83 protein-coding genes and 3 pseudogenes (1 of these 86 running past the window's edge) are annotated in these 82,009 nt (G+C 63.9%); 49 read left to right on the top strand and 37 right to left on the bottom strand.

Annotated features, from left to right (window positions below):
• Together CH256_RS08130 and CH256_RS08125 are read right to left on the bottom strand one after the other, a co-directional pair.
• A pseudogene (locus CH256_RS08130) lies at positions 1 to 336 on the bottom strand (cadmium-transporting ATPase); the annotation flags it as partial.
• On the bottom strand, positions 329 to 727 hold the full coding sequence (locus CH256_RS08125; RefSeq protein WP_032370896.1) for an ArsR/SmtB family transcription factor: 399 nt from the start codon (positions 725 to 727) through the stop codon (positions 329 to 331). The gene CH256_RS08125 and the pseudogene CH256_RS08130, both read right to left, overlap by 8 nt.
• Before the next feature lie 136 nt (positions 728 to 863).
• On the opposite strand from CH256_RS08125, the gene CH256_RS08120 reads away from it, so the two are divergent.
• From CH256_RS08120 to CH256_RS08085, 8 genes are all read left to right on the top strand, one after another.
• Positions 864 to 1,523 carry a DsbA family protein gene (locus CH256_RS08120; RefSeq protein WP_032370897.1) on the top strand — a complete coding sequence of 220 codons (660 nt, stop codon included), beginning with the start codon at positions 864 to 866 and terminating at the stop codon, positions 1,521 to 1,523.
• Positions 1,498 to 2,145, top strand: coding sequence for a vitamin K epoxide reductase family protein (locus CH256_RS08115; protein ID WP_032370898.1), 648 nt, complete (start codon positions 1,498 to 1,500; stop codon positions 2,143 to 2,145). Before CH256_RS08120 ends, CH256_RS08115 begins: the two co-directional genes overlap by 26 nt.
• A 55-nt stretch (positions 2,146 to 2,200) precedes the next feature.
• Positions 2,201 to 2,830, top strand: coding sequence for a TlpA family protein disulfide reductase (locus CH256_RS08110; protein ID WP_032370899.1), 630 nt, complete (start codon positions 2,201 to 2,203; stop codon positions 2,828 to 2,830).
• On the top strand, positions 2,827 to 3,459 hold the full coding sequence (locus CH256_RS08105; RefSeq protein WP_080729299.1) for a TlpA disulfide reductase family protein: 633 nt from the start codon (positions 2,827 to 2,829) through the stop codon (positions 3,457 to 3,459). Before CH256_RS08110 ends, CH256_RS08105 begins: the two co-directional genes overlap by 4 nt.
• Positions 3,456 to 4,304, top strand: coding sequence for a cytochrome c biogenesis CcdA family protein (locus tag CH256_RS08100; protein ID WP_032370900.1), 849 nt, complete (start codon positions 3,456 to 3,458; stop codon positions 4,302 to 4,304). The genes CH256_RS08105 and CH256_RS08100 overlap by 4 nt, the downstream gene beginning before the upstream one ends.
• A 99-nt stretch (positions 4,305 to 4,403) precedes the next feature.
• Entirely contained in the window at positions 4,404 to 5,645 is a 1,242-nt protein-coding gene (locus CH256_RS08095) for an Nramp family divalent metal transporter (RefSeq protein WP_032371006.1), read from the top strand.
• A 677-nt stretch (positions 5,646 to 6,322) separates the two neighbouring features.
• On the top strand, positions 6,323 to 6,553 hold the full coding sequence (locus CH256_RS08090; protein WP_032364250.1) for a heavy-metal-associated domain-containing protein: 231 nt from the start codon (positions 6,323 to 6,325) through the stop codon (positions 6,551 to 6,553).
• Positions 6,554 to 6,587: 34 nt separating this feature from the next.
• A complete protein-coding gene (locus CH256_RS08085; RefSeq protein WP_094622984.1) occupies positions 6,588 to 8,756 on the top strand; it encodes a heavy metal translocating P-type ATPase in 2,169 nt (722 codons plus the stop codon).
• A 106-nt stretch (positions 8,757 to 8,862) separates the two neighbouring features.
• Here the strand turns inward: CH256_RS08085 and CH256_RS08080 are convergent, their stop codons facing one another.
• Both CH256_RS08080 and CH256_RS08075 read right to left on the bottom strand, forming a co-directional pair.
• On the bottom strand, positions 8,863 to 9,489 hold the full coding sequence (locus CH256_RS08080) for a DUF305 domain-containing protein (RefSeq protein WP_032370902.1): 627 nt from the start codon (positions 9,487 to 9,489) through the stop codon (positions 8,863 to 8,865).
• An 85-nt stretch (positions 9,490 to 9,574) separates the two neighbouring features.
• The gene (locus CH256_RS08075; RefSeq protein ID WP_032370903.1) at positions 9,575 to 9,997 is read right to left on the bottom strand and encodes a hypothetical protein; all 423 of its coding nucleotides are present in this window, start codon (positions 9,995 to 9,997) and stop codon (positions 9,575 to 9,577) included.
• Between the two features lie 296 nt (positions 9,998 to 10,293).
• Between CH256_RS08075 and CH256_RS08070 the strand changes: the two genes are divergently transcribed.
• The 5 genes from CH256_RS08070 to CH256_RS08050 all read left to right on the top strand — a co-directional run bounded on the left by CH256_RS08070 (position 10,294) and on the right by CH256_RS08050 (position 16,627).
• The gene (locus CH256_RS08070; protein WP_032386874.1) at positions 10,294 to 11,973 is read left to right on the top strand and encodes a Mu transposase C-terminal domain-containing protein; all 1,680 of its coding nucleotides are present in this window, start codon (positions 10,294 to 10,296) and stop codon (positions 11,971 to 11,973) included.
• Between the two features lie 138 nt (positions 11,974 to 12,111).
• Positions 12,112 to 12,915, top strand: coding sequence for a TniB family NTP-binding protein (locus tag CH256_RS08065; protein ID WP_255122989.1), 804 nt, complete (start codon positions 12,112 to 12,114; stop codon positions 12,913 to 12,915).
• Positions 12,912 to 14,144 carry a TniQ family protein gene (locus tag CH256_RS08060; RefSeq protein ID WP_176456963.1) on the top strand — a complete coding sequence of 411 codons (1,233 nt, stop codon included), beginning with the start codon at positions 12,912 to 12,914 and terminating at the stop codon, positions 14,142 to 14,144. The genes CH256_RS08065 and CH256_RS08060 overlap by 4 nt, the downstream gene beginning before the upstream one ends.
• Positions 14,145 to 14,348: 204 nt before the next feature.
• Positions 14,349 to 15,515 carry a site-specific integrase gene (locus CH256_RS08055; RefSeq protein ID WP_032364181.1) on the top strand — a complete coding sequence of 389 codons (1,167 nt, stop codon included), beginning with the start codon at positions 14,349 to 14,351 and terminating at the stop codon, positions 15,513 to 15,515.
• A gap of 368 nt (positions 15,516 to 15,883) precedes the next feature.
• Positions 15,884 to 16,627, top strand: coding sequence for a recombinase (locus CH256_RS08050; protein ID WP_230591063.1), 744 nt, complete (start codon positions 15,884 to 15,886; stop codon positions 16,625 to 16,627).
• Between the two features lie 137 nt (positions 16,628 to 16,764).
• Here CH256_RS08050 and CH256_RS08045 read toward each other — a convergent pair whose 3' ends face one another.
• Positions 16,765 to 17,793 (bottom strand): helix-turn-helix domain-containing protein, encoded by a 1,029-nt coding sequence (locus tag CH256_RS08045; protein WP_052047647.1) that lies wholly within the window; start codon positions 17,791 to 17,793, stop codon positions 16,765 to 16,767.
• A 109-nt stretch (positions 17,794 to 17,902) separates the two neighbouring features.
• On the opposite strand from CH256_RS08045, the gene CH256_RS08040 reads away from it, so the two are divergent.
• The 6 genes from CH256_RS08040 (at position 17,903) to CH256_RS08015 (ending at position 23,995) form a co-directional block, all read left to right on the top strand.
• Entirely contained in the window at positions 17,903 to 18,223 is a 321-nt protein-coding gene (locus CH256_RS08040) for a 2Fe-2S iron-sulfur cluster-binding protein (RefSeq protein ID WP_024793405.1), read from the top strand.
• Positions 18,224 to 18,247: 24 nt separating this feature from the next.
• Positions 18,248 to 19,636 (top strand): cytochrome P450, encoded by a 1,389-nt coding sequence (locus CH256_RS08035; RefSeq protein ID WP_032364182.1) that lies wholly within the window; start codon positions 18,248 to 18,250, stop codon positions 19,634 to 19,636.
• Positions 19,633 to 20,841: an NAD(P)/FAD-dependent oxidoreductase gene (locus tag CH256_RS08030; protein WP_032370840.1), complete on the top strand. Its 1,209-nt coding sequence runs from the start codon at positions 19,633 to 19,635 to the stop codon at positions 20,839 to 20,841. The genes CH256_RS08035 and CH256_RS08030 overlap by 4 nt, the downstream gene beginning before the upstream one ends.
• 69 nt (positions 20,842 to 20,910) lie before the next feature.
• The gene (locus CH256_RS08025) at positions 20,911 to 21,651 is read left to right on the top strand and encodes a transglutaminase-like domain-containing protein (protein ID WP_032370982.1); all 741 of its coding nucleotides are present in this window, start codon (positions 20,911 to 20,913) and stop codon (positions 21,649 to 21,651) included.
• A gap of 396 nt (positions 21,652 to 22,047) precedes the next feature.
• Positions 22,048 to 22,884, top strand: a complete 837-nt coding sequence (locus CH256_RS08020; protein WP_032364247.1) for an SDR family oxidoreductase — start codon at positions 22,048 to 22,050, stop codon at positions 22,882 to 22,884.
• Between the two features lie 46 nt (positions 22,885 to 22,930).
• Positions 22,931 to 23,995 carry a BtrH N-terminal domain-containing protein gene (locus tag CH256_RS08015; protein ID WP_032382558.1) on the top strand — a complete coding sequence of 355 codons (1,065 nt, stop codon included), beginning with the start codon at positions 22,931 to 22,933 and terminating at the stop codon, positions 23,993 to 23,995.
• Positions 23,996 to 24,050: 55 nt separating this feature from the next.
• Here CH256_RS08015 and CH256_RS28520 read toward each other — a convergent pair.
• Positions 24,051 to 24,170: pseudogene (locus CH256_RS28520) on the bottom strand (transposase); the annotation flags it as partial.
• 242 nt (positions 24,171 to 24,412) lie between these two features.
• Between CH256_RS28520 and CH256_RS08005 the strand changes: the two are divergent.
• Positions 24,413 to 24,967 carry a PaaI family thioesterase gene (locus CH256_RS08005; protein ID WP_032364186.1) on the top strand — a complete coding sequence of 185 codons (555 nt, stop codon included), beginning with the start codon at positions 24,413 to 24,415 and terminating at the stop codon, positions 24,965 to 24,967.
• A gap of 16 nt (positions 24,968 to 24,983) precedes the next feature.
• Here CH256_RS08005 and CH256_RS08000 read toward each other — a convergent pair whose 3' ends face one another.
• The gene (locus tag CH256_RS08000) at positions 24,984 to 26,459 is read right to left on the bottom strand and encodes an MFS transporter (RefSeq protein ID WP_371128951.1); all 1,476 of its coding nucleotides are present in this window, start codon (positions 26,457 to 26,459) and stop codon (positions 24,984 to 24,986) included.
• A 203-nt stretch (positions 26,460 to 26,662) separates the two neighbouring features.
• Between CH256_RS08000 and CH256_RS07995 the strand changes: the two genes are divergently transcribed.
• Complete coding sequence (locus CH256_RS07995; RefSeq protein WP_032364248.1) at positions 26,663 to 27,367, top strand: TetR/AcrR family transcriptional regulator; 705 nt, start codon at positions 26,663 to 26,665, stop codon at positions 27,365 to 27,367.
• Between the two features lie 54 nt (positions 27,368 to 27,421).
• Here the strand turns inward: CH256_RS07995 and CH256_RS07990 are convergent, their stop codons facing one another.
• The 3 genes from CH256_RS07990 to msrB all read right to left on the bottom strand — a co-directional run bounded on the left by CH256_RS07990 (position 27,422) and on the right by msrB (position 28,929).
• Positions 27,422 to 27,811: a TetR/AcrR family transcriptional regulator gene (locus tag CH256_RS07990; protein WP_179272030.1), complete on the bottom strand. Its 390-nt coding sequence runs from the start codon at positions 27,809 to 27,811 to the stop codon at positions 27,422 to 27,424.
• A gap of 87 nt (positions 27,812 to 27,898) precedes the next feature.
• Positions 27,899 to 28,459, bottom strand: coding sequence for a peptide-methionine (S)-S-oxide reductase MsrA (msrA, locus tag CH256_RS07985; protein ID WP_032385464.1), 561 nt, complete (start codon positions 28,457 to 28,459; stop codon positions 27,899 to 27,901).
• Positions 28,456 to 28,929 (bottom strand): peptide-methionine (R)-S-oxide reductase MsrB, encoded by a 474-nt coding sequence (msrB, locus tag CH256_RS07980; protein WP_032385463.1) that lies wholly within the window; start codon positions 28,927 to 28,929, stop codon positions 28,456 to 28,458. Before msrB ends, msrA begins: the two co-directional genes overlap by 4 nt.
• A 409-nt stretch (positions 28,930 to 29,338) precedes the next feature.
• On the opposite strand from msrB, the gene CH256_RS07975 reads away from it, so the two are divergent.
• Together CH256_RS07975 and CH256_RS07970 are read left to right on the top strand one after the other, a co-directional pair.
• Complete coding sequence (locus tag CH256_RS07975; RefSeq protein WP_032385462.1) at positions 29,339 to 29,932, top strand: molybdopterin-dependent oxidoreductase; 594 nt, start codon at positions 29,339 to 29,341, stop codon at positions 29,930 to 29,932.
• A complete protein-coding gene (locus CH256_RS07970; protein ID WP_170949168.1) occupies positions 29,929 to 30,660 on the top strand; it encodes an FAD-binding oxidoreductase in 732 nt (243 codons plus the stop codon). Before CH256_RS07975 ends, CH256_RS07970 begins: the two co-directional genes overlap by 4 nt.
• Here CH256_RS07970 and CH256_RS28960 read toward each other — a convergent pair.
• Both CH256_RS28960 and CH256_RS28020 read right to left on the bottom strand, forming a co-directional pair.
• The gene (locus CH256_RS28960) at positions 30,587 to 30,835 is read right to left on the bottom strand and encodes a hypothetical protein (protein WP_371828738.1); all 249 of its coding nucleotides are present in this window, start codon (positions 30,833 to 30,835) and stop codon (positions 30,587 to 30,589) included. The genes CH256_RS07970 and CH256_RS28960 overlap by 74 nt on opposite strands.
• Positions 30,836 to 30,862: 27 nt before the next feature.
• Entirely contained in the window at positions 30,863 to 31,192 is a 330-nt protein-coding gene (locus CH256_RS28020; protein ID WP_176456964.1) for a DUF1003 domain-containing protein, read from the bottom strand.
• Between CH256_RS28020 and CH256_RS28015 the strand changes: the two genes are divergently transcribed.
• The gene (locus tag CH256_RS28015) at positions 31,191 to 31,334 is read left to right on the top strand and encodes a hypothetical protein (RefSeq protein WP_176456965.1); all 144 of its coding nucleotides are present in this window, start codon (positions 31,191 to 31,193) and stop codon (positions 31,332 to 31,334) included. The two genes, CH256_RS28020 and CH256_RS28015, sit on opposite strands and share 2 nt — an antisense overlap.
• 471 nt (positions 31,335 to 31,805) lie before the next feature.
• On the top strand, positions 31,806 to 32,435 hold the full coding sequence (locus CH256_RS07955; RefSeq protein ID WP_052056700.1) for a hypothetical protein: 630 nt from the start codon (positions 31,806 to 31,808) through the stop codon (positions 32,433 to 32,435).
• A 202-nt stretch (positions 32,436 to 32,637) separates the two neighbouring features.
• Here the strand turns inward: CH256_RS07955 and CH256_RS07950 are convergent, their stop codons facing one another.
• On the bottom strand, positions 32,638 to 33,009 hold the full coding sequence (locus CH256_RS07950; RefSeq protein WP_032385460.1) for a histone-like nucleoid-structuring protein Lsr2: 372 nt from the start codon (positions 33,007 to 33,009) through the stop codon (positions 32,638 to 32,640).
• A 198-nt stretch (positions 33,010 to 33,207) separates the two neighbouring features.
• Between CH256_RS07950 and CH256_RS07945 the strand changes: the two genes are divergently transcribed.
• The 5 genes from CH256_RS07945 (at position 33,208) to CH256_RS07925 (ending at position 35,956) form a co-directional block, all read left to right on the top strand.
• On the top strand, positions 33,208 to 33,408 hold the full coding sequence (locus CH256_RS07945; protein WP_008720157.1) for a type II toxin-antitoxin system HicA family toxin: 201 nt from the start codon (positions 33,208 to 33,210) through the stop codon (positions 33,406 to 33,408).
• Positions 33,405 to 33,791, top strand: a complete 387-nt coding sequence (locus CH256_RS07940; RefSeq protein ID WP_032385459.1) for a hypothetical protein — start codon at positions 33,405 to 33,407, stop codon at positions 33,789 to 33,791. The genes CH256_RS07945 and CH256_RS07940 overlap by 4 nt, the downstream gene beginning before the upstream one ends.
• Positions 33,792 to 33,862: 71 nt before the next feature.
• A complete protein-coding gene (locus tag CH256_RS07935; protein ID WP_052056699.1) occupies positions 33,863 to 34,642 on the top strand; it encodes a DUF6924 domain-containing protein in 780 nt (259 codons plus the stop codon).
• A gap of 196 nt (positions 34,643 to 34,838) precedes the next feature.
• A complete protein-coding gene (locus CH256_RS27615; RefSeq protein WP_094724361.1) occupies positions 34,839 to 35,039 on the top strand; it encodes a hypothetical protein in 201 nt (66 codons plus the stop codon).
• A gap of 65 nt (positions 35,040 to 35,104) precedes the next feature.
• A complete protein-coding gene (locus CH256_RS07925; RefSeq protein ID WP_094622985.1) occupies positions 35,105 to 35,956 on the top strand; it encodes a hypothetical protein in 852 nt (283 codons plus the stop codon).
• 359 nt (positions 35,957 to 36,315) lie between these two features.
• Here CH256_RS07925 and CH256_RS07920 read toward each other — a convergent pair whose 3' ends face one another.
• The 7 genes and pseudogenes from CH256_RS07920 to CH256_RS28510 form a co-directional block, all read right to left on the bottom strand.
• Complete coding sequence (locus CH256_RS07920; protein ID WP_008720607.1) at positions 36,316 to 36,813, bottom strand: hypothetical protein; 498 nt, start codon at positions 36,811 to 36,813, stop codon at positions 36,316 to 36,318.
• Positions 36,814 to 36,973: 160 nt separating this feature from the next.
• Positions 36,974 to 38,083 (bottom strand): matrixin family metalloprotease, encoded by a 1,110-nt coding sequence (locus CH256_RS07915; protein ID WP_094610794.1) that lies wholly within the window; start codon positions 38,081 to 38,083, stop codon positions 36,974 to 36,976.
• Positions 38,084 to 38,794: 711 nt separating this feature from the next.
• Complete coding sequence (locus CH256_RS07910; RefSeq protein WP_094610795.1) at positions 38,795 to 39,229, bottom strand: hypothetical protein; 435 nt, start codon at positions 39,227 to 39,229, stop codon at positions 38,795 to 38,797.
• Positions 39,226 to 41,319, bottom strand: a complete 2,094-nt coding sequence (locus tag CH256_RS28350; RefSeq protein ID WP_032386825.1) for a hypothetical protein — start codon at positions 41,317 to 41,319, stop codon at positions 39,226 to 39,228. Before CH256_RS28350 ends, CH256_RS07910 begins: the two co-directional genes overlap by 4 nt.
• Positions 41,316 to 42,401, bottom strand: coding sequence for a hypothetical protein (locus tag CH256_RS27610; protein WP_141216343.1), 1,086 nt, complete (start codon positions 42,399 to 42,401; stop codon positions 41,316 to 41,318). The genes CH256_RS28350 and CH256_RS27610 overlap by 4 nt, the downstream gene beginning before the upstream one ends.
• 731 nt (positions 42,402 to 43,132) lie before the next feature.
• A complete protein-coding gene (locus CH256_RS28515; RefSeq protein ID WP_230591174.1) occupies positions 43,133 to 43,936 on the bottom strand; it encodes a hypothetical protein in 804 nt (267 codons plus the stop codon).
• Between the two features lie 270 nt (positions 43,937 to 44,206).
• Positions 44,207 to 44,617: pseudogene (locus tag CH256_RS28510) on the bottom strand (site-specific integrase); the annotation flags it as partial.
• Between the two features lie 347 nt (positions 44,618 to 44,964).
• Here CH256_RS28510 and CH256_RS07885 point away from each other — a divergent pair.
• The 3 genes from CH256_RS07885 (at position 44,965) to CH256_RS07875 (ending at position 47,522) form a co-directional block, all read left to right on the top strand.
• Positions 44,965 to 45,351, top strand: a complete 387-nt coding sequence (locus CH256_RS07885; RefSeq protein ID WP_094622986.1) for a hypothetical protein — start codon at positions 44,965 to 44,967, stop codon at positions 45,349 to 45,351.
• Between the two features lie 149 nt (positions 45,352 to 45,500).
• Complete coding sequence (locus tag CH256_RS07880) at positions 45,501 to 45,785, top strand: hypothetical protein (protein WP_094622987.1); 285 nt, start codon at positions 45,501 to 45,503, stop codon at positions 45,783 to 45,785.
• Positions 45,786 to 45,878: 93 nt separating this feature from the next.
• Positions 45,879 to 47,522 (top strand): ParB/RepB/Spo0J family partition protein, encoded by a 1,644-nt coding sequence (locus CH256_RS07875; protein ID WP_094622988.1) that lies wholly within the window; start codon positions 45,879 to 45,881, stop codon positions 47,520 to 47,522.
• Positions 47,523 to 47,650: 128 nt separating this feature from the next.
• Here CH256_RS07875 and CH256_RS07870 read toward each other — a convergent pair whose 3' ends face one another.
• Entirely contained in the window at positions 47,651 to 47,875 is a 225-nt protein-coding gene (locus CH256_RS07870; RefSeq protein WP_094622989.1) for a helix-turn-helix transcriptional regulator, read from the bottom strand.
• A gap of 257 nt (positions 47,876 to 48,132) precedes the next feature.
• Between CH256_RS07870 and CH256_RS28505 the strand changes: the two genes are divergently transcribed.
• The 5 genes from CH256_RS28505 (at position 48,133) to CH256_RS07845 (ending at position 50,079) form a co-directional block, all read left to right on the top strand.
• On the top strand, positions 48,133 to 48,372 hold the full coding sequence (locus CH256_RS28505; RefSeq protein WP_256984009.1) for a hypothetical protein: 240 nt from the start codon (positions 48,133 to 48,135) through the stop codon (positions 48,370 to 48,372).
• A gap of 125 nt (positions 48,373 to 48,497) precedes the next feature.
• Positions 48,498 to 48,713, top strand: a complete 216-nt coding sequence (locus tag CH256_RS07860; protein WP_143536534.1) for a hypothetical protein — start codon at positions 48,498 to 48,500, stop codon at positions 48,711 to 48,713.
• A 222-nt stretch (positions 48,714 to 48,935) separates the two neighbouring features.
• Complete coding sequence (locus tag CH256_RS07855; protein ID WP_094622991.1) at positions 48,936 to 49,169, top strand: glutaredoxin family protein; 234 nt, start codon at positions 48,936 to 48,938, stop codon at positions 49,167 to 49,169.
• Between the two features lie 53 nt (positions 49,170 to 49,222).
• Positions 49,223 to 49,810 (top strand): DnaB-like helicase N-terminal domain-containing protein, encoded by a 588-nt coding sequence (locus CH256_RS07850; RefSeq protein WP_094622992.1) that lies wholly within the window; start codon positions 49,223 to 49,225, stop codon positions 49,808 to 49,810.
• Positions 49,807 to 50,079 (top strand): hypothetical protein, encoded by a 273-nt coding sequence (locus CH256_RS07845; RefSeq protein ID WP_032386838.1) that lies wholly within the window; start codon positions 49,807 to 49,809, stop codon positions 50,077 to 50,079. Before CH256_RS07850 ends, CH256_RS07845 begins: the two co-directional genes overlap by 4 nt.
• A 102-nt stretch (positions 50,080 to 50,181) precedes the next feature.
• On the opposite strand, the gene CH256_RS07840 is transcribed toward CH256_RS07845, so the two are convergent.
• The 3 genes from CH256_RS07840 to CH256_RS07830 all read right to left on the bottom strand — a co-directional run bounded on the left by CH256_RS07840 (position 50,182) and on the right by CH256_RS07830 (position 52,018).
• On the bottom strand, positions 50,182 to 50,364 hold the full coding sequence (locus tag CH256_RS07840) for a hypothetical protein (RefSeq protein WP_143536296.1): 183 nt from the start codon (positions 50,362 to 50,364) through the stop codon (positions 50,182 to 50,184).
• A gap of 165 nt (positions 50,365 to 50,529) precedes the next feature.
• Positions 50,530 to 51,405, bottom strand: coding sequence for a hypothetical protein (locus tag CH256_RS07835; protein WP_094669229.1), 876 nt, complete (start codon positions 51,403 to 51,405; stop codon positions 50,530 to 50,532).
• A gap of 196 nt (positions 51,406 to 51,601) precedes the next feature.
• Positions 51,602 to 52,018 (bottom strand): hypothetical protein, encoded by a 417-nt coding sequence (locus CH256_RS07830; RefSeq protein ID WP_094669228.1) that lies wholly within the window; start codon positions 52,016 to 52,018, stop codon positions 51,602 to 51,604.
• Positions 52,019 to 52,311: 293 nt separating this feature from the next.
• Between CH256_RS07830 and CH256_RS07825 the strand changes: the two genes are divergently transcribed.
• The 5 genes from CH256_RS07825 to CH256_RS07805 all read left to right on the top strand — a co-directional run bounded on the left by CH256_RS07825 (position 52,312) and on the right by CH256_RS07805 (position 55,088).
• On the top strand, positions 52,312 to 52,494 hold the full coding sequence (locus CH256_RS07825) for a hypothetical protein (protein WP_143536297.1): 183 nt from the start codon (positions 52,312 to 52,314) through the stop codon (positions 52,492 to 52,494).
• A 224-nt stretch (positions 52,495 to 52,718) separates the two neighbouring features.
• Positions 52,719 to 53,285 carry a hypothetical protein gene (locus tag CH256_RS07820; protein ID WP_094622996.1) on the top strand — a complete coding sequence of 189 codons (567 nt, stop codon included), beginning with the start codon at positions 52,719 to 52,721 and terminating at the stop codon, positions 53,283 to 53,285.
• Between the two features lie 177 nt (positions 53,286 to 53,462).
• Positions 53,463 to 53,768, top strand: coding sequence for a hypothetical protein (locus CH256_RS07815; RefSeq protein WP_032386844.1), 306 nt, complete (start codon positions 53,463 to 53,465; stop codon positions 53,766 to 53,768).
• Positions 53,769 to 54,084: 316 nt separating this feature from the next.
• Entirely contained in the window at positions 54,085 to 54,447 is a 363-nt protein-coding gene (locus CH256_RS07810) for a hypothetical protein (RefSeq protein WP_094622997.1), read from the top strand.
• Between the two features lie 14 nt (positions 54,448 to 54,461).
• Positions 54,462 to 55,088: a DUF6308 family protein gene (locus tag CH256_RS07805; RefSeq protein ID WP_094622998.1), complete on the top strand. Its 627-nt coding sequence runs from the start codon at positions 54,462 to 54,464 to the stop codon at positions 55,086 to 55,088.
• Positions 55,089 to 55,364: 276 nt separating this feature from the next.
• Here CH256_RS07805 and CH256_RS07795 read toward each other — a convergent pair whose 3' ends face one another.
• The 3 genes from CH256_RS07795 to CH256_RS07785 form a co-directional block, all read right to left on the bottom strand.
• On the bottom strand, positions 55,365 to 55,700 hold the full coding sequence (locus CH256_RS07795) for a hypothetical protein (protein ID WP_032386848.1): 336 nt from the start codon (positions 55,698 to 55,700) through the stop codon (positions 55,365 to 55,367).
• Positions 55,701 to 55,808: 108 nt separating this feature from the next.
• On the bottom strand, positions 55,809 to 56,366 hold the full coding sequence (locus CH256_RS07790) for a hypothetical protein (RefSeq protein WP_052057159.1): 558 nt from the start codon (positions 56,364 to 56,366) through the stop codon (positions 55,809 to 55,811).
• 3 nt (positions 56,367 to 56,369) lie between these two features.
• Positions 56,370 to 56,834, bottom strand: a complete 465-nt coding sequence (locus CH256_RS07785) for a hypothetical protein (RefSeq protein ID WP_080731981.1) — start codon at positions 56,832 to 56,834, stop codon at positions 56,370 to 56,372.
• A 202-nt stretch (positions 56,835 to 57,036) separates the two neighbouring features.
• On the opposite strand from CH256_RS07785, the gene mobF reads away from it, so the two are divergent.
• Positions 57,037 to 63,228 (top strand): MobF family relaxase, encoded by a 6,192-nt coding sequence (gene mobF / locus CH256_RS07780; RefSeq protein WP_179272029.1) that lies wholly within the window; start codon positions 57,037 to 57,039, stop codon positions 63,226 to 63,228.
• Between the two features lie 25 nt (positions 63,229 to 63,253).
• Here mobF and CH256_RS07775 read toward each other — a convergent pair whose 3' ends face one another.
• Complete coding sequence (locus CH256_RS07775) at positions 63,254 to 63,982, bottom strand: hypothetical protein (RefSeq protein ID WP_094623001.1); 729 nt, start codon at positions 63,980 to 63,982, stop codon at positions 63,254 to 63,256.
• Positions 63,983 to 64,100: 118 nt separating this feature from the next.
• On the opposite strand from CH256_RS07775, the gene CH256_RS07770 reads away from it, so the two are divergent.
• Positions 64,101 to 64,940, top strand: a complete 840-nt coding sequence (locus CH256_RS07770) for a hypothetical protein (RefSeq protein WP_143536298.1) — start codon at positions 64,101 to 64,103, stop codon at positions 64,938 to 64,940.
• Positions 64,941 to 65,025: 85 nt separating this feature from the next.
• Here CH256_RS07770 and CH256_RS07765 read toward each other — a convergent pair whose 3' ends face one another.
• From CH256_RS07765 to CH256_RS07735, 7 genes are all read right to left on the bottom strand, one after another.
• Positions 65,026 to 70,833: a helicase-related protein gene (locus CH256_RS07765; protein WP_441344178.1), complete on the bottom strand. Its 5,808-nt coding sequence runs from the start codon at positions 70,831 to 70,833 to the stop codon at positions 65,026 to 65,028.
• A 353-nt stretch (positions 70,834 to 71,186) separates the two neighbouring features.
• On the bottom strand, positions 71,187 to 71,801 hold the full coding sequence (locus tag CH256_RS28500; protein WP_094623003.1) for a hypothetical protein: 615 nt from the start codon (positions 71,799 to 71,801) through the stop codon (positions 71,187 to 71,189).
• A 286-nt stretch (positions 71,802 to 72,087) separates the two neighbouring features.
• Entirely contained in the window at positions 72,088 to 72,534 is a 447-nt protein-coding gene (locus CH256_RS07755) for a DUF4913 domain-containing protein (protein WP_094623004.1), read from the bottom strand.
• Positions 72,531 to 74,432 (bottom strand): type IV secretory system conjugative DNA transfer family protein, encoded by a 1,902-nt coding sequence (locus CH256_RS07750; protein ID WP_094623005.1) that lies wholly within the window; start codon positions 74,430 to 74,432, stop codon positions 72,531 to 72,533. The genes CH256_RS07755 and CH256_RS07750 overlap by 4 nt, the downstream gene beginning before the upstream one ends.
• A complete protein-coding gene (locus CH256_RS07745) occupies positions 74,426 to 75,085 on the bottom strand; it encodes a TraI DNA relaxase (protein WP_094623006.1) in 660 nt (219 codons plus the stop codon). The genes CH256_RS07750 and CH256_RS07745 overlap by 7 nt, the downstream gene beginning before the upstream one ends.
• 274 nt (positions 75,086 to 75,359) lie before the next feature.
• The gene (locus CH256_RS07740) at positions 75,360 to 75,731 is read right to left on the bottom strand and encodes a hypothetical protein (protein WP_094623007.1); all 372 of its coding nucleotides are present in this window, start codon (positions 75,729 to 75,731) and stop codon (positions 75,360 to 75,362) included.
• On the bottom strand, positions 75,728 to 76,375 hold the full coding sequence (locus tag CH256_RS07735) for a DUF2510 domain-containing protein (RefSeq protein ID WP_218828620.1): 648 nt from the start codon (positions 76,373 to 76,375) through the stop codon (positions 75,728 to 75,730). The genes CH256_RS07740 and CH256_RS07735 overlap by 4 nt, the downstream gene beginning before the upstream one ends.
• Before the next feature lie 305 nt (positions 76,376 to 76,680).
• Between CH256_RS07735 and CH256_RS07730 the strand changes: the two genes are divergently transcribed.
• Positions 76,681 to 77,301, top strand: coding sequence for an HNH endonuclease (locus tag CH256_RS07730; RefSeq protein WP_094623008.1), 621 nt, complete (start codon positions 76,681 to 76,683; stop codon positions 77,299 to 77,301).
• A gap of 106 nt (positions 77,302 to 77,407) precedes the next feature.
• Here CH256_RS07730 and CH256_RS07725 read toward each other — a convergent pair whose 3' ends face one another.
• Entirely contained in the window at positions 77,408 to 77,971 is a 564-nt protein-coding gene (locus tag CH256_RS07725; RefSeq protein WP_094623009.1) for a hypothetical protein, read from the bottom strand.
• A gap of 128 nt (positions 77,972 to 78,099) precedes the next feature.
• Between CH256_RS07725 and CH256_RS07720 the strand changes: the two genes are divergently transcribed.
• Positions 78,100 to 79,812: an Eco57I restriction-modification methylase domain-containing protein gene (locus CH256_RS07720; protein WP_094623010.1), complete on the top strand. Its 1,713-nt coding sequence runs from the start codon at positions 78,100 to 78,102 to the stop codon at positions 79,810 to 79,812.
• On the top strand, positions 79,809 to 80,918 hold the full coding sequence (locus CH256_RS07715; RefSeq protein ID WP_094623011.1) for a BsuBI/PstI family type II restriction endonuclease: 1,110 nt from the start codon (positions 79,809 to 79,811) through the stop codon (positions 80,916 to 80,918). The genes CH256_RS07720 and CH256_RS07715 overlap by 4 nt, the downstream gene beginning before the upstream one ends.
• Positions 80,919 to 80,988: 70 nt before the next feature.
• On the opposite strand, the gene CH256_RS28345 is transcribed toward CH256_RS07715, so the two are convergent.
• Entirely contained in the window at positions 80,989 to 81,246 is a 258-nt protein-coding gene (locus CH256_RS28345; RefSeq protein WP_218829128.1) for a hypothetical protein, read from the bottom strand.
• Between the two features lie 730 nt (positions 81,247 to 81,976).
• On the opposite strand from CH256_RS28345, the gene CH256_RS07705 reads away from it, so the two are divergent.
• A protein-coding gene (locus tag CH256_RS07705) for a hypothetical protein (RefSeq protein WP_143536301.1) crosses the window boundary here: on the top strand, positions 81,977 to 82,009 show its 5' end (the start). 330 nt of this gene lie beyond the right edge of the window; only the first 33 of its 363 coding nucleotides appear in the window; it begins with the start codon at positions 81,977 to 81,979; the stop codon falls past the right edge of the window.

The following is an 82,009-nucleotide window of genomic DNA, read 5'->3' as shown; positions in this document are numbered from 1 at the left end:
GTCCTGCGCGGTGGAACCGAGCAGCGCGATCGTCATCAGCGTGCCGACACCGATGCGTCCGTGTCGCAGATTTCTCACCGTCGCGGGAACGAAGGTGACGGCGGCGATCGCGGCAGCGATCAGAGCGCCGACGGTCGCAACCGCATCGGCACCCGTTCGACCGAGCAACCACGATGCGCCCAGGATGATCGCGGCGGCCGAGGCGAGTTGCAGCTCGCGGACCTGCCACAACCTCGGGAGTGCATCGGTTGGAGCTGGACCTCCCGTGCCCGCACCGTCAGCAGTGGATTCGGTGGTCGGCGCTGCCGGGGTAGGTCCGCAGCACGCGTCAGCCATGATCGACCCCGGTGACTTCAGCGACGATCGAGGTGGTGGGCAGTACCTCGGTCAGTGTCGCGAGCAGTCGGGTGCCGCGGTCGGTGAGCGCATACATGACCAACTTTCCGTCTCTGTTCGATGTGACGGCGTCCGCGGCTTTGAGTTTGCGGAGATGGTGGGAGACCAGCTTCTGGCTCTGTCCCACGATCCACGCGATGTCGCAGCCACACATCTGCCCGCCGGCGTTCAACGCGAGCGCGATGGTCAGTCGGGTGGGGTCGCCGAATGCTCGGGCAGCGTCGGCGACCGGTTCGATATCGCCGAGCGCGGGCAGAGTAGCGCGCACCCTCTCGGCGTGAGGGAGGTCCATACACAACAGATCGCACGAGTCCAGAGGTTCCAAGGCCATGGGCACAATCTAACAATCATGCGATCGTTAGGGAAGGACCATTAGTCAACGTTCGCACGATTGTTAGTGTCATAGCGGGTCGAAACGCCCATATCGGGCCCATTGATCAGTCCGAACGAATCGAGAAGGTAGTTGTATGAGCCGAGCGTTGAAGATTTCCTTGTCCCTGGTGATCGTGTTCGCCGCCGCGTTGGCTGTATTTCTGGTGGTGGATCGATCGGGGTCTCCGGATGCTGCCGCCGCCGAGCAGGCCGCGACCGACCCTGCCTCGATTGCGGTGCGCGAGAACAGTCATCGGTTGAACTCGGTGCCCGACGGCCGGGTCACGTTCGTGGAGTTCCTCGACTTCGAGTGCGAGGCCTGCCGATCGGCCTACCCGGCGATCGAGCAATTGCGTGAAGAGTACGGCGACCGGGTGAGCTTCGTGGCCCGCTACTTTCCGATCGCCTCCCACTTCAATGCCGAACGAGCCGCACGCGCAGTCGAGGCCGCGGCCCAGCAGGGCGGATTCGAGGCGATGTATCAGCGCATGTACGAAACGCAGGCGCAGTGGGGCGAACAGCAGGTTCCGCAGGACGAGTTGTTCCGCAGCTTCGCCGTCGAGCAAGGGCTCGACATGAGCGCCTTCGATGCCGCCTACACCGACCCTGCGACGCTCGCGCGCATCGAGGCCGACGTCGCGGACGGGATCGCGCTCGGCGTGCAGGGCACCCCGACGTTCTTCCTCAACGGCACCAAGATCGAACCCACCACCTACGGAGACCTCGCCGATGCCCTCGACGCTGCACTCGGCTGACCCCGCAGCCGCTCTCACCCGACGCAGCGGACCGTTCGCCCGGGGCCTGCCCTGGCTGCTACTGGTGGGCGGCCTGATCGGCCTGACCGCCGCGTTCGTGCTCACAGTAGAGAAGTTCGCTCTGGCGCTCGATCCCGCCTACGCCCCGACCTGCAGCATCAACCCGGTACTCAACTGCGGATCGGTGATGGACACCCCGCAGGCGTCTGCGTTCGGATTTCCCAATTCCCTTCTCGGGATCGCAGGCTTCGCCGTCGTGGCGGCAGTGGGTGCCGCCCTTCTCGCCGGTGCGGTGTTCGCGCAGTGGTTCTGGGGTGCAATGCAGGTCGGTGTCACTGCTGCCGCAGTCTTCGTGCACTGGCTGATCGCGCAGAGCCTGTACGAGATCGGTGCCCTGTGCCCGTACTGCATGGCGGTGTGGGCGGTCACCGTACCGATCTTCTGGTACGTCACGCTGCGCAACCTCGACCGCGCCAGGTCGAAATCCGCTCTTGGGCAATGGTTTCGGCCATGGCTTGACTCGCTGATTCGCAATCACTCGATTCCACTGACCGTGTGGTTTCTCGTCCTCATCGCCCTGATCGCGCAGCGTTTCTGGTCGTACTGGTCCACGCTCCTATGATCCGCGACGTACCGTTCGCCCCTCTGCCGCTCTCTCGAGAAAGAAGGTCACGGCGATGACGCGCGGCTGGTCGATCGTCATGCTCGTCGTTGTCGTTGCATCGATCGTTGCACTGTGGCCCCGCTCCGGTGGCGTCGAGGGCGGCCCGTCCGAGGCCATCGCCAACAATGTCGCGCCGGTCGGACCCGAACCCACACTGTCCCGCCCGCCGGATGACGCGGCACGAGCAACAGCGCTACCGCTGTGTCCGCCGCCGGTACCGCGCGAAGGCGGTCCGCTGGCAGGAGTGATAGCGCGCTGCATCGGCAGCGCCGACGATGTCGATCTCGCCGACGTTCTCGGAAGCGAGGTGACGCTGATCAACCTGTGGGCATCCTGGTGCGGCCCGTGCCGCACCGAGATGCCCGTACTCGATGCCTACACCGCAGAACCCGACGCGATCCCAGTCATCGGAATCGACGTCGAGGACCGGCCCGCGGACGCGGCCGCGCTGCTCACGCAACTGGGCGTCCGCTATCCGAACTACATCGACGGCGGCAGCGTCCTGGACGCGCTCTCGGCACCGCCGGTCCTTCCCCTGAGCTTTCTCCTCCGCCCGGACGGAACGGTCGAGCGCGTCACCGACCCGACGGTGTTCGAGACGACAGACCAGATCCGCACTGCAGTAAAGGATTTCACCTCATGACACGCTTCCCACCAGTGTGGGTCGGTGCGCGCCGTCAGGGCAGCACGCCCACCGCGGCAATTGGATCGATTCTTGCCCTCGTACTACTGATCTCCGGATGCTCCGACGGCGCACAGGCTGCGCCCCCGGGAGGCAGCTTCGACTTCGTCGCCCCCGGCGGTCGAACCGACATCGTCTACGATCCCCCCGAAACACGCGGAACCATAGGCGAACTCGCCGGCCCCGATCTGATGGAGGAAGGCAAGACGACCGCTCTGTCGGACTACGACGGCAAGGTCGTCGTGATCAATCTCTGGGGCCAGTGGTGCGGCCCCTGCCGCGGCGAAGCCGACGACCTCGAAGAGGTCTACGAGACCACCCGCGAGCGTGGCGTGCAATTCCTCGGCCTCAACGTCAGAGATCCACAGAAGGACAAAGCGCAGGACTTCGTCGTCGACAACGACGTCTCCTACCCCTCGATCTACGACCCCTCGATGCGGACCCTGATCGCCCTCGGCGGAAACTACCCGACCAGCGTGATCCCCTCGACGCTGGTACTCGACCGTTCACACCGCGTGGCCGCGGTCTTCATGCGCGCCCTGCTCACCGACGACCTCCTTCCCGTCGTCGAACGGATAGCCGCGGAATGACGACTCTTCTCGCCCAAGACATCGGGTCGGCCTTCCAGAACGCGGCATCGAGCGGGCCCCTACTGCTCGCGATCGCGGCATGCATGCTCGCCGGGCTGGTCTCGTTCGCCTCCCCGTGCGTGGTGCCGCTGGTGCCGGGATACCTGTCCTACCTGGCAGGAATCGCCGGTGCCGACGCCCAATCAGCCGATACCCGATCGCCCCGCACCTCGACCACCGGCACCTCGACCACCGACACGTCGTCGCCGGAGCTGGCGAATCGCTGGCGTGTGGCCGGCGCAGCGTCGTTGTTCGTCGCCGGATTCACGATCGTCTTCGTCCTCGCCACAGCCTCGATCTTCGGAGTCATCGGCACCTTGCGCATCAACGAGCAAGTACTTCAACGAGTCGGCGGCGTCATCACGATCATCATGGGTGCAGCGTTCATCGGATTGATACCCGTTCTGCAACGCGACACCCGATACGCACCTCAGCAGATCTCGTCCCTCGCCGGAGCGCCGCTGCTCGGCGGTGTGTTCGCGCTCGGCTGGACACCGTGTCTGGGCCCCACCCTCGCCGGCGTTCTGTCTGTCGCGGCAGGAACCGAAGGTGCAACCGCAGCCCGCGGGGTCACTCTCATCGTCGCGTACTGCATGGGACTCGGCCTACCGTTCGTCGTCCTCGCGTTCGGCTCGAGTTCGGCGATGCGAGGTGTGGGGTGGCTTCGAAGGAACTCACAGAAGATCAAGATCGCGGGCGGTGTCATCATGATCGCCGTCGGCATCGCGCTGCTGACCGGAGTGTGGGGGTTGTTCATCGCCTGGATCCGCAACGAATTCGTCAGTGCAGTGGTCCTGCCCATCTGATCGAGATGTCGCCAAACCACCCCGCCGCATTGCATTGTTCGGGTAGCCGAACTATATTTTCAGGGTCCTGACATACTGTTGGTGCCGGAGGGTGTGGTCATGTCTGTGCTGCAGCGCCGATCGTCTCGGCCGCCCTCGAGGTTTCGGTCGGGCCTCGTTCTGCTCGGACCCGCTTTCGTCGCAGCGATCGCCTACGTCGACCCCGGCAACGTCGCCTCCAACGTCAGCGCCGGTGCGCAGTTCGGATACCTGCTGGTCTGGGTGATCGTTGCCGCGAACGTGATGGCCGGTCTCGTCCAGTTCCTCTCCGCCAAACTCGGCATCGTCACCGGAATGACACTGCCCGAAGTAGTCCGCGAGAAGTCGAGCAGGACTGTGCGACTGGCATATTGGGGGCAAGCAGAGGTGGTCGCCATGGCGACCGACCTCGCCGAAATCGTCGGCGGTGCGATCGCCCTCTACCTGCTCTTCGACCTGCCGCTCCTGATCGGCGGCCTCATCACCGGGGCCGTATCGATGATCTTGCTGATGGTCCAGGATCGCCGGGGCCAACGGCCCTTCGAGTTCGTGATTCTCGGGCTACTCGGTGTCATCGCCGTCGGATTTCTTGCCAGCGTCGTCGTGGAACCGCCATCGTTCACCGAGGCCGCCGCCGGTCTCATTCCGCGGTTCGACGGCGCGGAAAGTGTGTTGATCGCCGCCGCGATGCTCGGTGCGACGATCATGCCGCACGCGGTGTACCTGCACTCCGGTCTAGCACGTGACAGGCACGGACACCCCGAGGCAGGGCCCGTCCGTCAGCGGTTGTTGCGGATCACCCGGATCGATGTCGGGTTGGCGATGCTGCTGGCCGGGGCAGTGAACATGTCGATGCTGCTGTTGGCGGCCTCGACGCTGGGGGGCCGCGAGGGCGTCGATTCCATCGACGGAGCTCACGCAGCAGTGGGTGACACTCTGGGGCCGGTGGTAGCACTGCTGTTCGCGGTGGGCCTGCTGGCCTCGGGCCTTGCATCGACATCGGTCGGGGCGTACGCGGGGGCGATGATCATGGACGGGCTACTACGTAAGCGCATTCCGATTCTGGTGCGACGACTGGTGACACTTGTTCCCGCACTGGCAATTCTGGCAGCAGGAGTCGACCCCAGTCGGGCACTGGTCGTCTCGCAGGTCGTGCTGTCGTTCGGTATCCCATTCGCGTTGATTCCCTTGGTGCGGTTCACCTCGGACCGCATCCTGATGGGCGGCGATGTCAATCACCGGATCACGGCATACGCGGCATGGCTCATCGCGGGAATCGTCGTCGCACTCAACATTGCACTGATCTATCTGACCGTGGTCTGACTGCACCAAAACCGGGATCGCATCAGTCCTCGGTGTCGGCAGAGTCACCCTCTACCGACACCTCGCCGCCCTTCAGCAGTCAGCGGGGGAGAGGCCGCGTACCTTTCTTCCACACCAACGGGCCACAGTGCCACTGCGGCAGCGAGAGTCGAGCACTCCTGCCTCAATTTTTGCAGGATTCTGTGGATCTAAGTCACACGCTCTGAGCCCAACGGCGTCCTCGAGCGCTTCGACGGCACCGCACCACCACACCTGCTCTATCTCTGAAGCCAGGACGAAGTACGGCGCGACCCGAAACTGTTGCAACAGAACAGCTCTGTCAGTGCCCAATTGTCATACTCGCCGTCATACGGATAGAACCGTCGGTGGACCACCACTACCCGCCGAAATCGCCGAGCAGGCGGTGCAATCGTCCTCACCGCCCTGCAAACAATCGACCACGCTCGCAGTGAGCCAGCCGATGGGGGTCGATCAAGCGCCGCCGGTAGGCCGGTCCACTGACTCCAATACGTCCGCGAGCATCGGAACGTCCCAGTCGCGATCGTCGAGATCCGCGATAGCCCTCGCCGTCAGATCGTTGAATGCTGTCCCCCTTCCAAGCAATACGGGGAGGGGGTATGGTCCGAGTCGTCGCTAGGTACCCCCTGGGGGTATTATTCAGGATGAAGGAGTACCTCATGATCACCACGAATTACCGAGTCACCGGCATGACCTGCGGACACTGCGAGGCGTCGGTCCGGGAAGAAGTCGGTGCTGTGGCCGGGGTCGACACGGTCGAAGCATCGGCGTCGGCGGGGACGCTGACGGTGACGAGCGCCGACGAGCCCGACCACGCCCAGGTCGTCGCTGCCGTTCGCGATGCCGGCTACACAGCCGAACCGCAACCCGCAGATTCACGCACCGCGTAGCCGCTGAACTCGGCGGAGAGAAGGATTTACCGCGATGAACAACCACACACATGCCGATGTCGGCGTGGCCGAGACAGCGGGCACACAGTCGGGCCACGACCCGTCTGGACACAGCGCAGCCCACACCGGACACGGCGAGCAGACTGAACACGAAGGCCATACCGGGCACGGTGGCCATGCCGGTCACGGCGATCACGTCGGCATGTTCCGTCGCCTGTTCTGGGTCATGCTGGTCCTCGCCGTTCCGGTGATCGTTGCCTCGAACATGTTCGCGATGCTCCTCGGATACTCGCTGCCCGACGCAGCGTGGATCGCCTGGGTCTCCCCGGTGCTGGGCACCGTGATGTATGCCTGGGGCGGTTCCCCGTTCCTCACCGGCGCGGTGAGTGAAATCCGTTCACGTGCACCGGGAATGATGCTGCTCATCGCCCTCGCGATCACCGTCGCATTCGTCGCGTCGATGGGAGCGAGCCTGGGCCTGCTCGATCATCAGCTCGACTTCTGGTGGGAACTGGCGCTGCTGATCGTGATCATGTTGCTCGGGCACTGGATCGAGATGAGATCCCTCGCGCAGACCACCTCCGCTCTGGACTCGTTGGCGGCGTTGCTCCCGGATGTCGCCGAACGCGTCGACGGCGACGATGTGGTGCCGGTGTCCCCGGCCGAGCTGGAGCTCGGTGATGTCGTTGTCGTCCGCCCCGGCGGCCGAGTACCGGCGGACGGCACCATCGTCTCCGGATCGGCGAGCATGGACGAATCGATGATCACCGGCGAATCACGCACCGTCCGCCGCAGCGACGGCGACCACGTCGTCGCCGGCACGGTAGCCACCGACTCCGGTCTGCGCGTCCAGGTCACCGCAGTAGGGGAGGACACCGCCCTCGCCGGCATCGGCCGCTTGGTCGCCGACGCCCAGAACTCGACCTCGCGCGCTCAGCGCATCGCCGACACGGCCGCCGGTTGGCTGTTCTGGTTCGCTCTCGGTGCCGCGATCATCACCGCCGCTGTGTGGACTCTGGTCGGGATGCCCGACGACGCCGTCATCCGCACCATCACCGTGTTGGTCATCGCCTGCCCGCACGCACTCGGACTGGCGATTCCGCTGGTGGTCTCCATCGCCACCGAACGCGCCGCCCGCGGCGGTGTCCTGGTCAAGGACCGGCTCGCACTCGAAACCATGCGCACGGTGGACACCGTGCTCTTCGACAAGACCGGGACCCTCACCAAGGGTGAACCCACCGTCACCGCAATCGAGGTGACAGACGGGCGCACCGCCGACAACGTCCTCGCGCTGGCCGCTGCCGCAGAAGCCGACTCAGAACATCCCCTGGCTCGCGCCATCGTTGCGGCCGCACGCGCGCGGAACCTGACCGTCCCGGCTGCAGCAGACTTCCAGTCGTCTCCCGCCGTCGGGGTCTCTGCGGACGTCGACGGCACCCGCGTGCAGGTCGGCGGGCCCGCGCTGCTCGAGCAGGAGCGCGGATCCGAACTTGCTGTCGCCGACCGGTGGCGGGGCGACGGGGCGATCATCCTGCACGTCCTCGCCGACGGGGCCGTGATCGGTGCCCTCGCGCTCGCCGACGAGATCCGGCCCGAATCCCGCACGGCAGTCGATGCGCTCCACGCTCGGGGTATCGCGGTGGTGATGATCACCGGTGATGCCGATGCCGTCGCGCAGTCCGTCGCGACCGAGCTCGGTGTGGACCGCTACTTCGCGGGGGTGAAACCGGAAGACAAGTCCCACAACGTTGCTGAACTTCAACAGGAAGGGCGCACGGTGGCGATGGTCGGTGACGGAGTCAACGACGCACCGGCTCTGGCGCAGGCCGATGTCGGTATCGCTATCGGCGCGGGTACCGACGTTGCTATCGCGTCGGCCGGAGTGATCCTCGCCAGCGACGACCCGAGGTCGGTGTTGTCGGTGATCGAACTCTCGCGGGCCTCGTACCGGAAGATGAAGCAAAACCTCTGGTGGGCAGCGGGATACAACCTCATCTCAGTTCCGCTCGCGGCAGGAGTGCTCGCGCCGGTCGGGTTCGTGCTGCCCATGTCGATCGGCGCGATCCTGATGTCGCTGTCGACGATCATCGTCGCCGCGAACGCGCAGCTGCTTCGGCGACTCGACCTCACGCCCGACACCATCACCGGAGCGGTGAACGAGGGGAGTTCCAATTCTCCGTCGCAGCGCACACCGTCACTGTGAGAGCTGATCTCGTACCGGAAACGCAGCCCTGACGACTGCGAAGCGCTGATGGCCGCACCCTCTCCGCCGGAGAGGATGCGGCCATCGTTGTGTATAGCGGACCAGGTCAGCCGAGCAGCCGCTGCATGGTCTCGATTTCCTGCTGCTGGGTGGCGACGATGGTGCGGGCCATCTCCAGGGCGTCAGGGTTGGAACCGTCTGCGATTTCGGTGTTCGCCATCTCGATGGCACCGGTGTGGTGGGCGATCATCATCGTCAACCACTGGCGGTCGAATTCGGGTCCCGACGCTGCCATCAACGCGTCCATGTCCTGAGCGGTCATCATGCCGCTGTCGGAGCTGTGGTCCATCCCGCCCATCTGACTCATGTCAGCCGAGGGCGCGGGCTTACCCCACTCGGTGAGCCAGGTGGTCATCTGGTCCATCTCGGGCTGCTGTGCGCCGGCGATCGCCGATGCCAGCGACAGCACGTCCGGGTTGTCGGTGCGGCCGTTCGCCATGTCGGCCATCTCGACTGCTTGGGCGTGGTGCGGATACATCATCTGCGCGAACATCACGTCGGCATCGTTGAACTCTGCGGACGCGCTTGCTTGGGCCGAGGACATCGGTGCGGAGGACATCGAGCCCATGGAGTGCCCGTCCATCGACGACTCGGTCGAGTCGTTGCTACAGCCGACGACGAGGAACGCGCTGGCGGCGGCGGCAGCGAGTGAAGCCATGACTTTGGTACGCATGTGGAATCTCCTTGCAAGAGTGGACAATCAGGGGTGTGTGACGTGTTTCGGTCCGCCGGTCGACGCGCGTCTACCGGGCTCCCTGTCACACTCGCAAGGTCACCGATCTGTCCAACTCCCACAACGTCCACGGCGGTGCACGTTCGAGCGTGGAATCGGTGCATCCGACGGTCCGGTTGAGTAGCGTCGGTACTGGATCGATGGCTGCGCTCAACGCCGGGACCGTCAGCGCGGGCGACGACACCGTCGTGCCCACACAAGGGTGCATCATTTGGTGGGCCGTCGGGCAGTCGTGCTCCCCGGCCATCACCGGAACCGACATAGTTTCGGACATATGAAGCGGCGTCGCCATCGAGGCACGGCCGCCGTTCAACGACATCGAGCCGGTTACGGACATCGACATCGGTGTCACCGAATGCATCAACAGGACACCGAACACCGTCAGTGCAATTAGCAGACCGGTCACCGAGGCCGTGCCCCGTCGACCACGTCTGACTGCCAATTGCATGCCCTTGACGGTAGCAGAGATACCCCCCAGGGGTAATGGCGAACCAGGGGATCGCCCGCCCTCCGCTGTCGGGCAGAGGCCGAATCTCTGGGAAACGCCGCCCCAGTTAAGGAGCTGTGCACTCGACTTCTGAACCAGTGCAGCTCACTTCTGAATCTGACAATCTGTCAGTTTCAGAAGACGGCTGCACTCATTGCAGGCGTTACGAGGGTGAGTGCACGTGTCTTCTGACATTCTGATGTCAAAAGTGCGGTGCACGGTCGCATGTTCGGCTCTCGGTGACAGGGAGGCTTGTGATGGACCCCGACAAGCTCGACGTCGTGGAGACCGGTGTGCTGACAGCGTCGGGGGAGCGGTGGTCCCAGGCCGAGACCCGTTTCGCTGTCCTGGCTCCCTTGCTGGAGATGCATCCGGTGCGTTCGGAAGCGGTCGACGCTGCAGCGCAGCGCTTGGGACTGTCCAGGCGGCAGGTCTACACGTTGGTCGGCAGGCTCAGGAACGGGACGGGGACGGTCACCGATCTTCTGACGAAGGTCTCGTCGGGTGGGCGTGGCCGCAGCCGAGTATCCGCTGAGGTCGAGGAAGTGATCGCCGACCATCTGACTCGATACTTTCTTCACCGTCAGAAGCTCAGTGTCGCTGCGCTGCATAGACGTATCGCATTGGCCTGTCACCGTGCGGGTCTGCCTGTGCCGGCCAGGAACACCGTCACCGCGCGTATCGCCGGCCTCCATCCGGCGTCGGTGGCCAGGTCACGCGGGGGACCCGATGCCGCCCGGCCGCGTCAGTCCGCCGGCGACGTTCCACCGGCGGTTGCGGGGATTCTCGATCAGGTCCAGATCGACCACACCGTCGTCGATGTGATGATCGTCGACGAGTACGAGCGTCAAACGATAGGTCGCCCCTACTTGACGATCGCCATCGATGTCTTCAGCCGTACCGTCCTCGGGTTCGTCGTCACTCTGGAGGCACCGTCAGCCGTATCTGCTGGGTTGTGCCTGGGCCGGGTGTGCAGCGAGAAGCAGACGTGGCTCGAAGCATGCGAGCTGGCCGAACAGGTGCAATGGCCGATGGCAGGCAAGCCGAAGCGGTTATACCTCGACAATGCCGCCGAGTTCAAAAGCGAAGCGTTACGCCGCGGATGCGCCCAGCACGCGATCACCCTCGAATACCGTCCACCGGGCCGGCCGCATTACGGCGGGATCGTCGAACGCATTCTCGGAACGGCGATGACGGCTGTGCACGAGCTACCCGGGACCACTTTTTCGAACCCCGCGGACCGAGGAAATTACGACTCGGACAAGCACGCCGCGTTGACATTGCGCGAGTTGGAGCGCTGGCTGGTTCTGGCGATAGCCTCGTATCACGCGAGCGTGCATTCAGGGATCGGGAACACTCCGGCCGCCGTGTGGGCCGGCGGTGTCGCCGCAGCTGGTCATGCCCATCGTGTGGTGCTCGGCGAGACCGCGTTCCTGGTGGACTTTCTTCCCGTCATCCGGCGACGTCTGACGCGCACGGGCTTCGTTCTCGATCACGTGCACTACTTCTCGAACGCGCTCAAACCGTGGGTTGCGCGGCGAGAGGAGTTGGGGCGGTTCGTGATAAGACGTGACCCACGCGATCTGAGCAGAATCTGGGTCCTCGAACCAGACGGTGCAGGCTATGTCGAGGTGCCGTACCGGACGATGTCACATCCCGCGGTAACACTGTGGGAGCACAGAGCTGCTATCGCCCGTCTCCGCGAACAAGGTCGGTCGAACGTTGATGAGAGCGCACTGTTTTCGATGATCGAGCAGATGCGTGAGGTCACCGACCGCTCGCAGAAAGCCACCCGCAAAGCCCGGCGCAACCGTGCCCGCCGCACGCATCTCACCGGCGCCGCGTCTGCACCGATCCCGGCGATCCACCCGCCGGTGGAGCCTGAAACGGACGGCGGCACCGCAACGCCGGTCTTCAGCGACATCGAGGAATGGTGAGCCGATGACCGCATCGAAAGGAAGCAGCAACGAACCCACCGAGTCGTCCAGCGAGGATTTGGGGCACCTGCGGGAGTCGGTTCGACCGCTCACCGCACTCGACGACGCGGAGCGGATCCGGTTGATCCGGTCGGAGAGATGGACGGGTATCCGCAGGCCCGTACGGTCATCGACCATCTGGAGACGTTGCTGTCGTGGCCGGACCGACAGCGTATGCCGAACCTACTGTTGCTCGGTCCGACGAACAACGGCAAGTCGATGATCATCGAAAAGTTCCGGCGCACTCATCCGCCGATCAGCTTGTCCGACCGCGAGCAGATACCGGTGTTGTGCATGCAGATGCCCCCGGACCCGTCACCCGGCCGGTTCTACCTCGCACTGCTCACAGCGTTGGGAACACCGACCAGGCCCCGCAATCGGGTCCACGAACTCGAACAGCAAGCATTGATGCTGCTCCGCGCCACCGGCGTGAAGATGTTGATCATCGACGAGCTCCACAATGTTCTCGCCGGCCGCGACAACGTCCGCCGCGAATTCTTGAACGTGCTGCGATTCCTGGGCAACGAACTACGCATTCCTCTTGTCGCTGTCGGAACCCGCGACGCCTACCTCGCCATCCGGACCGATCCCCAGCTGGAGAACCGATTCCACCCCATGACTTTGCCGGTCTGTACCAACACTGCCGACACCAGATCACTGCTGGCCAGCTTCACCACGAGCTTCCCCCTCCGTAAACCCTCGCACCTGACATCACCGGAGATGACCGACTACCTCCTCACTCGCTCCGAGGGCACCATCGGTGAACTGACAACGCTGCTCACTGCCGCAGCAGTGACCGCCGTCGACAGCGGAGAGGAAGCGATCACCTCATCGGTGCTCACGCGCACTCTGTACCTCGGTCCCACCGAGCGGCGCCGCCAGTTCGAGCGCCACCTCGCGTGAACGCGCGGCTCGCACCGATGCCCGGTGATGCGTACGTTCGCCCGTGGCCGCTGCATCCGCAGCCACTGCCAGGTGAGGCCCTCTCGTCCTGGGTGGCCCGGATATGCGAGCTGTATCCGCACATCAAGCCTTCTGACCTGCTTGCAGACCTCGATATCGATTGTGCTGTCGAGGATCTCGACCGCTACACACCGGAGCCGATACTTATCGAGCTGGCCGGTCGCGGCGCAGTCCCGGTAGAGAGGGTGCGGATGATGACGTTGGCGGGGTGGACACCGTGGTTGCTCGACAGCACCGACCCCGCCGACTGCGACTTCGACACCTACGTCCACCAGTTCTCGATCCTGCTACCGGCCGACCTCGCGAGGGAGGATCGACGACGTCGCACACCCACGAGCGAGGCATGGTTGCCGTGGGCGAGCACTCCGCGTAGTCGGGCATGCCCGGCATGTGTCGACAGCCTCGAATCCACTGCTGGTATCAACATGGCTCTGCTGCAGCAATATCCGGTGCTGAGCAGCTGCCTCGACCACCGTTGTCGACTCGAACCCTGCTCTGTTTTCCCTGGTCATGCGATCTTCTGGGATCAGGTCCGGTTCGGTTCGGACGAACGGGTCTCGCCCGTTCCGGTTCCCTCGGCGGTCACGGACCTCGATCGGCGCAGCACCGAGGCCCTGACGACGGGATGGGTGGAACTCGGCCCAGGCCGGGTACATGCCGCAGTCTGGTTCCGACTGCTGCGCACCGTCGTCGACGAAGTGTCCTCACCACTGGTTCGCACCGGACGGTGGGCGACGAGACTCGTTGCGATCTGGAAGGCCGCCGGTCGTTCCCGCCCGCTCCGGACCGCGTGGGTTCCGTTCGAGGACCTGCACTGGGACGAGCAGGCGAAAGTCCTCGAGGCCGCAGCGATCGGCATTGCGATGGTCGAGAGCGGTGAGATCGACGCCGGCGGTGCGCACGCATCTCTGCTGAGCCCACGACCGTATGAGCCGGTCGATCCCGGGACAGCTCCGACGCGCTCGTCTTATCCCGCACCCGAGCGCGATTTATGGGCTGACGCGCACGCTGCGGCCGAGGCCGCCATCGCGGCAGCGCGCGTCGATCCCGCATCCGCCAGTTCGTTGTACAACTTCCTGCGCTGGGGGTGCCGCACCGCAGCGGAGCTGGATGAGACGGTGCAACTGTTCCTCGACCACGGGATCCCGCTGCACCATCCGCCGACATAGCTATCGCCCGATGGAGCGGGGTCGTCCGCGGCGCACACGCGGCGACAGCCGAGAAGCCCGTTTTCGCGCCCGGGTCATAGTCACCAACGTTATCTGTGCGGTGACCGACGAGAATTTTCCTTCCCGCACCGTCTTCGTCTAAATCCCTGCTCAGCGCGTTTCAACTCGAAAGAGCTGTCGGGGGTGCTCGCTACAGTCCCTGTCATGGCAGATCGGCAGCTAGGTGAGGTCCTGGACACGGATTCAGTCGTCCCGGTGAGGAGTGCGGAGGTGTTTCCGGACCTGTCGGGCGAGGTCGCCGCTCGGATCGAACGGTCGATGGCGTCGGCACGGTCCGGTGCTACCCGCCGCGCCTACGATTCGGCGTGGCGACGCTTCGAGACCTGGTGCACCGTCGCCGGGCACCACGCGTTGCCGGCGCATCCCGCTACGGTGGCGGCCTATCTCGTTGCGGCTGCCGACACGCTCACCGTCGACGGGACGCGGGCGTATGCGCCGTCGACGTTCGGCAAATGGATCGCGGCGGTCGCGGACCGCCACCGCGCTACCGGCTACGACAACCCGTGCGGGCACGAGATGGTGCGCGCCACTCTCTCGGGTATTCGGCGGGATTACGCGTCTGCGGGGGAGCGGCCCCGTAACCCGCGCGCACCGCTGCTGACCTCCGACATCACTACGATCGTCGATTACGCGCGTCGAGGTGGGGCCGGGTGGGCGTCGGAGGTCCTCGAACGCCGCGACACTGCGCTGCTCCTGATGGGCTACACCGGCGCATTCCGCCGCAGCGAACTCGTAGCGCTCGAATGCCGCGATGTCCACCGCGACCGCCTCGACGGCGCGCACGTACGTATCCGCAAATCGAAGACCGACCAGGACGGCACCGGAACCGTGAAAGCACTCCCGTTCACCGACCGCCACGAGTCATGTCCGGTCTGCGCGTGGGTGCGATGGCTGCAGATCGTCGCAGCGTTCGACACCGGCGGCAGAGTTGCTGTCATCCGAATACTTTCCCGCGCAGTGGAATTCGACTCCCATATCTGCCGCGGCACCCTTCCTGTAGTCGAGAAACGGTCCCCTCTGTTTCGGTCCGTCCGCAAGAACGGCAACCTCTCCGACACAGCCCTGTCCGGAGCCGCGGTGCACGCGGCGATCCGCCGCCGCGCTACTCGAGCTGGATACGGCCCCGACACCGTCGCCCAGCTCGGCGGGCATTCCCTCCGTTCCGGCTTCGTCACGCAGGCCTTCCGCAACGGTGCCGACGCGCATGCGATCATGCGCCAAACCGGGCACACCACACCCGCAATGGTCGAAACATACGCTCACGAGAATGCGCCACTGGTCGGCAACGCCGTCACCGAGCTCGGCCTATGACCAGGCACCCGACCGAACCAGTGAGCGGCGACGGGACGACAGGGGTAGATGCTGACCACGACGACCGCCCTTGTCCGATACGTGCATCGGACATCACGAACACGTCGATACCGAGGCGGGATCGGCACACGTGGTCACTGTTCGAGGACTGGTGCACCGCCCATGGCGAACCCCCATTGGCGGCCTCTCCTGAGTCACTTGCTCGGTTCCTGTATGCGCACCCCGCCGCGCCGACGACCCAACGCCGCCGGATCGCGGTGATCGACTCCGCTCATCATCGGCATCTATTACCTCCTCCAGGGCGCGCTGAGACCGTCCGGGCTGCGCTGGATGGGGCCCGCACGTCGCGCCTGCAGGAGGTGGCAGCCGTGATCGGCGGAATCATCGCCCGACTCCCCGAATACGGTTGGCCGTCAGCGTTGTTCGCGCGCAGAGACGCGCTGATCCTCACGCTCGCTACGACAGGTCTGCCGTACACGCAGATCGCGGCCCTGCGGGCATGCGATGTCACCGCCGATGCGGGTCTCGACGCCCTTCGCATCGAGACAGGCCGCGGCGTTCATACCCTCACCTCCCTCGCGCTGGCGGGGACGGGCATTTCTCCGCGCACGGTGTACCAGCGCTGGTGTGAGGTGCTCGGCCATCAGGCCCGGTATCCGAGCACCCGAATGCTCGCCGACGCTTTCGATGCCGTGGACGGCACCGGGCTCGGCGGATACGACCGGTATTTCGACCCGGCCGGTCAACATCCGCTGTCGACTGCGATCGACCGGTGGGGCCACACCCCGTTGGCTGCGACCCCGCTGACCGCCCGTGCGGTAGCGGGCATCGTGCGAATGCACTGGGACGGAAGGGCACCCACCCACCTGCAGCCCACTGCGCGGTCACAACATCCGGAGCAGATCGCGGCACCGGATCCAGTACCGCGGGTTCTACTCGACCCCGGCTACTACGAACGCGGAACGCTTGCGCGTAGACACGCCCACGGTCTTCTCGACGACGTGGACTCTGTCCTGGCCGATGTCGAAACCCGCGCGGACAGCCTGTTGGAAGCTCTCGTCGACTTTCTCGAATCGGAGACCGCACGCGTGCCGGCCGACACCGTCGAGTGACTAGTGGTTGGTACTCGGGTTTGCACACACTCTTCTTCTCACGGCAGGGAGGCGGTGACGTCTCAGAAATCTCCGAGATGAAGATCGATCAGGCCGCGAACGAACGAGGCATCGATCTCGACCCCGTTCTGCGGGGTCTACGTCGAATCCGGGTCGTCTGAGAGTCGGGGATTTCGGAAATCTTTCGGAGAGCGTCCGGTCCAGCGTTTGAAGGCGTGAGAGAAGTTGGCGAGGTCGCTGTATCCGAGTTCGGTAGCGATCTCGCTGACCGAAACCGATCGGTCGAGGAGCCGTAGCATCGCGCGCTCGTACAGCAGCGAGTGGCGCACCTTGCTATAGGTGGTTCCTTCTTCGGCAAGCCGCCGTTTCAACGTGCTACTCGACATCGACAATGCTTGTGCAACATCATGGTTGGTTCGCTGTCCGAGGTCCTTTTCCAACTGTTGCCTCACCTTCTCGGCGGATGACATGGACCCACTCCGCTGGGCGAGTGTTCGCTGCAGATCAGCGATAGCGAGACGATATGCGAGGGGGTCCGAGAAGCGACAAGCCTTGTTGAGGGTCTCCTCGGGTACGTGGACGAAGGAAATCGGAGCGTCGAAGAACCGGCGATTCGCCCCCGGACCTTCGTCGTGGCTCACCTCGGCCGGCTCCGGCCAGCTCAGATGGAGTGTCACCGGCGATATGTCACCGGCGAGCATGTCCAGCAGTCGTAGTAACGCCGACCCACCGTAGGTGATGACCAAGCAGTCCAGTGCGGAATCGCCTGTGTGCGCAGTGAGCCCGACGATCAGACCGTAGTCGCCGGTGTGGAACTGCGACTTCAACGCCGTGGAGATCAATGGTAGGTATGTCAGGAGATCGACGATCTCGGCGACCGAACCAGCGCTGATCAAAGGTGAACTCAGAGGCCCGAACGATGTCAACTGGGCCTGCTCGGCAAACGCAAATCCGAGTCGAGTGGCCTGGGCGATATCGAGTTCGGGATAGACCTCCCGAAACCACCGTATCGGTGCCTGAACGTCATGCTGAATGAGCGTCGCTTCACTGGTTCCTTCGCGGTGCATGATCACACGAAGCCGCGCGGCGGCGTCAGGGTCGAGTGCGCGGCGTTCGAGCAACTGAACGAACGCAAGCGGTGGCACGCCCTCGTCGCTCAGCTTCACGGTGACCCCTTTGACCCGAATTCACAAGTTTATGACTCCACCGAACATAGCCGTCACCCGCGTTTGCGACGACACTTTCGTCAATCACGCCGGAAAACGAGGAGTTGACATGGCAGCTGTAATTTTCGTCGCCCACGATGGTGAGAAGCACGAGGCGGCTCTGGTCGAAGGTCGCTCGCTGATGCAGATTGCAACCGACAATGCTGTGCCGGGGATCGATGGAGACTGTGGGGGCGAAACGGCCTGTGGCACCTGCCATGTGATCGTCGACCCGCAGTGGTCAGGAGAGGTGGGTCTGTCCGGCGCCGACGAGGAGGAGATGCTGGCGATGAACCCCGAGCGTGAACCCACGTCTCGGTTGTCGTGCCAGATGGTGGCCTCGGAAGCGTGGGATGGCCTGATCGTTCGAACACCTGAATTCCAATTGTGATGTGCGAAAGGCAGGCACGACAGCATGAAAGTTTCTGAGTCGATCGCCGACAAGGTCCAGTCGACCATCCCGATAGGGCTGCAGATCCAGGGCGCTCATTTGTACGACAAGACCCGACGGTGGGTGACTGGCACGAATGGCAAGAAGATCTTCGTCGAAAGTCCCATCCCACCGGTCGAGGATGTCGAGCTCGCCGACATCGACCTCAGTAACCCCTTTCTTTACAGACAAGGGCGGTGGCAGTCGTACTTCGAGCGCGTGCGGAACGAGGCACCGGTGCACTACCAACCCAATAGTCCGTTCGGCCCGTTCTGGTCGGTCACGCGCCATGCCGATATCGTGGCCGTCGACAAGAATCACGCTGTGTTCTCGGCCGAACCGTTCATCGTCATCGGCGTTCCGCCCCGGTTTCTCGATATCGAGATGTTCATCGCGATGGACCCACCACACCACGACAAGCAGCGCGCTGCCGTCCAGGGGGTTGTCGCACCGAAGAACCTCCGGGAGATGGAGGGACTGATCCGATCGCGCGTACGGGAGGTATTGGACGACCTCCCCTTGAACGAGCCGTTCGACTGGGTGCAGAATGTCTCGATCGAGTTGACAGCTCGGATGCTCGCAACTCTTCTGGATTTCCCCTACGAACAACGCCGCAAACTCGTCTACTGGTCCGATTTGGCAACCTCGATGGAGCAAGCCAACGGTGGGCCCTCGGACAACGACGAGGTGTTCGAAGGCATGCGTGACATGGCCCGTGGCCTCAGCGCTCTCTGGCATGACAAAGCAGCCAGGAGGTCTGCAGGGGAAGAGTCCGGTTTCGATCTGATCACCATGTTGCAGAGCAACGAGGACACCAAGGATCTGATCGATCGTCCGATGGAATTTCTGGGCAACCTCGTCCTGCTGATCGTCGGTGGCAACGACACCACGCGAAACTCGATGAGCGGTGGCGTTCTTGCGTTGAACCAATTCCCCGACCAGTTCGAGAAATTGAAGGCCAATCCCGATTTGATCCCCAACATGAACTCGGAAATCATCCGATGGCAAACACCCTTGGCGTACATGCGCCGAATCGCCAAAGCCGACACCGTTCTGAACGGACAATTCATCCGCAAGGGTGACAAATTGGTGATGTGGTATGCCTCGGGTAACCGCGACGAACGCGTTTTCGAGAATCCTGATGATTTCATCATCGATCGTGCCAATGCGCGCAATCACATCGCGTTCGGATTCGGTGTGCACCGGTGTATGGGCAATCGGCTGGCCGAAATGCAGCTGCGGATTCTGTGGGAGGAGTTGCTTCCCCGCTTCGAGAACATCGAGGTCGTCGGCGACCCCGAGTATGTTCAGTCGAATTTCGTGCGGGGCATCAGCAAGATGATGGTGCGCCTGACGCCTACTTCCAGCGTATGACATCGCAACGGGCGATCATCGTCGGCGCAAGCCATGCTGGGGCACAACTGGCAGCTAGTTTGCGCCAAGAAGGTTGGACAGGCGACATCGTCCTCATCGGTAACGAGTCTGCCGCTCCCTATCAACGCCCCCCGCTGTCGAAGGCATACCTGGCGGGCAAATGCGTACTCGACGATATCGCCATTCGCAGCACGGACTTCTACTCCAAGCAAGGTATTCAGCTCCTGAACGCGCAGGTGGAGACCATCGTTCGGTCGGAAGGCAACGTCGTTCTCGACACCGGGGAGAAGCTGGCCTACGACAAGCTCGCGCTGTGCACGGGAGCCCGCCCTCGTCGGCTCACCGTTCCCGGGGCCGATCTCCACGGGGTCTACTACCTGCGCACCGCAGCGGACGTCGAGAGGATACGTATGGCCACCGGCCCTGGCCAGCGGGTGGTGATCGTCGGAGGCGGCTACATCGGACTCGAGACAGCGGCATCGCTGCGCGCACTGGGCGTACAGGTCACAGTCCTCGAGGCAACTGGGCGTGTGCTCGAGCGGGTCACTGCTCCCGAGGTATCGACGTTCTTCGAGCGGATACATCGCGAACAGGGAGTCGACATCAGAACGAACGCGATGGTTCAGGGCCTGTCCGGTGACCGTGAGGTTCGTGAAATCACCTTGGCCAGCGGAGAATCGATCCCCGCAGATCTGGTCATCGTCGGTGTCGGCGTCGAGCCGAACACCGACCTCGCCGCCGATGCGGGTCTTGTCATCGACAACGGCATCGTGATCGACGATCACACTCGGACCAACGACCCCGACATCATGGCGGCGGGGGACTGCGCGAGCCACGACATGGCCCGTTACGGCCGTCGACTACGGTTGGAGTCCGTCTCGAGCGCAGGAGAGCAGGCCAAAGTCGCTGCGTCGACCGCCTGCGGGAAGTCCAGAAAAATCGAAGCGTTGCCGTGGTTCTGGTCGGATCAGTATCACTTCAAGCTGCAGATCGCCGGCCTCAACACTGGATACGACGAAGTGGTTCTCAGCGGTGACCCCACCCGCGACAGTGATTTCAGTTGCTTCTATCTCCAGGCCGGTGAGCTCATTGCCGCCGACTGCATAGGTCGCCCGCGCGAGTTCATGTACAGCAAACGGGTGATCGCCCAGCGACTCCCCGTCCAACGCGAAGACCTGATGCTCGGCGGACTCGCGCGCAACTGACCGATCCTTCGGTCGTTGTGCACACAACAGCAACCGGTTTGCTCAGAGAAGGGAACATCAGCGATGACCATGACAGACCGCCCGCCCGGAGCACATACTACGCAGCCACCACACGCATACCTGGGAGCAACGGACTTCCTCGACATCGAGCACGAATCCGTGCGGGCGTTCACCGCCGCGGCAATCGGAGATGCGAGCAGCGACCGTGACAAGGCCAGACGCCTCTTCGCCGCCGTCCGCGACCGAATCTGGTACGACCCATACACCGTGTCGGACGATCCGGCCCACTATCGAGCGAGCTTCGTCCTCGAGGCCGGGCGCGCTTACTGCGTCCCGAAGGCGGTGCTGTTGACCGCAGTGTGCCGGGCGGCGGGTATCCCAGCACTGCTCGGCTTCGCCGACGTCCGAAATCACCTGCAGACCGAGACGTTGCGCACGCTGATGGGCGGCACCGACCTGTTCGTCTACCACGGCTACAGTCGCCTCTACATCGAGGGCCGGTGGTTGAAGGCCACGCCGGCATTCAATGTCGAGTTGTGCGCTCGTTTCGGCGTGCCGCCAGTGGAATTCGACGGCGATCGCGATGCTCTCATGCATGCCTTCACCGCAGACGGAGCCCAGCACATGGAGTATGTCCGCGAGCGAGGAGTCTTCGACGACCTACCCTTGAACGCGATCTTGACGGTGCTTCGGCACGCCTACGGCCCCACGATCTTCACGGGCGCTCACCCACTCGATGATGTTTTCACCGGCCGCACCCGGCCGGACGAAACTCCCGGGGATCGAAACCTTCCGCGGGAGTCTCGATGAACACAAGCGGTGAGAACATACGCGCCGAACCCCGTATCGCGGCCGACTGCCGATCGGTCGGAGCTCTCTCCGCGAACAATCGCGATCGTGAACACTCGGACCGCCTCGGACACCTTCGAATCGGGTGAGCCGATACCTGCTGGCAGAGCTGTGCCACATGACTGTCTCGTCGCCGCGGCCGTGGTAAGGCCGACACCGGAAGTTGCACCGAACAGACGAGACTCGCTCTGCCGCTGGAATTGCGGCTGCGGGCGATGAACGACCGATCCGAACGCCTCCCCGGGCACGAGACGACGCGCGATACCCATATCCCTCTCCCGTGTGCGCAGCCGCTACCGCGAGAGCGGGCCGACAGGCGTCTACCGATGTCTCTCATCTATGCAAGGAGCGCAGCAGATGACAAACAACGCACCTCACACCCCCGCCAGGACCGTGGCGATCACAGGTGGAGCTCGCGGCATCGGCTATCAGACAGCGAAGGAGTTGATTCGACGAGGCCACCGGGTCGCCATCGGCGACATCGACGAGGCACGTGCGAAGGAGGCCGCCGCCGAACTCGGGGTGAAGGTCGTCACCCGACTCGACGTCACCGAACCTGACTCGTTCACAACGTTTCTGGACCTGGTCGAACGTGAACTCGGACCCCTCGACATCCTGATCAACAACGCGGGCATCATGCCTACCGGCCACGCCCACGAAGAGGACGATGCAGTAACCCGGCGTCAAGTCGAGATCAACGTCCTGGGTGTCATCTTCGGGACCAAACTGGCTCTTCAGCGCATGCTGCCGCGCCGCACCGGACACATCATCAACACTGCGTCATTGGCCGGCGAGCTCGCGGTACCTGGTTTGGCGACCTACTGCGCTACCAAGTTCGCAGTCATCGGATTCACAGAGGCCGCACGACTGGAGTACCGCAAGTCAGGGGTTCGACTGTCCACAGTCCGCCCGACGTTCACCAACACCGAACTCGTCGCCGGAACCGCCGGCGCAAAGGGATTACGCAACGCCGAGCCGGAGGAAATCGCCCGCGCGACAGCAGATCTGATCGAGAATCCACGCCCCTTCGTCCGCGTCACCCGTCTCGCAGGCGCAATGGTCGCGGCGGTGAAATTCGTCCCCCGGCGGCTGGCGACCGGACTGGGTGCGGCCCTGAACACAGATTCGGTGTTCCTCGCGGACGTCGACATGACTGCTCGCCGAACGTATCTCGACAGAATCCAGAACAGCTGAGCATGCCGACACGCGCGCTCGACCAACCACCCGAAAGGCAGCCACAGTGACCCCCACGACTCTGATCGAGAACTATCCCCACCGGATGGGAGGGCACTGCGGGTCAGGTGCAATGCGAGACCTTCTCCAGTGGCACGGTCTGGGATGGGACGGACCACCCGACGAGGGGTTGGTGTTCGCACTGGGTGGTGATCTCGGTTTGTCCTACCTGCGATCGGACGACCTGGTCCCACCGATGTACCTGGTCGGCCGCGGTGCCGACTTCGAGATCGACTTACCGCGCAGGCTCGGCGGACAAGTCGAGGTTCTCACGACCGACGATCCCGGTGAGGGATGGTCATGGGTTCGCGACGACATCGATGCGGGAAGACCCAGTCTGGTCTGGGCCGATATCGCTGAGCTGCCCTACTTACGGGTGAAACTGCAGATGAGTCGCCACGACATCGTGGTGATCGGCTACGACGAGATCGGGGGGACTGCCTCGGTCGTCGACAACGATCGGGCCGACGTGCAGAAGATCCCGCTCGACGCGCTGGCTCGGGCGCGATCTTCCACCTCGTTCCCGCAACCGACACGTCACTGCACGTACCGAATCACGTGGCCGCAGACACTGCCGCCCGTGTCGACTGCCGCGGCCGCGGCCTTCGCCCGATCCGCCGCCAGCATGCACGCCCCATCGACACCGGGAATAGCCGACCACATACCAGCAGCCGGTGCCGACGGTTTGGCCGCGGTCGACCAGCTGGCAACCGACGTCAAGAGCTGGGTCGACCTTCCGCCCGATGACCTCGAGACGCTGCTGTTCAGTCTCGGTATCTTCATCGAAAAGGCCGGAACCGGAGGCGGGCTCTTTCGTCGGCTTCTCGCCGACGGCTGTACCGAGATTGCACGTCTGACCGGTGATCCCGCTACCGCAGACCTCGCGGTGGCCGCCGATCACTGCGCCCAGGCCTGGACCGAAACTGCCCGCGCCGGAACACAACGCGGTCTCGATGTACGAACACGCGCAGCTGCGGTGGCCGTGTCGGCTGCCAGACTGTCGGAACTCGAGCTGATCCTGGTGGAGTCCCTGGAGTCTGCTTCACGCTCGCTGTCCGCCATCACGAGATGATGCCCACCGTCGTTCGATGGCGCGCGGTACACGGGGCGCATCGCACTGTGCTGCAGCTGTCGTCGCCGACACCGTACGCCCTGGCGACCTCACTGATCGGCTTGGAAGAGTCGATGACCTCTCGGCACAGTTCGTCTTTGAACTCGGTGCTGAAAGATCGACGCGATCTGCTCATGCTTGTAGATCCCTATTCCAAGCGGGTCTAGTGTCCGAATCCCTGGGCCGATCAGATCACGACGCCAGCCACTGGGCTGCGGGGTGGATGACCCTCATCTGCAACCTCGCCGACGTTTTCAACGCGCGGTTCACTTCTGACATAGTGCAGTTTATCTATCGAAACTAACAGCGGTGCAGGCCGAGCGCACGATGACGCGACAGACTCGGCACAATTTTTTTTCACGACAGAGAGGTCCGACCATGAAAAGAGTTCCGGACGAGGTCAGCGGGTCGGCCGGCCCGGCTGTCGAGAACTGGGCGCGCTCGTTCTGGAGCACGAGTTTCGACTCGCCTGATCTACCGCCCCACCACCCCGACTGTCTTGGTTGTGGGCCGCAGAACCCGCACGGCCACGCCCTGTCGGTCCAGCGTGACGAGAACGGCGTGGTGGCTCACCATGTGTTCGATCAACGTCATGTCGGGGCACCCGGGATAGCACACGGAGGCGCGGTGGCGACCGTTCTCGACGATCTGTTCGGCTTCCTGCTCTACACAGTGGGTGAGCTCGCCGTGACGCGGCGTCTCGAGCTCGACTACCTGGCGCCGGTTCTGCTCGGCACTCCATACGTATTGCGTGCTGCCGTTCGGTCTCGTGATGGGCGCAAACTGGATCTCACGGCCACGATGGACGATGCGCAGGGCCGCTCGGTAGCCACCGCTACTGCCCTGTTCGTGGTGGTCGAGGTCGAACACTTCATGCAGTCCCAAGCCCGAGCCCAACTCCGGGCCACGGACACGAATCACACCGAAGAATAGACACCCTGGCCGACCTTCACCGACGTCCATCACCCGCGGTGGCTGTCGTACGGCTGCGTCTACCTGGCGCAAAGACGGCGAGGACGAGTGCCCCAGCGGCGGTCAGCGCCGCCAACGACAGTGTCGCCTGACCACTTCCGTGTACGAATGCGGCTCTGGCGAACTCGGCCAGCGGCTGACCAGCTGGTCCTGCGCGGTCGGCGACCTGTAACGCGGCGGCCAGAGAATCGGCCACCGGACCACGGGCAGGCTCGGGTAGCTGGGGCAGAGCCGGCTGAATGTGCTGAACGTAACCGGCCGCGAGCACGCTACCGGCTACCGCAATCCCAATCGCGGCACCGATTTCGCGAGCTGCGTCGTTGACCGCGGCAGCCACCCCGTGCTTGGCCTCAGGAGTGTCCGAGACGATGGCGAAAGTCGCAGGGGCGGTACACAACCCCAAACCCGCACTCATGATGAGCAAGGGCCACAGCAGGTCAGGGTAAGTCGCCGCGACGGTCAGTCTGCTCACCATCACCAGTCCCGCCGCGATGGTGAGCAGACCTACAGTGGTCATCACCCGCAGCCCAACAATGTTCGACAGCCAGGGTGCAATCACCGAGATCACGATGAGCGGCACGACCATAGGGGTCAACGCCAACGCGGCGGTGAGCGGTCCATAACCGAGAATCAACTGCAGATACTGCACCAACAGCAAGAACACCCCGAAGGTCACCAGAAATTGGATACAGACAGACAGCGCGCCGGCACCGAAACCACGGCGGGCGAACAACCGGACATCGAGTAGGGGTGCCGAGGAACGTAGTTCTACGACGACGAACACCGCAACCGCAAACAAGCCCACCGCAGTGCTGATGGCGACGAGCGAATCCGACCAGCCACGGGCCGGAACCTCGATCACAGCGAAGACGATCGCCCCGACCGCGACAACTACGGTCACCGCGCCCACCCAATCGACCGGTGGATGCTCCTGCTGGCGGGACTCCGCGATACTGCATGCCAACCCGGCCAGAACCGCTCCGGCGACGGTCAACCCGACGAACACCGAGGTCCACGACCACTGCTCGAGCAGCACACCAGCCCCGAGGATGCCCAGGACCGCCCCGGATCCAGCAACCCCGGCCCACACACCTACAGCGCGGCCGCGATGCGCCGGTGGAAATCCCGCGGTCAGTATCGACAGCGTCGAGGGCATGACCAGCGCCGCACCCGCCCCAGCCAACGCGCGAGCAGCGATCAGCCACGCCGGGTCGGCGAGAAACAAGGGCAATGCCGACGCGAAAGCGAACAACGCCAACCCCGCCACGAGCACCCCCCGGCGACCGTACCGGTCACCGATCGCACCGGCAGGCAGAACGAAGCACGCCAAAACCAACGTATAACCGTCGACTATCCAGGTCAGTTGGGCTTGCGTCGCCCCTGTCGCGACCGCGATCTGGGGCAACGCTGAATACAATGCTGCCATTGCGGCCACCACCAACGCGACTGCCATGCACGACACAATCAACATCCACCACTGGGCACCGCTCCATCGAGCGACGCTGGCAGAGTCGGATCTACGTTCGTTCAACGGCCAGCCTCCCAGTTCGAGACTGATCGTCTCGGTTCGAGACTATTAGTATCACAACTCTGCGGGTGTGACAGAATGATCAATCGAGGACATGTCTTGTCAGTCAAATGGAGCGGAGCCCGTTCATGGTCGACCCTCTCGTTGCAACCGAGGGCTCGGCCGACCCCCGGCTGGCGCGCTCACGTAACCGGTTACTCGAAGCGGCCGGTCAGCTGCTGTCCACCGGCGGTGTGGAGGCGGTCACCGTGGAGGCGGTCACCCGCATGTCGAAGGTTGCACGTGCCACTCTGTACCGACATTTCGGAAGTACCACTGACCTGCTCGCTGCAACCTTCGAGCGACTATTACCCCCAGTCGACACCGATATCGATACCGGTCCGCTACGTGAACGTCTGATTTCGTTGCTCACCACCCAAGCCGACCTCATCGACCAAGCTCCGGTGCAGATGACCACGCTGGCCTGGCTGGCAATGGGGCCCGTCAACAGCGGCGACGCCAGCCGGCGCGATCTCGATCCTGGCGCGGTGGTCTCGCTTCGGGCCCGTGTCATAGAGCAATACCGCAGGTCCCTGGATCAGATCCTGACGGCGCCTGACGCTCGCGCTGTGCTCGGCGAGATCGACACCACCTTCGCCCTCATTCAGCTCCTCGGACCGATAGTGTTCGCTCGCCTCACAGGACTGCGCCACATCCACGCCGACGACTGCATCCAAATCGTCGACAACTTTCTCGCCGCCCATGCCGCAAGTGTCCGATCGAGCACTTCGCGCGACAACAGCCGTCCATGGCCGGCCGCGGCGCTAGACCCGCAGCTCACCGACGGCCAGTAAAACTTGATGGGAAATTTCACCATCAATGCGCTATCCAGTCAGGGATCGCAGCGCTCACTGGATAAGGCCGGACGTGTGCTCGAGAACTCGGAGTTGCACTGCAGTGCACTTCTGACATCGTGCAGCCGTCTTCTGAAACTGACAGTCACGCCACAGTTCGAGTCCGCGAAATGACTCGATCCTCTCGAGACGACGGCGCTGTTGTGACAGCACTGCGTCGGCGCGGACCTCGACGACTGCCAACACAAGTGCGCGCTTTCCGGCGAAGTGCTGGTAGAGCTGTGACTTCGAGGTTTCGCTCGCGGCCCGGACGTCGGCCAGGGTCGTGGAAGCAACACCGCGCTCGTACATCAACTGATCGGCCGCATCGACGATTCGTGCCTTCGTTGCGGCACCGCGCGTGGTCAAGCGGCGCGGGCGAGAGCCGCTAACGCTGTCGGTCATCTCCCCAGGCTAACTACACCGGTGTCGAGATCAGGGCTTCGCGGCCGGGCCGGGCCGAAAGATGGCCCGCGCCCGACCGGACGACCGCTACGCTCCCGCGCCCGACGAACTCCGATCAGGCAGCACCCAACCATCGCGGGGGAAGTGGCAGGTGTAGCCGTTCGGATATTTCTGCAGGTAATCCTGATGCTCGGGCTCAGCCTCCCAGAAAGGGCCGATCGGCTCGATCGTGGTGACCGCCTTACCTGGCCACAAACCCGACGCGTCCACATCGGCGATCGTGTCGCGGGCGATCCGCTCCTGTTCCGGTGTGACGGGGAAGATCGCGGACCGGTAGCTGGTGCCGCGGTCGCCTCGCTGTCGGTTCAGCGTGGTGGGATCGTGGATCTGGAAGAAGAGCGCCAGGATGTCGCGATAGGTCGTCTCTGAGGGGGCGAACACGATCTCGATGGCTTCGGCGTGGCCCGGGTGGTTGCGATACGTCGGATGCTCGTTATGTCCGCCGGTGTATCCGACGCGGGTCCCGAGTACCCCGGGATGACGGCGGATCAGGTCCTGCATCCCCCAGAAGCACCCGCCGGCCAGGACGGCCGTTTCCGCTGTCGCGCCGCTCGTGATCGTCTCGGTGTTGTTGATCTCGTTGGTCATGAGGCCGCTCCGTTCGAGGAATTTTGGTCGGTGTCGAACAACGTGGCGAAGTCGCCGTACCCTTCTTCGACCAGCCTGGAAGCGGGTACGAAGCGCATTGCGGCCGAGTTCATGCAGTACCTCTGGCCGCCGGGTTTCGGTCCGTCAGGGAACACGTGCCCGAGGTGGCTGTCGGCACCTGCCGAGCGCACCTCTGTGCGGCTCATCCCGTATGTCCGATCCACCTCGGTCGTAACGGCGGCGGCGTCGATGGGGGCGGTGAAACTGGGCCATCCTGTGCCGCTGTCGTATTTGGCGGTGGACGAGAACAGCGGCTGACCCGAGACGATGTCGACGTAGATGCCCGGTTCGTGGTGGTCCCAGTACTCGTTGCGGAACGCCGGCTCGGTCCCGCCCTGCTGCGTCACCCGAAGTTGCATGTCGTTGAGGCGGCTGACCGACTCAGGAGTCTTGCGGTAGTCGTTCGTCATCACGTGGGCTCCTCCTTGCGAATGGCGCGGCGGCCGCGCCATCGTATCGTTTAACGGACCTATGGGTCCAGATATTCCTGGCTATCTGCCGTAAGCTCCAGGCTGGATCGAAAGTGAGAAACCCGTTGGAAAAGCAATATTCGCCGCGAAAGTCCTAGGTTTTCCGATATATTCCAGTCACAAAACTGGACCCCAAAGTCCATATTTGGGTACTTAAACAGGAAGGGGACCGTGAGCTGCGCGAGGACCCGCGCCGAGGGCGTTCGCCGAGGAGCTCAACCGTTCCCCGACACGGCTGTCGGAGCACGACTCCAGACTTCCGGTCCAACTCGACGCTCGGTGATATGAAACAGTTTTCGGTTCCGTTCGCGTAGGCCGCGGTAGTGAATGCCCGAGGAAAGGTGCAGTCGTGGGAGTTATCAACAGTGGTTTCGGAAATCAGCGAAGGTCCACCGACGCTCGACTGCCCCCCGGGCAGACCCTCGCCCACGACTGGCCGGTGCTCTCGATAGAACCGACGCCGGCAATCGACGAGAGCCAATGGAGCTTTACGATCACGACCGAGGACAAAGTCGCACACCGGTGGAACTGGCATGAGCTGCAGAAGGTGGGCGTCGAGAACATCGTCACCGATATTCACTGCGTCACTCACTGGACCAAGCTGGACATGGCCTGGCGGGGTGTTTCGTTGGACCTGTTGTTCGACGATGTCGAGACCAGCTGCGACTACGTGATGGTTCATAGCTCCGGCGGTTACACCACGAACCTGCCGCTCGAAGATCTCCTCGATGGGCAGGCCTGGATAGCCACCGAGGCGGAAGGAGAACCACTCACACCCGAACATGGCGGTCCGGCCCGACTCCTGGTGCCCCACCTCTACTTCTGGAAGAGCGCGAAGTGGGTTCTCGGAATGGAGATGTTGCCCTCGGACGAACCGGGGTTCTGGGAACAGAACGGCTACCACCTTCGGGGCGACCCATGGCGGGAAGAGCGCTACTCGTGACAACCTCGAGCGGCGTCCAGTGGCATCTCGGGCGGGTGATCAGTCGGCGTTTCGAGAATCCATCGGCCGTGCGCCTCGAATTGGATGTGCCGACGTGGCCCGGTAACGACGCCGGAGCTCATGTGGATGTCCGGCTCACGGCACCGGACGGATACCAGGCGTCTCGGTCCTACTCTCTTGCGTCCTCGGGTGAGTCAACTCGCGTGGTTCTGATGGTCCAGGAACTGCCCACGGGCGAGGTGTCACCGTTTCTCGTACGTCACCTCGCGGAGGGTGAGGATGTCGAGGTGCAAGGACCTCTCGGACGCTTTTTCGTCTGGTCCCGCTCCGATACCGACCGCTCTCCTATCCAGCTCATCGCGGGCGGATCCGGAGTCGTGCCGTTGTTCGCGATTGCGTCCGCACGCGAACGCGAGGCGGACAGCTCCGACTGTCGGTTGTTGTACTCGGTCCGCAGTCCGCGAGACGAGATGTTCGCCGACGAGCTCGTAGGGTTGACACGAACTACCGTCGACATCGTGCACACCCGACAGTCCGCACCTGGATTCCAGGAGGGCGGGCGGTTGACCCGGAATACGATCGCCGAGCGGACGTTCGCCGCATCACGGTCTCCGCGCGTATTCGTTTGCGGGCCATCGCCGTTCGTGGAAGCCGTCACCGGGTGGCTTGTCGACCTCGGCCACGATGCAGCGCGGATCCGTACCGAACGATTCGGCGGCAGTTCGTGACTCGAGTCGATGCAAACAGGCACGTCGCCGGGTCGTCGGTATCGGCCTCCTGCCTCAGTTCACCGGAGCGCTGCATTCGCTGCAGACCGTCGGAGAAGTGGCGCTGCCACGCGTCGAAGCCGTCGGCCAGATCCTGCCGGGCCGTCTCCGGAGGGACCGGCGGCTCGTTGGCCATTGATCCGGAAGGGCAACTGTCCGTCTCCTATTTGCAGTCATCACCTTCACAAGTGCGTTCAGGCTCGACCGAAGCATGTAAGGCTCGATCTCGTTCCCATTGTTCGAGGGCGGTGGTGACCGCGGAACCGATCGAGTGCAGGTCGGCCTCGGTGTTCTGTGAAATCACGAAGGTCTCGATGTCTCGCGCGCGGTCACGATCGGACTCGCGGCGTTGAGAAAGCAGGATCAGCGGTCCTTGCAAGGCAGCAATGATCGCCAGAACCGTTCCCAGATAGTCGAGCATGGCTGACGACTCCGGATCGAAGATCGGCCGGATGGCGTTGATCACGAACCACGCAAAGATGGACAGCAACATGATCAGCAGGAAGGGCCAGGATCCGGCGACGCCGGCCACCCACGCCGCAGCCTTGTCTCCGGGGCTGGACCGCGACTCCCTGAACATGCTGAGTTGGTGCCCGCAGTGCGGACACGCGAACATCTCTCGGCCGACGGCATGACCGGAGTGCCCGGACATCTCGTGGCCGTGAATACCGGCAGTCTCAGCGGGGGTGACGGTTTCCGGTGACCGTCGGCCTGTTTCCTCTGGCCGCTCATCGCTCATCGTTGCAGTCCTTCCGGTGCGCTCTCGTCCGCAGTGAACGACTCTTCGACTGCCTGCACGCGGAAGCTACTGTGCCAGCTTTTTGTGGACCGTCAAGTCCAAATTCTGTTATGTTCGGCTTCGTGGCACCAAGTTTCTGTACTGTCTGCATCGCCTCGAAGATCTGCGGGCCGGAAGCCGGTAGGTCACTGCGCGGCGGCGTAACCTCATGACATTGCCCAGCGACCCTTGCCCGCGATCGCACGGTTGCCGCACTGAGCCGGGCAGGAAGCTGGCCTTCGATTCGACCTGTTAGGACGACATGAAGAACCCGGCTACGCCACCTTTTCCTGAGCCTCGACCAGTTGCGGATAGGGGCCCCGACGCCTTGAACGCCCAGATCCTCGGCGTCGAGCACTGGAGCCTTCTCGCCGCTCGGGGGGCACTCTGGCAGGAAATCTTCAGTCGCACGGGAACGTTCCTGGCGATTGTCTCGGCATCCGTCGTTGCCCTTTCGTTGATGGTCCAGGCAACTGGATTCGGGCAGAATTTCAGAGTCATTGCCTCGCTCGTTCTACCGCTGGTTTTGTTAGTTGGGTTGTCGACGTACACGAGGTTGCTAGAAGCTGACCTCGAAGATCTTTGGTTAGTCATTGGTATGAACCGTCTGCGGCACGCGTACCTAGATCTGTTGCCTGGCCTCGAGCCGTACTTCGTCACCGGGTATCACGATGATTGGGCCAGTCTCCTCCAGACATACGGTTTCGGACGGCGCATCGGAGTCCTTCATCTGTTCGGCGGATCCGCCGTCATCGTCGGAGTCGTGAACTCCATGATCAGTGGCGTGATTGCAGTGGTGATTGCGACCATTTGTGGTGCCGCGGATTGGCTGCAGATCGTCACCGGTGTCATGGTCGCCGTCTTTGTTGCGTTTATTCTCATCTCGACATTTGTGAAGAGGCTGCGCCGATTCCGGCGGGAGTTTGTTCCCAGGTTCCCCAAGCCCGCGGCTGACTGATCGGTGAACTTCACCTCGTTTCGTCTGCTGGCATTCAAGCGGGGGTCTGCAGGAGCGGGGCCCGCAAATGACGGCGTATCCGTAGTTGCGAAGGAAGGAAGGCTCGAACATGACAACGCTCGGTGGTGTGCAAGTACAGCCTGTCGATCGACGGTCAGGCCGGATACACCGTCGAGTTCGCGCGGTGATCCTGAAGTAATGATCAGTGTGCAGCGTTGAATGCGTCTTCGATAGCAGCGGGAATGCGGCCGCGATCGCTGATCTCGTAACCGTTGTCTGCGGCCCACTGCCGGACAGCTCTGGTCTGAGCCGGATTACGTGTGGCCCCGCTGTTCGAGGGTGCAGCAGATGGAGCCGTGGAGGTGGGGGAGTGCCGACGCTTACGCCCGCCGACGCGGGTCGCGTGCTCGATGTAGTAGCCGATCTTGCGGTGAAACTCGCTGGCGTTCTTTGCCTTCAGGTCTACGAGGTAGTCGACGCCGTTGACGGAGAATTCGATTGTCTCGCCTGATTCGTCGTCGATGACCGAGCCGTCGATATCGTCGACCAATTGGGTGAATATTTTTTTCGCCACGGTTCTATGCGGCCTCTCTCGAATGGAAACACATTGCTGTCGACTGCCACTCTAACCAGACCGAACCCGCAGGCAGATGCACCAGATGAGGAAATGCGTAATAGGCACTTCCTCCCGTGTCGACCACGCCACCGCTACTCGACCTTATTTCGTCTAGTCGACTTGACTAGAAAATGTCCAATCGACTAGACTAAAGTCATGGTTACCGAGCAGCCCACGCGGAAAGTGGTCAAGGCCCTCAAAGCGGCCGGGTTCACCTCGGTCCGCACGGTCGGATCGCACAGCACGTGGGTCTCGGCCGACGGCGCAGTCAAAGTGACTGTGCCCGATGGGCACCGGACGATCTCGCCCGGTGTCTACCGCAAGATCCTCGCAGCCATGAAGGAGGCACAGCAGTGAGCAAAACTTACACGGTGTCGGTGACCCGAGACGGCAAGTGGTGGATGATCGCCGTCCCCGAACTCGACGCCCTCACTCAAGCCCGTCGCATCGACGATGTCCACACCGCAGCGAAAGAACTCATCGCCCTCGAAACCGGAGTCGCCCTCGCCGATGTCGAGATCGAGCAGCACATCCAGCTCGAACCCGGGGGAGAGGATCTCGCGGTCCACATCGCCGAGATCGCGACACAGCGAGCACGTCTGGCCGAGGACGAAGCCCGCGTCAAAGCCAGCACCGAGGCCTTCGCGAAGAAGCTCGCCACCGCTCAGGTACCCGTCCGAGATATCGGATCGCTTCTCGGCGTGACATTTCAGCGAGCCAGCCAACTCGTCAACAATTGACCTGAGCATCGAATGTTCGGTCCCTCGCAACTGCATCGGTTTCACGGTTGTGAACGACTAGAGTCGGTGCCATGCCAACTCTGCCAGAGGGCCAATCCCTGCTCATCCGTACGTACTTCGGCGATGACGGTGCCTGGGCGCAGGTTGCGCGAGATGCCCAGGCGTCGCACGTGCAAGACAGTGGTTATGAGGCTCAAGCCTTTCTGACGACGGTCGACGACCCGGAGTTTGCCGACATGTCGGTGTCACGCATTGTCGGCTTGGTGGAATCTCCGCCGCCGGACTATCTCTTCGTAGTCGACCAGCGGGCATGTGACGAGCCGGAACATCCAGTGCTCGTTGTGGATACAAGTGCCGATCCGGACGATGAGGCAGCTACTTTTCGGGTTGTACCGAGCAGGCTTGCGGTAATCGAGAACAACTTGTCTATCGCAAATCTGAGCTTCGACGACCTCCGTTCCGGCGCGGACCTGGATGGGGTGTACCGCGGTGCCGGAGCAGTGCAAACTATAGAAAAGCCGCAGGTCCGAAGCGAGGATTTGATCGCCGCAGCAGACAACGCAGACGACTCGCCGACGGTCCAGCAACTGCGAGAGGATCTGAGAAAAAGGTCAGTACCGGTTTGGCCGGCGATGGTCGTCACCGATCTGCGGGACAGGTACGACGCGATTGCAGGAGGGACCTACAACTCGGAACTGACCATCGGATACGACGAGACCCTTCAGGTTCTTGCTCGGGGCGGCTCGGGGTTGGGAATCCACTTCGCGCTCGTCGACAGCTACTGGTCCATCTACCTGGACTCGGACAGTCTGAGCTTGCTGGCCGCCATGAAAGTGATCTATCCGTCGTGACCGCCGCCCGCACGGGATTTTATGAGCGGCCATAAAGACACCAGGGGCGCGCCGGTCCCTGAATCTAGCCAGGGACCGGCTCGCCACGGCGAGCAGGATCAGGAAATGGTGAACTCGCGCGCCTCCGTTACGACGGCTCTGACGACCTGATCTACGACACGGGAACCGCGCCCGGCGCTGCTGCGTCGAACTAGACATGGACCCAGACGAACGCGCCGCCATCATCGACGAGGGCTACGACCCCGACGACCCGGCCGTGCGCGCGGACCTCGATCACGTCAGGCGTCTGCTCGCCGAACATCGCCACCTGACGGCCGACCCCGAACTCTCCCTCGACCACCTCGCGAACGCCGCTAGGGTTCGCGAACCAGGGCCAGCTTCGGGCACACGCAGGTAGTTCGACATCGAACGTATGTTCGCATAGATTGAGGGCACTGATCCGTTCGGCGAAAGGTCGCACTCATGGCCGGTATCGCCGACACGATCCCCGACCTGACCAACCTGGACAAGGCTGCACAGCTCGCCGCTCTTCGCCGCAGCATGGCCGCGATCCCCGGACGCCGCGACCACGCACCAGTCGACTCCGACGACTCGCCCGCATTCGCCCCCTCGCAGCCGAACGCGCAGGCCGCCGCGACCGACGGCGATGAGCGGGCCCTGAGCGGCCCCGTGCGCTCACGAACCCTCAAAACCCTGCCGGTGCCCATGCCGCTGTCGGAACTGCTGCCACGCGGCGCGCTGGCCCGTGGAACGGCCCTGTCGATCACCGGTGCCGGATCGATTCTCGTCGGACTCGTCGCCACCGCCACCGCGGCCGGCCACCACGTCGCCCTGATCGGTCAACCCAAGTTCGGGCTCCTCGCCGTCCACGAACACGGCGGGGACTTGTCGAAGATCGCCCTGATCGACCCCGGTCAAGCAGACCCTCTCGACGCCGCCAATATCTGCATCGATGGGATCGATCTGGTCATCAGCACCGTCCACGGTCGCGACGTACCACCGACCCGCGCACGTGCCCTGCTGGCCCGAAACCGCACTCACGCAGGGGTATTCGCGATCACGGACGGTCGAATGCCTGGTCTCGATCTGACGATTTTCTCTCGGCCGGTCGGCTACGGCGGCATCGAGCAAGGCAGGGGCCGCATCGGCTCGATCACACTCGAGACCACCGTCCACGGACGCGGAATCACCCAGCGCACAGGCCGCTACACCCTCACCGCACCGATGTTCGGCGAACACGGCTTGCGCTGGGCCCCCGCGGTCACCGACGCAGTCGCCGAACATGGGCCGCACCGATTGGCGGTCGCACAATGACCCCCGACCTGTACGAGAACTGGCCCGTGAGCTTCGATCCCCCCACGCGCCGCATCGTCGATCCACCTCGGAGAGTCCTGGTCAACATATTGTAGACGGGGTTTGCCTCTGACCACTGTGCATCCGATTAGTCTCCCGCTGTTTCGGGCCATCACCAACGAGGTTCGATACCTGCCCGAATCAGGCTCGGACCATGAGCTGCCGCTGTAGCGGAGCCAACGCGGATGAGGATTTGGCCCGTCGACAGCCAAGACAGGCTAAAACGTCAGTGCAGTTCGGGAATAAGGCATACACCCCCGAACTGCACTGGTGGGACGTGAAGATCAGCTTCCGGTCCAGTCGACTGAAGTCACACACACCTACCTTGGTGGCACTGGCGGTTCGGAGCTGACGGGCTCCGATTCGCGGTTCGGATCGAACGGAATCTCGTTGTCGATGGCATCTCGCATTGTTGCGACCGGCGCTGGCTCATCGGTTGATCGCCGCGCAGTTCCATCGCTGACGGCAGCAACTTCCTCTGCTGACAACGTCACTTTGCCCGCGCGTGGAGCGACCGTGTACCAGTTTTCGGACGGCAAGAAGCCAGCCGACATAAGGTATGTTGCTCCCGGCTCGATCAGTGGGTCATCGTCCAGTAAGTACAACGTACCGTCGGTGCCATACCCGCCTTGCTGATTGACGAGTATTTGGCCCGCGACGTCACCCTTTAGGGTCTGAAGCACCTCAACAGAAAACTGCGTCTCGGGAAACGGCCCAACTGCCTTCGTACCGACTTGCTCAATCACTGTTCCGACGAAGACCGCGTCGGCCCAACCGGCAAGCTGCTGAGGGTCTGTCACATCGAAAGCCGAGTCCATTTCCACTGCTTGTGTGCGCGTAGTCACGCTGGCAGTCGCGCCAGCATCTCCAGGTTGCGTGCCTGCCGAAGTGCTGCAGCCAACTAATACAATGCAGGCGAATAAGCTCGCAACGCCCACCCTGCCGTACTTTGATCCTAAACTTCTGACCTTCATCATGTCATCCCCAGAGTTGACGGTAGGCGGCTTGATCCATGAACTGCGGCGCAAAAACCGATGAGTTTGAAATCGGATCCATCAGCTGACTTTTGCAGTTGTGCGCCAAACCGAGCGCATGACCCATCTCGTGTGTCATAACGTTCCGTTGATTACTGGCGTTACCGAGCTTCGCTGTATTCATTTGAATAGTGTCCACCCCAAAGTCGGTGTTGCTGTATAGCCCGGCCCATGTGACGTCCGGACGGTTGGCGTCGGAAATTTCCACATTAGTGAGCGTCGGGTTCACAGGGTCATAGGGGGTAACCTGGACGCTCCCAAGTGCATTCCAAGCAGTGGATGCCTGCGAAATTGCGGTCGTGTATTGGGAAGATGACTGATAGGTGAGTTTGGAGAAGAGGACCGAGCTGTAGCCCAATGTCGGCGGCTTGCGTCCTGACGTCAGATACTGGCCGTTCTGGAAGTTCTGTCCGGAAGCGCCATATGACTCGTAACCATCATTGGACGTTGTTCCATCTTGACACAGGTACTCATCACTGCTCGGGAAGCCCAAGGGTCCAAGCTCGTAATTCTGCGCAGCCCACTGATCGCGAATGTTCCCCCAGGTGGCATAGGCGGATGTGGCTCCGAACTTGTATGTAATCGCGCCGCCCTGGAAGTTGTTGTATCGCCCGCCCGAAGCAGGGCTCTCACGTGTGACCGGGTAGCCGAGTCGTCCACGTTCGTCGCTTCGCTTCTCGTATTGATACGGGCCGTTGACATACGTTCTGTACTGACGCGATGGCAAATTGAGCCACTTGTTCATGATCAAGCCGCCGATTTGACGACCTTTATTTGGGTCGACATTTGGCGACCAGTAAATGCGATTCGTGAACCCGAATTCCTGCCACCGCCCCTCGTTGCTGTTTCCTGCCCAGAGCTCGCCACTGGTGGGTTCTCCGATACTCGAGGTGCCGCCTTGGCCGTATTGGTTAGCGCCCGAAAGGAAATCGATAAATTCGCGTTCGATGGAGCCGAGGACCCACTGGTTGTTGCGAAATTGATCGGCGTTCGCAACGCCAGGTGTAGAAACTAGCAATGCAAGGGATGTAATTAACGCACCGATAAGTGACATTCTTCGAGCGACAATTTAGTTTCGCGTCCGATGCTGCCTGAAGCGGACATTGATCAATGGGCTTGGATCGCCAATATGCGACTTGAGAGGTAACCTGCTCGGTTTCATGGAGCTCCCACAGTGAAGGGCATCAAGGACGAACCGAACAGTACGGTCAGTTTGCCCACCGTTGGAGAGGCACGCGAACACGAGTTTGGTCACAATTCGGTCACCGTGACCGCCGCCAACTCGACGGCGGCTAGACTTCGAACGCATGAGCAATACAGGTTCTCGGTGGCTACGGCCAGCTGTCCTGCTGGTTCTAGTCGGCGTCTTGCTCGTTGGTGTTGCTTTTGGGGCGACCAGCCAGATTGGGCTCGGTCGCTCGGCCTCAGAGATTTGCGAGAATGCTTATCCGGGGGCTGTCGACGTCGAGTCCAGTCGTCCCCTTCTACCGCTGGTCGTCGTGCGTTGCGCTGCACAGGATTTTGACACGCGTGTGGAGACTCATGAATTTGACCCGCTGTCAACGCTTGTCCTCATGGCTGGGATCGCAAGCATTGTCGTTGGTGTATCTGCCGTCCGACGTCAAAAGCTGAACGAGTCATCTCAAAAAGGACAGCGGTGAACATACTCGGTGGTCTGGTCTGATTCGCTGTGTGAGAACTCGAATCAATTCTGGTCAGAGGATACTTCCTCCCCGACGCCAGTATCTTGCAGCTTTATCGAGGCTTAGCGGTCCTGCCGGCCACACGCGCCCACGACAGCGTCCGCGGAGTTCGAGCGTGACTGCAGGGAGATCACCCCTGACGTTGTTTCCAGTTCTTTCCGTAGGGCGTGGTTGTCGAGTGTTAGCCGCTGGATGACGGCCAGTGCGAGGGTGAGGTCTTGAGTCAGCGCCGCGTTGTCTCGTTGCACGCGCTTGTTGGAGGCAAGGAGTTCGGTCCGGTCGTCATGCCGTGTGGCGACGGGAGCTGCGACGGAAGCGGCTCTGAGTTCGGCAGCGATAGCGGGGTAGTGCCGCCAGAAGGTTGCGTTGGACAGACCCAGTCGACGGGCAAGGCCGATGACAGTGGCGCGGCCGCCGGCCGATGCTGCGTCTTCGAGGTGCTCTGTCATCACTCGACGGACGTCCTGCTCGCTCGGGAGGTCGATGCGTTTACTCATCGGATTGAGTTCGGATCGTGTCGGTCGACGAACTGATTTATCTGCTCACTCCGTTGCCGTAGTCGATGCTGCAGCAACGGAGGCAGCGACGGTGTTCGTTCGAGCTCGCGCTCGATATCGGAGCTCTCCGAACGCAACTCGTCGAGGTTGCCTGAGGTGAGCGCGACGTTGCGGCATTCGAGCGGTCGACAATCACCGAGCGTCGGCGCGTTCTGGCCCGAAAGGTTCTGTGCGCGTGTGCACAGTGCCTTGTCCGGATCGTAGACGCAGGTGGCGTATCGGCCTGGATAGATTGCTGGGTCGAATCGGCGTATCAAGCGGTCGTGCCGACGCCGGTCGGTGACGACCTGTCCTTGGTATCGGATATTCGACTCGAGCTCGCTCAGACGTCGGCGGGCTTCGTCGGCGGCGGGTCCAACGAGATCGGTGTGTTCATGGGTATCGATCATTGCCATCAGACCCTCCCCTCGGGCAAGGGCCACCTCTGACTCGACTTCGGCGCGGAAACCGCTATCCGATGTGCCGGCGTAGCCCTCGAACATCTGGACAGCTTGGTGGCGATATTGAATTGCTCCGGCAATGGATCCGCCGGGTTGGCGTGCGATGAACCAGGCGAGCGTTCGTCTGAACTGGCGGGTTGTCAGCCGCCAGGTTTGGGCATTCACAGCCGGTATGTTCTCTGCGAGACCATGTGCGCGACAATAGCCGTCGATCCAGGACACCAGATTGTTGATGTGGTCGTTCGTGGTCTTGGTCAAATTGACGTGGGCGGCGGTTTTGCCGATCCGCACTGCGGTGCCATGAGTTGAGGGTGCGAACAGCCGGGTTTCGTTACCGGGTTGGAGGAGTTCGAGGACCGCCACGGCGCGGGCGGCCGGAGCGCCGACAACCCAGGTCACTTGCACTCCGGTGGGGTCGCGTTCACCTTTGAACGCGAGGCTGGTCATCATCCACCGGTAGGGCCTGCCGTGAGGGTCACGTTTGACGCTGATGCAGCCCCGCTGCAGATGCTTGATCTCGCTGTCACGCATGCCGGACAGGAACGCAATAATGACGTAGCAGGCTGCGCTCAGCGCCGACAGCAGGTGCAAGATCCCGGCTTGACGATCACGTCGATTGAACAGGATGCGGTCGATCCAGGGGGACCCGTTGATCCGTCCGTTGATCACCACGTCACACGAGACGTCGTTGTCGACCCCGACCAGTCGAGCTGTGTCTTCGATGAGGTGGCGGTAGGTCCGCAAGGTCGTGCGATCGCATCCAAGCATGCGGGACAGGTGGCGAATGCTCGGTTGTCCGTTATGCCCCGGTAGTGGGCGGTCCGCGGCACGGTATTCAGCTATGAGTTGGTCCAGCTCCTCCTTGACCCATCGTCTCGTCTTGGGCGGAATTGACCCTTGTCCCAATCGAACTCGTCGCCACTCGCGGTCTGCCGCGAGAATGTCCGATGCAAACTCATCGACGAATCGCAGACTCCATGTGAGTAGGGGTCCGAGCACCGCCTCCGGAATTCTGGCGGTCGCGTTGTCTGGTCCGCTCCTGTCGCCGGACTCGCTCCAACCATCGATGTGGTACGGGTCGAAAGTCAGCTGATCGGTAACCATGAGTCCGCGGTAGCGATAGAGCGACCGAACCGAACTGCGATAGCGATCACGAACCGTGAGAGTGGGTTGCGTCGCGAGCAAATGCATTTGGTACGCAATCAAATCGGAAGGTTGCAACTCCGATAGCAGCGGCTGGCGCAGGTTGGGTCGCGAGGCGAGCCAGGAGAAGAAGTGGCGTAGCGTGGGCAACATCGAGGCAATCGTTGCTACCTTCGGTAAGCCGCGTCCTCTGGCGGGTGCAGGCCCGCCCAGTAGCCCGATGAAAAGTTCTTTGGCCACGGTGCGATAGACAGATGGCACGGATGTGAAGTCGAGGATCAGAGCAACATGATGTTGCTGAAAGAAAGCTGGACTGAGATCCCAGACGTCGTCTACGAATCGGGAAGCTCGGCTGAGTTCTGTCTCCGGGCGCACCGGCCGCCCGTTCAATACGCATCGTTCGTCGAACGGATGCGACGTCGACGGTTGAGGGTGGGCGTTGGTCATGTTTGCTCCCATGGTGATTCGACGAGATCGAGAAGTGCATCGGTGGGTTTGATCTCCGTTGCCGCCAGGATCTCGGACCGATTGAACTTCGAGAGAACGTCATGGCGGATGGCCGCCCACGTCGGTCCGTATCGGACCCACCAATCGGCCTCCGACAGCTGATCGCGGCGGGCCGCCAGCGCATCGAGCAATCCGAGCAGTCCAGGAAGGTGATCCGGTGTGACCACGCAGTTTCCGCAGTGAAAGCAGTCGAGAAACGATGCGCGACAGCTTCTCCCGGTGGCGGGATGGTGTTCGTGATCCCGGCACGCTGACCAGGCGGTATCGGCTGCGTCTGCATGCGTCGACGGGGTTTCACCATCGGGATCGGTGGTGGAGCGTTCCGGCTGCACGTTCAGTGTGCCTCCGGCAACGTGCAGCGCTCGTCTGTGTGCTGCCAGAGCGCTCGATTCGGCGTCGCTGACGGCAGCCGCGACAACGGTGTGTGCCCATTCCTGTGTTGTCGGGTCTCCGCGTAGATAGTTCCGGAACAGAACCGGGATGGTGTTGCTCCGGGCAGCGGACGGGAGGTGACCGCCGATCTGTTTGGTACGGCGCACGTCTGCCGTGGTCTTGATCCGGTTGCCGGTGACCGCAAGCGGAGCCGGGGGCGTTCCGTCGACGACGTCAGCGTGGAGGCAATGCCGGGTGCGCCATCCGGCAAGGTTGATTGCTGTTGCGGTCAGTTCGCGAGCGAATGGGTCGAAATGTTCTTCGATACCGCGAAGGCCGGTGTTGTGGCCGCTACGCCAGATCGACCAAACGGATGCGCTGCCAGAAGTGTTCCTGCTGCGAGTGGTCAGTTCGTGTAGCAGTAGGTAGAGACCGCCGGGATAGTGCAGTTCGCGACCCGGTGGCCCGATCTCCCACGTCGCGGTCTCGAACCATCGGTGATTGCCGCGGCGGCGTTTGATGACACGAACTTCGACGGCGCGTGTCTCCAGGATTCTGTGTTCCCAGGGGAGCTCTTTGATGGTTTCGATATTGCGGCCGGTCAGCGCCACCATCAACACGAGCATCGGCGCGAGGTCCCGGATCGTCATATAGAGCCGGCTCGCAAGCTCCAGTCTGACAACGTGCGCGCTGAAGCTCCGGCTCGGGGGTACGACTCCTGATTCCGCAATCGCGACGAGCTCTTTGTCGCCCTCCAAGCCTTCCCGTTCACCCGTTTGTCCTATTGCAGCTTCCGAGAGTCGAATCCGATCGCGCAATGCGGTGATGTCAGACCGAGCGGCTGAGAGAATACGATCGAACTCTCCGTCCGAGTAGCCAGGTTGGCCAATCCGGGTCTGCCCGATCTGGCGGCAGGTGTAGTCGATCACTGATGAATTCACCGTATCGACCAGCGGTGGCAACGTCAGGAACTGTCCGAAAAGTGCGATGCCTCGCCAGGCGTAGACGTCCTTCTGCGTTACTCTGCGCTGGTTGTAGACAGATTGGAGGTGGGCGGTCTCCAGCAACGGTGGTCCGGTCGGCGGATCCCGCAGTTCCGAGAGGGATCGCAGCATGGATCGCACCCTCGTAACCAGTCCCTTCGCTGAGCTGAGCGTTCTGCTGCGTCCTGTCGGCCCGAGGGCAAGGGACAGAGCCTCCGCAACTGCCGTGTGCCAACCGGGCAGCGCCATCTTCGCGACGTCCACCAGCAGAGTCCGGCCGTCTTCACCATAGAATCGGACCGTAAGGCCGGAGGCGATGGCGTGTTCGCCTTCGGTCGGTGTGTACAGGCCAGATGGGAGCATCGCGCGGCGCCCGGTCCCGGTACTGCCGCGACCGCTCACTGCGTTTTGTTCTCAGTGGCGACGTCGAAGACATCGAGTGGAGTGTCGCGGGGATCTTCCCATGTGTTGGGCACCAACATCATTCGCGTTTCCATTTCCAATTCCGACAGCGCGTGTAAGTAGATCTGTGTTGTCACCACGGAGCGGTGCCCGAGCCGACGTCGCACCCAGTCCAGAGGGTCACCGAAGATCTGTGTCCATTGCCCTCGCTGTTCGGCAGTCATCTCAGTCATCGCGCTGATATGTCCGCGCTGAAGCTGTTCCAGAGTCACCACCGCGAACGTGTGCCGCAGGAGGTGAGCATGTGCAGACAGAGGAACTCCTGCTCGACGACACCGTGTGTTGGCGACTGCGAACATGTCTTTCCAGGTCGAGACCGCCATGGGGGTGCCGAACTCCGACAGCCAGAACGCGGCCGGCGTCAAACCATCGGGCCCGTCGATGAGCAAACGGCGGCGCTCGTCGGCATCGAGGTTGGAAACTTTCACGGTCGATCTCAGACCGGACCGAGTCTGCACGACGACCGGCGAATGCGGATCAGGGATCACGAGCGGGCGGCGAACCTGTTCGTACCGTCCGCAGGCGCGTGCGCGGTCGACGACCTCCGCGCGATCGAGTGTCACGTACCCGATCAGGTCGGCGATCACGGATTCAGGAACGTAGACCCGGCGGGCCGAACGACCTTTGGAGATGGCCGTCGGCAACCAAAAACGTTGATAGCCCCCCAGACTGCGAGCTGCGGGCACATCGAATACCGTCAGCGCCGCTTGCTCGGACAACCGCATCCCGGTGCGCACCATCAAGTCGCAGAATGACGCGTTGCGCGCCGCCCAGCGACCGCGAAACCCGGTGTCGTGGACACCGTCGGCGCGATATCCGCGAATCCCGACATCGCGCCACAAACGGTAGGACTGGGGTGGGAGCCACTCGATACGATCCGTCGCGGCATCGTGCGAGTAGGTTGCCGGTGTTGTGGTCGAAGAGTCATGACGGACGAAGCCCGCGCCGAACGGTGTTGGCTGTCGAACTCTGTGCGGCACAGGGTTTGTCAATATGTGGCCCGCGCGGACCTGCCATTGGTAGAACTTGTCGACTGCGGCAACCTCTCGGTCCCATGTCGCACCTTGTATGTGCGGCCCTTGGGGGTCGATCCTGCGCCAGCGCCAGTACGCCAGATGGTCAGCCTCGTTGACGTCGCGCCAACGAGTTCTGTCTCGTGAGACAGCAACGAAGTTCAAAAACGCGGCTAGATCGCGGGCGTAGCCCACCTGGGTGTTGCGCGCCTTCGTCTGCATATCGACTGATCTGAAGAAGGCATTTAGTTCGACGTCGTACTCGAATACCGGGTCGATGAGGAACGGCGTGCCGGCCACCAACTCTGGCCGCGCGAACCCAGGCCACTCCAAATTTGTGTCCGGAACCGCTGGCCGCGGCACCAACTCGTGTGGAGTGATACAAACACGCCAACCAGGTTTCGGCATGGTGGGCAACAGTACGTGGACATCTGTCCATCCGTGCACAAAACATAGCGCTCACCGTGGCAGGCTCGTCCGGAGGATCCTTCCGCGACGGGACGCCTCTCAAGGTCCGCTCGGAGGGACTCGCGATGGATACAAAATCGCCCGGACTGCTTCATGCGTGGGCGAAAACCGCTCGTGGACAGTGGATTTGCTGTCTGAGCTTCGATATACCGATCGGCAACGGCAAGGGATTCCTTCGCCTCCATCAACAGTGGTGCCCCGCCGAAGCCGCAACCCCAGTCAGCTGAAGCACGCTCTAATTGTCAAGATATGTTGACGGACAGAATACGTCAAGATATCTTGACGTTATGGAATCGGAGAAGGTCCTCACCCCGACCGAGCTGACCGAACTCTACGTCCAATACAAGGACGCTCTCGTCGACGTCGACCTAGCCGAGATGGTCCACGAGCAGGGGCGCAAGGACGCCGGGACGTGGACCGTGAACGCCCAACGCCGCATGGACGACGCGGTCTCCGATGTCGACGCACTCGAGATCAACGCCTTCCTCGCCTCGACGATGATTGCCGACCGCTACGCCATCATCGGACGCCTCCGGACCCAGGAGCGGCCTGTCCCATGGTCGAAGATCGGCGAGATCCTCGGCATGAGCAAGCAAGCCGCCCAGCAGTGGTACGACACCTACAACCTGCGCCCCCGTATCGAGAACCCCACCCGCCGCACCGACCCGGCGTGAGCCGCAGGCTCGATCATCCTGCGCTGTAGGCGAATCGAGTGGGTATGGTGCCGCCGTTCGACGCCCGCAACGAGACCGCTCGGATTCGCACAGGAATCGAAAACCGTTGCAGGACTTGACAATACAGCGTGACGCTGTAAGGTTGGGGCATGGGAGAAACCGAGCAGAACCTCACGGCAGTCACCTCCGAATACGGCGACGAACGCCCCGAACGCGGCCTGGGAGTGTCCATCCGACGGGGCGGCATCGAGGTCGAATACATCGACGCGCCCGGCATCGAGAAGCACGCACCGATGGACTGGACCCCGGACACGGCGCAGGTCCTGCTCGCCCGTCGCGGATACGCGGTCACCGGGCGATGGGTCGACATCAGCGACCCCTGTGCAGAAGATCCGATCTGGGAACTACCCGTCGTGAAGACCGCCGACCGCTGACCCTCGCTCGACCCTCCACCTGCGAACGGGCACCGGGCAGCTGATATCTGCCCGGTGCCTCACCTGCACACACTAACCAGGGAGACCACGATCATGACCACCACCATGGCTGCACAATCGGCACCGACCTCGACCGGCTACACCCTCGTCGACGCCGACCCGCACGCCCTCGACATCACCGCCAACGTCCGCGACGGCGTAGACATCACCGCCGACCCCGAGTTCGTCGCCTCCATCGCCGCCCACGGTGTCCTCCAGGCGGTCTCGGCGGTCCGCCGCGCCGACGGAACCTTGGTCGTCCACGACGGACAGCGCAGAACTCTCGGGGCCCGCGAAGCCGGTCTCACCTCGATACCGGTGATGGTGCGCGAGCAGTCCGACGACGAGAAGGCCGCAGGGATCGAACGCATCACCGAGCAGGTCGTATCCAACGACCAGCGCGAAGACCTCACCACCGGGCAACGCGCCGCCGCCGTCACGGGCCTGCTCGACCTGGGCCTGAACGTGCAGAAGGTCGCGACAGCACTGCACGTCCCCAAGTCGTACGTCGAAAAGGCCGGTCGAGCAGGACGATCCGAGCGCGCTCGCCGCCAGCTCGACGACCGGCAACTCACCCTCGAAGGGGCTGCGTTGCTTGCTGATCTCGAAGCCGCCGCACAGGCGGAGCCGTGGATCACCGAGGCAATCGAGCAGATCTTCGACAACAGATTCGGTTTCGAGTACCGCCTGGCCACCCTCCAGCGCCGCATCGACGAACGCGCCGAGACCACCTTCGCCGCAGCCGATTACATCGCACTCGGCTTCACGTTGCTCCACGACGAACCGTCCACCAGCGAGGGGGAGTGGTACTCACTCGCGGACCTGCGCACCGCCGACGGCGCGGCAGTCCCGGCCGACGCCCCGGAGCACGCACCGCACTTGTGGCACGTCTACGTCCACGAGACCGGCACCGTCTGGGTCGACAAGACGACCCGCGAGGAAGTCGCCGAGGACGACATCGACTTCGACACCGAGGACGACGACGCCGCCGAGGCGTACGAGGAGCTGCGGCACGCGAACACGGTCGAGAAAGTGACCGCCTGGGGGTGCGAGTTCTTCCTGCGCCACGACCACGTGTCTGCGGCCGGCCTCGAACTCGCACCCGAGAAGATCGCCGCCGTCGGCGCAGAGGGCGGCGACGCCGAGGACGGATTGACCCCGGCGCAGCGCACAGCCGCGCGCGCCGAAGCCGAACGCATCGAGACCGAACGCGCAGAACGCCGCAAGGTGAAAGCCCTCAACCGTGCCGGAGCCACCGCCACCGAAGCCCGACGTGCATTCCTCACCGGTCTGCTCGCAGGCAAGACCGCCCCGAAGAACGCCACCAAGTGGATGGTGACCGCGCTGGCGGCTCATGGCGACGTGTTCACCGAATCCAAGTGCTCGGAGCGGTACGGCGAGATCATGGGTTCACCGCTGGGCGAGGTCGACCGTAAGGCAACCGGTGCCACGCCCGCTCGCGCCGAGGTGTTGCTGCTTGCCCGTGTGCTCACCGCGTTCGAGGCCCGCCTGACGGGACCGCAGGACGCCAAGGACTACTGGCGGTTCTCCTCGAAGCACTACCGAGGCATGGTCGGCATCGACAGCTACCTGACCTTCCTCGCCGACAGCGGGCACACCCTGACCCCGGTGGAGCAGGCCGCGATCGGCAACATCACCGTCGACGCCGCGTACGCCGCCGTCGACGACGACGCCTAACCATCCGCTGGAGCGTCGCAACCAGCACGGCAGGAAGGCCCCGACCATCACGCCGATGGCCGGGGCCTTTCTGGTTCGTCAAGATATGTTGACGCGCGCAGGGGTGAACCGGGAACGCCGAACGGCGATCAGCGTGGGTACAGGTCGGTTCGTGCACCACTGCCGGGTCGGCCTGCGATCCACGCCTCGATGTCCTCCCGCGAATACAGCGGAGTGCGCGAGAGGTGGCGGGCAGGTTTCGGGGCCTGGCCACGAGCGACGTATGACCGCCACGTTGAGGACGCGATCGCTTTCCCGGTCGAGGCCTCGATCAGTGCCAGAACCTCCGAGAGGGTCAATTCGGTATCGGTCACGGTTCCTCCGATCCCCGCACGAGCATGATTGTCGACATACCCGCACCTTACAGCCCCACGCTGTAAGTACTCCGCCGAACCCCTTGCAACCATACAGCGTGACGCTGTATGGTTTGGGTATGACATCGACACGCACCGGCGAGATCGAATACGGTTGGCAGGCAACGCTGTTCACGTCTTGCGCATTGCCCGGGTGTACTGTTCCGGTCGCTACGCCAGGCGATGTGTGTCAGTCCTGCCGCGCAGCGTTCGGGGACATGCTGAACGTACGAACCGGCGGATTGGCCGTAGATCCGGAGCAGGTCCGCGCCGACCTCGCTGTCCGTGATGCGAGCACCCGTGAGCAGTACCGCGCACAGGCCGCCACCGTGGCTGCCGCGCAACAGGTGTCGACCCGCAAGCGCAACCAGATCTGCTGGCTCTGTGAAGAGCGACGGACCTGCACCTCGACCGCCGGGCGCTGGGAATGCGCCGACTGCCAGACCTTGCCTTCCTGAGCGCCTGCGCACGGCCCGCGACCGTCGTCGCTGAAGTCTTTCTCCGCCCGACCTTGGGAGTACTCATGACCGCCACCCTGGCCGCATCCACCACGCCCGCGCGCCGCCGTCTCAAAGGAGTTGGAATGAAACTGATTTCGCTCGATACCCAGTTCGACGGAACGATCATCGACATTCTCGGCTACCGCACCGCACCCGCAGGCCGCGTCGAGGTCACCGCCCTCCTCGACGCACCCGGTGCCTGGTACAGCCGCATCCACCCCGTCGTCGTCGACGCCGGCGATGTACGACTCTCCCTCGCCGTGCAGTCCATCACCCGCCCCGAGCTGGGCGTGCGGTGATGGCCGAGACCGCAGGCCAGATCGACATATTCGAGGTGCTCGCCGCTGCCGAGCTGGACGCCGATAAGGAAACGCAACCGACGTAATTGCGAACTTCTGGTCAGTCAGTAATCTATTGCGCGCCAACATATTCGAGTTAAAATGCCTCGCTTTATCTATGGATAATCGGGGCAATTTGAGGTAAAATCGACATATCGGAACAATTCTCGCGAGGAGTGAGCTATGTCGATCACTGTGTACACGAAACCCGAATGCAACAACTGCGATCAAACAAAACGACGCCTGAACAAGCACGGGATCGACTACACAACCGTCGATGTCACCGAAGATGCAGCGGCCCGCGAGTTCGTCACCGACCGACTCGGCTACCGGCAGATGCCCGTCGTGGTCGTCGACGAGAACACCCACTGGTCCGGCTTTCGGATCGACGCCATCGACAAGCTCACCGCGGCCTGACCGACCACTCCGTTGACCCTGTTCGAGATCGACCTGCGAGAACGAGCCCGACGATGACGCCACTGAGTGCAGTTCCACCGCCCGACGAGCCCGAGCGTGTCGTTCGCAGCCTCGCCGTTGTCGACGACGACACTGCCGTCGACAACGAGACAGCTCACGAGCCGTCCACCGACCCCGAGGCACTGCTGCTGTGCGCCCTGATGTGGAGCGCCCACACCGGGGGAGTGTCCGCCGAAGACCTGCGCATCACCGCGATCGTGACCGCCGACGACTTCGACGACGTCGCATACCGGCGAATGTTCGTCGTGATTGCCGGTCTCGCCCTGGCCGGCGAACCCTACGACCCGGCGAGCGTCACCGCAGCCTTCATGCGATCCGGATCCGGCGGAGCCAAAGACGCGCCCCTGCGTCGCCGCTTGAACGAGGTCATCACCGCCGGGGCAGACGGCTTCACCGCCGTCCACTACGCCGACATCGTTCTCTCTCAGTCCTACCGACGCAGTTACCGGACCGTGGCAACGGCCATCGTCCACGCCGCCGAAGAGCTACCGGAGGAGTACCTGTTCGAACATCTCGTGGAGCACGGACGCGCTCAACGAGCACTGTGGCGGCGGCTCAACACGTTTCGGGCAGGGCAGTGACCCTCGACAGTCCCCGCACCGGACCCCGTAACGAACGGGACACCCGCGGTGTCGACTCCCACGGGCCGGAGGTGGAGTCCCCGATCGGGGCGTATCTGTGGTGGTGCGGACACGTCGGAGCCGACGCCCGCGACCTCGATGCGCTGCAGGAGTGGGACTACCTCCACGCCGACGAGACGACCGACGCCGAACGCCGCACCCTGACCGCATGGGCACGCTCGGCTGGGATCTTCGGTGCACCCGGCACCGCGCCGCACCCGCAGCGCTGACCGCGCGCCCAACCCAACCCGGCCCGATCGACAAAGGCACCCACACCGGCTGTGTGGGTGCCTTTCTCGCGTGTACGGCCGAGCTGAGCCGGACGAGCGGTGTCAGTGGCGATCGCCGATCCGGACCTCGTCGCCGAAGTTGATGTCGTAGTCGGCCAGATACGGCGCATCAGGATCGCCGCTGGATGTGTATCGCGGGTAGAGGCCCTTCTGCTGTTCGGTCTGAAGAACGACCACGCGTACGCGGCCGGGCGTGATGTGGATTTCGCGGAGTACGCCGGTCATCGGTTCGTTCCACAGCACCGCCTCGAACGCCAGGACCGCGCCGAGGTCGCCGCCGTCGAGCCGGAACGCAGGCTTACCGTCGCCGAGCTCGTCGGAGCGCTGCGAGGGCCGAGGTAGTCGGTGCCGCCCTTCCCTTCTCTGCGGTGGGGATCTGGTGGTCGGTGGTCACCCGAGACCGTGATCGGCCGACCGCGATATCGCCGCTGTGTGTGTCGGAGCAGGGGCGGTGTGCAGCGTGGACGAGGTGGCCTGTGCCGCTCTGGACGAGCGTCCGGTCGGGGGAGTGACCAACCCGCGCGGACGTGTCGAGGAGCGTTCGACGTCCGCTGCGTTCGCCAGCGAAGGCGTCGATACCGACGCGGACACAGCTGCGGTGTTGTCCGGGCGTGCGGCCGGCGTCGATCGAGCTCGCAGCTCGTCGAGGTCGGCGGCGAGGGCGGTGATGTGTTCGGCGTCGGCGACCGGGTCGAGGACGGAGAGGTTCGCCCGCAGGTTCCGCACCTGCACGGACCGTTCGGCGGCGATGCGGTCGGTGTCGGAGACGTCCGCTGTGTGGGTCACGCGCAGCACCGTCTCGTTGCGCATCGGCTCGATGGAGCCGCCGAGATCTGCCGCGAGCTGCTCGGCGATGCGGTGCGCGTCCTCGGGTGTGTACGCGCCGACGTCGGTGCGCGAGTTCGGGATCGGGCCGGGCCGGACCGAGTACACCTCCACGTCGAGAACTGCGACGGCGTCGGGGCCGTCGACCGCCGAGTCGGGTAGCGGCGGTGTTGCTTCGACGATCGCGGCAATTGCCGCGGTGACGTTGCGTGGTGCGGGGATGACGGTGCGCAGGACACCGTTCTTGTAGTCCGGGAGTGCGGTGAGGTCGGCGGCGAGTTCGCCGGGGGTGCCGATGAACTCGACATCACGGCGTGAGGTGCCCTCGCCGACTGCACCCGGAACGCCGAGCGAACCTGAGTCCTCGCCCGCGCACTGACCCTGCTGCCCTCGCACCACCCGCGCACCGGCACCGGTCGCGGATCCCCCGTGCCCTCGCACGCTCGACACATCTCGCGTGCGGGCGCACCCCATCACGTCTAAGGACCACACACATGACCCAGCCCGGATTCAACGTCGAAGTAGCCTCCCTCGACCGCAACGGCGACCCCGGTTTCGTGCACTACCGCGGCGCGTTCTACACCTCCCGTTCCGCCGCACAGTTCGCACTCACTCAAGCAGCAGCACTGGCAGACACCTACGAGTTCGACACCGTCTCCGTCGTCATCGACGCAGTCGGCGAGGTCGCATCGTCGTGTTGCCGGTCGGGGCCGGCGGTGTTCTCGGCACCTACTCGGCGGCGCGCAGTAGCGCGACCGGAGCTGCGCCTGGCAGAGGGCTTGGATGGCTTCTTGCCGACCGGTGTCGGTGCAGTCAGACCACTTCCGGTGAGTTCGGCAACCGTCCACCCGGCATCGATCGCTTCTTTGTACGCGGCAGCGTGTTCGGCGTTCGCGCGTTCAGCGGCGCGAGTCGCCTCGGCGACCTTCTCGCGCGCATCAGCGGATGCCTGGGCGGCGTCGAAAAGGGACTCGATGTATTTGGTGCGGTTCTCGATCGCGGCGCGTGCGCGCGCCAGAGCGGTGTCTTTGTCGACAGCAGGAGAGACAGACATGGTGAGGGCCTTCCAGTTTCGGTGCGCGGAAATCCCCACCGGACAGGTACCGATCGCTCACAGAGCCACACAACCCACAGTGCGGTGAACGCAGTGCTGGGTGAATCGGTACGGGTGGGGCGCGCTCGAACGTGACCCTCATCGACGCTCGAACTTGATCGAAAGTCTAAACGATCCACACCGAATCCGCCCAGACCGGAACTGCACACCCGACCACCGTCGGACACACCGAAAAGATCGGAGCTACCGCGACATCGAGCGTGGTTCCGTTTCGTCGCTCCCGCACAGTCACCGTGCGAGCCGTACCCCACACCGCGCTGCAGGAGCGCCGAACCCCGGCGGCGTCGGCCGTCTCGCCGGTGGTGGCCGGTGCAGTCCTCGGGCAGGCCCTGGCGGGCCACACGCGACCCTGCGGGCCGCCGCCGAATCGAACTCCGCTGCGCTTCGTCCGCATCGAAGAAATCAATTTCTTGTGACGTTGTGGCTTCTCCGAGTGTTCATCACCCGTGCCGGCGCATCAACCGATGGCGGCTGCGCCGGCCCAAGGGCTCCGAAAACTTTTCAGAACGCCTTCGGCTGAAAACTTTCCGGCCCACCGGCTGACCCGCCGCCCCGTGCGCTGAGCCCTCTCCTCAAGCCACCACGGCAAAAGAAATTGGCAGGGCGAAGGTCCGGCCACCGTTTTCCAGGAGAGGTCACCATGTCGAGCAACACCACCAGACCCAGCCGCCGAGCCAGCGCAGCGCAGAACGCGCGGACCACCGCCATCGTCACCCACACCACCGCGATCGTCACCGGCCCACAGACCGCCACTATCACCGTCACTGCGGCCGCGACCGACGAAGCGCAGATGATCGTCGCGTTCGGGCACGTGATGATGACCTTCCGCAGCGCCGAAGCCGTCTGCGACCTCATCGCCGGATTCGCCTCCGTCCGAGGCTCACTCGTCGGCGTGGACGGTCACGCCCCCCACCCGGCGCAACCCGGCACACAATTCGGTGCCGCCGCGATATCTGTCGTGTGGCTCGGCGGCCCCGAACACTCCGTCGTCGCGCACAGCCGCTACGTCCCCGAACAACGCCGCACCGTCCACTGGGCAGACCTGCACATGGGCCCGATCACCTGGCGCATCACCGACCGCGTCGGCTACGACACCCTCATGGAGGAGCTGCGCCGCGTTCACCGCACCGCGGTCGGGGTATTCGTCGACGGCGGCCGCTTCCGCCGAGACCCCACCAGAATTCTCGACGCATTCGACAACGCCTGACCTATACCACACGTTCGGCCCCGCACCGCGGGGCCGAACGTCGTTATCCACAGCTTCGCCGGCACTCCACACCCGACCGACAATGGCGGTCGCCTCGCCCGACTCGCTGCGCTCGCCGTGCGAGGCTCCAGTCCTACACGGCCCGCCCACGACAGCGCGAGGAAAGGAACACCGACGATGATCACCTGGACCGTCACTACCCGCCCCGAGAACAACCCCGAGATCATCACCGCATCCGGAGCCGAGCCGGACCTCGCCACCGCCAAGAGAGCAGCCGCCGACGCCGTCCGCTACGCACTGCTCGACGCCCGCGAACACGTCTCACCCGACAACGGCTGCGCCCCGTCGTATCTGGTCACCCTCGACGGCAACTTCGCACTCATCGTCGGCCTCGGACGATGCCGGACCGCGAACTTCAACGGCGTCCTCGACAGCCTCGAACGATTCGACGGAACAGGCGAGATGAACCTGCTCTACCTCTGAACCTTCCCCCGGTCACATCACCGCGTCGACGCCGCCCGAGATCGGTCGTGGCAGACGAGAAACTGGCGGTATGGCAGACGAGCGGACGTTCGACCCACCTGCCGACGACGGCGAACGCCCAGGATGGTCTCGACAGGTCAACGCACCTTCCGGTACGCAGGTGAAGACGACAGGATCTGCGACGCCACCACCGCACCCGATCGCACCGAGTCGTAGCTCGACCCCCCCAGGCGCGCCCGCCGCTGACAGGCCACATCGGAGCCGTCGGCCTCACAACGCCACATTCGTGTCGGAGCCTGGTGGAAGCCTGGGGACCATGCCGAACGACCACGCCGCCACACCGCAGCCTCTCGTGCGAGTGCGGGAGGTGCTCGACGGCGATGTCCCCAACGGGACGCACGTCGTCGTGCACGGCACCCTCGAGGACGTCACAGTGCAGACGAATGAGCAGACAGGTCAGTGGGCGATGGGGCGACTCGTCGACTTGGACGATTCGATCGACTTCTGGATGTTCCCGCGCGCGTTCGCACACACCGGCCGATCGTGCGTCGAGACGGCGGGCCCGATCGCTGCGACCGCATGTGTGTCTGGCCCGCCGGAGCGCACCGCGCTGATCATCAACAGCATGGAGCGCATCGAACCCCACCCGGAACCCGACGTCGACACCACCGTTGTCTGACACGATCGACCGCTATGAGTGTCACTCTTCCACCGCCCTTGATCGCCGACTCCGACGACGATGCGGTCGCTCTGCTGCGTCGGTACTACGGCGGCACCTACCTCGATGCCGGGTGCTACACCGGCGCGTACTTCGACAGCTGGGCACCGCAGAACCGCGTCGCCGACAGCAACCGATTCACCGCCGACGACCTCGTTGCGGTCACCTTCTTGTCGGTTGCGGTCACGGCAAACGCGGCACGCGATCTGCTCGTCACCCGAGTCGACCGATTCACCGAACTCCTGGAGTCGGTTGGCCCCGACCGCGACCTCGTCGATGAGACCGAACCGTTCACGTCGGAGGCACCGTTGTGGCGTCTGGAGGACGAATTGCGGAGCGTGGGGGACATCGGCCGCACCATCGCTACGAAGCTGATGGCCCGCAAACGTCCCCGTCTCGTGCCGATCTACGACGTGGTCGTCGGACGTGTGCTGGACACGAAGGCACTGCATCTGAACCCCATTCGGGAAGCGCTGCGTGCCGACGGCGGAGCACTCGACGCGCGGTTGCGTTCGATTCGGGCGAAGGCCGGACTGCCCGACGAGATCAGTGCGCTACGAGTCCTCGACGTCATTGCCTGGATGCACGGCACGACGAACTGAGTCGGCGTCTGCACTCGCCATGCCGCTCGAAGATCTCCTCGACCGACAGCTGCGGTCGTGCGTCAGGACTATCCGCATTCATCGCTCACGCTGTACCCGGGCCGCGTACACAGGCGACGCTCTCTCTCAAACCTTGTGCCCGTTGCATCCGGTGTCGGGACGCGGTGCACACGATCCGCACGTGACCGTTGCAGCGACTGCACAACCGCTGTTGCACCGGCTGAGCATCGCCCGAGTGCACTACGTGCACAGAGACTGTTCGTGCGTGTCGGAGGGTCAGTAGTAATCGTTGTCGTACCGGTCGCGGTAGTACCCGCGACGGGCTCTGCGGTCATCGACTCCGCTGGCACCGCCGAGTGCGAACAGGGGAACCATGAACAGCATCACCGCGATGAACGCGCCGATCACCGCGATGAACGCGCCGAACACGACAGCGAGAACGACGAGGTACGCGCCGACACCGATGACGGTGAGAATGTTTGCCACGAAACCCTTCCATCCGGGGTCGTTCTCGCCGAGGTACCGGACGTACCAGATCAAGAGTCCAGCACCGGCGACAGCGAGCAGGGGGAGCGGTCCGACGTCGTCGGTGAAGAGCGAGGAGAGCGTCATCTCGAAGTCCCTATCGTTGAGGACTGCTCTCACCGGGGCGGTGCAGCGGCCCGAAGCCTGATGGATCTATCTCTACAGCTCGCCGCCGACAACGTCGTCGTTGTCGTATCAGAACAGTGTTGGTGGTGCTTGGGCGTCGAAGCTGTGGCCGGCGAGAGCGGCCCGCAGTCGCGGTTCGTCGTAGCCGTCTTCGAGTGCGTCGCGGATCGCGATCGCGCGCCCGTAGCGTCCGCGTGGATCCCCGCCTGCCGGTGTCGGTCCGATGTGCCGGCCGACTGCGACGGCGTGCGCGAGGTTCGCCGACTGGGTGCCGCGTTTGAGGTGACCGTCGGCCACTCGCACGCACAGTGTTTCGTCGCAGTCGTGCTCGCCGACGATCCCGTCATCGAGGTCGCCGTATTCGAGCAGAAGAGCGAACCGGTGCGCGGACAACGTGCGTGGTGTGTCGCCGTCGGTGAAGGTGAACCTCCCATAGGAATCAGGAAAACTGACGGCTGAACGCCACCACCAGCACGTCGGAGTTTTGACGACCTTCGTCCAGAACCGTGCCACCGTCTTGGCGGTCAACGGCCCTTGCAACGGTCGCCACACCCGGCGAACCGACTGCAACTCAGCGGCGTCGGTGTCGTCGCCGAACAACGCCAGTTGCATCACCGCTGCGGTCACCGGCTACCCCTGACTTGTCGCGGACTCGGCGTCCGGGACGCTGTCGACGGTCGCGGCTTTGTTCGTCGTTGCATCGCCTGTCGACGCCGAGTCACCCGGCTCGTTCAAGGCCGATCCATCACGCGATTCTGCGTTTGCATCCGAGTCGGAGACCGAGGCGTCGTCGCCGGTCTCTGGGCTCGCCGACGGCGCTGCGGTGTCGGCGAGCAGTGCGAGAAGTTTGCGAGCTTCGCCGGTCGTGATCCCCGCGAGTGTCGCAGCGGCGCTGAGTGTTCCTTCCCGAGCGCGGATGTCGTCGAGCGCGCGGGCCATCGCCAGCCGGGCCGCGTCGATCTGGTCAGCGGCCGCGAAGTAGTCCGTCAACGAGCCCATGTTCTTCTCGTCGCGCGCTTTGCGGTCGGCGACGACTTTTTGCTGCGCTGCCCGTGCCCGAGCACGCGCAGTCATCCGAGCCTGAGTCGACGCCATGCCGCCCACCTTAACCCCGAACACCCTCGAATTCACAGATCCTGACACAACCTCCTCCCGCATCCCGATCCACCACCACCGAAACCCCATCCCAAGACCACTGATCCCAAGCACCACCGATCTAGAACCGAAAGCCAAGACCAACCCCACAGACCTCATGCATTCAGGCCACTTTGTGGATTTCGCTGGTAGGGTCCGGTCCATGATGGGTCTGCACAAGCTCACCGCGGGGGACGGGTATACGTACCTGACCAGGCAGGTTGCAGCGGCAGATTCCACCGAACGAGGGGCCGCATCACTGGCCGAGTACTACTCCGAAAAGGGCGAATCTCCGGGCCGCTGGACCGGGTCCGGACTCGCCGAGCTGGAAACCATCGGCGCAGGGGAACAGGTGTCCGAGGCGCACATGAAGGCGCTGTTCGGTGACGGCCTGCACCCCGAGGCCGACACCATGTACGCGGAAAAGTTCGCGGCCGAGCTCGCTGCCGGTGCGTCGACTAAGAACGCAGAGCGGGCAGCGTCGGCGGCGATCAAGCTCGGACGCGCATTCAAGATCGACAACGGAGCCTCCGACTACCGGGTCGCGTGCGCGAAGGCGTTCGTCGAGCACAACCTCGCGGCCGGCGAGAAATGGAACGCACCGATCGAGGCCGAATCGCGCGCAACGATCCGCACCCGCGTCGCGAGGGAGATGTTCGAGCGCGAGTACGGACGCGCCCCGGCCGACGAACGTGAACTGTCCGGGTGGGTCGCAAAATCGGGGCGACAGAACACCAAAGCCGTCGCCGGGTTCGACCTCACGTTCACGCCCGTGAAAAGTGTGTCGGCGCTCTGGGCCGTTGCGCCGCGGGAGATCTCGCAAGAGATCGAAGCAGCGCACGACGCCGCGATCGCAGCAGCACTCGAATACCTCGAAGAGCACGCCTGCTTCACCCGCCTCGGCAACGGCGGTGTCGCGCAAGTCGACGCGAACGGATTGATCGCCGCAGCGTTCACCCACCGCGATTCACGCGCCGGGGATCCGAACCTGCACACCCACGTCGCGATCTCCAACAAGGTCTCCACGACCCTGCCGGACGGGACGACGAAGTGGCTCGCGCTCGACGGGGCCGCGTTGTACCGCAACAACGTTCCCGCCTCCGAGGTCTACAACACCGCCCTCGAAGCGCAACTGCGTGAACGCATCGGAGTCGACTTCGCCGAACGCCCGAGCGAGGACCGGTCGAAGCGACCCGTGCGTGAAATCGTCGGCCTCGATACCCGTCTGGCCGAGCGCTGGTCCTCCCGCAATGCCGCCATCGTCGTGCGCACCGCCGAACTCGCACGGGAGTTCCAGGCCGAGCATCACCGCGAACCGACCGCCATCGAAGCGATCCGGTTGGCGCAGCGCGCGACACTGGAGACCCGGCAGGCCAAACACGAACCGCGCTCGCACGCCGAGCAACGCGGAGGGTGGCGCGCCGAGGCGATCGACGTACTCGGTTCACCGAAGGCACTGTCGAAGATGGTCGCCGAGGTGACCGGCAAGAAGCGCACCCGGGCGAGCGTGGACATCGACGACCCGCGCTGGATCGACTACACCGCCGCCGAAGTCGTCGAGGTCGTCTCCCGTGCACGCTCGCGCTACCAACGGCACAACATCCGCGCCGAAGCGATCCGTCAGGTCCGCACCGCGAACCCGCCGGCCGATCGCATCACCGACCTCGTCGAAGCGATCACCGACCGCGCCTGCAGCACCGACCACGCCGTCACCCTGGGCGACGAACTCAGTGACGACGTCGCCGCAGACATCGCCCCGGAGGTAATGCGTCGACGCGACGGCAGAGACGTGCACACCCGCCACGAAGCAACCCTGTTCACCACCAACGCCGTCCTCGATGCCGAAGCTCGCATCGTCGCTCTCGCACAACGCAACGACGGGGTTGCCATCGCCGACGAGCACGTCGAAATGGCGCTGCTCGAGTCCGCTGCGAACGGACGCGAACTCAACGCCGGACAGCGATCACTGGTGCGCGCAATGGCGACCTCCGGTGCGAAACTTCAGCTCGCACTCGCACCCGCCGGAACCGGCAAGACCACCGCCATGACCGCACTGACACGGTCGTGGCAGAACGCAGGCGGACACGTTGTCGGGTTCGCGCCGACTGCTGCTGCCGCCGCAGTCCTGCGTCAAGATATCTTGACGACTACCGATACGTTGGCGAAGTTCGTCGACATCACCAAACGTCTACGCAACGGCGATCCGGTGTCCGTCCCCGAGTGGTACACCAACATCGGACCGGACACTCTCGTCATCGTCGACGAAGCCGGAATGACCGGCACCCTCGACCTCGACGACGCCGTCACCGCCCTCGCCGAACGCGGCGCAACGGTGCGATTGATCGGCGACGATCAACAGCTCGCCTCCGTTGCCTCCGGCGGAGTGCTCCGCGACATCCACGACCGCGTCGGCGCTCTCACGCTCTCGCAGGTGGTGCGGTTCCGTGACCCGGTCACCGGCGCGGCCGAAGGCGCAGCATCACTGGCACTGCGCGACGGCGACGACGCCGCGATCGGCTTCTACATCGACCACTCCCGGCTGCACGTGGGCTCCATCGCCACCGTCACCGACGACGCCTACATCGCATGGTCGACCGACCGCGCCGCCGGCAAGGACGCACTGCTGCTCGCACCCACCCGTGAGCTCGTCGCCGAACTCAACACCCGCGCCCGCACCGACCGCCTCGCCGCCACCGACGCCAAGATCGGTCGGGAAGCCGTCCTCGCCGACGGGCTCCGCGCCAGCGCCGGGGACATCGTCCGCACTCGTTCCAACGACCGCCGCAACCCACTCTCGCAGACCGACTGGGTCCGCAACGGTGACCGCTGGACCGTCGAGAAAGTCGGCCGCGACGGATCACTGGTGGTACGCCACCTCGAACTCGGACGCACCGTCACCCTGTCACCAAACTACGTCCAGGAATCGACCGAACTCGGCTACGCCGGAACAGTCCACTCCGCGCAAGGCTCGACCGCCGACACCTGCCACGTCGTGGCCACCGGCGACGAAACCCGACAGCTCGCCTACGTCGCACTCACCCGCGGTCGACTGAACAACCACATGTATCTCGCGACCGCCTCCGACGGCGATCTGCACACCGCGATGACCGAACGCGGAATGCTTCCCCCGACCGCCGTCGACGACTTCCGGGCGATCCTGCGCCGCGATGGCGCACAGGTATCGGCGCACTCGACCCTCGCTGCTGCCGGCGATCCGCATGTGAACCTGGCACCGGCCGCGAACGCCTACGACTACTCCGTCGCCACCGCCTGCGAAGTCCTCGCCGGACCCGCAGTGATGGCCGCGATCGACACCGCCGCCGACGCCGCGATCGCCGGCCTCACCGACGACGCCGCGTGGCCGGTCCTGCGTGGTCATCTCGCGATCCTCGCCGCCGGAGGCGACGACCCTGTCGTCGCACTGAACGCCGCGATCACCGAACGCGAACTCGGCACCGCGGGAGATCGGGCCGCAGTCCTGGACTGGCGACTCGACGCCACCGGACGCCACTCCGCAGCACGTGGAGCATCGGGGCGGGGGCCGTTGCCGTGGCTGCCCGCCATCCCCGACGCACTGCGCAAGGAACCGGAGTGGGCGAGCTACCTCGACGCCCGCGCCGACGCCATCACTGGTCATCGAGAACGCATCGCCGCCGACGTCGCCACATGGACACCGACAACTGCACCGGTGTGGGCGCGCCCGATACTCACCGACGAACCCGACCTCGAACTGCTCACCGATCTTGCGGTGTTCCGCGCCGCACACGACGTCGACCCGGCAGACCGCCGTCCGACCGGACCCGAGCAATACGCGGCCGAATCGGTGAAAGCGCAACGCAGCCTCGACCGCCGCGCCGCCGAAATGATCGACACCGGAAACGATGCCGTCGCCCGATGGCGTCCGTTCGTCGACGAACTCGACACCCACATCGCCCGCGACCCGTACTTCCCGATCCTCGCCGACCGACTCTCCGCCGCCGCACGCGCCGGAATCGAAGTCCACACCCTCGTCCGCGACTCCCTCGCCACCTCGCCGCTACCCGACGAGCTGCCCGCTGCCGCACTGTGGTGGCGACTGTCCGGTGAACTCTCCGCCGCCGCGCTCGACGCGGACACCGACGGCGCGGTCCTCGAACCATCCTGGGCACCGATGCTGACCGAACTGCTCGGCGAGCGCGCCGCCACCCGCGTGATGTCCGACCCGGCATGGCCCTCACTCGTGGCGACCGTCGACGACGCCGACCCCACCTTGTGGACGCCGGGGGAGTTGCTGGGGACTGCGTACGAGTTCCTGCACGGGGGCATCGACCCGGTCGATCACGGTGTCACCCTGCCCGCCCACGAACTCGCCACCGCACTGACGTGGCGGGCCGAGATGCTGGTGCGCGAGAACCACCTCGCCCGCACTTACACCCCACTGGCCGACGAACCGCTCTCGGTCGAGGACGAAGAAGCCCTCGCACCGCTCGACGAGACGATCGGCGACACTACTGCCGACGTGCTGCCCGCCGAATTCGCCGATCCGGACTACCTTCCGGCCCCGGTCAACTCACCGACAGCAGCAGTCGACGCAGCCGCACCGACAATCCCGCTGGGCAGCGATGCGGACTACCTCGCCTCCCTCGACGCACTCGATGCGCCGCTGGAGTACGACGACGCCCCGCCGCCCGAGTACGACAGCTACAGCGACGACGTCACCGCCGACGATCCGGACATCGATCCAGAGGTCGATCCGTACGCGGCGATGCTCGAACACGCACGGGTGTTGGCTCTGCCGTACCCGACGGTCACCACCGACGAACGAGTACGACTGCTTACCCAAGACCTCGAAGACGCGAGAACCAACTATAGGGAGCTGCGCGGCCGGATTTCCGACGGCACCAGCCCCGCACAGTTCCATGCCCGCACGATGCTCGCCGAGCTGCAGGAGCGCGCGGACCGGCAACGCCCCGCCCGGATCGCGATGCTCGACACCCGCCAGGACTGGATGGACACCGAGTTCGAGGCCGAAGCGCTCTGGCATCACATCGACACCGTCATCCGGCCCGCAGTCGCCGCCGACGTGGCGGCCGCCGGGGACGACGACGATGCCCGCGCCCTCGCTCAGCGCGGTCTCGACTGGGAGATCTGGCGCGCCGGATTCGTCGACGACACCGCCACCGCCGCCCGCACCCGCGCACACGACGCCGCCGCCGAATACGAGCGCGTCACCGCCGCCGATGGGGGAGAAGTCACCGCCGTCGACGTCACCACCGCACGCCTGGCGGCCGAGAGCATCGACCTCGCCGTCCTCATCGAGCTCAAGGCCGACGTCGACCGCACCGAAGCGATGCTGTGGCGGGCCGAACAGGCAGCGAAGCGTTCCGCGATGTCCGACACCCCGACCGTGACGACGCAGGAGCAGCCCACTGCCACCACCGAGGCGGTTGACGCACCACAACTTGATACCGTGGTCGAGCAGCCCGAGCACGAAGCGCCGGCCCCGACAGAACTGTCGGCGGAAGACATCATCGAGAGTGCCCCCGATCCGCAACCGGCGCTCTCGCCGGCCGACGCCGCCCTGCTCGCCAAAATGGAACAGGACCCGATCCGTCTCCTCCCGGACGCAGAGCTGACCGCGTTCGTCGACCGCGCCGGACGCGACCGCACCGAACCCACCGTCGTCGCCGACACCGAAAAGCTGTACGCCCGACTCGACGAGCACGCCGCAGCGATCGCAGCAGCCCGCGAAATCGAGACTGAACTACGCCGGATCACCGCGCAACACGAGGCTGCGCGCAATGAACACACGTCGCTCACCGAGCAGCTGTCGACCGCAAAACGACGCGAGCGTAAGACCCTCGAACCGGCCGCCGACGATGCACGACTACGCGAAGAGCGACTTGCACGCCAGGTCCGCGACACCCAACGCGCTGCTCGCGACGCCGCCGGCCGGGTGGGTGCCGAGACTGGCGAATGGTCCGCGATCGCGGCACGCGCGGGCGACCCCGACCGCCGCGCCGCCGATCTTGCATCCGCCGCCGTGTTCGATACCGCTATCACCGAACATGCTCGCCGCCGCCGACAGAAGCTCACGGCACCCCAACGTGCAGCGGTCGAGCAGCGACTACGCCGAGAAACCGACGTCACTGCTGCGCCCCTCAGAGACGGTCGGCCCGTCGAGGGAATCACCGATCAACGACGTGACACCGAAGTTCTGCGTGATGCGGATCGCGAGGATGCTGCACGTGCACGTTCTCTCGCCAGTGCCCCGTCAGCGGCGAGTGGACAGTCAACGACGGATGCCGCCACGCGCAGACAGACCCCACCGGACGTCGAGCCGAATCGGGGGATCGATCTCGATCGCGGCTTGTAAAGAACGGACACGAACAGACGCGCGCTCAGTCGCTCAGTTCGGGGTGTGGTGCGGGCTCGTGTAGGTATTCGATCAACTCGTCGTGGCGTTCCGATGTTCGGCCGAAGACCGGAGTGTCACGGAGATACTCAAGACCCTTGACGATCGAGTGATCGGTTATCTCCGAATCGAACTGGGCCAAGGCGAGCTGTGTGCGAGCAAGCATGATATCGATTTCGTTGAACTCAGCTGTGGCGTCGTCATCGAGTTGCCGGATCGTTCGTCGTGCCACGAGCAGGCTGTCCTGGCGACCGGTGAGGAAGTCGAACCATGCTCCGGTCAGATCCCCGGCCTTCGCGGCTCCGTCGACGCTGCCGCCCATGTTGTTCCACGGCGGGATCTTGCCAAATGCCTTCTGGTGGCCCTTAATCAGCTGACCTTCGGCACTCTTCGTGTAACCCTCCGTGGCATCGTCCGCGACGTCCGACTGCACGATGATGCTGTAGCCCAGCCGTTCGTGGGCATCGAACCATGCGTCGACTTCTATCGCTTTGTTCCCGTTACCTGGGGTGCCCTTCAACCCATTGTGATTGGCAAACCGGTCGGGGAGGTTCTTGGCCAAACCGAGGTAGAGAGCGTCGTGTGTGTCCGGGTCCCAGAAGCAGTAGATCCCGGCGGTATTCCAACCTCCACAGAGAAACGCTCGCAGGACTTTTCGCATATCTTTGCGTTCGTCGTTGGAGTACACATCTCTGATGATCGTTCCGAGAGCCATCCCTCGACCGTACGACGGTGACACCTACGCAAGGGCCTAATGCGCGATCGGAAATATCTTGCGACATCGGACCAAGTGCATCAGCCCACTGCAATCGGGTGCGTGGCAGCATGTGGTCATGGTGACCCTTGAGCCGAGCATTGCCCAGTCAACCTGCGAGAACGCCCTCAGATCCTTGATGGGCTACGTGTTCCTGCAGAAGTACGATGCCGACTGGATCGAAAGAGTGTCGACAGAGCAGCAACGCGAGTTGTGGGCAGAAAGAGCCAAGGCTGAACAGAAGACTAGGGAACGTCGCGGTGTAGCCGAAACGGATGGGCCCGGCCTCACCTATGCGAACATGTACGACTTGGTCAAGATCGCCAAGACGTATTGGTCGGACCTAGAACCTGCACTCGGAGACGCCTATCCACTTCTAGTGCGCATGGAAAAACTCCGCAACACCACAGCCCACAGCAGGCCCTTGGTGACCTTCGAGCAGGAACTCCTCTCCGGTATCGCCGGTCAGATCCGAAATCAGGTGACGTTGTATATGAGCACGCGAGATCCCGCCGGAGAAATCTATCCGCGGATTGAGTCCGCGGTGGACTGTTTCGGTCATCGACTCACCGGCTGGGACGGTCCGATTGGGGAAATCTTTGAGGGCAAGGTCACCGGTGCGATCCTTCGCCCAGGAGACCGAGTTCAGGTCACGGTAACCGGTACCGACGGACGCGACCGACCACTGGAATGGGAGCTCATCACTCCCGCAGGCACACACGCAGCCTCCGCCATTTCCGCAAGCGGCACGGAAGCCCAACTCGAATGGGAGGTTACGGACGCTGATGTGGGTGAGGCAGCTGTCATCAACATTCAGATGCGTGCCAAGGGGGCGAAGTACCAGCGGGCCAACGGATTCGATCACCGTGCCTACTTTCAATACATCGTGCGGCCGCCGGTGGGACATGACTTGAAGTAGGAGAAGTTCGGCCCGCGATCCGGCAGTTTCGAGCTGAACTGATGACTCGCCGGACCGGTGGCAGATCCGGCGAGTCAGATACCTGTTACTCCAATTGGGGCCCTTGGTCGCGGGTGGGCCCGTTCGGCTCTGGAGGTGGGCGGCGCCGATCAGGATCCGGTCGACCGGTGCCCGGTGCCCTGTTTTCGGGTGGTGCAGATAGTCCGCGACGGGGTCGATCCGGGTCGATCGCATCGATGCTCGACGATGAAGTGCGCTGTAACGCTTCTACTTCGGCCTGGCGCATCATCGCGCGGACGTTGTCGGCGCTGCCCATTCCGAGTTGTTCGACGAGTGCGGGGGTGGGGTTGAGCATCAGCGACCACCCTTGCTCTCGACCTTTCGCTGCTGCACGTTCGGCACGGGCAGCGTCGCGGGCGAGGGCTTCGGGACTCGTTTCTGCCTCCTTGATTTCGCGCCGTAGCCGGGCGACTTCGTTCGAGAGGTCCTTCAGCTGTACCGCTTTCGGGAAGTCGGATAGCTCGACCAGTTCGAGGTCGTCGAGGCGTTGTTCGTCTCGATCGAGTGAGCGTTCGGCCTTCGCGAGGTCGGTGTCGACGGTGTACGCCATGTTCTCCATCCGCGTGAGCAGACCGAACGCGTGTTGGCTGCGGTCTCCGTCTCCGATCCTCGGATACAGATCGTGCGCTTCGATCACCTTCGTCGAGGAACCGAGACCGGAAAACGACAGATACAGCGCACTGTCCTGGGCCGGGCGAGATGCCTCGATCGGGAATCCGCTCATCTCCGCGACCACCATCGACTTGGTCAACCCTTCACCCTTGAGGGCCTGGTAGGTGCCCTGCAACGCCATGGCCATCGCATTCGCGGCGTCGCTGCGCTTGTCGTAGAACACTCCGCGGATGGTCATGCCGGGCCACTGCTCGACGTCGCGCCGGCCTTTGAGCACCGGTGCCGCTTCTTTCAATCCGGCGACCCGCTGGCGTGCGCGGGGTACTTCGCGGCGCAGGCGGTCCCGGTCGCGTTCGATGGAGCGTTGCTCGGCGAAATGCGAATCCGCTTCGGACTGGAGCTCCTGGAGCTGGGAGTCCAGCTCGATCTGCTGGATGTACCGATCATCGCCGGTGGCGAGGGCCTTGGTCATGGCCGAGTTCTCGGCGAGCGAGTCGCTGTCGAGATCGACCACCCGCCGCATCGAGCGGTCCGCCTTCTTGAGCTGCTCGATGAAATGCGCCTTGCGGTGCACGGTCTGCCACATGACGGTGTCGAAGGTCTTCTCGGCGACGTAGTTGAACACCTTGACATGGGCGTTCTGGTTGCCCTGCCGGATGATTCGGCCCTCACGCTGTTCGAGGTCGGCTGGTCGCCACGGCACATCGACGTGATGAAGTGCGATCGCACGATCCTGGATGTTGGTGCCGGTGCCCATCTTCTCGGTGGACCCGAACACCACCGATACCTTTCCGGTGCGGCACATCTCGAACAGGCGGGCCTTCTCCGACGGCTTCGGGTAGTCGTGGACGTAGGCGATCTGTGCGGGCTCCATCCCGCCGGCGAGCAACTCCTCGCGGATCCCGTCGTAGATCGACCACGACCCGTCGGCTTTCGGGGTGGAGCGGTCGCAGAACACGATCTGCAACGCACCCGGCGTCGGGTGCGGTTCACCGGAGGCATCGAGGTAGGCGTTCTCGCTCGATTCGTTGTGCACGTTCAGGATTCGCTGCGCGACGATGTGCGCCCGTGAATGCTCCGGTGGTGCCGGGTCCATGTGCGCCACCCTCGGATCGAGGGTGGCGTTGCGGCCGTCGTTGGCGACCTTGAGGGCATTGTCGAGATCAGGGCGCTTGACGTCGGCGTTATCGGCCCGGTAGCCCAGATCGGCGATGAAGTCCTGCACCTCCAGCGCCGGGGTGAACGTGACGTCGGTGTTGCGGCCACCGTCCTTGACCGGAAGGTTCGCCGGCACCTGATCGCGGGTAACCGCGTCGGTGTACACGCTGGTCATGCCGATGAGATCGCCGACGTTGGTGAATTCACCGACCCGGGTGATGGCCCGCAGTCTCGATCCCGACGAATTGAGCTCGACTCGTTCGACGGTGTCGGTGAACGTCGCTCCCCAGTCGTTGATCGAGGCGACCCCGGCGTCCTCGAGGAGATCCGGACGCAGATAGTGCTGCATCACCCACAGCTCGGCGAGAGAGTTCGCGACCGGCGTGCCTGTGGCAAACGTGGCCACACGCTCGACGTACTCCTCCGGCGGAATGCCCTTCGTGATCGCTTCCTCGCGGCGCATCGACCGCAGATAGTTCAGCTTGAGGTCCATGTCGGTGGCCCGGTGCGAGCCCTCGTTCGCGAGCTCGGTGACCCCGGACGCGCGGGCGAGATTCTTGAACTCGTGGGCTTCGTCGATGAACAGGTAGTCACAGCCCGATGCCTCGAAGGTCAGCCCACGGTCCTTCCCCGCCTGCTCGAGCGCAGTCGCGAGCTTCTCCTCGAGCCTGGCCTTCATCGCTTCGAGCCGTTTCTTGGTCTGGCGGCCCTCTACATCGCCCAGATCCGCGTCGATGGCCTGGACCTGGCCACGGATGTACTCGGCTTTCGTGCCGGGATCGACCCCGATCGAGGAGAACGCCGACCGCGGCACGATGACCATGTCCCAGTCCTGCGAGGCGGACTGGGCGACGAGCAATCGGCGCCCTTCGGCGTCGGTGGCCGCCGATCCGGACAGGATTCTCGCGCCGGGATACCACTGCCCGGCTTCGCGGACGACCTGGTCGATGATGTGGTTGGGCACCACCACCCACGGCTTGTCCGCCAACCCGAGACGCCCCAGCTCCATCGCTCCCATGAGGATGGTGCCGGTCTTGCCGGCCCCGACGACGTGATCGAGCAGCACCGTCGGCTCGGAGACGATCCGCGCGGCGGCGTCTCGTTGATACGGGTACGGCGAGTACTTCTCACCGAGACCGGGGAAGGCCATGTGCGCCCCCGAATGCACCGGCGCGACAAGGGAGTTGAACTTGTCGTTGTAGATATCGAGGAGCTGTTCGCGGCGCACCTCGTCGGAGTGCAACGCCCACTGCCCGAACTCCTGAGACAGACGCCGCGCCTTCGACTGCGCCGCGCGGGTCGCGGCATCGTGAATGCCCGGTGCCCCGGCACTCTCGCGGAACTCCTTGGAGGTGGCGATCTCGATCGGGTCGCTGTTGAGCAGGTCGGTGAGCAGTTCCTGCCACTCGTAGTCACCGGAGCGCATTCCGGCGTTGCCGATCCCGCGGTCCTCGGCGGGGCGGTGCTCGAAGTTGTACTTCGTCGACCACGATCCCCGTTTGGGTACCAGGCCCCACTTGAGGTGCTGCTCGCCCACACCGGGGTAGGCATCCACCGACACCGCCCAGCGACCCGATGCCCGTTCGATGGTGACCGGGACATCGGCCGGTACCTCGAAGGTCTCGCGGACGAACTGGGTGTAGGTCTCGATCGGCACCCACGGCGCACCGAGAGCGACATCGACATCGGTCTTGCGTGGCGGTATCACCGCGGTCAAGGCGTCGACGTTCGCTTGGTAGCGGGGATCGAGCGCGGCGATCTCTTCGGCGTCGGCGAGCTTGGTGCGGACATTGCCCGACAGATACCTCGACGACGACACCCACCGGGTCGGATCGGTCAGAGTGCGGAAAGCGCGTCCTTCCATCTGGGTCTCGGCCTGCTCGACGGTGGTTCCGAGTAGTTCGGCGATCCGCCCGACGTCGAGGCGGGCTTGCTCGTCGAGGCTGATGGCCATTGCCTCGTCGACCGTCTCGGCGTGACTGCGCAGCTCGCGTGAGTGCAGAACGTCGGTGTGGAAGATCGCCGCCTTGCGGGGGGCCATGGTCTCCTCGTCGAAGTGCTCGAGGGAGAGCACCGCAGCGAACGTCGGATCGGTGCGCAAGGCTTTGCCGAGATGGCTTTGCAGCTTGGTGGGCTGGCGGGGATTGATCCACGCATCGTCGGAGAGCCGGTCGTAGACGTCTTCGGGAACCTCTCCGGCATACGGGTCGCCGGCGACGCCTTCGTCCTTACGCCAGGTGTCGATCAGCTTCGCCAGAGCGGCGTCGTGCTGCGATTCGGTGAGGTCCTTGGGCGTTGTCATGGTGAACCGGTTGATCGGGCCGTAGCGGGCAACGTAGGCGTCGTACTGCTCACCGAGGATCTCCCGCAGCGCTTGCCGCTGGCTGGGGTCGGTGGGTCCACGTTGCGCGTCGAGGAGGGCGTGGGTGGTGTCGCGCAGCGCGAGCAGCTCGCCCCATTCGGCGACCTGCTTGGCTCCACGAGTGTTCACCGGCTCCCAGGCGCGGGAGTTCCAGCGTTCGATGGTCTCCATCTGCGCATCGTGCCGCAGCGTGCCCACCGCGAGCTCGTCCTGCGCCGGGCCGTTCCCGATCGCCAGCAGTCCGCGCTCGAAGTCCTCCCGGGTGGGCCCGAGAGTGTCGCGCCACGACGCGGTGAGCCCGAGACCGTCGGTATTCGCTGCGTCGACGATCGCGGTGAGCCGATCCTCGACCAGGGAGGCGAGGTCGACGTCGCTGTCGGTCGCGTCGACGGACAGGGTCTCGTTGCCGTACATGCCGTGCCCGACCCGTAGCTCACCGAGCACCCAGTCGGGGTGATCGGTGTAGACGGAATTGATCGGCACGCCCTTGTCCTCGCCGGCATCGTCGAGAGCGGTGGCGTTCTCGAGCTGCAGGAACCGCTCGGTCAACGGTGCGGGTTTCGCCCCGTCGGCGCGGCGGCGCAACACGAGTATGTCGGTGACGACCTCCGTCCCGGCGACACGCCGGAAGGCGTTGGACGGCAACCGGACTGCGCCGACGAGGTCGCCGAGGGCGGCGATGTCGCGGCGGGCCCGCTGGTTCTGGGCGTCGAGGGTGTAGCGGGAGGTCAGGACGGTGACGTAGCCGCCGGGGGCGGTCATCGCCAACGATTTGACGATGAAGTGGTTGTGGATCGAGTGCTTGGCCTGATTGTGGACTGGGTCGTAGAGCCGGTAGTCCCCGAACGGGACGTTGCCGATCGCCGCGGTGAACGATGACGCCGGCGCGGTGGTCTTCTCGAATCCCTCGGCGCGGATCTGCGCCGACGGGTTCAACGCCGCGGCGATCGCGGCGGTAGTGGCGTCGAGCTCCACCCCGACCATCTGCGCGGAGCTGGGGGCGTGAGCGATGAATGTTCCCGATCCGCAACCCGGTTCGAGAACCCGGCCGCCGGTGAACCCGGCCCGGATCGTTGCCTTCCACATCGCCGCCGCGATCGCCGGGTCGGTGTAGTGAGCGTTGAGTATGGTTCGCTGCGCCTGCGCCCACGCGGTGTCGTCCAGCAACGAGCGGATCTGCTCGCGTTCGGCGGCCCAATCGTCGCGGCGAGGGTCGAACACCTGCGGGGTTGCACCCCAACTCGACCAGCGGGCCAGCACTGCTTGCTCGTCGGCGGTGGCGTAGCGATCCTGCGCGGTGACGACGGCGAGGGTGCGCAGGGCGTCGATGTTCGCTGCCACACGGGCTTTCGTTCCGGAGGGCACCAGGATGTCGGTGCCGGGCCGGAAGTCGACGGGCTCGACATTCCACAGTCGCTCGGCGACCGTCTGCGTGTCGACCACCATCCCTTCGGTGGTGTCCGGGACTGCGGTAGTCGTCGTGGGATCGGGGGTCGGTTCGACTGTGGGGGAGGCGGTCTCGACGCTGGGTGGGGGAGTGCTCCGCGTGGGGAGGAGTTGGTCGACGCGGCGACCGTCGACGGCGATCAGGTGCCGACTCTGGTTGCCGTAGCTCACCGCCGCAGCGTGATCGGCGGGCCCGAGAGTCTTCTGATTCTCTTCCGGAATCAGCGACACATCGCCCGCGCGCCGCAGCTCCATCAGCGCATCGGTGAGCTGCTCGCTGGTCAGTGTCCCGTCGAGGTCGGCGCGGATCCGCGCCAACCGCACGTACGCTTCGTCCTCGCGCGCGAGCCGGCCGTAGGCGTCGCGTACCAGCTCCGTCGCCGACGGCGGCAGTGCCGGGCCGTCGACGGCAGTGCCCGTGACGACCTCCGGTGCGGGCTGGAGCTCGCGCGTCTGCTGGGATGCGGCGTCGGCGGCGAGGATCTTGGGATCGACCGGTGCCGGGAGCGGTGTGCCGCCGATCTCGGTGCCGGCCGGGTCGATCGGTGCGGCACCGTCGGCGTCGAACGAGAACAGATCCAGTTGGGCGTCGGATTCGCTGCGGCGGGTTACTTTCCGCTTGCCGCGGTCTCGGCCACTCTCTCGTCGAGCTGGCTGGTGAACGATGGATACAGCGGGTGGCTCTGCGACGTCGGGTAGGGCTCGTTGTCCTCGATCCTCGCCGCTATCAGATGCGCTGCGTAGTAGAGGAACTGCACCGGCCGGCCCTTCCACAGCTGGTCCGTCAGCCGGTCCGCTTCCTTGTCCGGGTCCGCGCAGTTGAGCGGGTTGCGCCACCGCTCCGGATCGCTCTTGTGAACCTGAATCCGCGCCTGATCCCGTTCCGCTTCCGCTTCCGGGCTCTCCTGGTCCGGTGGGTAGGCCTCCATCTCCGGCGGGAGCTGGCCGTAGATCTCCTCGTTGATCACGAAGTCCGTCGCCTGCGCCCACGCCTGGTTGATCATCCCGACCTTCTCCATGTACGGGGGCGGCTGGCCGTTGTCGCGCATATAGCGTTGCAGCACTTGCTGTTCCATGACGATCTTCATGTTGTCGATCCGCTCCGCGATCCGCTCGCTCTCGGTCTCGAGGAACGCCTGCTGATCGGTCGGGCTCAGCTCCTGCGGCAGCCCCTGGTGCTCCAAGTAGAGCTTCATTATCTCCTGCGTTATCGGGTCGATCATGGGTGTCACTGTCCTCTGTCTCGGCGAACAAATCGAGTTGGAAATCGTCGGAATCTTTGGCCACGGTGTGCGCTCCTGAAGTCGGGCGAGACGTCTGTGCGACCCGCACTGCCCGGGACCGGGCAGGGATCGTTAACGTCGTCGTCGGCCGGAGACGCACTCTCCGGCCATATCGGACCTGGTGGGTCTAGCCGGACCCACCAGGTCCCTTCGGTCGATCGAATCGGTAGTTGTGTCAGGCTCCACCTGAATCGTCAAGATATGTTGACGATGTGGGTGGGTGGGGTCAGTCGAGGCCGTCGAACCAGCCCGCTGGGGGCAGGGTCAACGTTCGCCGTAGCGGCGGGGTCGTTTCGTGGTTGTCTCTGCTGCACAGATACATCGGGCCACCGTCTGGATCGAGCAGCACTCGCAGCATCGGGTCGGCGTCGTGGATCCACCAGGCACTCGGAGCCCCGAGGTTCTCGCTCGCCTCCGCGCCTTCCCACGCCAGCCATAGGTCCCGCAGGCGGCGCACCACTTCGTCGTGTCGCCACCACTCGGGGCAGAACACTCGCCCGCTCTTACCGGCGGTGCCGCTGAGCTTGCGGGTGATCAGGGTCGCGAACCAGGTGTCGAACCAGTCGAACATCGACTCGTACTGCCGCTCCGGTTCCGGCGGATTCCCGTTCGGATCGAAGTCGGTGGCGTCCGGATCGAACTCGGTGGCATCGGGGTCGTCGTATGCGGTCACAGGAAGGGCTCCTCATCGCTCTCGGTGACTTCGTCGATGTCGACTGCGTCCTCGTCGAGCAGAATCTGTGTCTTCTCGGGGATTCCGTATCGCCCGGCCGAGGCGGTGATGGCGTCGGCGTTCGGGCCGTCGGACCAGTACAGCTTCTTCATCAGCACCGGCCGGTTGCCCGAAATCTGGACCAGGGCTCGGGTTTTCGGGATCGCGGCGAGGTCGTCGACGGTCATGATCGGCTCCTTCGACCAGGACTGAGACTTTGAGGTCGAGCCGCTGTCGAACATGCCGCCGCTACGGGAGGTCGACCAGCGTTCGACGTCGTGATCGCCGACGAGCGCAGACAGGTCCGACAGGGTGGTCTTGTCCTTGATCCCGCCGCCGTACCAGAGGAAGTTCGCGGCATCCTGGAGTTGTTTGACCCCGTCCTGACCCCACACCTTCTGTGCTTGGGAGAGGTTCTGCACGATCGTCATCAGGCAGATCCCCTGGGAGCCGAGGTGGGAGTACCAGGCGGGGAGCTCAGTGAGTCGGCAGACGTTCGCGGCCTCGTCGAGGATGCACAGCATCGGTACCGGCATCCGCCCGCGCGGGCTGCGGCGTGCGGTCCGTTGGGCTGCGTCGATGATCGACCCGATCAAGGCCGTGGTCAGTGCCGACGTCGAGTCCGGTCCTTCCTTGGACAAGGCATAGATGGTGTCGGTGCTGGTGACGAACTTCTCGACCACGAATTCGGGCATCGAGTGCGGGTAGCGCACCCCTCTACCGATGTCGGTGTCGCGGGCCGCGCCGAGGGAGACGTCGACGCGTTCGGGTGGGAGCACGCTCATCACGTAGTTCTGCTCTTCGAGCAGGCTGATGAACCGGCGGGCCATGTCGTACAGGCCGTCTCGCTGACGCGGGTTGAGCCCGCGCACCGATTGCAGCCGCATCGCGACGATCTGATGGTTGTGTTCCTCGAGGATCTTCTGGGGGAGTTCGTTGTCCTCGTCGGAGAGCCAGCCGTAGACGTGCAGCAGATCGCCGCCCGCACACGCGGCCGCGAGCAACATCTGCGCGAATAATTCCTTTGCGCCGCCGTCGAAGTAGGAGGAGTCCGCCTTCGCCGAACCGTCGTTCGAGGCGGCAGCGAAGTAGGAGGCGAGTTTGCGGGCAGCGGCGATCGAGGTGATGCCGCGGAGTGGATTCCACCAGAATCCGTCGCCGCCGGTGAGCGGCCCGTCGGCGATCCCCTGTAGGTCGTAGCGCCAGACGGTGCCGAGTTGTTCGCGGACGCCGCGGGTGAGGTCATGGCCGTCGCGTTTGTTCGAGGTGAACAGGGCCGCGCCCGGTGCGGTGCAGAGGGCGTCGATCGCCATCGCGGCGGTCTTGCCCATACGAGGACCGGCGAGGGCGAACATCATGTCCTCCCAGGACATGAACACTTTCTGGTTGCCTTGGACCGTGCGGCCGACGATGACCCCGATGTCGGCGTCGTCGAGCGTGTCCCGGTCGGCGAGATCCGAGCGCAGCGACTTCGCGCGTTCGCGTGCCTGCTTGCCGGTCACCCCGGTCAGCTTCGATGTCGGGCCCATCAGGCGGGCCTTGGCGTCGACATCGTTCTTCCCGCCGCGTGAGGCCCGAGCGGCCGCAGCGACGCCGACGAGACCGGAGCCGATGATCACCGCCATCACGAAGATCACCGTCGAGGCTGTCGGCCACGTCAGCTTCCCGCCGGCCACGGAGAACAGGGCCTGAAACGGGTTGCCGGGGATCTGCTCGCCGGTGTCGGTGAATGCGTGTCCGAGCCAGAGTGATCCGTATCCGAGGGCGATGAGCACGATCACCACCGAGACGGCGATCAGCGGGAGCACCGACGAGGAAGCGCCGGCACCTTTCGAGGTGGGCTTCTTCGTCATCACCATGCGTCCACACCACCTTCGACGGCCGCATCGATGCCGCGGTCGATTTCGATGATGCGGGCGACCCGGTCGGTGATGTCGACGACCGAACCCGACGACTGTTCCTGGCGCGGTGTCTCCCGCAGAAGGTCGACCAGCCTCAGGGGTTCGACGTCGGCCGAGGTGGAGGACACGTCGAGGGTGTGTTCGGCAATGTCCTCGAAGTCGAGACCGTCGAGTTCGGCGGGCAGCTCTAGGACGTCCAGAGACAGGCCCGGTCGCAAGACTGCGTCGTCGATACCGTTGTCGATCAACCGTTCTCGCCATGCGTCCTCGTGCACAGCCGTGCGATTGACGGTGGCGTCCGCCCACTCCTGTTGGGCGGGGTCGGTGAAGGTCTGCGCCGCGATCAACTCGTGCGCGACACCGGATGCGGCGAGATACGCAGCAGCCCGGACCAGCGACACGTCGGTGTCGAGCAGCCCGAATGCGCGACTGTCACTGCGCGGCTCGTACGAGTGGGAGCGACTGCGGATCTCGTCGCGGCGTGTGTGCGCCCGGTCGGGCAGGCTGCGGCGTCGTGCGGCAGCCAGGGTGGCGCGTCGGCCGCGTTCGTAGGCTGCGGCGGCGATCTGTGAGCGGCGCTGCTGCTCGGCTGTAGAGACGGTGCGGGTCATCGACGGACACCGCCATCGAAAGCTGATGGATTCTCGGGATTGCTCGACACGAGCAGGAGTGAAATCGACATGGAGGGCCTTCACTGGGAGCGTCGGCCAGCCCACAGCACGAACACACCGGCACCAGATAGAGGTGCAGTGCAGCGCTGTTGCTGGATGGACGCTCGACCGTGACCCTCATCGACGGTCGAACAACATCAACCCTAATACATGGACACGGTATCTTGCAGCACCCAATAGCTCTTACGACAGCTTCGGGAACTGTGTTCAACGATCAATCCACCGAGCAGATGCCGTAAGCGAGGACGATGGCATACAACCTGCGAGCTGTTTCGTACCCCATCCCGCCGAGATTTTGGGACGTCGCCGAGATAATTTGTGAGTCGGAGGCTCCGCGCTCAGCATCGAGGCAGAGCCTGATCCCATGGTCGCGGACGGTGAACTGGCCGTACGCATCCACCAGATCACTGTCTCCGAGGTATGTGTCGAGCGCATCGTTGTAGCTCGGATACAGGCCACTACGCACTGCGTAGTTGGTTGTTTCCTGTTCTGGTGCAGTGGTCGCCGCAACGGTCGCGATCGTTCCACCAGCAATCCCGACCAGCAATAAGCCAGCAACCAGCTTGGTACGCAGAGCCGCGTTCATCGGGCATCGCTTTCGTTCTCGTCGGGGGTTTCCTGCGTAGGTGCGCCGGGAGCAGTTCCGGCAGTCCACTGCGAGCCGTCGAACCATCGAAGACCGTTCTGCTGGTGGGGGTCCGGGTACCAACCTGGAGGTGCCGACGGTAGGGAAGCATCGCCAGCTGCGCCCGTTCGGATCGGCGCGGGCACAGTAGCCGGGGTGGGTGTCGGCGGTGTTGGCGACGTTTTAGCAAGGTGAGCAGTTGCGGGGACGCCGGCGGTGCTGTTGCGTCGCGCCGCAAGGAGGTTCGTCCATGTGAGCTTCCGGAGCGCGAGAACCGCGACTGCGATACCGACGACGACTGCGGGCCATGCGACCCAGCGACGAAATGTCAATGCGTCGGTGCATTTCGTGTACGGCCCGACGTCGAGGTCGAGAGGGGTCGGAATGTCGAGACTGTCTGCGAGCGTGGTGTCGAATCTGTCGACGAGCGCCTCGGGTTCTTTGTTCTCCCGGGTGATCGTGGTGCCGCATGCCGCAGTGAGCCCATACGACGAGACCGACACGGGATACATGAGCAAGATGATCCCGGCGACAGCGAGAAAGACACCGACCAGAGCAGCCGCTCTGATTCGCGTTGCGCGTTCCGCCGAAGAGCGAACAGGCACTGAGAAACCCACTTTCTTCTCGGACGATCCCTTTGACGAAACCGCACGCTCCGCTATCGCTGTTGCCCGTCGTTCCGTTTCGTCGACGGAACGTGTGTGGACATAACCCGGGGGCGACGCCGATAGGGCCGCGACGCGCGCGACTGTGTGCATGTACAGCGCGCGGGGGTTCCGCCGGTGAAAGATCGAGGCATGGCAATCGTGCTCGACCAGGCTGACCGCCTCGATAACATCCTCGGCAAGCCGAGCACCGCCGTGTGGGAAGTCGACCACGGGCTCACGCAGGCCGTCCGTGGTCTGCCCACATGACCGGGGAGATCGTAGTGGCCACCGGATCGGGCCAGCCGACGCAGAAAGCAGACGTCCTCGCGCGGGCCTGCGCCGCGCTCAGCAACGGAGACGACAACGCAGCCAAGGCCATCATCGGCACCGACTACCCACACGTTGTCGGCACCATAGCGCAACGCCGATACACGCTCCCCGAGATGCTGCGCACCTTCTACCGCGACGGATTCCTCGACCGCTACTCCGGCGACCGACTGATCCACCCGGGAGCATTGAGATTGCTGTCGGTCGTGCTGCCGAACGAATTTCCCGCACATTCGAATTGGAAGATGACCGAGACTCATTTCGCGTTCTGGGAGCTGTTCCCGACCATCGATCACCTCGACCCTGTCGCCCGCGGGGGAGCAGACGAGGCCTCGAACTGGGTCACCACCTCGATGCTGCGCAACTCCGCCAAAGCGCACTGGAGACTGGACGAGCTCGGCTGGACGCTGCACCCACCCGGCGATGCACAGCAGTGGGACGGCCTGTCGGGCTGGTTCACCGACTTCCTCACCGACCGCCCCGACCTCGCCGCGTCCGCGGCCTATCTGGGTCGGTGGCTGCGCGCCACCCGCACGGTTCAGGCCGAACGCGCCTGAACCACGGGGCACGTCGAGACGGCAGAACTGGGGGAGTGCTGAGCCGGCGGTTATGGGCGCGGCCGATAAAGCAGCCCTTATGTCAGGCTCAACGCAGGTACGTCTGTCAGGGGTACCCAGTGGGGTTCACCTTGAGAAGTGCTTCGGCCTCTGCCAGCCACTTCTCGCGTAGCTCGTCAGCCTGGTCGTCCGTGAGCGTGGTGTACGGATTGTCTCCATTGAACCCGCGGGGGCTCTCAGGTTGCTGACGTTGCATTTCGTCGAGTTGGTCTTCACGCGCTCGCCACTGCTCATATTTCTGCTTACGGAAGGGCGCGATGTCGATCCCGAGGTCGCTGAGACAGGCCGCACCTTTCTCGCTCGCGGTTCCTGTTCGATAAAGCGTCAGCTGATGACTCTTCAACCAGTAGCTTTGTGCTGCCCTGACGACTTCCGCTGTGGCCTTGGTTCGTGTGGACGCCAGGGCAAAGGTGGTGACGCAGCGGTCGAAGGGAACGCCAGCGACGGTCTGTTCCCTATGTACTTGAGTGGCCAGGGTGGCGACCGGATGGCCATGTTTGTCTACGGCGACCCATGTGGGCGTGTCGAGCTTGGAGGGGTTATCTCCGTCGCCGAACGGCGCTCCGCAGTCGAAGAACATGATGGTAAAGGCTGCACCAGTGGCGCTCACCAGGTGACTGTACCGAGCAACCTTCGGGTACCTATGATTCATCTGACCTGCCGTTGCCGGTGAGTCGCCTGAGGCAAGCGGTTGCACTCTGCGAAGATCAAATGCACAGACCAGCAGGAGAGAGGGTGATGGTGTCCGGCCTTCTCGTCCCGGCTCGTGACCCGGGCGCTCGCGGCTCCAGAAACGCACGCGGCAAGGCGGCACCGGCGATGTCGCCGGCCACAGTACTGGCGGGCGTCCCGGAATGGTGGGCACAGCGCGCGAGCGCAGCCGGTCTCAGCGGCAAGTGGCTCGATGTCTCCCAGGCTGTCGATACAGCGCTCCCGAAAGAAGTTGCGACACCGTTCGACGTCCCCGAACAACTCGGCACCGCCGAACAGCTCGGCGAACGGTACGTCGCGTCCCTCGGCACAAAAGATCGATCGGATCACGGGCGTCACTACACACCGCAGCCGCTGGCAGCGGAATTATGGGCAATGACCAAACGTGCGCTCGGTTGGAAGCGCCCCCGCCCGCTCCCAGGATTGGTACGCGACCCGGCGTGCGGTGCCGGTGCACTCCTGTTGCCCGTACTCCGAGACCATCTCGGTGCCAGTGCGCGAACTGACCCGCAACTCGTGCTGGCGGGTCTGCCCAATGCCATTGCGGGCATCGACAACGATCCCAATGCCGTGTGGCTCGCCAACGTCGTCCTCGCCGCCGAACTTCTGCCACTGCTCGCCGTCACACCGCGCGCACGACGTCGTCCGCTTCCCGCCCTGACCGAAGTCGGGGACGGACTGGCCGCCAACGACTCCCGCTGCCTGGTTTCGCTGATGAATCCGCCGTACGGACGCGTCAAGCTGAACCCCGATGAGCGAGCCCGGTTCGCACGACACCTGTACGGCCACGCCAATCTCTACGGTCTGTTCATGGCGTCCGGGATCGAGTCGCTCTCCCCGGACGGAGTGTTGGCGGCCTTGGTCCCGACATCATTTCTCGCCGGACGTTACTTCGAAGCCCAACGGGGTGTCCTCGCCACCGAAGCACCCCTGCGGTCGGTAGGTTTCGTCAACGACCGGGCTGGAGTCTTCGACGGCGTACTGCAAGAAACATGCCTGGTGACCTTCTCGCCGAAGAAAACCCGAACTGTGACAATCACTTCCGTCAACGGCACTGTGAGTCCGATTGCCAAAGTCGCAACACCCAAGCGTGCCGGACCCTGGATCCTCCCTCGCCGTGCCGACGACGCCCCTGCGGCTGCCGCAGCTCTTGCAATGCCGCTCACTCTCGCGTCAGCGGGGTGGAAAGCGACGACCGGACCGCTGGTCTGGAACCGCCGAGCATCCGACATCTCCGCCTTGCACGCAGCGGGCGCGGTACCGATCCTCTGGGCTGCCGACATCGACGGTGGAGTGGTCCATCAGGACCCTGCCCGGGATGGCCAGCGGTATCTCAGCCTGCGGGTTAAATCCGACCAACAAGTGATGGTGCTCCGTGAGCCCGCCGTGGTCGTTCAGCGAACAACAGCCCCCGAACAGCCCCGACGCTTGGTCGCCGCTGAACTCACTGACTCAGTACTCACGCAATGGGGAGGGATGGTCGTTGCCGAAAACCACGTGAACGTGCTCCGCCCCACGTCGTCGAACCCAGCCGTCACTCGAACGACACTCACTCGGCTGCTCGCCACTCGCACCCTTGACCGAGTCATGCGCAGCATGTCCGGATCGGTTGCCGTCAGCGCGTACGAGCTTGAATCCTTGCCTCTGCCAGGCCGCGACATCCTCGCGTCATGGGAAGGCCTCAGTGGTGACGCTCTGGAAGCAGCTGTCCGGTTCGTCTACCGAACGGACCTGCCATGACCTATCTGCCGCCTGTCCCCACCCGCACCGAGGTCGAACAGCGACTACTGGCCATCTTCCCGCGCGCGGCATTCGACACCGCCTTGTCCAGCCCCATCGCAGCTACCGGCGTGACGGCCATGCTCTACGTCGGAGCGATTGTCCCAGAAGACGACGAGCCCACTGATGAACACCGGTGGATGACACCCACGATGTGCCTCTGGCTATCGGACGCCGGCATCGTTCACACCGATTTCTACGAACGAGAGCAGTGGTACGCCGCTGCCCGCCGCGGACAAAACAAGGTCCGAAGCCTCGTCACGGAATGGGGCCACGAATACAACCCGTGGTACGCCAACAACTCACGCGAGCCGCTGCGCGACGAATCGTTACGAATGCTGCGGGAACGCGGCGCGGCAACTTGGCGTCCCGGTAAACCACAGAACTACTCAGGGCCACGCTGGGCGCTCGCCGGGGCGTTCGCCGCGCTATTCGACCCTGATCTGACCGGAACCGATCTTGACGAAGCCATCGAGCAATGGCGCAGCGGGCACCTAGAACCGCTCGAAATGGTCAGGATCAGCGTTCAAGGCAACATGGCCGCAGCGTCAACCGCCGTCACCGTCACGATGCCGCACGACCGGTCGACCCGCGCCTTGGAACCCGGTGTCGCCTCACTGATTCTCAAAGGCGTCATCGAACAATGGGCACCAGCACGACTCGTGGTCCCAGTCGTCGTGTCCATCTCGGAACCGGGCAACAAACTGTACGTCGCCGACGGTCAGCTGCTCGCTGCCGCAGGCATCAGTATCAGCGTCTCTACGCTGCTCCCGGACGCCCTCATCGTCGACATCGGAACCAAACCGGCAACGTTCTGGGTAGTCGAAGCGGTCGCGACTGACGGTGAAATCGACAACGCACGGAAAGCTGCGTTGCTTCAGTGGGCAGCCGATCAAAAGATCCCGCCCGCCCGGTGCCAGTTTCTCTCCGCATTCGTGTCACGCAACGAGGGCCCGGCGCGTAAACGACTCAAAGACCTCGCCACGGGAAGTTTTGCTTGGTTCCTTGCCGAACCATCGCACGAACTCGCCTGGTACGAGCTGGCGGAGCCACCTCGATATGCGTAGCTGATTGTGCACTTGTGGCTTTCTCGCGATCCACGACCTTGTCCGGGTGATCGGTTCGCTATGTCCGTGATTACGGGCCCGAAGCGCGAGCGCTCAATGCTTTCGCCCGTTTGCTGAGGCGGTTGGTCGTTGCAACCAGAACGCTGCCTTCCTTGGCGGTCAGTGGCTTGAACTCGGCCACTCGAGCCGACTTAAGAACCCACTGTTCGTCACCGGGCCGCGTGGGGTCGAGCGTGAAGACGGCGTGCGCAAAGTTGTTGCGCTCGTGGAAGACAGGTTGCGCTTCGGCCAGCAGTGCTCGGACGTCGTCGGCCAGCGATGTATCCATCGATCTGAGCTGGCTTTTGCAGAGCTCGACTGCGGCTCCAGAGCTTTTGGCCACGTCCATCCAGTTCTCGGTCCAGGGCTTACCGTTCTTTGCGGCCCACCCGATCATTCCGATCTGGATCTCAAGCAACGAACATGCGGCCATCACCCTGCCCAGCCATTCGTAGTGGTCAGGCGGTGGAGTCGGGTTCGGTTGCTGCACTCTCAACTTCTTTCTTTGTGGCGGGGAAGCGGCAAAGTAGAGCCGCTGGATGCTACGCCAGTGTGAACCACTGCATGTGCTGTGCTGCCGCAGGCTTCGTCACACTCACGCGTCCACCACGAGCGTCGTGCGAACGCCCCAATCTCGCAGCCGCACTATTCAGGAAATGCATCGCAAGTAGATTGTTCGGTTTGTTGATAACAATCAGCCGAAGCGGGGGGCGCAAAGCCAACTGGCCATTTGGTGGACATTGTGTAGTACACGCCAGTCAGGTCTGCGGCGTCGAGATTCTTAACTTTACCCAGGTCTGCGCCCGCGAGATTGACGTTCGTTATCGACTCATCAGCGTGTAGGTGTGGACGAGGGGTGATCAGGGCCGCGTCTTCGGCGTCGGCTGTGCTCAGCGCCTGACCGACCCCTCGATCCTTGTTGGGGATTCCGGCAACCAGGCGATGCTCTGGCGATCGGGCCGTCGCCGTTAGTGTCAGCTGCGGACTGTCCGTCAGTGCCCGGCTCTACAGTGGCGGGCGTGAGCGACAACGAGTCCGTGGCCACGGTGCCT

Origin of the sequence: Rhodococcus sp. 05-2254-6, assembly GCF_002258565.1 — a bacterium.
GTDB lineage: Bacteria > Actinomycetota > Actinomycetes > Mycobacteriales > Mycobacteriaceae > Rhodococcoides.
This window is presented reverse-complemented; position numbering and strand designations above follow the sequence as displayed.

Coding starts and splice junctions, on each gene's coding strand:
- CH256_RS08125 (WP_032370896.1), bottom strand. CDS start 727: ATGGCCTTGGAACCTCTGGACTCGTGCGATCTGTTGTGTATGGACCTC.
- CH256_RS08120 (WP_032370897.1), top strand. CDS start 864: ATGAGCCGAGCGTTGAAGATTTCCTTGTCCCTGGTGATCGTGTTCGCC.
- CH256_RS08115 (WP_032370898.1), top strand. CDS start 1,498: ATGCCCTCGACGCTGCACTCGGCTGACCCCGCAGCCGCTCTCACCCGA.
- CH256_RS08110 (WP_032370899.1), top strand. CDS start 2,201: ATGACGCGCGGCTGGTCGATCGTCATGCTCGTCGTTGTCGTTGCATCG.
- CH256_RS08105 (WP_080729299.1), top strand. CDS start 2,827: ATGACACGCTTCCCACCAGTGTGGGTCGGTGCGCGCCGTCAGGGCAGC.
- CH256_RS08100 (WP_032370900.1), top strand. CDS start 3,456: ATGACGACTCTTCTCGCCCAAGACATCGGGTCGGCCTTCCAGAACGCG.
- CH256_RS08095 (WP_032371006.1), top strand. CDS start 4,404: ATGTCTGTGCTGCAGCGCCGATCGTCTCGGCCGCCCTCGAGGTTTCGG.
- CH256_RS08090 (WP_032364250.1), top strand. CDS start 6,323: ATGATCACCACGAATTACCGAGTCACCGGCATGACCTGCGGACACTGC.
- CH256_RS08085 (WP_094622984.1), top strand. CDS start 6,588: ATGAACAACCACACACATGCCGATGTCGGCGTGGCCGAGACAGCGGGC.
- CH256_RS08080 (WP_032370902.1), bottom strand. CDS start 9,489: ATGCGTACCAAAGTCATGGCTTCACTCGCTGCCGCCGCCGCCAGCGCG.
- CH256_RS08075 (WP_032370903.1), bottom strand. CDS start 9,997: ATGCAATTGGCAGTCAGACGTGGTCGACGGGGCACGGCCTCGGTGACC.
- CH256_RS08070 (WP_032386874.1), top strand. CDS start 10,294: ATGGACCCCGACAAGCTCGACGTCGTGGAGACCGGTGTGCTGACAGCG.
- CH256_RS08065 (WP_255122989.1), top strand. CDS start 12,112: ATGGACGGGTATCCGCAGGCCCGTACGGTCATCGACCATCTGGAGACG.
- CH256_RS08055 (WP_032364181.1), top strand. CDS start 14,349: ATGGCAGATCGGCAGCTAGGTGAGGTCCTGGACACGGATTCAGTCGTC.
- CH256_RS08040 (WP_024793405.1), top strand. CDS start 17,903: ATGGCAGCTGTAATTTTCGTCGCCCACGATGGTGAGAAGCACGAGGCG.
- CH256_RS08035 (WP_032364182.1), top strand. CDS start 18,248: ATGAAAGTTTCTGAGTCGATCGCCGACAAGGTCCAGTCGACCATCCCG.
- CH256_RS08030 (WP_032370840.1), top strand. CDS start 19,633: ATGACATCGCAACGGGCGATCATCGTCGGCGCAAGCCATGCTGGGGCA.
- CH256_RS08025 (WP_032370982.1), top strand. CDS start 20,911: ATGACAGACCGCCCGCCCGGAGCACATACTACGCAGCCACCACACGCA.
- CH256_RS08020 (WP_032364247.1), top strand. CDS start 22,048: ATGACAAACAACGCACCTCACACCCCCGCCAGGACCGTGGCGATCACA.
- CH256_RS08005 (WP_032364186.1), top strand. CDS start 24,413: ATGAAAAGAGTTCCGGACGAGGTCAGCGGGTCGGCCGGCCCGGCTGTC.
- CH256_RS08000 (WP_371128951.1), bottom strand. CDS start 26,459: ATGGCAGTCGCGTTGGTGGTGGCCGCAATGGCAGCATTGTATTCAGCG.
- CH256_RS07995 (WP_032364248.1), top strand. CDS start 26,663: ATGGTCGACCCTCTCGTTGCAACCGAGGGCTCGGCCGACCCCCGGCTG.
- CH256_RS07990 (WP_179272030.1), bottom strand. CDS start 27,811: ATGACCGACAGCGTTAGCGGCTCTCGCCCGCGCCGCTTGACCACGCGC.
- msrA (WP_032385464.1), bottom strand. CDS start 28,459: ATGACCAACGAGATCAACAACACCGAGACGATCACGAGCGGCGCGACA.
- msrB (WP_032385463.1), bottom strand. CDS start 28,929: ATGACGAACGACTACCGCAAGACTCCTGAGTCGGTCAGCCGCCTCAAC.
- CH256_RS28960 (WP_371828738.1), bottom strand. CDS start 30,835: ATGGCCAACGAGCCGCCGGTCCCTCCGGAGACGGCCCGGCAGGATCTG.
- CH256_RS28015 (WP_176456965.1), top strand. CDS start 31,191: ATGATCAGCAGGAAGGGCCAGGATCCGGCGACGCCGGCCACCCACGCC.
- CH256_RS28020 (WP_176456964.1), bottom strand. CDS start 31,192: ATGTTGCTGTCCATCTTTGCGTGGTTCGTGATCAACGCCATCCGGCCG.
- CH256_RS07945 (WP_008720157.1), top strand. CDS start 33,208: ATGGTTACCGAGCAGCCCACGCGGAAAGTGGTCAAGGCCCTCAAAGCG.
- CH256_RS07935 (WP_052056699.1), top strand. CDS start 33,863: ATGCCAACTCTGCCAGAGGGCCAATCCCTGCTCATCCGTACGTACTTC.
- CH256_RS27615 (WP_094724361.1), top strand. CDS start 34,839: ATGGACCCAGACGAACGCGCCGCCATCATCGACGAGGGCTACGACCCC.
- CH256_RS07925 (WP_094622985.1), top strand. CDS start 35,105: ATGGCCGGTATCGCCGACACGATCCCCGACCTGACCAACCTGGACAAG.
- CH256_RS07920 (WP_008720607.1), bottom strand. CDS start 36,813: ATGGACTCGGCTTTCGATGTGACAGACCCTCAGCAGCTTGCCGGTTGG.
- CH256_RS07915 (WP_094610794.1), bottom strand. CDS start 38,083: ATGTCACTTATCGGTGCGTTAATTACATCCCTTGCATTGCTAGTTTCT.
- CH256_RS07910 (WP_094610795.1), bottom strand. CDS start 39,229: ATGAGTAAACGCATCGACCTCCCGAGCGAGCAGGACGTCCGTCGAGTG.
- CH256_RS28350 (WP_032386825.1), bottom strand. CDS start 41,319: ATGACCAACGCCCACCCTCAACCGTCGACGTCGCATCCGTTCGACGAA.
- CH256_RS27610 (WP_141216343.1), bottom strand. CDS start 42,401: ATGACGATCCGGGACCTCGCGCCGATGCTCGTGTTGATGGTGGCGCTG.
- CH256_RS28515 (WP_230591174.1), bottom strand. CDS start 43,936: ATGGTGCGCACCGGGATGCGGTTGTCCGAGCAAGCGGCGCTGACGGTA.
- CH256_RS07885 (WP_094622986.1), top strand. CDS start 44,965: ATGGAATCGGAGAAGGTCCTCACCCCGACCGAGCTGACCGAACTCTAC.
- CH256_RS07880 (WP_094622987.1), top strand. CDS start 45,501: ATGGGAGAAACCGAGCAGAACCTCACGGCAGTCACCTCCGAATACGGC.
- CH256_RS07875 (WP_094622988.1), top strand. CDS start 45,879: ATGACCACCACCATGGCTGCACAATCGGCACCGACCTCGACCGGCTAC.
- CH256_RS28505 (WP_256984009.1), top strand. CDS start 48,133: ATGCTGAACGTACGAACCGGCGGATTGGCCGTAGATCCGGAGCAGGTC.
- CH256_RS07860 (WP_143536534.1), top strand. CDS start 48,498: ATGAAACTGATTTCGCTCGATACCCAGTTCGACGGAACGATCATCGAC.
- CH256_RS07855 (WP_094622991.1), top strand. CDS start 48,936: ATGTCGATCACTGTGTACACGAAACCCGAATGCAACAACTGCGATCAA.
- CH256_RS07850 (WP_094622992.1), top strand. CDS start 49,223: ATGACGCCACTGAGTGCAGTTCCACCGCCCGACGAGCCCGAGCGTGTC.
- CH256_RS07840 (WP_143536296.1), bottom strand. CDS start 50,364: ATGACCGGCGTACTCCGCGAAATCCACATCACGCCCGGCCGCGTACGC.
- CH256_RS07830 (WP_094669228.1), bottom strand. CDS start 52,018: ATGTCTGTCTCTCCTGCTGTCGACAAAGACACCGCTCTGGCGCGCGCA.
- CH256_RS07820 (WP_094622996.1), top strand. CDS start 52,719: ATGTCGAGCAACACCACCAGACCCAGCCGCCGAGCCAGCGCAGCGCAG.
- CH256_RS07815 (WP_032386844.1), top strand. CDS start 53,463: ATGATCACCTGGACCGTCACTACCCGCCCCGAGAACAACCCCGAGATC.
- CH256_RS07810 (WP_094622997.1), top strand. CDS start 54,085: ATGCCGAACGACCACGCCGCCACACCGCAGCCTCTCGTGCGAGTGCGG.
- CH256_RS07805 (WP_094622998.1), top strand. CDS start 54,462: ATGAGTGTCACTCTTCCACCGCCCTTGATCGCCGACTCCGACGACGAT.
- CH256_RS07795 (WP_032386848.1), bottom strand. CDS start 55,700: ATGACGCTCTCCTCGCTCTTCACCGACGACGTCGGACCGCTCCCCCTG.
- CH256_RS07785 (WP_080731981.1), bottom strand. CDS start 56,834: ATGGCGTCGACTCAGGCTCGGATGACTGCGCGTGCTCGGGCACGGGCA.
- mobF (WP_179272029.1), top strand. CDS start 57,037: ATGATGGGTCTGCACAAGCTCACCGCGGGGGACGGGTATACGTACCTG.
- CH256_RS07775 (WP_094623001.1), bottom strand. CDS start 63,982: ATGGCTCTCGGAACGATCATCAGAGATGTGTACTCCAACGACGAACGC.
- CH256_RS07770 (WP_143536298.1), top strand. CDS start 64,101: ATGGTGACCCTTGAGCCGAGCATTGCCCAGTCAACCTGCGAGAACGCC.
- CH256_RS07765 (WP_441344178.1), bottom strand. CDS start 70,833: ATGGAGCTGCGGCGCGCGGGCGATGTGTCGCTGATTCCGGAAGAGAAT.
- CH256_RS28500 (WP_094623003.1), bottom strand. CDS start 71,801: ATGATCGACCCGATAACGCAGGAGATAATGAAGCTCTACTTGGAGCAC.
- CH256_RS07750 (WP_094623005.1), bottom strand. CDS start 74,432: ATGGTGATGACGAAGAAGCCCACCTCGAAAGGTGCCGGCGCTTCCTCG.
- CH256_RS07745 (WP_094623006.1), bottom strand. CDS start 75,085: ATGACCCGCACCGTCTCTACAGCCGAGCAGCAGCGCCGCTCACAGATC.
- CH256_RS07740 (WP_094623007.1), bottom strand. CDS start 75,731: ATGAACGCGGCTCTGCGTACCAAGCTGGTTGCTGGCTTATTGCTGGTC.
- CH256_RS07730 (WP_094623008.1), top strand. CDS start 76,681: ATGACCGGGGAGATCGTAGTGGCCACCGGATCGGGCCAGCCGACGCAG.
- CH256_RS07720 (WP_094623010.1), top strand. CDS start 78,100: ATGGTGTCCGGCCTTCTCGTCCCGGCTCGTGACCCGGGCGCTCGCGGC.
- CH256_RS07715 (WP_094623011.1), top strand. CDS start 79,809: ATGACCTATCTGCCGCCTGTCCCCACCCGCACCGAGGTCGAACAGCGA.
- CH256_RS28345 (WP_218829128.1), bottom strand. CDS start 81,246: ATGGATACATCGCTGGCCGACGACGTCCGAGCACTGCTGGCCGAAGCG.